Source organism: Stakelama saccharophila (genome assembly GCF_032229225.1).
GTDB lineage: Bacteria > Pseudomonadota > Alphaproteobacteria > Sphingomonadales > Sphingomonadaceae > Sphingomonas > Sphingomonas saccharophila.
The window spans coordinates 840,344-954,253 of sequence record NZ_CP135076.1 but is presented as its reverse complement, the minus strand read 5'-3'; the positions used below and the strand labels follow the sequence as shown (position 1 = coordinate 954,253).

At 66.3% G+C, this 113,910-nt stretch carries 102 protein-coding genes, 2 tRNA genes and 1 pseudogene (2 of these 105 only partly in view); 54 read left to right on the top strand and 51 right to left on the bottom strand.

All coding sequences use genetic code 11. The features are described 5' to 3' along the window. The 6 genes and pseudogenes from RPR59_RS04315 to RPR59_RS04290 all read right to left on the bottom strand — a co-directional run. A protein-coding gene (locus RPR59_RS04315; RefSeq protein WP_313917026.1) for a SufB/SufD family protein crosses the window boundary here: on the bottom strand, positions 1–9 show its 5' portion. The gene continues 1,077 nt to the left of window position 1, outside the view; the window shows 9 of its 1,086 coding nt (coding positions 1–9); the start codon lies at positions 7–9; its stop codon lies off the left edge, out of view. Positions 10–298: 289 nt separating this feature from the next. Next, entirely contained in the window at positions 299–1,141 is an 843-nt protein-coding gene (gene sufC / locus RPR59_RS04310) for a Fe-S cluster assembly ATPase SufC (protein WP_313917024.1), read from the bottom strand. Positions 1,142–1,239: 98 nt separating this feature from the next. Continuing rightward, entirely contained in the window at positions 1,240–1,734 is a 495-nt protein-coding gene (locus tag RPR59_RS04305) for an energy transducer TonB (protein ID WP_313917021.1), read from the bottom strand. Further along, positions 1,731–3,194, bottom strand: coding sequence for a Fe-S cluster assembly protein SufB (sufB, locus tag RPR59_RS04300; RefSeq protein WP_313917019.1), 1,464 nt, complete (start codon positions 3,192–3,194; stop codon positions 1,731–1,733). The genes RPR59_RS04305 and sufB overlap by 4 nt, the downstream gene beginning before the upstream one ends. Positions 3,195–3,295: 101 nt before the next feature. Further along, positions 3,296–3,694: pseudogene (locus RPR59_RS04295) on the bottom strand (SUF system Fe-S cluster assembly regulator); the annotation flags it as partial. A gap of 104 nt (positions 3,695–3,798) precedes the next feature. After that, positions 3,799–4,566 (bottom strand): AraC family transcriptional regulator, encoded by a 768-nt coding sequence (locus RPR59_RS04290; protein WP_313917017.1) that lies wholly within the window; start codon positions 4,564–4,566, stop codon positions 3,799–3,801. 321 nt (positions 4,567–4,887) lie between these two features. On the opposite strand from RPR59_RS04290, the gene RPR59_RS04285 reads away from it, so the two are divergent. Further along, on the top strand, positions 4,888–5,892 hold the full coding sequence (locus tag RPR59_RS04285) for a quinone-dependent dihydroorotate dehydrogenase (RefSeq protein WP_313917015.1): 1,005 nt from the start codon (positions 4,888–4,890) through the stop codon (positions 5,890–5,892). An 83-nt stretch (positions 5,893–5,975) separates the two neighbouring features. Further along, the gene (locus RPR59_RS04280; RefSeq protein WP_313917013.1) at positions 5,976–7,766 is read left to right on the top strand and encodes an AMP-dependent synthetase/ligase; all 1,791 of its coding nucleotides are present in this window, start codon (positions 5,976–5,978) and stop codon (positions 7,764–7,766) included. Between the two features lie 32 nt (positions 7,767–7,798). Here the strand turns inward: RPR59_RS04280 and RPR59_RS04275 are convergent, their stop codons facing one another. Continuing rightward, a complete protein-coding gene (locus RPR59_RS04275) occupies positions 7,799–10,702 on the bottom strand; it encodes a M16 family metallopeptidase (protein WP_313917011.1) in 2,904 nt (967 codons plus the stop codon). 209 nt (positions 10,703–10,911) lie between these two features. On the opposite strand from RPR59_RS04275, the gene RPR59_RS04270 reads away from it, so the two are divergent. Then, on the top strand, positions 10,912–11,718 hold the full coding sequence (locus RPR59_RS04270) for an aspartyl/asparaginyl beta-hydroxylase domain-containing protein (protein WP_313917010.1): 807 nt from the start codon (positions 10,912–10,914) through the stop codon (positions 11,716–11,718). A 6-nt stretch (positions 11,719–11,724) separates the two neighbouring features. Continuing rightward, positions 11,725–12,456, top strand: a complete 732-nt coding sequence (locus tag RPR59_RS04265) for an RNA methyltransferase (protein ID WP_313917008.1) — start codon at positions 11,725–11,727, stop codon at positions 12,454–12,456. 18 nt (positions 12,457–12,474) lie between these two features. On the opposite strand, the gene msrA is transcribed toward RPR59_RS04265, so the two are convergent. Beyond that, the gene (msrA, locus tag RPR59_RS04260) at positions 12,475–13,017 is read right to left on the bottom strand and encodes a peptide-methionine (S)-S-oxide reductase MsrA (protein ID WP_313917005.1); all 543 of its coding nucleotides are present in this window, start codon (positions 13,015–13,017) and stop codon (positions 12,475–12,477) included. A gap of 83 nt (positions 13,018–13,100) precedes the next feature. On the opposite strand from msrA, the gene galE reads away from it, so the two are divergent. Next, positions 13,101–14,099 carry a UDP-glucose 4-epimerase GalE gene (gene galE, locus RPR59_RS04255; RefSeq protein WP_313917003.1) on the top strand — a complete coding sequence of 333 codons (999 nt, stop codon included), beginning with the start codon at positions 13,101–13,103 and terminating at the stop codon, positions 14,097–14,099. 22 nt (positions 14,100–14,121) lie between these two features. On the opposite strand, the gene RPR59_RS04250 is transcribed toward galE, so the two are convergent. The 3 genes from RPR59_RS04250 to RPR59_RS04240 all read right to left on the bottom strand — a co-directional run bounded on the left by RPR59_RS04250 (position 14,122) and on the right by RPR59_RS04240 (position 17,556). Continuing rightward, positions 14,122–16,185: a TonB-dependent receptor gene (locus tag RPR59_RS04250; RefSeq protein ID WP_313917001.1), complete on the bottom strand. Its 2,064-nt coding sequence runs from the start codon at positions 16,183–16,185 to the stop codon at positions 14,122–14,124. Positions 16,186–16,384: 199 nt separating this feature from the next. Continuing rightward, positions 16,385–17,119: a phosphatase PAP2 family protein gene (locus RPR59_RS04245; RefSeq protein ID WP_313916999.1), complete on the bottom strand. Its 735-nt coding sequence runs from the start codon at positions 17,117–17,119 to the stop codon at positions 16,385–16,387. 361 nt (positions 17,120–17,480) lie between these two features. Next, a tRNA-Thr gene (locus RPR59_RS04240) sits at positions 17,481–17,556 on the bottom strand. A 173-nt stretch (positions 17,557–17,729) separates the two neighbouring features. Between RPR59_RS04240 and RPR59_RS04235 the strand changes: the two genes are divergently transcribed. Beyond that, positions 17,730–19,001, top strand: coding sequence for a PAS domain-containing protein (locus RPR59_RS04235; RefSeq protein WP_313916998.1), 1,272 nt, complete (start codon positions 17,730–17,732; stop codon positions 18,999–19,001). 96 nt (positions 19,002–19,097) lie between these two features. Then, a complete protein-coding gene (locus RPR59_RS04230) occupies positions 19,098–23,723 on the top strand; it encodes an NAD-glutamate dehydrogenase (RefSeq protein ID WP_313916997.1) in 4,626 nt (1,541 codons plus the stop codon). Positions 23,724–23,950: 227 nt separating this feature from the next. Here RPR59_RS04230 and RPR59_RS04225 read toward each other — a convergent pair whose 3' ends face one another. The 4 genes from RPR59_RS04225 to RPR59_RS04210 form a co-directional block, all read right to left on the bottom strand. Continuing rightward, a complete protein-coding gene (locus RPR59_RS04225) occupies positions 23,951–24,217 on the bottom strand; it encodes a ribbon-helix-helix domain-containing protein (protein WP_313916995.1) in 267 nt (88 codons plus the stop codon). Between the two features lie 217 nt (positions 24,218–24,434). Beyond that, positions 24,435–26,267, bottom strand: a complete 1,833-nt coding sequence (gene cobT / locus RPR59_RS04220) for a cobaltochelatase subunit CobT (RefSeq protein WP_313916991.1) — start codon at positions 26,265–26,267, stop codon at positions 24,435–24,437. Between the two features lie 192 nt (positions 26,268–26,459). Continuing rightward, positions 26,460–27,464 carry a cobaltochelatase subunit CobS gene (gene cobS, locus RPR59_RS04215; protein WP_313916989.1) on the bottom strand — a complete coding sequence of 335 codons (1,005 nt, stop codon included), beginning with the start codon at positions 27,462–27,464 and terminating at the stop codon, positions 26,460–26,462. A 115-nt stretch (positions 27,465–27,579) separates the two neighbouring features. Then, entirely contained in the window at positions 27,580–28,272 is a 693-nt protein-coding gene (locus RPR59_RS04210) for a winged helix-turn-helix transcriptional regulator (RefSeq protein WP_313916987.1), read from the bottom strand. A 68-nt stretch (positions 28,273–28,340) separates the two neighbouring features. Here RPR59_RS04210 and RPR59_RS04205 point away from each other — a divergent pair, with 68 nt between their 5' ends. From RPR59_RS04205 to msrB, 4 genes are all read left to right on the top strand, one after another. Further along, entirely contained in the window at positions 28,341–28,823 is a 483-nt protein-coding gene (locus RPR59_RS04205; RefSeq protein WP_313916984.1) for a VOC family protein, read from the top strand. Between the two features lie 159 nt (positions 28,824–28,982). Continuing rightward, the gene (locus RPR59_RS04200; protein WP_313916982.1) at positions 28,983–29,339 is read left to right on the top strand and encodes a DUF1428 domain-containing protein; all 357 of its coding nucleotides are present in this window, start codon (positions 28,983–28,985) and stop codon (positions 29,337–29,339) included. Positions 29,340–29,350: 11 nt separating this feature from the next. Beyond that, entirely contained in the window at positions 29,351–30,127 is a 777-nt protein-coding gene (locus RPR59_RS04195) for a VOC family protein (protein ID WP_313916980.1), read from the top strand. A gap of 103 nt (positions 30,128–30,230) precedes the next feature. Continuing rightward, complete coding sequence (gene msrB, locus RPR59_RS04190; RefSeq protein WP_313916978.1) at positions 30,231–30,716, top strand: peptide-methionine (R)-S-oxide reductase MsrB; 486 nt, start codon at positions 30,231–30,233, stop codon at positions 30,714–30,716. A 12-nt stretch (positions 30,717–30,728) separates the two neighbouring features. Here the strand turns inward: msrB and RPR59_RS04185 are convergent, their stop codons facing one another. Together RPR59_RS04185 and RPR59_RS04180 are read right to left on the bottom strand one after the other, a co-directional pair. Next, on the bottom strand, positions 30,729–31,280 hold the full coding sequence (locus RPR59_RS04185) for a CHAP domain-containing protein (RefSeq protein WP_313916976.1): 552 nt from the start codon (positions 31,278–31,280) through the stop codon (positions 30,729–30,731). A gap of 163 nt (positions 31,281–31,443) precedes the next feature. Beyond that, complete coding sequence (locus RPR59_RS04180; RefSeq protein ID WP_313916974.1) at positions 31,444–33,396, bottom strand: M1 family metallopeptidase; 1,953 nt, start codon at positions 33,394–33,396, stop codon at positions 31,444–31,446. Between the two features lie 101 nt (positions 33,397–33,497). Between RPR59_RS04180 and RPR59_RS04175 the strand changes: the two genes are divergently transcribed. Both RPR59_RS04175 and RPR59_RS04170 read left to right on the top strand, forming a co-directional pair. Continuing rightward, positions 33,498–33,953, top strand: coding sequence for a hypothetical protein (locus RPR59_RS04175; RefSeq protein WP_313916971.1), 456 nt, complete (start codon positions 33,498–33,500; stop codon positions 33,951–33,953). A 210-nt stretch (positions 33,954–34,163) separates the two neighbouring features. After that, the gene (locus tag RPR59_RS04170; protein WP_313916969.1) at positions 34,164–34,715 is read left to right on the top strand and encodes a hypothetical protein; all 552 of its coding nucleotides are present in this window, start codon (positions 34,164–34,166) and stop codon (positions 34,713–34,715) included. A 6-nt stretch (positions 34,716–34,721) separates the two neighbouring features. Here the strand turns inward: RPR59_RS04170 and RPR59_RS04165 are convergent, their stop codons facing one another. Both RPR59_RS04165 and RPR59_RS04160 read right to left on the bottom strand, forming a co-directional pair. After that, the gene (locus RPR59_RS04165; protein WP_313916967.1) at positions 34,722–35,453 is read right to left on the bottom strand and encodes an extensin-like domain-containing protein; all 732 of its coding nucleotides are present in this window, start codon (positions 35,451–35,453) and stop codon (positions 34,722–34,724) included. Further along, positions 35,450–36,214 carry an NUDIX hydrolase gene (locus tag RPR59_RS04160; protein WP_313916965.1) on the bottom strand — a complete coding sequence of 255 codons (765 nt, stop codon included), beginning with the start codon at positions 36,212–36,214 and terminating at the stop codon, positions 35,450–35,452. The genes RPR59_RS04165 and RPR59_RS04160 overlap by 4 nt, the downstream gene beginning before the upstream one ends. A 69-nt stretch (positions 36,215–36,283) precedes the next feature. Between RPR59_RS04160 and RPR59_RS04155 the strand changes: the two genes are divergently transcribed. Both RPR59_RS04155 and RPR59_RS04150 read left to right on the top strand, forming a co-directional pair. After that, positions 36,284–36,775, top strand: coding sequence for an MgtC/SapB family protein (locus tag RPR59_RS04155; RefSeq protein ID WP_313916963.1), 492 nt, complete (start codon positions 36,284–36,286; stop codon positions 36,773–36,775). A gap of 134 nt (positions 36,776–36,909) precedes the next feature. After that, positions 36,910–38,250, top strand: coding sequence for an MFS transporter (locus tag RPR59_RS04150; protein WP_313916961.1), 1,341 nt, complete (start codon positions 36,910–36,912; stop codon positions 38,248–38,250). 162 nt (positions 38,251–38,412) lie between these two features. Here the strand turns inward: RPR59_RS04150 and RPR59_RS04145 are convergent, their stop codons facing one another. The 3 genes from RPR59_RS04145 to acs all read right to left on the bottom strand — a co-directional run bounded on the left by RPR59_RS04145 (position 38,413) and on the right by acs (position 42,955). Continuing rightward, complete coding sequence (locus RPR59_RS04145) at positions 38,413–38,637, bottom strand: hypothetical protein (RefSeq protein WP_313916960.1); 225 nt, start codon at positions 38,635–38,637, stop codon at positions 38,413–38,415. A 261-nt stretch (positions 38,638–38,898) separates the two neighbouring features. Next, positions 38,899–40,944, bottom strand: coding sequence for a M13 family metallopeptidase (locus tag RPR59_RS04140; protein WP_313916957.1), 2,046 nt, complete (start codon positions 40,942–40,944; stop codon positions 38,899–38,901). Positions 40,945–41,011: 67 nt separating this feature from the next. Further along, positions 41,012–42,955, bottom strand: coding sequence for an acetate--CoA ligase (acs, locus tag RPR59_RS04135; RefSeq protein WP_313916955.1), 1,944 nt, complete (start codon positions 42,953–42,955; stop codon positions 41,012–41,014). Positions 42,956–43,122: 167 nt separating this feature from the next. Between acs and RPR59_RS04130 the strand changes: the two genes are divergently transcribed. The 4 genes from RPR59_RS04130 to RPR59_RS04115 are packed head-to-tail and all read left to right on the top strand — an operon-like array spanning position 43,123 to position 47,862. Beyond that, positions 43,123–44,613, top strand: coding sequence for an efflux transporter outer membrane subunit (locus RPR59_RS04130; RefSeq protein WP_313916953.1), 1,491 nt, complete (start codon positions 43,123–43,125; stop codon positions 44,611–44,613). Further along, positions 44,613–45,911 carry an efflux RND transporter periplasmic adaptor subunit gene (locus RPR59_RS04125; protein ID WP_313916950.1) on the top strand — a complete coding sequence of 433 codons (1,299 nt, stop codon included), beginning with the start codon at positions 44,613–44,615 and terminating at the stop codon, positions 45,909–45,911. The genes RPR59_RS04130 and RPR59_RS04125 overlap by 1 nt, the downstream gene beginning before the upstream one ends. After that, positions 45,908–46,663: an ABC transporter ATP-binding protein gene (locus tag RPR59_RS04120; protein ID WP_313916948.1), complete on the top strand. Its 756-nt coding sequence runs from the start codon at positions 45,908–45,910 to the stop codon at positions 46,661–46,663. The genes RPR59_RS04125 and RPR59_RS04120 overlap by 4 nt, the downstream gene beginning before the upstream one ends. After that, the gene (locus RPR59_RS04115) at positions 46,663–47,862 is read left to right on the top strand and encodes an ABC transporter permease (protein WP_313916946.1); all 1,200 of its coding nucleotides are present in this window, start codon (positions 46,663–46,665) and stop codon (positions 47,860–47,862) included. Before RPR59_RS04120 ends, RPR59_RS04115 begins: the two co-directional genes overlap by 1 nt. A gap of 100 nt (positions 47,863–47,962) precedes the next feature. On the opposite strand, the gene RPR59_RS04110 is transcribed toward RPR59_RS04115, so the two are convergent. The 7 genes from RPR59_RS04110 to RPR59_RS04080 are packed head-to-tail and all read right to left on the bottom strand — an operon-like array spanning position 47,963 to position 56,321. After that, positions 47,963–48,823: an EamA family transporter gene (locus RPR59_RS04110; RefSeq protein ID WP_313916944.1), complete on the bottom strand. Its 861-nt coding sequence runs from the start codon at positions 48,821–48,823 to the stop codon at positions 47,963–47,965. After that, the gene (locus RPR59_RS04105) at positions 48,816–49,388 is read right to left on the bottom strand and encodes a nucleotidyltransferase family protein (RefSeq protein WP_313916942.1); all 573 of its coding nucleotides are present in this window, start codon (positions 49,386–49,388) and stop codon (positions 48,816–48,818) included. The genes RPR59_RS04110 and RPR59_RS04105 overlap by 8 nt, the downstream gene beginning before the upstream one ends. Then, positions 49,375–50,295 carry an XdhC family protein gene (locus RPR59_RS04100; protein ID WP_313916940.1) on the bottom strand — a complete coding sequence of 307 codons (921 nt, stop codon included), beginning with the start codon at positions 50,293–50,295 and terminating at the stop codon, positions 49,375–49,377. The genes RPR59_RS04105 and RPR59_RS04100 overlap by 14 nt, the downstream gene beginning before the upstream one ends. A gap of 51 nt (positions 50,296–50,346) precedes the next feature. Continuing rightward, the gene (locus RPR59_RS04095; protein ID WP_313916938.1) at positions 50,347–52,563 is read right to left on the bottom strand and encodes a xanthine dehydrogenase family protein molybdopterin-binding subunit; all 2,217 of its coding nucleotides are present in this window, start codon (positions 52,561–52,563) and stop codon (positions 50,347–50,349) included. Between the two features lie 58 nt (positions 52,564–52,621). After that, positions 52,622–54,844, bottom strand: coding sequence for a xanthine dehydrogenase family protein molybdopterin-binding subunit (locus tag RPR59_RS04090; RefSeq protein WP_313916936.1), 2,223 nt, complete (start codon positions 54,842–54,844; stop codon positions 52,622–52,624). Next, positions 54,841–55,824: an FAD binding domain-containing protein gene (locus RPR59_RS04085; RefSeq protein ID WP_313916934.1), complete on the bottom strand. Its 984-nt coding sequence runs from the start codon at positions 55,822–55,824 to the stop codon at positions 54,841–54,843. Before RPR59_RS04085 ends, RPR59_RS04090 begins: the two co-directional genes overlap by 4 nt. Next, positions 55,821–56,321, bottom strand: coding sequence for a 2Fe-2S iron-sulfur cluster-binding protein (locus RPR59_RS04080; protein WP_313916932.1), 501 nt, complete (start codon positions 56,319–56,321; stop codon positions 55,821–55,823). Before RPR59_RS04080 ends, RPR59_RS04085 begins: the two co-directional genes overlap by 4 nt. 69 nt (positions 56,322–56,390) lie before the next feature. Between RPR59_RS04080 and RPR59_RS04075 the strand changes: the two genes are divergently transcribed. Together RPR59_RS04075 and RPR59_RS04070 are read left to right on the top strand one after the other, a co-directional pair. Beyond that, the gene (locus tag RPR59_RS04075; protein WP_313916930.1) at positions 56,391–57,518 is read left to right on the top strand and encodes a glycerophosphodiester phosphodiesterase; all 1,128 of its coding nucleotides are present in this window, start codon (positions 56,391–56,393) and stop codon (positions 57,516–57,518) included. Then, a complete protein-coding gene (locus RPR59_RS04070; protein WP_313916928.1) occupies positions 57,518–57,805 on the top strand; it encodes a hypothetical protein in 288 nt (95 codons plus the stop codon). Before RPR59_RS04075 ends, RPR59_RS04070 begins: the two co-directional genes overlap by 1 nt. Positions 57,806–57,827: 22 nt before the next feature. Here the strand turns inward: RPR59_RS04070 and RPR59_RS04065 are convergent, their stop codons facing one another. Then, a complete protein-coding gene (locus RPR59_RS04065; protein ID WP_313916925.1) occupies positions 57,828–58,451 on the bottom strand; it encodes a TIGR02117 family protein in 624 nt (207 codons plus the stop codon). A 107-nt stretch (positions 58,452–58,558) separates the two neighbouring features. Between RPR59_RS04065 and phhA the strand changes: the two genes are divergently transcribed. Continuing rightward, positions 58,559–59,446, top strand: a complete 888-nt coding sequence (gene phhA, locus RPR59_RS04060) for a phenylalanine 4-monooxygenase (protein ID WP_313916923.1) — start codon at positions 58,559–58,561, stop codon at positions 59,444–59,446. 3 nt (positions 59,447–59,449) lie between these two features. On the opposite strand, the gene RPR59_RS04055 is transcribed toward phhA, so the two are convergent. From RPR59_RS04055 to RPR59_RS04040, 4 genes are read right to left on the bottom strand one after another with little or no spacing between them, the layout of a single operon-like run. After that, positions 59,450–60,424 carry a 50S ribosomal protein L11 methyltransferase gene (locus RPR59_RS04055; RefSeq protein WP_313916920.1) on the bottom strand — a complete coding sequence of 325 codons (975 nt, stop codon included), beginning with the start codon at positions 60,422–60,424 and terminating at the stop codon, positions 59,450–59,452. Continuing rightward, positions 60,414–61,118, bottom strand: a complete 705-nt coding sequence (locus tag RPR59_RS04050; protein WP_313916918.1) for an SDR family NAD(P)-dependent oxidoreductase — start codon at positions 61,116–61,118, stop codon at positions 60,414–60,416. The genes RPR59_RS04055 and RPR59_RS04050 overlap by 11 nt, the downstream gene beginning before the upstream one ends. Positions 61,119–61,167: 49 nt before the next feature. Beyond that, the gene (locus RPR59_RS04045; protein WP_313916916.1) at positions 61,168–62,544 is read right to left on the bottom strand and encodes a methyl-accepting chemotaxis protein; all 1,377 of its coding nucleotides are present in this window, start codon (positions 62,542–62,544) and stop codon (positions 61,168–61,170) included. A gap of 9 nt (positions 62,545–62,553) precedes the next feature. Further along, on the bottom strand, positions 62,554–63,879 hold the full coding sequence (locus RPR59_RS04040; RefSeq protein ID WP_313918319.1) for a methyl-accepting chemotaxis protein: 1,326 nt from the start codon (positions 63,877–63,879) through the stop codon (positions 62,554–62,556). Positions 63,880–64,195: 316 nt separating this feature from the next. On the opposite strand from RPR59_RS04040, the gene sdhC reads away from it, so the two are divergent. The 10 genes from sdhC (at position 64,196) to lpdA (ending at position 77,146) form a co-directional block, all read left to right on the top strand. Beyond that, entirely contained in the window at positions 64,196–64,543 is a 348-nt protein-coding gene (gene sdhC / locus RPR59_RS04035) for a succinate dehydrogenase, cytochrome b556 subunit (RefSeq protein WP_313916914.1), read from the top strand. 1 nt (position 64,544) lies between these two features. After that, positions 64,545–64,931 carry a succinate dehydrogenase, hydrophobic membrane anchor protein gene (sdhD, locus tag RPR59_RS04030; protein ID WP_313916912.1) on the top strand — a complete coding sequence of 129 codons (387 nt, stop codon included), beginning with the start codon at positions 64,545–64,547 and terminating at the stop codon, positions 64,929–64,931. Then, complete coding sequence (sdhA, locus tag RPR59_RS04025; protein WP_313916909.1) at positions 64,931–66,748, top strand: succinate dehydrogenase flavoprotein subunit; 1,818 nt, start codon at positions 64,931–64,933, stop codon at positions 66,746–66,748. Before sdhD ends, sdhA begins: the two co-directional genes overlap by 1 nt. A gap of 318 nt (positions 66,749–67,066) precedes the next feature. After that, positions 67,067–67,852, top strand: coding sequence for a succinate dehydrogenase iron-sulfur subunit (locus RPR59_RS04020; protein ID WP_313916908.1), 786 nt, complete (start codon positions 67,067–67,069; stop codon positions 67,850–67,852). Positions 67,853–67,968: 116 nt separating this feature from the next. Then, positions 67,969–69,075 carry a cell division protein ZapE gene (zapE, locus tag RPR59_RS04015; RefSeq protein WP_313916905.1) on the top strand — a complete coding sequence of 369 codons (1,107 nt, stop codon included), beginning with the start codon at positions 67,969–67,971 and terminating at the stop codon, positions 69,073–69,075. A gap of 141 nt (positions 69,076–69,216) precedes the next feature. Continuing rightward, the gene (gene mdh / locus RPR59_RS04010) at positions 69,217–70,179 is read left to right on the top strand and encodes a malate dehydrogenase (RefSeq protein ID WP_313916903.1); all 963 of its coding nucleotides are present in this window, start codon (positions 69,217–69,219) and stop codon (positions 70,177–70,179) included. Positions 70,180–70,258: 79 nt separating this feature from the next. Continuing rightward, complete coding sequence (gene sucD, locus RPR59_RS04005; protein ID WP_313916901.1) at positions 70,259–71,143, top strand: succinate--CoA ligase subunit alpha; 885 nt, start codon at positions 70,259–70,261, stop codon at positions 71,141–71,143. A 113-nt stretch (positions 71,144–71,256) separates the two neighbouring features. Next, complete coding sequence (locus RPR59_RS04000) at positions 71,257–74,193, top strand: 2-oxoglutarate dehydrogenase E1 component (RefSeq protein ID WP_313918317.1); 2,937 nt, start codon at positions 71,257–71,259, stop codon at positions 74,191–74,193. Between the two features lie 149 nt (positions 74,194–74,342). Beyond that, a complete protein-coding gene (odhB, locus tag RPR59_RS03995; RefSeq protein ID WP_313916899.1) occupies positions 74,343–75,632 on the top strand; it encodes a 2-oxoglutarate dehydrogenase complex dihydrolipoyllysine-residue succinyltransferase in 1,290 nt (429 codons plus the stop codon). A gap of 122 nt (positions 75,633–75,754) precedes the next feature. Beyond that, positions 75,755–77,146, top strand: a complete 1,392-nt coding sequence (gene lpdA / locus RPR59_RS03990; protein WP_313916897.1) for a dihydrolipoyl dehydrogenase — start codon at positions 75,755–75,757, stop codon at positions 77,144–77,146. A 90-nt stretch (positions 77,147–77,236) separates the two neighbouring features. On the opposite strand, the gene RPR59_RS03985 is transcribed toward lpdA, so the two are convergent. Together RPR59_RS03985 and RPR59_RS03980 are read right to left on the bottom strand one after the other, a co-directional pair. Continuing rightward, complete coding sequence (locus tag RPR59_RS03985) at positions 77,237–77,530, bottom strand: PspC domain-containing protein (protein WP_313916894.1); 294 nt, start codon at positions 77,528–77,530, stop codon at positions 77,237–77,239. A 215-nt stretch (positions 77,531–77,745) separates the two neighbouring features. Beyond that, entirely contained in the window at positions 77,746–78,390 is a 645-nt protein-coding gene (locus RPR59_RS03980; RefSeq protein ID WP_313916892.1) for a YoaK family protein, read from the bottom strand. Positions 78,391–78,482: 92 nt separating this feature from the next. Between RPR59_RS03980 and RPR59_RS03975 the strand changes: the two genes are divergently transcribed. Continuing rightward, positions 78,483–79,115, top strand: coding sequence for a trimeric intracellular cation channel family protein (locus RPR59_RS03975; protein ID WP_432280306.1), 633 nt, complete (start codon positions 78,483–78,485; stop codon positions 79,113–79,115). A 3-nt stretch (positions 79,116–79,118) separates the two neighbouring features. On the opposite strand, the gene RPR59_RS03970 is transcribed toward RPR59_RS03975, so the two are convergent. After that, positions 79,119–79,685, bottom strand: coding sequence for a GNAT family N-acetyltransferase (locus RPR59_RS03970; protein ID WP_313916886.1), 567 nt, complete (start codon positions 79,683–79,685; stop codon positions 79,119–79,121). Continuing rightward, positions 79,682–81,571: a signal peptide peptidase SppA gene (sppA, locus tag RPR59_RS03965; RefSeq protein ID WP_313918316.1), complete on the bottom strand. Its 1,890-nt coding sequence runs from the start codon at positions 81,569–81,571 to the stop codon at positions 79,682–79,684. Before sppA ends, RPR59_RS03970 begins: the two co-directional genes overlap by 4 nt. 140 nt (positions 81,572–81,711) lie before the next feature. Between sppA and RPR59_RS03960 the strand changes: the two genes are divergently transcribed. The 3 genes from RPR59_RS03960 to groL all read left to right on the top strand — a co-directional run bounded on the left by RPR59_RS03960 (position 81,712) and on the right by groL (position 85,347). Further along, positions 81,712–83,127: an MATE family efflux transporter gene (locus tag RPR59_RS03960; protein WP_313916884.1), complete on the top strand. Its 1,416-nt coding sequence runs from the start codon at positions 81,712–81,714 to the stop codon at positions 83,125–83,127. Between the two features lie 145 nt (positions 83,128–83,272). Then, entirely contained in the window at positions 83,273–83,560 is a 288-nt protein-coding gene (gene groES, locus RPR59_RS03955; RefSeq protein WP_313916882.1) for a co-chaperone GroES, read from the top strand. A gap of 119 nt (positions 83,561–83,679) precedes the next feature. Further along, positions 83,680–85,347 carry a chaperonin GroEL gene (groL, locus tag RPR59_RS03950; protein WP_313916880.1) on the top strand — a complete coding sequence of 556 codons (1,668 nt, stop codon included), beginning with the start codon at positions 83,680–83,682 and terminating at the stop codon, positions 85,345–85,347. A gap of 348 nt (positions 85,348–85,695) precedes the next feature. Here the strand turns inward: groL and RPR59_RS03945 are convergent, their stop codons facing one another. Both RPR59_RS03945 and RPR59_RS03940 read right to left on the bottom strand, forming a co-directional pair. After that, positions 85,696–86,115, bottom strand: coding sequence for a DUF4345 domain-containing protein (locus tag RPR59_RS03945; protein WP_313916878.1), 420 nt, complete (start codon positions 86,113–86,115; stop codon positions 85,696–85,698). Further along, positions 86,112–86,309, bottom strand: coding sequence for a hypothetical protein (locus RPR59_RS03940; protein ID WP_313916876.1), 198 nt, complete (start codon positions 86,307–86,309; stop codon positions 86,112–86,114). Before RPR59_RS03940 ends, RPR59_RS03945 begins: the two co-directional genes overlap by 4 nt. A 123-nt stretch (positions 86,310–86,432) precedes the next feature. Here RPR59_RS03940 and RPR59_RS03935 point away from each other — a divergent pair, with 123 nt between their 5' ends. Next, positions 86,433–87,524 (top strand): GNAT family N-acetyltransferase, encoded by a 1,092-nt coding sequence (locus tag RPR59_RS03935; protein WP_313916874.1) that lies wholly within the window; start codon positions 86,433–86,435, stop codon positions 87,522–87,524. Between the two features lie 42 nt (positions 87,525–87,566). Then, entirely contained in the window at positions 87,567–88,373 is an 807-nt protein-coding gene (locus tag RPR59_RS03930) for a glucose 1-dehydrogenase (RefSeq protein WP_313916872.1), read from the top strand. A gap of 144 nt (positions 88,374–88,517) precedes the next feature. Here the strand turns inward: RPR59_RS03930 and RPR59_RS03925 are convergent, their stop codons facing one another. From RPR59_RS03925 to RPR59_RS03915, 3 genes are all read right to left on the bottom strand, one after another. Then, entirely contained in the window at positions 88,518–88,640 is a 123-nt protein-coding gene (locus tag RPR59_RS03925; protein WP_313916870.1) for a hypothetical protein, read from the bottom strand. 77 nt (positions 88,641–88,717) lie between these two features. Next, entirely contained in the window at positions 88,718–89,410 is a 693-nt protein-coding gene (gene trmB, locus RPR59_RS03920) for a tRNA (guanine(46)-N(7))-methyltransferase TrmB (protein WP_313916868.1), read from the bottom strand. A 164-nt stretch (positions 89,411–89,574) separates the two neighbouring features. Beyond that, a complete protein-coding gene (locus RPR59_RS03915) occupies positions 89,575–91,755 on the bottom strand; it encodes an AsmA family protein (RefSeq protein ID WP_313916865.1) in 2,181 nt (726 codons plus the stop codon). A 162-nt stretch (positions 91,756–91,917) separates the two neighbouring features. Here RPR59_RS03915 and rpmI point away from each other — a divergent pair, with 162 nt between their 5' ends. From rpmI to RPR59_RS03890, 5 genes are all read left to right on the top strand, one after another. Beyond that, positions 91,918–92,121 (top strand): 50S ribosomal protein L35, encoded by a 204-nt coding sequence (gene rpmI / locus RPR59_RS03910; RefSeq protein ID WP_313916862.1) that lies wholly within the window; start codon positions 91,918–91,920, stop codon positions 92,119–92,121. A 12-nt stretch (positions 92,122–92,133) separates the two neighbouring features. Beyond that, positions 92,134–92,499: a 50S ribosomal protein L20 gene (gene rplT / locus RPR59_RS03905; RefSeq protein ID WP_313916860.1), complete on the top strand. Its 366-nt coding sequence runs from the start codon at positions 92,134–92,136 to the stop codon at positions 92,497–92,499. Positions 92,500–92,770: 271 nt separating this feature from the next. Beyond that, complete coding sequence (gene pheS / locus RPR59_RS03900; RefSeq protein WP_313918314.1) at positions 92,771–93,802, top strand: phenylalanine--tRNA ligase subunit alpha; 1,032 nt, start codon at positions 92,771–92,773, stop codon at positions 93,800–93,802. Between the two features lie 97 nt (positions 93,803–93,899). Continuing rightward, entirely contained in the window at positions 93,900–96,302 is a 2,403-nt protein-coding gene (pheT, locus tag RPR59_RS03895; protein WP_313916858.1) for a phenylalanine--tRNA ligase subunit beta, read from the top strand. Between the two features lie 166 nt (positions 96,303–96,468). Continuing rightward, the gene (locus RPR59_RS03890; protein WP_313916855.1) at positions 96,469–97,218 is read left to right on the top strand and encodes an SDR family NAD(P)-dependent oxidoreductase; all 750 of its coding nucleotides are present in this window, start codon (positions 96,469–96,471) and stop codon (positions 97,216–97,218) included. 148 nt (positions 97,219–97,366) lie between these two features. On the opposite strand, the gene RPR59_RS03885 is transcribed toward RPR59_RS03890, so the two are convergent. Then, positions 97,367–97,442: transfer RNA gene (locus RPR59_RS03885), tRNA-Ala, on the bottom strand. Positions 97,443–97,618: 176 nt separating this feature from the next. On the opposite strand from RPR59_RS03885, the gene RPR59_RS03880 reads away from it, so the two are divergent. Further along, complete coding sequence (locus RPR59_RS03880; protein ID WP_313916853.1) at positions 97,619–98,608, top strand: NADP-dependent oxidoreductase; 990 nt, start codon at positions 97,619–97,621, stop codon at positions 98,606–98,608. 82 nt (positions 98,609–98,690) lie between these two features. On the opposite strand, the gene ypfJ is transcribed toward RPR59_RS03880, so the two are convergent. Beyond that, on the bottom strand, positions 98,691–99,587 hold the full coding sequence (ypfJ, locus tag RPR59_RS03875) for a KPN_02809 family neutral zinc metallopeptidase (RefSeq protein ID WP_313916851.1): 897 nt from the start codon (positions 99,585–99,587) through the stop codon (positions 98,691–98,693). Positions 99,588–99,704: 117 nt separating this feature from the next. Between ypfJ and RPR59_RS03870 the strand changes: the two genes are divergently transcribed. The 5 genes from RPR59_RS03870 to RPR59_RS03850 all read left to right on the top strand — a co-directional run bounded on the left by RPR59_RS03870 (position 99,705) and on the right by RPR59_RS03850 (position 104,899). Beyond that, a complete protein-coding gene (locus tag RPR59_RS03870; protein ID WP_313918313.1) occupies positions 99,705–100,847 on the top strand; it encodes a patatin-like phospholipase family protein in 1,143 nt (380 codons plus the stop codon). A 15-nt stretch (positions 100,848–100,862) separates the two neighbouring features. After that, positions 100,863–101,648: a 3-hydroxybutyrate dehydrogenase gene (locus RPR59_RS03865; protein WP_313916849.1), complete on the top strand. Its 786-nt coding sequence runs from the start codon at positions 100,863–100,865 to the stop codon at positions 101,646–101,648. Positions 101,649–102,071: 423 nt separating this feature from the next. Next, the gene (locus RPR59_RS03860) at positions 102,072–102,722 is read left to right on the top strand and encodes a DUF4893 domain-containing protein (RefSeq protein ID WP_313916847.1); all 651 of its coding nucleotides are present in this window, start codon (positions 102,072–102,074) and stop codon (positions 102,720–102,722) included. Then, complete coding sequence (locus RPR59_RS03855; RefSeq protein WP_313916845.1) at positions 102,719–103,516, top strand: ThuA domain-containing protein; 798 nt, start codon at positions 102,719–102,721, stop codon at positions 103,514–103,516. Before RPR59_RS03860 ends, RPR59_RS03855 begins: the two co-directional genes overlap by 4 nt. Positions 103,517–103,576: 60 nt before the next feature. Beyond that, complete coding sequence (locus RPR59_RS03850; protein ID WP_313916843.1) at positions 103,577–104,899, top strand: amidohydrolase; 1,323 nt, start codon at positions 103,577–103,579, stop codon at positions 104,897–104,899. Position 104,900: 1 nt separating this feature from the next. Here the strand turns inward: RPR59_RS03850 and RPR59_RS03845 are convergent, their stop codons facing one another. The 3 genes from RPR59_RS03845 to RPR59_RS03835 form a co-directional block, all read right to left on the bottom strand. After that, positions 104,901–105,896, bottom strand: a complete 996-nt coding sequence (locus RPR59_RS03845) for a cation diffusion facilitator family transporter (protein WP_313916840.1) — start codon at positions 105,894–105,896, stop codon at positions 104,901–104,903. 48 nt (positions 105,897–105,944) lie between these two features. Further along, positions 105,945–106,238: a hypothetical protein gene (locus tag RPR59_RS03840; protein WP_313916838.1), complete on the bottom strand. Its 294-nt coding sequence runs from the start codon at positions 106,236–106,238 to the stop codon at positions 105,945–105,947. Positions 106,239–106,902: 664 nt separating this feature from the next. Next, positions 106,903–107,655: a Bax inhibitor-1/YccA family protein gene (locus tag RPR59_RS03835; RefSeq protein ID WP_313916836.1), complete on the bottom strand. Its 753-nt coding sequence runs from the start codon at positions 107,653–107,655 to the stop codon at positions 106,903–106,905. 122 nt (positions 107,656–107,777) lie between these two features. On the opposite strand from RPR59_RS03835, the gene thpR reads away from it, so the two are divergent. The 5 genes from thpR (at position 107,778) to RPR59_RS03810 (ending at position 111,724) form a co-directional block, all read left to right on the top strand. Next, on the top strand, positions 107,778–108,314 hold the full coding sequence (gene thpR / locus RPR59_RS03830) for an RNA 2',3'-cyclic phosphodiesterase (protein ID WP_313916834.1): 537 nt from the start codon (positions 107,778–107,780) through the stop codon (positions 108,312–108,314). A gap of 885 nt (positions 108,315–109,199) precedes the next feature. Then, positions 109,200–109,529, top strand: coding sequence for a glycine zipper 2TM domain-containing protein (locus RPR59_RS03825; RefSeq protein ID WP_313916832.1), 330 nt, complete (start codon positions 109,200–109,202; stop codon positions 109,527–109,529). 55 nt (positions 109,530–109,584) lie between these two features. After that, positions 109,585–109,971 (top strand): glycine zipper 2TM domain-containing protein, encoded by a 387-nt coding sequence (locus RPR59_RS03820; protein WP_313916830.1) that lies wholly within the window; start codon positions 109,585–109,587, stop codon positions 109,969–109,971. Between the two features lie 7 nt (positions 109,972–109,978). Further along, positions 109,979–110,407: an OsmC family protein gene (locus tag RPR59_RS03815; RefSeq protein WP_313916828.1), complete on the top strand. Its 429-nt coding sequence runs from the start codon at positions 109,979–109,981 to the stop codon at positions 110,405–110,407. A gap of 147 nt (positions 110,408–110,554) precedes the next feature. Then, positions 110,555–111,724 (top strand): glycosyltransferase, encoded by a 1,170-nt coding sequence (locus RPR59_RS03810; RefSeq protein WP_313916826.1) that lies wholly within the window; start codon positions 110,555–110,557, stop codon positions 111,722–111,724. A gap of 316 nt (positions 111,725–112,040) precedes the next feature. On the opposite strand, the gene RPR59_RS03805 is transcribed toward RPR59_RS03810, so the two are convergent. The 3 genes in view from RPR59_RS03805 to secD are tightly spaced (at most 8 nt apart) and all read right to left on the bottom strand, a layout consistent with a single transcriptional unit that may run on beyond the window. Further along, entirely contained in the window at positions 112,041–112,415 is a 375-nt protein-coding gene (locus tag RPR59_RS03805; RefSeq protein WP_313916823.1) for an Mth938-like domain-containing protein, read from the bottom strand. Continuing rightward, positions 112,415–113,383, bottom strand: coding sequence for a protein translocase subunit SecF (gene secF, locus RPR59_RS03800; protein WP_313916821.1), 969 nt, complete (start codon positions 113,381–113,383; stop codon positions 112,415–112,417). The genes RPR59_RS03805 and secF overlap by 1 nt, the downstream gene beginning before the upstream one ends. An 8-nt stretch (positions 113,384–113,391) precedes the next feature. Continuing rightward, positions 113,392–113,910, bottom strand: the end of a protein-coding gene (gene secD / locus RPR59_RS03795; RefSeq protein ID WP_313916819.1) for a protein translocase subunit SecD. Its footprint extends 1,074 nt past the window's final position; 519 of the gene's 1,593 nt are visible here — the last part of the coding sequence; the start codon falls outside the window, past its right edge — the gene reads right to left on this strand; it ends in the stop codon at positions 113,392–113,394.

Sequence of the window (113,910 nt, the reverse complement as noted above, 5' to 3'; positions counted from 1 at the left end):
CTGGGTCATGCTTGCACCTTATCGTCCCGGACTTGACCGGAGTTTATCGCGTTCGGACAGGGTACTGCCGGTATTCCTGCGAAAGCAGGAATCCAGAGTCTCGTGGTGCTGCGCCTGGCATCCTGGGCTCCTGCTTTCGCAGGAGCATGCACTTTACTTGCCGGAAAGGGATAGAGCCCGACTCGATCCGGCGTCCATGCGCTGTCCGAAGCAAACGCGAACGCTCTAATATCGAATGATCGGTCCGCGCTGGATGCCGGATCAAGTCCGGCATGACGGTTGATTGCTGCGCACTGCATCATGCCGCCGCCGCCTGATAGCCCTCGCGCTCAAGCTCGACCGCGAGTTCGGGGCCGCCCGAGCGCACGATCCTCCCGGCGGCGAGGACATGGACCGCATCAGGCTCCACATATTCGAGCAGGCGCTGATAATGGGTGATCAGCAGCACCCCCTTGTCGGGCTTGCGCATGATGCGGTTGATGCCCTCGCCCACCGTTTTCAATGCGTCGATGTCGAGTCCGCTGTCGGTTTCGTCGAGAATGGCGAACCTGGGGTCGATGATTCCCATCTGGACCATCTCGTTGCGCTTCTTCTCGCCGCCCGAAAAGCCGACATTCACCGGGCGCTTGAGCATGTCCTGGTCCATGCCGAGGGCATCGGCCTGGGCACGCGCGCGTTTGAGGAAGTCGCTGCCCGACAGCGGTTCCTCGCCGCGGGCCCTGCGCTGACTGTTCAGCGCCTCGCGCAGGAACTGCACGTTGGAGATGCCGGGGATTTCGACCGGATACTGGAAACCGAGGAACATACCGACCGCGGCGCGCTCGTGCGGCTCCAGCGTCAGCAGGTCGACCCACTCTTCTTCCGTTCGCCCCGATCCTGTCGAGGGGCTGCTCTTGCCTTCGCCGGAAGAAAAGGACGGTGCGTCGACAAGCTCGGCATGAACCGGGTTGGGCTGGAACGTCACCGACCCTTGCGTCACTTCATATTCCGGGCGTCCGCCCAGCACATAGCCCAGCGTCGACTTGCCCGCGCCATTGGGGCCCATGATGGCGTGGATTTCGCCGGGCTTTACTTCGAGATCGAGCCCCTTGAGGATTTCCTTGCCGTCGATTTCGGCGTGAAGATTTTCGATTTTCAGCATGACTTCATTCTCGACTTTCGGATGGGGGCGAACCGCGACGGCGCGCAGGGTTCACGACAGAATATGAAAAGGCCGCATGTGCTTCGTTCCGCATACGCCTATTCCCGTTCGGCGGGCGCACCGCCGGTGATGCGGATCGTCGGCTCGGAAACCGGTTCGGGCGGCGGCGGCAGGTCGACGAGCTGGCGATCCGCTTCCTCGTCCCGCCCGCCGGCGCCGACCGGTCCGATTTCCGGCACGGGCGCCGGGTCGGCATCGGGCTGGACCAGTTTCGGCAGCTTGATCGCCACACCGGCTTCGTCCGGAGAATTCTCGTTCTTCGCCGCGGGGCGCCACAGCGCATCCCCGCAAAAGCGATGTCCCGTTTGATCCTCGACGCAATCGGGCAGATCGTCGCAAGCCCGGTCGTCGATCCGGTCGACACCGCTCGAGATCAGCACGCGGCAATTGTGCAGCCGCCCGTCCTCGCCCTTGTCGAAAACCAGCGCGACGCGGCCGGCCTTCGCCGTGACGACAATCTCCTGCGGCGCAGCCGGAGAAGTCTCGGGCGGCATCGCCTGTGCCACCGGGATCGAAATCGCGAACGCGATCAACCGACGGACCCCTCCAGCGAAATGCCGAGCAGCTTCTGTGCCTCGACCGCGAATTCCATCGGAAGCTGCTGCAGCACCTCCTTGGCGAACCCGTTGACGATCAGCGCCACCGCCGCTTCCTCGTCGAGCCCGCGACTGGTGGCGTAGAACATCTGGTCTTCCGAAATCTTCGATGTCGTCGCCTCATGCTCGATCTGCGCCGAGGGGTTCCTGACCTCGATATAGGGCACAGTATGCGCGCCACATTTGTCGCCCAGCAGCAGCGAGTCGCACTGCGTGAAGTTGCGGACATTCTCCGCCCCCGGCGCGACGCGAACGAGGCCGCGATAGGTATTGTCGCTGCGCCCCGCCGAAATGCCCTTGGAGATGATGGTCGAACGGCTGTTCTTGCCGTTGTGGATCATCTTGGTGCCGGTATCGGCCTGTTGCCGGCCATTGGTGACGGCAACCGAATAGAATTCGCCGACCGAATTTTCGCCGTTCAGCACGCAGGACGGGTATTTCCAGGTGATCGCACTGCCGGTCTCGACCTGGGTCCACGAAACCTTCGAGTTCCTGCCCTGGCACAAAGCGCGCTTGGTGACGAAATTATAGATGCCGCCCTTGCCGTTCTCGTCGCCGGGATACCAGTTCTGAACGGTCGAATATTTGATCTCCGCATCATCGAGCGCGACCAGTTCGACCACCGCGGCGTGAAGCTGGTTCTCGTCGCGCATCGGCGCGGTGCAGCCTTCGAGATAGCTGACGTAAGAACCCTTGTCGGCAACGATCAGCGTGCGCTCGAACTGACCGGTATTCTCCGCATTGATGCGGAAATAGGTGGAAAGCTCCATCGGGCAGCGCACGCCTTCGGGCACATAGACGAAGGTGCCGTCTGAAAAGACCGCGCTGTTGAGCGTGGCGAAATAGTTGTCGCGCTGCGGTACGACCTTGCCGAGCCATTTCTTCACCAGCTCGGGATGCTGCTTGATGGCCTCCGAGATCGAGAGGAAGATGACGCCCGCCTCCTCCAGCTCCTTGCGGAAGGTGGTGGCGACCGAGACGCTGTCGAACACCGCGTCGACCGCGACCTTGCGCGCGCCCTCGACGCCGGCGAGCACCTTCTGCTCCTCGATCGGGATGCCGAGCTTTTCATAGGTACGCCGAATCTCGGGATCGAGTTCGTCGAGCGATTTCAGCTCGGGCTTCTTCTTCGGCTCGGCATAGTAATAGGCGTTCTGATAGTCGATCATGGGAATGTCGAGCTTCGCCCAGTCGGGCTCGACCATGTCCTGCCACATGGCGAACGCCTTCAGCCGCCAGTCGAGCATCCACTGCGGCTCACCCTTCTTGGCGGAGATGTAGCGAACGGTGTCCTCGTTCAGCCCCTTGGGAGCGAAGTCCTGCTCCACGTCCGAGGAGAACCCCCATTCATACTTCTTGTTCGCGGCGGCAAGCGCCTCGGCATTCTTCGTCGCCATCATCCATTCCCGATCCCGGCCGCGCTCTCGGCGAGCGGTGCCGGGCCTTGTTCGCGTTCAGCGCCGCTGTCGGCGGAAACCGGAGCGGGCGTTTCCCAGTCGTTGATCGAAGCCAGCGAGACCCCGGCCAGCGCGCCTCTAACGGCACCGTTGACGGCGCGCCAGTGCGGGCGGACCCGGCAGCTTCGTTCGATCGCGCAATCCCTGCCGCCATCATCGACGCAGGCGGTGAGCGCGATCGGCCCCTCCACCGCTTCGATGATGTCGGCGATGCTGATCGTCGCGGGCGGTCGGGCGAGGCGGAAGCCGCCGCCAGTGCCGCGCGCGCTTTCCACCAGGCCGGCCGTCGACAGCTTGCTCACCAGCTTCTGCACGGTCGGCAGCGGCAATCCCGTTTCCCCGGCGAGCGACGTCGCGTTCAGCCGATTGCCCGCGCCGCAGTGGCGCGCCGCGGCCGTCATCATCACGACGGCATAATCGGCCTGGGCTGTCAGTCGCATTTGTTCAATCGGACCATTTCGTTCCGATTGGCATGTGGCGGCGACGGCGGCCTGCGTCAACCGCCACCGATCGAGAAATGATCGTTGCGCCCCGCCCGAGGTTGTCAGGTATGGCTGATGATCTTTTTCACCCTGCCGCCGAGGGCATGGCGCTGCGCAATGGTCAACTGGGCCAGCAGGTTGGGATTTGCGTGCATCTGCCCCGGCGTGAGGCCGGTGAAATGCTTCACCTCCCGAATCAAATGGGACTGGTCGTAGAAGCCCCGGTCGATCGCGTCGGCGGACGATACCCCGTCCGACACCAGCGCCACCGCGGTGCGCAGGGCGCGATATTTGCGGGCGAGCACCTTCGGCGGCGCGCCGTAAAGCGACTTGCACTTGCGCTCTAGCTGGCGGGCGGACACCCCTGTCGCCCTTGCCAGGGCGCTGACCGTCGGCGATGGCGTATCGGCAAGCCAGGCGTCGACCGTGTGAATGAACGCCAGATCGGGCCCGGTGCTGCGCAAGAGCTTGCCGATCATCGCCTCGGCGATCTCTCGCATGGCATCGGGCGATTCGAGCCCCTTCAGCTTCTCGGCAGCTTCGGCGACGGCCGGGCCCATTATTTCCACCGCGTCGACCACGCGGTTCGTCATCGTCCAGGCGTTGTTCCCGATCAGTGCGCCCCAGCCGACCGGCGTGACGCCCATGCCGAAACAGACGACGGGTCCCTGTGCCTTCACCTTCATCGCTCCCGTAGTCGGCCCGATCACATGGAGATCGGGCGCGACCTGCACCGTTCCGTCCGGGAAGCGGTATTCCGCGCCTCCCGGTGACAGTCTCAACCGAAGCTGCGCATGATCGGCGCGTTCGGTATCCTCGAAAACGGGCAAGTCAGCGCGGAAATAATAAAATAATGTAATGTAATCCGCGAAGGCGCTTGAAGGTATGATGTACTCAAGTTGTAGTACGCTCATGTCGAAATAGCCCCTGTATTGCGTATTCGCACACAGTATATTGCTTCTAAGCATAAGAAAAGCGGTCCGGCCACAAAGGACCGAACCGCCAGGCAAGATTCCAATCTGGAATCCTCGGGTCGCAACTTGAACGTAGGATGGTCGCGCGATTCGGTCTTGGATGGATTCGACATCTGCGAAAGAATCGTCCCGTTCCGGGACTTTGATTTTCGACCGCCGAACCGGCAAAGGGTCGCCATGCCCTTTCCGCTGATCCGCCCCGCCCTCTTCGCCATGGAGCCGGAGCGCGCCCACCGCCTGACCATCGCGGCGCTGGCGCGCTGGGGCAATCTGGGCGCGCCGTTCGCACCGGCCGCTACATTGCCCGATCGTCCCGTCAGCGTTGCCGGCATCCGCTTCCCCAACGCCCTGGGCCTTGCTGCCGGCATGGACAAGGATGCGGAGGCGGTCGACGGCCTCCTGGCGCTGGGTTTCGGCCATGTGGAGGTCGGCACGCTGACCCTGCGCCCACAATCCGGCAATCCCCGGCCGCGGCTGTTCCGGTTGAAGGCGGATCAGGCGATCGTCAATCGCATGGGGTTCAACAATGGCGGCCTGGCGGCCGGGTTGGCGCGCGCGGGACGCGCAAGGCGCCGCGGCGTCCTGGGCATCAATGTGGGCGCGAACAAGGATTCGACCGACCGGATCGCGGACTATGCCGCCGGCGTGCGCGCTGCGGCACCAGTGGCGGATTACGTCACCATCAATATCAGTTCGCCAAACACGCCGGGCCTGCGCGATCTGCAGGAGCCCGCGATGCTGGCCGAACTTCTGTCCGCCTGCAGTTCGGCGCGAACGACCGATACCGGGCGTCGCCCGCTGTTTCTCAAGATCGCTCCCGACCTGGACCGGCGGCAGATCGAAGCGGTCGTGGGCACGGCGATCGACGGCGGCGTCGATGCTCTGATCGTATCGAATACGACGATCAGCCGGCCGGAAACCCTGCGCTCGCCCTCGGCGCGGGAAGGCGGCGGGCTGTCGGGAGCACCGCTCGCCGCGCTGGCCCGCGCGAAACTGGCCGAGGTGCGCAGCGCGAGCGGCGATGTCGTGCCACTGATATCGGTGGGCGGCATCGACAGCGCGGACGAAGCGAAGCGGCGGCTCGACGCCGGTGCGAGCCTGGTTCAGCTTTACACCGCGCTGGTCTATCACGGCCCGGCCCTGGCGGCGCGCGTCGTGCGGGAACTGGCGGCGATGCCGTAGCGTCTTTGCCCCGACGTCAAAGACCATTAGGCCTTTGGCGAACAGGCGAACAGCCCGCCGGTACGAGAGGACACCGCCCCAGGATGCGAACGCTCGAACACTTTCCCAATCTCGTCGCCATGTTCTTCGCGCGGGCACGCGAAAAGGGCGATGCGCCGTTCCTCTGGCACAAGGACGGGGGGCAGTGGGTGCCGCTGAGCTGGGCGGCGGCGGCACGTCAGGTCGCCAGCCTCGCCGCCGCGCTGAGGGCCAAGGGATTGCAGCCCGGCGAGCGGGTGATGCTGGTGAGCGAGAACCGGCCCGAATGGTGCATCTCCGACCTGGCGATCATGGCGGCCGGTTGCGTTACCGTGCCGACCTACACCACCAATACCGAACGCGATCACCAGCATATCATCGACAATAGCGGCGCGCGTGCCGTCATCGTTTCCAACGCGAAGCTGGCAAAGACGCTTTTTCCCGCCGTTCTGCGCTCTTCGACCGTGCAGATCGTGATCGGCATCGACGCGATCCGGGCCGGCCAGGCCGGCTCGATCGACTATTATGACTGGCACACGCTCGTGTCCGAATTTCCCCGCGATGCCGCGGCGGCGGCGGCCGAGGCGGACTTCGCCCGCGAGGATCTGGCCTGCATCATCTATACCAGCGGCACCGGCGGCTCGCCGCGCGGGGTGATGCAGCACCACGGAGCGATCCTGCACAATTGCGCGGGGTGCGTATCCATCATTGCCGAAGATTTCGGCTGGGACGACGAGGTGTTCCTGTCCTTCCTGCCGCTTTCCCATGCCTATGAACATACCGGCGGACAACATCTCCCGATCGCGTTGGGGGCGCAGATCTATTACGCCGAAGGGCTCGACAAGCTGGCCGCGAATATCGAGGAGACCCGCCCCACCATCATGGTCGTGGTGCCGCGCCTGTTCGAGGTGCTGCGCACACGGATCGTTCGGCAGATCGAAAAGCAGGGCAGGTTCGCGACGTTCCTGCTCGACCAGGCGGTCGCGATCGGCACGCGCGCAAAGGACGGCAGGATCGCGCTTCGCGACTGGCCGATGGACCTGTTCCTGCGCCGCACGCTGAAGCCGAAGATCGCCAGGCGCTTCGGCGGCCGGATGAAGGCGATGGTCTCCGGCGGCGCGCCGCTGAACCCGGAAGTCGGCACCTTCTTCCAGGCATTGGGTCTCACCTTCCTGCAGGGCTACGGCCAGACCGAAGCCGCGCCGGTCATCGCCTGCAATCGCCCGTCGGCGGGGCTCAAGATGGATACGGTCGGCCCGCCGCTGCCCAACACGGAAGTTCGGATCGCCGCGGACGGCGAGATCCTGGTGCGCGGCGAACTCGTCATGCACGGATATTGGCGCCAGGAGGCCGAAACGGCGCGCGTGCTGAAGGACGGTTGGCTGCACACCGGCGATGTCGGCGACATCGATGCGAAAGGGCGCATCCGAATTACCGACCGCAAGAAGGACCTGATCATCAACGACAAGGGCGACAATATCGCCCCGCAGAAGGTCGAGGGTATGCTCACCCTGCAGCCGGAGATCGTGCAGGCGATGATCGCCGGCGACCGAAAGCCCTATATGGTCGCCGTGATCGTTCCCGATCCGGAATGGACGGCGCAGTGGTGCGCGCAGAGCGCCACCGGCTGCGACTTCGCCAAATTGGCGCAGGACCATGACTACCGCGCCGCCGTCGGCAAGGCGGTGGAGCGCGTGAACCGGGATCTGGTCGTCGCCGAGCGGGTGCGCCGCTTCATCCTGGCGGACGCGCCGTTCACCATAGAGAACGAACAGCTCACGCCGTCGCTGAAAATCCGGCGCCATATCCTGAAACAGGCCTATGGCGAGCGGCTGGATGCGCTTTATCGCGGTTGAGGGCGGACGCGGCCGGCGACGGCCGCCGCCCGTTATGGCTTTTCCGCTTCGTCCGGCAGCACGACCATCGTCCAGTCTTTCGACGGGACCAGATATTTCCGCGCCAGCGCCTGAATGTCGGCGGGCCTGGTCTGGCCGTAATCGGCGACAATGCTGTTGACGCCGGCGATCCGGTTCGGATCGAACGCACCGCCCGCGGTCTGTCGCATCCAGAAGCTGCTGCCGGTCGATGCACGCATCAGATATTGCTTCATCGGCTGCAGCGCGCGCGAGAGTTCGTCCTGGCTCACCGGATTGGCGACCAGATCGGCCGCGATTCTGCGCGCGATGCTAAAGAACAGATCGGTTTTGTCCGGCGGCACCATGCCGACTGCCAGGATGTCGCCGCCCGATGCCAGGCCGATCGGCCATTGGCTGGCGACCTGCGGCGTATAGCTGACGCCGGCCTCGGACCGAAGCTCGTCGAGCATGCGGTCTCCGAAGATTGCGCTCAGGATCTCAAGGCGGCGGCTTTCCCCGATCGCGGCGCTGCCGCCGCCGGTCGGCCATGCGATCACGGCTGCGGCCTGATCCTTCGCGCCGCTGTGGTGCCGCACGACCGGGTCGGCGGCATGGTCGGGAAATCGCACCGCCGGCGGGTCGATCGGCGTGCCCGGCCGCGGCTTCATCGCGCCGAAGGTCCGCGCAACGGCGGAGATCACCTTGTCGGGCTCGATGTCGCCGTACACCTGCACCTCGATCGGACCACGGGCGAGCACCGGTTCCCAGAAGGATCGGAAGGATTCCGGCGTGAGCGCCGCCACCTGTTCGCGCGACGGCGTGGCCCAGCGGGGATCTCCGTCATGGAGAAGACCGGCGAGATCGCGCGTCAGCACGCCTTCCGGTGAAGACGTCATCGCATCATAGCCGGCGAGCGTCATCGCCCGTGCCCGGTTGACCGGGTTCGGATCCCATCCCGGATGGGCAAGCTTCGCCGCGATCAGGCGTAGCTGATCGGCGACGTCGGCAGGCGTCGTCTGCCCGGCGAAGACGAAGGCGTCGTCCGCGATCGAGAAATCGAGATCGATTTCGCGGTCGCCGGTGAGCTGTTCGAGTTCGTCCACGCCCAGATCTCCGATCCCGCTCGCGGCCAGGGCGATCTCGCCGGCCCAGGCCGGCGTCATGTGATCGGCGGGAATCGCGTTATAGCCATGGCCGAAGCGAACACTCACGAACGCACGGTTGGTTTCGGCCGGGTTGGCGAACAGCAGCAGGTTGACCCCGTTTGAAAACACGACCTTCTCGATCGGCGGATTGGCGAGTATCGGGCTGCGGCTCTCGACGGTGCCGGGGGCACCGAAAGCCGGCAAATCGTCGAACGTAACGGTGCTGGACTTCGCTCGGGCGGAGGCGATGTCGGTGATGTCCTCGGTCAATGCGTCGGCAAGCGCTTTCCTCGCACCGGGGTCGGCCTCGGGCGAATTGAGCACGCCGCGCAGCGCGACGCCGTCGAAAACCTTTTTCGAAGCTGCGAGGATGCGGTCGGGTGTGAAGAAATGCTTGTCGATCGCGCCCTGCAATATGCCGAGTGAAATATCGGGCGAGCCGGTCGTTTCATGCACGTCGACGGCCTCGACCATCGTATCGGCCTGCACCGCTCCGGCCTCGATCCGGGCGCCGGCGACCGCGCGCACCATCGCTGCCTTGATCTCCTCCACCTCGCGGTCGATCTCCGCCTGCGTCGGCGGATGGCGGCGGGCATCGGCGATCACGGCGCGGACATCGTGCAGCGCCGCCTTCCAGTCGCCGTCCATCGGCAGCACGTTCACCGTCGTGACGTTGGCGGAGCGGGCCACGTCGTCCAGGCTGGCGGACGCACGGATGAAACTGCCGCCGGCACGCGCGCGGCGCTCCAGCCGGCGGTTCACGATGCGGACCGCGATCTGGTCGACCATCCGACGCTGGTTGAACAGGATGGTGTCGTCGCCGATCGTCCAGGGCCGCAGATAGGCCATGGCGACGATGGGCGGGAAATTCGCCTCGCTGACCGTCGCGGCAAAGGGGGCGCCGGGATGCGGGGAACCGAAATCGGGTGTCTTCGGGTCCCGTCCCTTGCCTTGCCAGGCACCGAAATGCTTCTTGATCATGGCCTCGAACAGCGCCGGGTCCATATCGCCGGCGATGACGATCACGGCACGCGACGGACGATACCAGCGGTCGTGAAAGGCGCGGACGGAGGCGGGTGTTGCGGCCTGCAGCGTCTTCGTCGTCCCGATGGGCGCTCGGTCCGCCAGCGGCTGACCATCGAAGAACAGCCCGCGCGTCACCTTGTCGAAGCGAATCTGCGGCCCCGGCCGCTCGCGCTGTTCGGCCAGGACCACCGGCCGCTCCGCGTCGAGCGCGGCCTGGTCCAGGTCGGGCGCGCGCATCATCCCGGCCAGGATGTGCATGCTTTCGTCGAGCGAGGTCTCGGTCGCCGAAGGCAGATCGAGCTTGAACACCGTGTCGGTAAAGGTCGTCGCCGCATTGGTGTCGGATCCGAAGGTCACGCCGAGCCGCTGCCAGATACGCTTCGATTCCATGTCGCCGGCATATTCCGAGCCGCGAAAGGCGAGATGCTCGAGCAGATGGGCATAGCCGCGTTCGCTGTCCTTCTCCATCAGCGAACCGGCGTCGATGCGAACGCGAATGGCGACCTGGCCCGGCGGCACGCCGTTGTGACGCACGGCATAGCGAAGGCCGTTGGGGAGCACGCCGAACGTCCAGGCCGGGTTGGGCGGAATGTCCGACCCCTTATAGAGCCAGGGTTTTTCCGACTCCGGCATCGTCGTCGGCTGAAGCGCCGTGGCCGTGACATGCGTCGGCTGGCCGGTCTGCGCCAGCGACGGCGGGACGATAAGCAGGCTGGTGAGGACGAGAAGGAGGACGGAGCGCAGCGCGCTGGACGGAAAACGCATGGCCCATCCTACCGCGATTGTTCGGCAACCGCCAGCGCCGCCACGCACGGGCGAGCCGGGGAAATGCGGCGAGTGGCCGCTTCCGATCACGCGCGCGCCATTATTTCGACCAAGATTGCCGATACGAATCATCCTGGAAAGTGCAGCGGCCAAGGGTCGCGGACACGCGCCACGGGGCCGAAAGGGGCGGCGGCGCGGACAGGGGTTGAATGATCGACATGGGCTCGCGAACGCACAGCGCATATCACCGTTCATGGCGGGAATCGGGCGGGGCACACCGCGCCTCGGCCGGTCCGCGCCCGCTGATCGTGCGGCTGGGCAAGCGGATGCGCGGCGCATTCGACCGTTTGATCGAGAAATCCTCGCTGATCGGCAACGGACCGGTTCTCGACGTGCGGGATTTCCCCTGGAGCGCCGATTTGCGTACCAACTGGCGCGCGATACGCGACGAGGCATCGCAGATCGCGCTGGCCGCCGACGCAGCCCCGCCGCTCGCCGCGATATCGCCCGACCACCGCGACATCGCACTGTCCGATGCGTGGCGTTCCTATTTCCTGTGGGGCTATGGCTACGGCATCGAGGAGAATATCGCCCGGTGCCCGGAAACCGCGCGATTCGTGGAGAGCATTCCCAATCTCAACAGCGCGTTCTTCTCCATTCTGGCGCCTGGCACGCACATCCCCGCCCATCGCGGCGTCACCAAGGGGCTGGTGACCTGTCATCTGGGGCTGATGGTGCCGCGCGACGGCGATGCGCGCATGCGGATCGGCAACCGTATCGTGCGGTGGGCCGAGGGCGAGACGCTGATCTATGACGACACCTATGATCATGAGGTGTGGAACGACACGTCCGGAACGCGCGTGGTGCTGTCGATTCAGTTCAAGCGGCCGCTGCGCAATCCCGGGCGCTGGATCGCCGAATGGTTCCTGAAGGTGGCGCGCGGTTCCGCTTTCGTGCAGGAAGCGCGGGCGAACATCCACCACTGGAACGCCGCGCATGACGGGCGCGACGCGTAGAGGCACATGAATTCATCCTTTCCGCCGCCCGCGATCGTGCTGGTGCGCCCGCAACTCGGCGAAAATATCGGCACCGCGGCACGCGCCATGCTGAATTTCGGACTGACGGAGATGCGCCTCGTGGCCCCGCGCGACGGCTGGCCCAATCCCGCAGCCGGCCCGGCCGCAAGCGGCGCGGACGCGGTGCTGGACGGGGCGCGCGTGTTCGACACGGTGGCGGAGGCGACGGCCGATTGCGCGCATGTCTATGCGACGACCGTCAGGAAGCGCGGCGTGACCAAACCCGTCCTGACGCCCGAGCAAGCGTCCGCTGCGATCCACACCGAGGTCGGAAAATCGGCCATCCTGTTCGGCGCCGAACGGTCCGGCCTGGCAACGGACGATGTCGCCCTGGCACGCTCGATCGTGACGGTGCCGATCAATCCCGATTTCAGTTCCCTCAACCTGGCGCAGGCGGTGATCCTGATCGCCTATGAATGGTCGCGCACGCGCGGGCTTGCCTCTCCCACCGAGACCGAACTCGACCCGCCGGCACCGCAAGCGGAACTGGAAGGCATGATCGCGCAGCTCGACGCCATGCTGGAAGCAGCCGGCTATTTTCGCCCGCCCGAGCGCATTCCGGCGACGAAGCGTGCCCTGCGCGGCGTGCTGACCAAGCCGGGCTGGACCTCTCAGGAGGTGCGCACGCTGCGCGGGGTGCTGTCGGCGCTGAAAGGGCGCAAGCGGCAACGGGGCTAGCCTCGCTGCCGCCCGCCCTCAGGCTTCCGCGCTGGCCGCCTTGGACCGCGCGGCGAAGCTCTTGCGCAACTTCTGCAGCTTCGGCGGGATCACGGCCATGCAGTAAGGATTACGCCGGCCTTCGCCTTCCCAATATTCCTGGTGATAGTCTTCGGCCGGATACCATTCGTCCAGGGGTTCGATCGTCGTCACGATCGGGTCGGGCCAGTTCGGCTGGTTGCGTTCGATCGCCGCCTTCGCCGCCGCTTCCTGCGCCGCGTCATGCGGAAAGATGGCCGACCGATACTGGGTGCCGACATCATTGCCCTGCCGGTTCGGCGTCGTTGGGTCATGGGTGGCGAAGAAGATGTCGAGCAGATCGTCATAGGTCACCTGATCGGGATCGTATCCGATGCGGATCGCCTCGGCATGGCCGGTATCGCCGGTGCATACCTCGCGATAGCTGGGGTTCGCCTTCGTTCCGCCGGTATAGCCGCTTTCGACTGAATGGACGCCGATCACATCGGTGAAAACCGCCTCGGTGCACCAGAAGCAGCCGCCCGCAAATGTCGCATGGTTCATCGTAACGCTTCTCCTATTCCCCCGTTACATAAGCGTGGTGCGCCGCTAGGCAACGTTCAGGACGAACGGCCATGGAGACGGCAATGCGCGACGATACGGTGATGGTGACGGGCGGCGCGGGCTATATCGGCAGCCATGCGGTGCTGGCGCTGCTCGATGCCGGCTGGCGCGTGGTGGTCGTCGACAACCTCGTTACCGGCTTCGCCTGGGCCGTCGATGACCGCGCCTCGCTGATAGAGGCCGATGTCGCCGACGATGACAAGGTCCGCGCGGCGATGCGCAACCACAACGTGCGCGCGGTGATGCACTTCGCCGGATCGGTGGTCGTGCCGGAATCGGTCAGCGATCCGCTGAAATATTACCGCAACAACACCGCCGCCAGCCGCTCCCTGATCGAAAGCGCGGTCGCGTGCGGCGTGAAGCATTTCATCTTTTCCTCGACGGCCGCGACCTACGGCATACCGGACCAGGTGCCGATCGCGGAAAACGCCGCCACCCAGCCGATCAACCCCTACGGCACGTCCAAGCTGATGACGGAAATGATGCTGCGCGACGTCGCCGCGGCACATGCTCTCAACTATTGCGCGCTGCGATACTTCAACGTCGCCGGCGCCGATCCCGACGGCCGTTCCGGCCAGTCCACGGCCGGCGCCACCCACCTCATCAAGGTCGCGGTCGAGGCGGCGACGGGCAAGCGCGATCATGTCTCGGTCTTCGGCACCGATTTCGGCACGCCCGACGGCACCGGCGTTCGCGACTATATCCATGTCGGCGATCTCGCCGCCGCCCATGTCGACGCGCTCGACCTGCTGATTGCCGATCCGGCGCGGAGCCACACGCTCAATTGCGGCTATGGCAGGGGATATTCGGTGCTGGAGGTGCTCGACGCGGTCGACCGGGTCACCAACATGACGATCGACCGCCGCCTCGAAGGGCGGCGCGCCGGCGACCCGGACGCCCTGGTCGCCGACAATGCCGCGATCCTGAAGGCGCTGCCCTGGCGGCCGAGACATGACGATCTGGACACGATCGTCAGGCACGCCCTCGCCTGGGAGCGCAAGCTGGCCGAACGGCAGGGCTAGGCCGGCCGCCGGCCGTGGCCGGTCAAAGCTGGAAGCGCGCGGTCAGCCGGATGTCGCGCCCGGCGAGCGGGGCGTAATCCTTCAGGAAGCTCGCGTGCCTGCGCGCCACGACATCGAAGATGTTGTTGGCCTGCAGCGTCAGGCTGGTCGCGTTCTCGCCGAAGGGCTTCCACGAAACGCTTGCATTCACCAGCGTGAAACCGTCGGTCGGCGTCTCATATTCGGAGACGCGGTCCTGCTCGAAGCTGTGCTCGACTTCCACCCGGCCGTTCCACCGGTCCGACTGCGCTTCCAGGCCGCCCAACAGCCGCAGCGGCGGAATGCGCGGGACCGGGCCGGTATCGACGATGGTCGCATGGACGTAATCGCCGAGCAGATCGCCGTTGATGGTGAAACCGCCGATGCGCGCGAGCGGCGCGGAGATCTGCCCCTCGACCCCGTAATAGCGGGCATCCGCCTGCGCGTTCTGATAGACCGGCAGCCCGTCTTCGATCGCGCCGGTCTGATAGGCGTAAATATAATCGGAAAACCAGTCGTAATAGGCCGAGGCGGAAAAGCTCAGCCCGCCGCGCCTGCCTTTCAACGTACCTTCCAGGCCCCAACTCGATTCCTGGTCGAAGTTCGGGTTGCCGACTTCAAATGCCTGGGTGCCCGCATGGGGGCCGTTGGCGAAAAGCTCTTCCGCCGTGGGCGCACGCTGCGTCCGCGAACCGTTGAAGCCGATGCGGATGCCGTCCACGAACTCATAACTTGCGCCCAGCGAACCGGAAACCGAATCGAACGACCGCTTGATCGCCGGATTGCCCAGCGTGGCATCGGCCACCGCCTCGACATCGCTATGCTCGATCCGCGCCCCGCCCTCGATCTTCAGCGGCCCGTAGTCGAGCGATTGCAGAGTGAAGGCCCCGAATTGCTGCGTGAAATTCTTGGGCAGGAATTTCTCTTCGCCGACGACATCGAAGTCGCGCACGAAGAACTGGCCGCCAATCGCGCCGGACCATGCGCCCTGTTGCGCCTGGGTCAGTTCCAGCCGCCCCTCATAGCCCTGGCTGTAGAAGGTCGTGCCGACCTCGCCGGTGTCCTCGATCTCGCTATGCTGATAATCGGCCGCACCCAGCCGCAGCCGGATCCGGTCGAAGATGCCGCTTTCCGGATCGACCTCGCCGCGGATATCGACCCGGTCCTGCTTCATGTGCAGATGGACCGCTTCCGCCTCGGCATCGGGTTCCAGCGCATAGCGGACCGGCACGCCGTAATAATTGTCGTAGTGACTGACGACGAAGCCCAGATTGCCGCCGTCGGCCACGACCGCGGCGCCCGCCCCGACATCCCAGGTTTCCGAATCGCTGTTGGGAAGCTCGCCCTTCAGATCGGCGAGCTGACGGATGGCGGGCTCGCTGCTCGCCTGCGCCTGCCGACGCAGGTCGGGGGCAAGGATGTGGCCGCCGGTCTCGAGATTATCCGTCCGGGAATAGCTGCCGTCGACATGGGCGACGATATTGCCGGAAACCGGCACGTCGGCGACGGCGGAGATGGCGCGTTCGTCGGCAGCCGATCCCAATGTCCCGATGGCATCGGGGTGCAGCGGCGCTTCCGGCATCTTGCGCGGAATACGGCTGTCGATGACGTTGACCACGCCGCCGATCGCCGACGAACCGTATAGCAGAGCCGAGGGACCGCGCAGCACCTCTATACGGTCCGCGGTCAACGGGTTGATGGCGACGGCATGGTCGACGGATGTGTTCGACACGTCGATCGAACCGATGCCGTCGGTGAGAACGCGGATGCGATTGCCCTGAAATCCGCGCAGCACGGGGCGCGAGGCGTTGGGGCCGAACGACGTCGCCGAAACCCCCGGCTGCTTCGCCAGCGTTTCGCCGATCGTGGGACGCAGGTCCCGCGTCAGCTCCTCGCCCGACACGACGGAGACGCCCGAAAGCACGTCTTCTTGCGACTGCTGCAACACGCCGGTGACGACGATTTCCTCGGAAACTTCCTCGTGCCGGACAGCGCGCCGGCTGTCCTGGGCGTGGGCGACGGTCGCGATGCAAAGTGCCGTTCCGGAGAGGAGGATGATCTTCTTCACAGATGTTGTCCCTTCGCGCTGAAATCAAGTTCCCGCAGCGCATTAGTAGTGATGTTACAACATCACAACCCCGAAAATTGGCAAAGTTCCGATGCCGGCGCTCAGGTCCGCCGGTGCTCGTCCAAGGCCTGCTCGATCAGCCGGCCGGGCGCGATCATACACCCCGGCGGCGACCGTCGCAGGCCAGCAGCATAACGACCTACAGCGCCTCGTCCTCGTCGGCGGGCAGGGCGTGCAATTCGCGTTGGTGAATGCGCAGCCATTTGCCAAGGCGCCACCACGCCACCGCCCACAGCGTCCCGAAGCTCCACCCGGCAAGGACGTCGCTGGGCCAGTGCACGCCCAGATATACGCGGCTGACCCCGATAGCGCCGACCAGCAGGATCGCGACCGCGAACAGATAGGTCCGGCGTGCATCGCGCTGGATGATCTGCGTCAGCAGCGTCGCGACGGTCAGATAGATGATGGCGCTGTTCGCCGCATGGCCGCTCGGAAAGCTCAGCGTGTTCACCTCGACTAGGTGCGGCACGACGTCCGGCCGGGACCGGGCGACACTATCCTTGAGCAGGCTGACCGCGAAAGAGCCGCTCAGCGTCGCCACCCCAACGAGCGCCGCCGTCAGCCATTTGCGCGATGCGAGCAGCATGCCGACTGTCAGAAACACCACCAGCGTCAGCACCGTGCCGCCGCCCAGCGTCGTGATATCGATCACGGTCTGCCTGAACCCCGCCGGGCCGACCGGCTGCGACGGCGAGCCCGGCACGCGCAACGCCAGCAGGATCGCCCGATCGAACGCATCGGGCCGCCCGCCGCCGATCACCCAGCCGGCCAGCAGCATCAAGGCGACCGCCACCGACAGCAGCCCCGCCCCCCACATCAGATGCGGCGGGTGGCGTACGCCATCGGGTTCGCGGGTCGCGGTCGTATCGGTCATCCGCTCCTCATAACCGCTCGGCAGCCGAAGCGGCAGGGACATAGCTTCGGTTTTTGCACGGGCTGCCCGCGCATCCGGTGATGCGAACGAGACCGGAGGGACGATGCGGTTGGACCAGACCTTTATGTTTTCATCATGCCGAAAGCCGCGAAACGCCCTTCTTTCTTTATGAGGGCGGGCCCGTCGGGGAACGAGCGCGGGTGTCCACCTTGCCCCGCCATCTTGCGCGGATTTCGGGCCGGCACGTCATGTCGGAAGCCTGCCGGTCTGACGCTGTCCATTTGCTGTCCGAAACCGGTAACAACGGAACTGCGTTGCTCGACCGGGGCAACGCGAAGACGCGGAATATCTCGCGGGGCGCTGGTGCCGCTTACAGGACTCGAACCTGTGACCCCCGCATTACGAATGCGATGCTCTACCAACTGAGCTAAAGCGGCCCGCCGGCACTCAGATGCCGGATTGGGATGGGCGCGCTTAGCAGCACTTGGAATGGCTGGCAAGCGCTCGCGCGCGCCCAACTTTCACGGATTGGCTTTACGCATCGTTTACCACGGCCGTGCACAACGGGTCGCGAACTGGACGGCCGGATGCCGTTGATTGGGGGATACCGATGGACAGCGCGCGCGGCATCGACGATCGTATCGAGCAGGAACAGGACCACGACACCGATGACGGCGTGGTCGACACCACCGTTTCCGTCGGCACGGACGAGCGGCGCATGCATGTACGCGCCTATAATTACTGGGTGTCGCTGCTGAACGGCCGGCCCTTTCCCTCGATCGAGGATTTGCAGCCGGACAATATCGCGGATTTCGGCCCGAACAGCGTTCTGCTGGATTTTTCCGAAGGGGTGGAGAACCCGGCGATTCGATATCTCGGGTCCGCGCTGCGCGAAGAATGCGGTGTCGATTCCTCCATCCGCCATGTCGCCGAAGTACCCAGCCGGTCGCTGCTGTCGCGCCTCACCGATCATTATCTGCAGATCATCGCCAATCGCGCGCCGATCGGGTTCGAGGCGGAATTCGTCGGCCAGCGCGGCCATAACACGCTGTATCGCGGTATCCTGATGCCGTTTTCGGCCGGCGACGATTCGATCGACTTCATCTACGGCGTCATCAACTGGAAAGAGATGGTCGATGCCGAGACCCAGGCCGGGCTCGACGCCGAAATCGCCGAATCGCGCCGCGCCGCGCCGGTCGCGACATCCGCACCGACAGCTCCGGTCTGGGCCGACGGCCCCGGCGTCGCGGAAGCGGAAAGCGAAACGGGCGCCCCCGCGCCGCCGCTGGGATCGCCACTCGCCGATCAACTGATGCTCGCGCGCGAAACGGCCGCACAGGTGCGCGCCGCCGATACGCGCTCGCGCGCGGCGCTGTACCGCGCGCTGGGCCGCGCTCACGATTTCGCCCTCGCCTGCGCCGATGCGCCGGACGCCTATGCCGACCTGCTGAAAGGCGCCGGGCTGAAGGCGCAGGACCGCGCGCCGCTGACGCCGATCGTCAAGCTCGTCTTCGGCGTGGAGTATGACAAGGCGCGCGTCACCGAATTCGCCGCAGCCCTTGCCCACGCCCGTCGCCACGCCGTACCCGTCGGCGCCTTCCCGCGCTTCATCGAGGATGCCGAGGGTGGCCTGAAGGGTCTGGTCAAGGCCGAGCGCGCCGCCCGGCGCCCGGCACCGAAACCGGATCGCTATGCGGCCGCCGCGAACGAGCTTCGCCGGCGCCCTGCCCTTGCCCAGCTTCCCATCGGCGGCGGCGCCGACGATGCCGAGTTCGTCGTGCTGGTCGCCCGCAAATCCGGCGCTGCCGGGCTGGACGTCGTCGCACGGGTCGACGGCGATGCGAAATTCACCGCCCAGGCGGTGCGCCGAGCCCTCGACTGATCGCCGGATTCGCGCGGCGAACCGACCCGCGCGACGGCAAGAAAAGCATGGCACGCCCCCTTGAGCCTCACGCTCGGGGGGAGCATAGCGCGGTCCATGACGAAACAGATAACGAAGTCGCTGTCGCAGGCGTTCGAAGCCCGTTTCACCGAAGGCGCACTTCCAGGAGAGGTAGAAAGGTTCGGCAAGGCCGACCGCAAGGAGGCCGCCAGCTTCGTCGCCGAAACCGCGGCCCATCGCGAGCCCGCGAGCCCGCGGATCGCGCTCGACACCTTCACCCGGGGCGGCCAGCGCCGAATGCGCCTGGCGGTGGTCAACGACGACATGCCGTTTCTGGTCGATTCGATCGCGGCCACCATCGGCGCCCACGGCATTGCGATCGACCGCATCATCCATCCCGTATTGTCGGTGTCGCGCAACGGCGACGGCAAGCTGACCAGCATCGGTGAGGGCGGCGCGCCCGAATCGATGATCTATATCGAGATGGACCGCGTGGACGCGAAGCCGCGCAAGACACTGGTCGCCGATATCGAGCGCAATCTGCGCCACGTCCGCCATGCCGTGAACGACTGGCCGGCGCTGCAGGTCGCCATGCGCGAGGATGCCGACCGCATGGACAATGACGAGGGAGCGGCGCTGCTGCGCTGGTTCCTGGACCGCAATTTCACGCTGCTCGGCTATGAACACTGGATGCGCGACGGTTCGGCGAGCGGCCAGCTCGGCCTGGCGCGCGAAGCGCTCGACGTGCCGCTGCTCGCCCAGCAGTCGCGCGAGCGCGCGCTCGCCTGGTTCGAGGAAGGCGGCGATGCGCCGCTGCTGCTGAAATCCAACTGTATCTCGACGGTCCATCGCCGCGTGCCGCTGGACCTGATCCTGGTGCCGGTGCGCGAGGACGAAGAGATTACCGGCCTGTCGATCCATGCCGGGCTGTGGACCAGCGCCGCGCTCCACGCGGCACCGCAGGACGTGCCCGTGCTGCGCGCCCGGCTCGGCACGCTGGAAGAGCGGCTGGGTTTCGACCCCAAGGGCCATACCGGCAAGGCCATGGCGCATGCGCTGACCGCGCTGCCGCACGATCTGACCACGGCCTTTTCCCCGGACGATCTCGAGCAACTGGCGCTCACGGCCATGTCGATCGCCGACCGGCCGCGCTCACGCCTGATCCTGATCCGCAGTGCGCTGGGGCGACACCTGTTCGGCTTCGTCTGGCTACCGCGGGACGAACTGTCCTCGGGCCGCCGCGCCGCGATCGGCGAGATGCTGGCGGAAGCGGCGGGTGCCGACATGCTGAGCTGGTCGATCTCGCTGGAAGACGGCCTGGTGGCGCTGTTGCGCTTCACGCTGGATCTGCGCGGCGACGCGCACATGCCGGACGAGGCGGAGCTGGACCAGCGGCTGGAACGGATGATGCGCGGCTGGATGCCCGCGGTGGAGGCCGCGCTCGGCGATCACGGCGGTCAGGGCGCGACGCGGCTCGCGCTGCGCTACGCCAACACCTTTCCCAACAATTACCGCAACACCAACACGCCGGAGGAAGCGGCGCGCGACATCGCCCGCATCGCCGAACTGGAAGACGAATCGGCGCGTTCCGTACGCTTCATCGACGGCGACGGCAGCGACGGCCGGCTGCGGATCAAGGTCTATCGGCTGGGCGGTGCGCTGGCGCTGTCCGACGCGGTGCCGGTGTTCGAGAATTTCGGCTTCCGCGTCATCGAGGAGGTGCCGACCCCGCTCTCCGACGAGGACCACGCCTTCATCCACGATTTCGAGGTCGAGCTGGAAACGCCGATCGACCCCGACAACCGGTTCGACATCGCGACCGTGGAAGCCGCGATCGCGGCCGTGCTGGAACTGCGCGCGGAAAACGATGCCTTCAACCGGCTGATCGTGGAAGCGGCGATGAAGCCGGCATCGGTGACGCTGCTGCGCGCCTGGTTCCGCTATCTGCGCCAGACCGGCATGTCCTATGGATTGTCGACGGCGGTGGACGCCCTGCGCAACGCGCCGGAAGTGGCGGGCGCCCTGATCGCGCGGTTCGAGGCGGCGCACGACCCGGATGCGCGCAAGGGCGCGGAAGAGGCGATGGCGCTGGCCGAAGAGGCGATCGAACGGGGCCTGGCCGGCGTGTCGGCGATCGACGACGACCGCATCCTGCGCAATTATGCCGGCGTCGTGAAGGCGACGCTGCGCACCAACGCCTTTTCCCCGGCGGCGGACGAAGCGCTGGCGTTCAAGCTCGACAGCGCGAAGGTGCCGGGCCTGCCGCGGCCCGTGCCGTGGCGCGAGATCTTCGTCTATTCGCCGCGGGTCGAAGGCGTGCACCTGCGCGCCGGCCCCGTCGCGCGCGGCGGCCTTCGCTGGTCCGACCGGCGCGACGATTTCCGCACCGAGATCCTGGGCCTGATGAAGGCGCAGCGGGTGAAGAACGCCGTCATCGTACCGACCGGCGCCAAGGGCGGCTTCTATCCCAAGCAACTCCCCTCACCCGCCACCGACCGCGAAGCGTGGTTCGAGGAGGGCCGGGAAAGCTATCGCATCTTCATCCGGGCGCTGTTGTCGATCACCGACAACATCGTCGGCGGTAACGTGGTGCATCCCGAACGCGTGCGCATCCTGGACGGAGAGGACCCCTATTTCGTCGTCGCCGCCGACAAGGGCACGGCAACCTTCTCCGATGTCGCCAACGCCATCGCGATGGAGCGCGACTTCTGGCTGGGCGACGCCTTCGCCAGCGGCGGCAGCCACGGCTACGACCACAAGGCGATGGGCATCACGGCCAAGGGCGCCTGGGTTTCGGTCAAGCGACACTTCCTGGAAATGGGCGTGGACGTGCAGACCGACGAGATCTCGGTCGTGGGCTGCGGCGACATGTCGGGCGACGTGTTCGGCAACGGCATGCTGCTGTCGAAGACGCTGAAGGTGAAGGCGGCGTTCGATCATCGCCACATCTTCCTCGACCCCGATCCCGATCCGGCAAGCTCGTGGGAGGAGCGCAAGCGCCTGTTCGAGCTGCCGCGCTCGAGCTGGAACGATTACGACAAGCGCAGGATCTCGAAGGGCGGCGGTGTCTTTTCGCGCAGCGACAAGACGATCAAGCTCACCAGGCAGGTGCGCGAGATGCTCGACATCGAGGACGAGGTGCTGGAGCCCGCCGCGCTGATTTCGGCCATCCTCAAGGCGCCGGTCGATCTCATCTGGTTCGGCGGCATCGGCACCTACATCAAGGCCGCGGCCGAAAATAATGCCGAGGTGGGCGATCCCGGCAACGACCGGCTGCGCGTCAATGCCGAGCGGGTCCGCGCCAAGGTCGTGGGCGAAGGCGCGAACCTGGGCGTTACCCAGGCGGGGCGCATCGCCTATGCCGCCAAGGGCGGGCGCATCAACACCGACTTCATCGACAATTCCGCCGGCGTCGACTGCTCGGACAACGAGGTCAACATCAAGATCGCGCTCAACCGGGAGATGACGGAAGGCAGGCTGAGCTTCGACCAGCGCAACAAGCTGCTCGCCCGCATGACGGACGATGTCGCCAGGCTGGTGCTGGAGGACAACCGGCTGCAGACGCTGGCGCTGTCCTTCATGGAGAATGACGGCGCGGTCGCGGTGCCGAGCTATGTCCGGGTGATCGAGATTTTCGAGAATGCGGACCGGCTCGACCGCACGGTCGAGGGACTGGCTTCGAATGAGGATTTCCTGCGGCGCGGCCAGGACGGGCTAGGCCTGACGCGGCCCGAACTAGCCGTGCTGCTCGCCACCGCAAAGCTCGCGCTGCAGGACGCGATCGAACGGCGCGACCTGGGCGCGGATCCGGAACTGCGCGGCGATCTCCACGCCGCCTTCCCCGCGCCCATGCGCAAAAAATATGGCGACGCGATCGATGCGCACCGCCTGGCCGGCGAGATCGTCGCGACCAAGCTCGCCAACCGGATCGTCAACCGCATGGGCGTGCTCCACCCGTTCGAACTGGCCGAGGAGGAAGGCGCCGCGCTGGGCGACATCGCATCCATGTTCGTCGCCGCCGACCGGCTGTTCGGCCTGCAGGCGATCTGGAAAGAGATCGAAAGCGCCGATATCGGCGAACAGGCGCGCATCGCCCTGTTCGAGGAAGTGGCGATCGCCGCCCGTTCTCAGATCGCGGACCTGTTGCGCGTGTGCAAGTCGGGCGATGGCCCCGGCGACGTGATCGCGCGGCTGCAACCCGGCATCGCCAATCTCGACCGGCAGGCCAAGACGCTGCTGCTGGAAGAGGCGCGCGCGCAGAGCGGCCGCATCTCCGACCGGCTGGAGGAATCCGGCGCCCCCCGGTCGCTGGTGAAGAAGGTGGTGCGCATCTTCGAATTGGACGGTGCGGTGGGTCTGGCCGATCTTGGCCAGCGGCGCGACCTCGACGAGACGGTGCTGACGCGGGCGTTCACCCGGCTGGGCCAGGCACTGGGTCTCGACTGGGCGCAGGCGAATGCGGCGCGGATCAAGACCGGCGATCCGTGGGAACGCCTGCTGATCGCGGGGCTGGCGCGGGATTTCCAGCAATTGCGGCTGGAATTTCTCGGCCGCATCGACGCCGGCGATCCGCAACGCGCGGTGGAGGACTGGCTGGACGCGAACGCCGCGCGGGTCGCGCAGTTCACCGGCCTCGTTCAGCGCGCGCGCCGCGCACCCGCTCCCAGCGCCGCGATGCTGGCGCAGATCGCCGGCCAGGCCAGAGTGCTGCTGGCGCGGTGAGGCGCCGCTCCGCCGCCCCGGACCTGATTCGGAGTGGCGGAGCGCCGCGCGCAAGAAGGGCAGTGCTTCGACAAGCTCGGCATCAGCGGGAAGCGGGGTGTCTCTGCCTGGCTACCCACCGCTTGCCCTGAGCTTGTCGAAGGGCCGTTCTGTTTCTGTCAGCGGCAAGAACCGGCTTGGACGATTTTCAGGCTGAAGGGCGGAAAGCCGCCTGGACGGAGCACCCCTCAAGGCGACGGTGTATGTCCGGTAAGCTCGGCGAGCAGCCAGCTCCGGATCGCGCTGGCCAGGTTGGGCGGGGCGTCGGCACGGATGCGGACGGCATCGATGGCCGCCACCAATGCGTTGAGCGGCAGGCCGCGTTCGCCGGCGGCGGCTTCCAGCGCCCTCCAGAAAACGGGTTCGAGGCTGATCGAGGTCTCGTGCCCGGCGATCGTCACCGATCGCTTGACCGGCCCGGCGAACCCGCCGGGCGGCGGCGTGATGCCGCTCACCGCCGCCCCTCCCCAACGCAGCAAAATGCCACAGGAAAGAATCGTATCCCCGCGAAAGCGGGAATCCAGGGCCGCAAACGCGCCGCCCGACACCCCGGGCTCCTGCCTTCGCAGGAGCACGAAGGCGTCGCAAACCCGGTCGAGAACCGTCCCGGACGGCGCTCCTTCCCCGCTTCGCGTTCGGCGAACGCATTCCCGCCGCTGGAAGGAGAGGCCATCATTCCTCGTCGAACAGGGCCGCGAGCTGTTCGATCATCGTGCCCGCCAATTGCTCCACGTCCATGATCGTCACCGCGCGGGCATAGTAACGGGTCACGTCGTGGCCGATGCCGATCGCCGACAATTGCACCGGCGAACGCGTCTCGATCCAGCCGATCACCTGGCGCAGATGGCGTTCGAGGTAACTGCCCGAATTGACCGACAGGGTGGAATCGTCGACCGGCGCGCCGTCGGAGATGACCATCAGAACCTTGCGTTCTTCCGGCCGTGCGATCAGCCGGCTGTGCGCCCAGAGCAGCGCCTCGCCGTCGATATTCTCCTTCAGCAGCCCTTCGCGCATCATCAGGCCCAGTGAGGCCTTGGCCCGCCGCCATGGCTCGTCGGCCTGCTTATAGACGATGTGGCGCAGGTCGTTGAGACGGCCCGGCTGGTGCGGCCTTCCGTTCTGCAGCCATTCCTCGCGCGCCTGTCCGCCCTTCCACGCCCGCGTGGTGAAGCCCAGGATCTCCACCTTCACCCCGACGCGTTCGAGCGTGCGGGCGAGGATGTCCGCGCTGATCGCGGCGATCGAGATGGGCCGGCCGCGCATCGAACCGGAATTGTCGATCAGCAGCGTGACCACGGTATCGCGGAAATCGGTCTCGCGCTCGACCTTGTAGCTGAGCGACTGCATCGGGTTTACCACCACGCGCGCCAGCCGGGCGGCGTCGAGCAGCCCTTCTTCCTGATCGAAATCCCACGACCGCGCCTGCTGCGCCATCAAACGGCGCTGCAAACGGTTGGCGAGCTTCGTCACCACGCCCTGCAGATGCGTGAGCTGCTGGTCCAGATAGGAGCGCAGCCGTTCCAGTTCGTCGGCATCGCACAATTCGGTGGCGGCGATGATCTCGTCGAACTTGCTGGTGAAGGCCTTGTATTCAAACTGCGGCGGCAGGTCGGACCAGGGACGGTTCGGCCGCACGGGCATCATGCCTTCCCGCCCGTCGTCGCCGGGCTCACCTTCGGCGTCGTCCATCTCCTGCTCGCTGTCGGCCTGCTGCTCGCCCTCGCCTTCGTCCGAATCGCGCTGCTCGCCGCGGGCGTCGACCTCGCCCTCGCCCTGCTCGCCGGCCTCGTCGCCTTCGTCCTCGCCCTGTTCCTCTTCCTGGTCCTCGGCGCCCTCGTCGTCACTGCCGCCCTCGTCATCCTCCTCGGGCAGCACCTCGCCCTCGGTGAGGTCGAGATCTTCGAGCAGGTTGGAGACGAGCTTGCCGAACGATTCCTGGTCGTCGATAGCAAGGCCGAGCGCGTCGAGATCCTTGCCCGCTTTCTCCTCGACCCAGTCGCGCACCAGTTTCATGCCCGGTTCGGCGAGCGACGGCGCGGGCTTTCCGGTCAGGCGTTCGCGCGCCATCAACTGGATGGCGGTCGACAGCGGCACCTCTTCGGCCGTGCGTGCGCGTGCAATCGGATCGGATTTCAGCCGGACGTTCAGCGCATGGTCGAGATTGGCCGACACGCCCTCGTACCCGCGCGATCCGATCGCTTCGATCCGCGCCGTCTCCACCGCGTCGAACACCGCCCGCGCCACCGCCTCGCGCGGGGCGGCGCGGTTGTGCTTGGCGCGGTCGTGATGTTTCAAGCGCAGCGCGAAACCGTCCGCGAAGCCGCGCGCCTGCGCCACCTGGTCAGCCGGCAGTGTGCGCGACGGCATCGGCACCTTCAGGTTGCGTCCGGCCTGCGACGGCGCATCGGCGGAAAAGGCCAGTTCGACCTCGGCGTCCTCGGCCAACACGCGCGCCGTGCCGCCCAGCACCGCCTTGAATGCATCAAGAGGCGTGCGTTCGGTCATGCTATCCCTCTCCCCGCCGGGGAGAGGGATGCGAAGACTTGGCGGCGAAGCCGCCTAGGCGAAGCTGGGAGAGGGGAAAGGCGTTTGCACCGGCCGTGCTCACCCTCATCCAACTTCGCCTAGGCGTCTGCGTCGCCAAGGCGGCGTATCCTTCCCCCATCAAGGGCGAAGGAGAAAGAGGCAGCGCCGCCGTCACGCCCGCTTCACCACGCTTTCCGGCAGGTCGTCGCCGAAGACGCGCTGATAATATTCGGCGACCAGCGGCCGTTCCGCCTCGTCGCACTTGTTGAGAAAGCTCAGGCGGAAGGCGAAGCCGATATCGCCGAAGATCAGCGCGTTCTGCGCCCAGGTGATGACGGTGCGCGGGCTCATCACCGTGGAGATGTCCCCGCCGACGAAGCCCTTGCGCGACAGGTCGGCGACGCGGACCATCTTTTCCACCACCTCCTTGCCCTCGGGCTTGTCGTATTCGCCCGACTTGGCGAGCACGATCTGCGCCTCGGTGGCGGCCGGCAGATAATTCAGCGCGACGACGATGTTCCAGCGGTCCATCTGGCCCTGGTTGATCTGCTGCGTGCCGTGATACAGGCCGCTGGTATCGCCCAGCCCCACCGTGTTGGCGGTGGCGAACATGCGGAACCACGGATTGGGGCGGATGACGCGGTTCTGGTCCAAGAGCGTCAGCTTGCCCTCCGTCTCCAGCACGCGCTGGATCACGAACATCACGTCGGGCCGGCCGGCATCATATTCGTCGAAGACCAGGGCGGTCGGATTCTGCAACGCCCAGGGGAGCAACCCCTCACGGAACTCGGTGACCTGTTGCCCGTCCTTCAGCACGATCGCGTCGCGGCCGATCAGGTCGATCCGGCTGATATGCGCATCCAGGTTGATGCGCACGCACGGCCAGTTGAGCCGCGCCGCCACCTGTTCGATATGCGTCGACTTGCCGGTGCCGTGATAGCCGTGGATCATGACGCGGCGGTTGTGGGCGAAGCCCGCCAGCACCGCCAGCGTCGTATCGGGGTCGAAGACATAGGCGGGATCGAGATCGGGCACGCGCTCGTCCGCCTCGCTGAACGCCGGGCATTCCATGTCGGAATCGATGCCGAACACCTCGCGCACGTTCACCATCTTGTCGGGCGCGTCCATCACCGTGGTTTCGCGGCTGTCGGGCTGGGTGTTCGCGATGCTTGCCATGACCAATCCTGAATTGTGAGAAGGCGTCGCCGGCCGGCGCGGCTGTCCCCTACCACTTAAGGCGAGCGTGAAAGAGGGCAAGGGGCGAAACCGCCGCGCCGCCGCCCGCCCATGTTCAGGCCAGCTTGTCCGGCAGAACGAACAGCCGCACGAAGCGCTCCGCCAGTGCGCGGTCGCCGTGGATGCGCAATGCGCCGGCCGCCTCCGCATCGGCGATCGGCCGCCCGCCATAGACGATCGACGCCATGGTTTCGGGCGAGGCGTGGAAGGCGGCGTCGGCGCCGGCGGGATCTTCGCGGCGTACGTCGAAGCCATGGCGGTCGAGCCTTCCCACGAATTCGTCGGCGCCCAGCCGAAAGCCGATCCGCGCATCGAGATCGCCGACCAGCGTGCCGTCGTGCATCGTGCGGAACGACATCATCAGCGAGGCGGCGCTGAGCGGCAGCGTCGGATCGTGGAGCGACGACCTGACCGCCCAGCGCCCCAGTTCCTGGATCGCGGTCTCGCTCGCGCGGCCCCATTCGGTCAGCTCATAGACCTGCACCGACGCCGGCGGCGGCAGCTTGCGCCTGTGCAGCACCCCGATCCGCTCGAGCCCTTCCAGCCGCTGCGTCAACACATTGGCGCTGATACCGGGCAGGCTGGCGCGAAGTTCGCCGAAGCGTCTTCCGCCGTACATGAGTTCGCGCACAATCAGCAGCGACCAGCGTTCGCCCACCAGTTCCAGCGCAAGCGCGGTGCCGCAGGCGTCGTCATACCAGCGCTTTTGCCTGGATTTCCAATCTGTAGTTATTTTTTCTGACTTCATAGTTGCTTTTTATAACCATTGCGCGCACGATCCTCAAGTCCGCCGACTCGCGGCGCAGGAGAGATGCCATGACGAAGCTCAGCACGTGCGTCTGGTGCAACTATACCGCAGAGGAACAGGCGAAATTCTACACCGCACTGCTCCCCGACAGCCGCATCACCCGCGTCCAGCGCACACCCGCCGACACGCCCTCGCAAAAGGCGGGCGACGTGATCGTCGTCGAGCTGGAGCTTCTGGGCCAGCAGTTCATCCTTCTGAACGGCGGCGACATGTTCCGGCACAGCGAAGCGGTGAGCTTCGTCATCCCGACCAAAGACCAGGCCGAGACCGACCACTATTGGAACGCGATCGTCGATAATGGCGGGGCGGAAAGCATGTGCGGCTGGTGCAAGGACAAATGGGGAATCAGTTGGCAGGTCACGCCCGACCGGCTGATCGAACTCGCTTATGACAATCCCGATGCCGACAGCGCGCGCCGCGCGATGGAGGCGATGATGACGATGAGAAAGATCGACATCGCCGCGATCGAACGCGCCGCCGAAGCCGCGTGAAGGAGCACTGTCATGCCGATGGATCCGAACGCCGACATTGAAATCACCAGCTTTCGCGGTCGAAGAGGCCGAACTCCTCGTTCGCGCCATGGAAGCGCAACTCGTTGATCTCAACCGAAGCGCTACCGTGCCGGCCGCCATCTGAAGGAGGATATCGAAATGACCTATGTCGACGGTTTCGTGGTTCCGGTGCCCCACGACAAGAAGGAAGCGTACCGGGCGATGGCCGCCAAGGCGCTGCCGCTGTTCAAGGAACACGGCGTGCTTCAGCTCGTCGAATGCTGGGGCGACGACATCAAGCATGGCGAGACCACCGATTTCTACCGCGCCGTGAGGGCGGAGGAAGGCGAGAACGTCGTCTTTTCCTGGATGACCTGGGAATCGAAAGAAGCGCGGGACGCCGGCTGGGAAAAGATGATGGCCGATGAACGCATGCAACCCGACGGCGAGATGCCCTTCGATGGCAAGCGCATGTTCTTCGGCGGATTTTCCATTCTGCTCGACAGCGACGCCTGAGGAGAAGCGGAATGCGCAATCCCCATGGAAGCCCTGTCTGGTACGAGTTGATGACCGCCGACCCGGACGCCGCCAAGGCATTCTACGACGACGTTATCGACTGGACGATCGAGGCAAGACCGCAAGGCGACATGGACTATCGCATGATCGGGACGGCGGGCGGCCAAATGGTCGGCGGCGTCATGCGGCTGACCGAGGCCATGCTGCAAGGCGGCGCCGGTCCCGGCTGGTTCTTCTATATCGGCGTGGACGATGTCGACGCGACGGTAAAGGCGGTGGAGACCGCGGGCGGCGGCGTGATCATGCCGCCCTGGACCATTGCGGGCGTCGGCCGCATGGCCATGGTCCGCGATCCGCAGGGCATCGCCTTCTATGTCATGCGCGGCGAACCGGACGAAACGAGCACCGCCTTCGAACGCGCGGGGTTCGGCAAGTGCAACTGGAACGAACTGGCGACGCCCGATCAGGAGGGCGCGCACGCTTTCTATGCCGCGGTGTTCGGCTGGACCTTCCCCGACAGGATGCCGATGGGAGAGATGGGCGACTATGTCTTCGTGGCGGTCGGCGACACGACGATCGGCGCGACGATGACGGCGCCGGATCCCGGCCCGCCGCCCGGCTGGCAATTCTACTTCCGCGCACCCGATATCGAAGAAGCGGCCGAAACGGTGAAGGCCCGGGGCGGCACGGTGCATCACGGGCCGGTGGAGGTGCCGGGCGGCGACCGCATCATCGTCGCCAGCGACCCCGAAGGCGTCATGTTCGGCGTGGTCGGGCCGGGCCTCTGATCAACCGACCCGGCCATCGTCGCACGACGGCACGGGCGGGCGGTGCAACCTTTTGCGCCGCCCATGCGAATGTTCCGGCGCACTCCGAAGGAAGAACCCCGCCATGCTGCTCGACCGCCGCCGTTTTCTGACCGCCGCCGGGATATCCGCCGCCGCCGTCACCATGGGATGTTCGGCCGGCGAGACGCGTGCGGCGGAGGCGTTCGCGGTGAACCTCAGCCGCGCCGAATGGAAGAAGCGTCTGACGCCACAACAATTCCATATCCTGCGCGAAGGCGGGACCGAACGCCCCTTTTCCAGTCCGCTCAACAAGATCGAGCGTGCCGGCATCTTTCACTGCGCCGGCTGCGACAATGCGCTGTATTCCTCGAAGACGAAGTTCGAAAGCGGCACCGGCTGGCCCAGCTTCTATGCACCGCTGAAAGGCGCGGTGACGACGCGGCGCGACGGCTCGCTGGGAATGGCGCGGATCGAGGTGTTGTGCAGCCGTTGCGGCGGGCATCTCGGCCACGTCTTCAACGACGGGCCGCCCCCCACGGGAAAACGTTATTGCATGAACGGCGCGGCGATGACCTTCGCCGCCGCCTGACGCCGCCGACGCTCAGTTCACCAGCGTGACGATGCCGCGCTGGGCCAAGTCGCTTTTCGCCATGGGCAGCGGCAGCGCGTCACCGCCGGGAAGGTCGTCCGCATCCGGCCCGGCATCGGGATAGATGAAGCCATTGACCGGATAGGTGGTGCTGCCCAGCGCACCGATCGGGCCGTACCAGACCTTCACCTCGCTCCAGTCGCCGGCATCGGACACGTCCACCGCGCGGACATCGTGCTCCACGCCGCCGCGCACCGACCAGTTGGCATGAGTCAGCAGCACTTCGCGGTCGTTCACCACCTTCGACACCATCGCGACATGGCCCAACGGCATCCGCGCGATCGGTGCGAAGGACATCACCGCGCCTGCTTCCGGCATATCGCCGCGGACGTAGCGCCCGTCCGCCTGGGACCACCAGGTGCGCGCATTGCCGTGGATGTCGATGCCGGAAACCTCGCGCGCGAAGGTCACGCACTGCCAGTATTTCGCCTGCGCCGGAACGGCCGTCATCAGGCAAAGCGATAGCGCCAGCGCGAAACGCGCTGCAAAACGGTGGAACTGCATCCGGCCCCCTTCGACCCCGCAATGTTGTCGCCGGCCAGAAAGCACTGAAACCGTTAACGGAAAAGCCCCGCACCCGGCCTGCCGGGCCGATTTCGGGACGAACCGTGGCGATGAGACGACGACCGGCGGATCGATACCGGCCCCGGCGCCTCGCCTGCCGCCCTCAGGCCCCGTTCCAGCCGACGATCTCGTCCACCGTGCCGGAGGTGACGGAGTGATAGCCCGGACGCGCCTTGGCATAGATGCGCCTGGCGAGCGACTGCCCCCAATCGCCCTCGTTCATCATCACCTCGAACAACGGCGCCACGAACTTGCGCCGGCCCTGCGACGTCAGGAACTGCTCGGCCGATTCCGCCGCGGGCGGATAGCGGTTGCCGAGCGCCAGCATCAGCCAGGCGAAGCGGATCTCGCTATTGCCCGCGTGGCTGAAATCGAACCGTTCGTCGAGCGCGGCCAACCGCTCTCGGCTCAGGTCGCGCGGCAACCGGTTCAGGAACCGTACCCGTTCCTGCGTGCTGACATCGTCGGGCACGCTCGCGACCAGCCCGCCCTCTGCATATTCCTTCGCCGCCATATCCATCGCCGGAAAGGCGTCGGACTTCACATGGACCGCATTGTCCGGGATGCCGGGTTCATAGACCCATTGTTCAAGCCCGATCCGTTTCGCAAGGTCGGGGTCGTCCTTGAACAGATGCGCGCGAATATCCTTCAGGAAGCCGGCCGTCGTTTGCGGCTGAAAGGCGTGGCGATCGAAATAGCCGCGCAGATATTCGTCGAACCGCTCGCGCCCCACCGCCTTTTCGATCGTGCGCAGGAAGGTCGCGCCCTTTTCATAGGCGATCTCGCCCATCCCGGCATCGGGATCGCGATCGGCCGTCAGGTTCAGGTGGAGCTGCGTGTCGGGCGAGGACGGGCCGCCTGCGTCCTTGATCGCTTCCTGCAGGCCGCTCCAGCCGAGATCTGCCTCCATCGCCGCGCGGCGCTTGCCGTACAGCTTTTCCATGATGCGGTTCTCGAAATAGGTGGTGAAGCCCTCGTTGAGCCAGAAATCGTCCCAGGTGGCGTTGGTGACGAGATTGCCCGACCAGCTATGCGCCAGTTCATGCGCGACCAGGCTGACGAGGCTGCGGTCGCCGGCGATTACCGTCGGCGTGGCAAAGGTCAGGCGCGGATTTTCCATCCCGCCATAGGGAAAGCTGGGCGGCAGGACGAGCACGTCGTAGCGGCCCCAGCGATACGGGCCGTACAGGTCTTCGGCCGCGTCGACGAATTTCGGCAGGTCGGCGAATTCCCAGGCCGCTTTTTTCAGCATGCCCGGCTCGGTCCAGACACCGGTGCGCGGACCCAGCGCCTTGAACTCCAGGTTCCCGATGGCGAGCGCGATCAGATAGGGCGCGACCGGCTTGTCCATCCGGAAGCGGAAGGTGTGACGGTCGCCGGAAGCGGGCCTGCCCTCGGGCGTCAGCATCTCCGCCGACATCACCGCGGTCAACGACTTCGGCACCGTGATCGACGCGTCCCAGGTCTGGCGGATGCCGGGGCTGTCCTGCGTCGGAATCCAGCTCCGGTTGAGGATCGCCTCACCCTGGCTGAACAGATAGGGATATTTCCCGCCCGCCGTCTGCTTCGGGCTGAGCCATTGCAGCGCGGGTGCGTCGGGCGCGGTGGCATAGGTGATCTTGATCCGATCGGTACCGTCGAGGCCCACCGTCAGGGGCGCCCCGTGCGCGGGATGGCTTTCGCCCACCTTCCACGGCAGCGTCCTGCCCCGGCCGTCGGTAACCGAAGCGATGCGGAGATCGCGGGTGTCGAGTACGATCTGGTTCGCATCGTCCGCCGCCTTGATGTCGAGCGTCGCGGTGCCGCGCAGGACATGGGCGTCGAAATCGGCGGACAGGTCGAGCGCGACATGGGTGACGCGCGCTACCGACGGCACGGCATAGCTGTGGACGTCCCTCGCCTCCGGCGTCAGCAGCACGGGCGCGACGGCCGGCGCGCTGGCGTCCGCCGCGGGCGAACCGGACGGCGCCGGCGAGGAGGCGGCATCGGAAGCGGTGCCGGTACAGGCGGCGAGGGCGCCGGCCAGGGCGGCGGCACCGAAAATACGAAGACTCATGAAGCAACCCGCAACAATTCAGACGGCGCGACCCTAATCGGGCGCTCGGCAAAGCGCAAAGGCGTCTCGCAAATCGGGGTCGGGGTCGATACAGATGGCCCATGCGCTGCATGATGTTGTTCCTGTGCCTGGCCCTTGCCGCCTGTCAGAATCGAACGCCGATTGACCGGGACGCGGTAGAGAATGACACCACGTCCCCCGCTGCCCGGCCGCTCGATCCCGGCATACGGCCGGTCCGCATCGGCGAAAGCGGCCCCGATTTCCCCGCCTGCTCGACCAGAGGCGTGGTCGTGGAACTGGGCGCCGGGGAAACCCTGCCGGTCCGCACCGCGCCCTTTGCCGAAGCGGATATCACGGGGCAGGTCGTGAACGGTGATCGGGTCGACGTCTGCACCCGGTCATTCGACCAGCGCTGGCTCGGCGTCGTCGTCCGCCCAAACGGTGCCGATGCGGCCGCGTGCGGCACAAGACGCCATGTCTCGGAACCGCGAACCTATGACGGCCCGTGCCTGTCGGGCTGGATCAGCAACGCATTCGTGCAACTGACCGCCGACTGACGGCGGCTCGGCGGCGGCACCGTACCGAATGGTACGCAAATGTCGCACCGCCGACAACAAATGGCGGCCCGCGCTCCATTCGTCGCAACTTTCGTTGCAACGCAATAGCCTTTTATGATTCCATTCGGGTGCGGGCGGATGGGCGTTCAGCCTCTGGTTAGCCATCTTCGTCCATATTGTCCGCAATTGAGCACTGGGGTGGAGTCGATCATGGGTGCCAGAATGAAGCCGGCCGAAGGCGCGATGACGCTGTCGGAGATGAAGGAGTTCGCGGATTTCAGCGCGGCGACCCAGCGGTACGTGCGCCGATCGCTGGACATCGGCCTCGACCGCGAGGATGCGCTTGCCCGCTGGTCGCGCGATGTGGTGGAAGCGGCGAGCATCCGTGCGCAGGCCCGCGTCTATGACAGGTTGCCCGACATTCGCGCCATGGTGCCCGACGATACCGGGCTCGACGCTGTCGAACCCTTTCTCGCGCCGCTGATCTCCGTCTCCGCGTTCGATCTGGGCCAGGGGCGGCTTACGAACTTCTCGGCCTATCGCTTCCTCTATGAACGACTGATCGGGGCAGAGGTCCGGCCGTGGCTGCCGGCCGCCTTCTGCGCCGCCGCCGCGCTGCCGCAACTGCACCCGGACCTGCGCCGCAAGTTGCTGCAGTCGATCAGCGAGGCGGCGGCGACCGCATCCGGCTGGTCCGCGCGCCAGCCCGCCTTCTTCCCGTCCTGGGTGGAAAAGGTCGACGGCGAATCCTTCGCGAACTGAGCCGCTTCAGCGACAGGCTCGCCATCCCGCCGCGCCGCGGTTCGCCTGGTCGAGGTGAAGGTGATCACGGTGGGCCGCGTTATAGTCCGGCGACAACACCGTCGCATACAGGTCGCACGCGCCGTCGCGCACCGCGTGCAGAAATCTTGCCTTGTCCCCCGATCCGTTCCAGTCGCCGGCGACGCTGATCCGGGTGCCGTCCGCCAGCTCGAAGCCCGCCACGTCCAGCGCGTCGGCGGTGGCATGTTCGCTCCACGGGCCGCTGTCGCGCCCGTACATCCGGCGACAGCTATAGCTGCCGAAGTGCTGCACCGTCTCGACGCGCTGGCCGAAGATGCGCTGCGCGGCGGGCTGGATCGTGTTCCATTCCCACATCAGAAAGGCCGCGGCGACGCTGCATGACGTCGTGAGGTCCGCCGGCGCGAACCGGATCGTATTCGATCCGCGCGCGCGCAGGCGCACGCCGTCCGAATAGCCGCAATGGTCGCCGCCATCCACCTCTGGCGCCTCGGCATAGCTTGCTCCGGCGCGATCGAGCCGCAACCGGCAGCGCGGATAATCCTCGGTCAGCGCCGTCAGCTTGCGCCCGGTGAACAGCCCGACCGGCTGGCCGAGATCGAGCGGCGTCCAGGGCAGGTCCTGCGGCCGGTTGCGGATGAACGCATATAGCGCGAATGCCAGCGCCAGCAGGCAGATCAGCACCACGAGCGCGCGCAGCGTGCGGCGCAGCGCCCTCATCCCCGAAAGGCCGCCGAAACCGGCTGCGAGGTCACCGGATAGCCGCGATCCTCGGGAATGCACAGGTGCTGTTCGTCCGCGCGCTGCTCGATCCAGGGCGTGATGGTCCGCACGGGATGCGCGACGGCATCTTCCGCCGCTTCGGCAAAGCTGCCGAACAACGCCAGCCGCTCCAGGTTGCGGCGGGTCGGAAAGATGAGGTGCCCGTCGCCGCGATCCGCCCGGTCGAGCACGTCGCGCGCGGTCGCCCAGAAGGCGCGGACATTCTCGGTTCCGTCCACCACCGGCTCCGGCGCGTCGTCCGGCAGGCGGGCGAGATAGAAGCGCGTGTCGAAGATGCGCGCATGCGCCATTTCCGGGCACCAGCGCGCGAACGGCACCAGCGCGTCGAAGGCGATACTGTCGGCCCCCATCGGCAGCAGCCGGACCAGGGGCACAGCTTCGTGGAGGCCGGCGCGCACGCGTTTCAGGTCGATCCCGGTCATCGGCCGGGCGAAACCGACCGCGATGCCGGCCTCCTCGATGGTCTCGCGGATCGCGGCGATGCGCGCTTCGGCATCGTCGGGCGCAGCCGGCCCCGCGGCCTCGGCCAGCGCCCGGTCGGCGGGATCGATCCGTCCGCCGGGAAAGACGAGCGCGCCGCCGGCGAACGCGAGGTCGCGGGCACGCTCGACGATCAGCAATTCCGGCGCCGCCGCTTCCCGCTCGCGCATGACGACGACGGTGGCGGCTGGGATCGGCGTCTGCGCGGAGCGGGCCATGGGCTCGATCTAGGGGCGGGACCCGCGAACGGCAATGCATCGAAGAGACCGCAGCGGCGTTGACCGGCCATGGACCCGGCAGCGATCGACCTCGGTATCGGCCAGATGGCCCTGCGCCTGGGGCTGGCGACGCTGGTCGGCGCGGCGCTGGGTTTCGACCGCGAAGTGCGCGGCCACGCCGCCGGCATCCGCACCCACGCCATGGTCGCGCTGAGTTCGGCGGTCATCACCGTATCTGCCCTGCTGATCTTCACCGAACTGCGCGGCTCGCATGCCCAGCCCGATCCGCTGCGCGTGGTGCAGGGCCTTGCCCAGGCGATCGGCTTCATCGCCGCCGGCCTTATCTTCGTCCGCGGCAATGCGGTCCACAACCTGACGACGGCCGCCAATATCTGGCTCGCCACGGCGGTCGGCATCGCGTGCGGCGCGGGGCAACTCGTGCTGGTGGTCCTGGCCGCGCTGTTCGGTCTGCTGCTCACCACGGCGCTGCAGATCGCAAAGCGCTGGATACCGATGGTGCGCAGCGACGGCGCCGACGAGGAGGATTCTTCGCCCGACTGACGCCCGCTGGCCCGCCGCGGTGCCGGGCCGTCGCCTCCATTGATCGCGCGGCGGATGGACGCGACGCGCTGATAGCGCTACCACCATCGCCGAACGCGCGGTCGACGCGTCGGCGATGACAGCGGGAGGACGAGATGGCGGCGACTGCGCGCGCGGAAAGCGAACCCGGTTCGGGCGAGACCGCACAGCGCCGGCCGGCCGGTCCGCCCAAGCCTTCGGGCAATGTCCGCTGGATCGTCTGCGCCCTGCTCTTCTTCGCGGTGGTGCTCAGCTATATCGATCGCCTCGTCATCTCGGTGCTGAAGCCGGATCTGGCCGCACAATATGACTGGTCGGAAACCGGCTATGCCGACCTCGCTTTGTATTTCCAGCTCGCCTACGGCCTGTCCTATGTGATCGCGGGCCGGGTGATCGACCGGGTCGGCGCCCGCATCGGCTATGCCGCGGCGGTGACGATCTGGACGATCGGCCATGTCCTGCACATTGCTTTCACCTCCACCGCCGGCATGATCTGGGCGCGCCTGCCGCTGGCGATCGGCGAGGCGGCGACCTTTCCCGCCGCGCTGGCCGCGACCAACGAATGGTTTCCCAGGCGCGAGCGTGCACTCGCCATCGGCATCTTCAACGCCGGGTCCAATGTCGGCGCCATCGTGACACCGCTCGCCGTGCCACTGATCGCGGCCGCGTTCGGCTGGCGCTGGGCGTTCATCGCGACGGGCGCGCTCACCGTCATCTGGGTGATCGCCTGGCTGGCCTTCTACCGCACGCCGGACAAGCACCGCCGCGTATCGGCCGGGGAGCTTGCCTATATACGTTCCGAACCGCAGCCCAGGGCCGAACCGGCGACCTTCCGCTCGCTGCTGAAGCTGCGCCAGACCTGGGCGTACATGGCCGGTCGTTTCCTGATCGACCCGGTCTGGTGGGTCTTCCTCTTCTGGCTGCCCGATTTCTTCAACAAGCAGTTCGGGTTGACCATGCTGGAATTCGGTCCGCCGCTGGTCGCGGTCTATCTGATGGCGGACGGCGGTTCGATCCTGGGCGGATATCTCTCCTCGCGCATGCTGGCGCGCGGCTGGTCGCTCAACCGCTCGCGCAAGACCGCCTTCTTCCTGATGGCCCTGTGCACATTGCCCATCGCGTTCGCCGCTTATGTGCCCTCGATATGGATCGCGGTCGCGCTGATCGGCCTGGCCTGCGCGGGCCACCAGGGCTGCTCGGCCAACCTGTTCGCCCTGCCCGGCGACCTGTTCCCGCGCCGCATGGCGGGGTCGGTCATCGGTCTGGGCGGCCTGGCCGGTGCGGTGGGCGGCATGCTGCTCGCCAAATATGCCGGTATCATCCTGGAACTGGTCGGCAGCTATGAACCGATCTTCCTGGTGGCGGCCTTCGCCTACATGATCGCCCTGGGGGTGATTCACCTGATCGTGCCGCATTATGCCGAGGCGGACCCGTCGCGGATCGAACCGGCACATTGACCGCGCGGTCGCCGAAACGACCCCTGCAGGGGGCACTCGGTTCAACCGCTGCTATCGTTCCTTGTGCTCCCGCGGCGGCGGGCAGTCCGGGAGCGGCGGCCACACGGCTCCCGACCCCCCCAAAGTCAGGCTGATCGTGTGCAAAGCTGACAGCATCCGCCTCTAGCATATGCGTGGATGGCGGGCGCGAACGTCGTCGAGCAGACGCTCGATCGTGTCGTTCTCCGCCGCCGTGCCGGTCGGGTTGACGTGCCAGTTGCAATGCGGGTGGGTCGCCGGGTCGTATACGGTGATCGGCCCGAGCACGAGCCGCCAGCGCCGCTTCGTTCCGCCTGCACGGCGCAGCAGCGATGCCAGCAACAGGTCCTCGAGTTCGCCGACGGTCATTCGCCCAGTTCACCCAACAGGAACGCCAACACAAGCCCCGGCGCAGTGATCATGCCGGCGCGCGCGAGCGGAAAGGCGTTTCCTCGCCGGGAAAGCCGCCGATATATCGGGTTGCGATCGACGGACTCCGATACGATCGCTCCGACGATATGCGTCCTTATCCCACCGGGTCTCCCGACAGTCTCGACCGGAACGAAAAGGACCCGGGACGATGCCCGGGCCCGCAGCGGACGTCCGGCGGGTGTCGCCCTCGAACGGTGCCTACCAGATGTGTACGCGCTGTTCCGGCGGCAGGTAGAGCGCGTCGCCGGGTGTTACCCCGAACGCGTCGTACCAGGTGTCGACATTGCGGACGACGCCGTTGACCCGGTATTTCGCGGGACTGTGCGGATTGCTGAGAAGCTGCGACCGCAATGCGTCTTCGCGCCGCTTGGACTGCCAGGCCTGGGCGTAAGCGAGGAAGAAGCGCTGATCGCCGGTAAGCCCGTCGATCACCGGCGCCGCCCCGTGCTTTTCCTGATATTTTCGGTAGGCGGCATAGGCGGCCTCGATGCCGCCGAGGTCGCCGATATTCTCGCCCAGCGTCAGCTCGCCCTTGATGTGCGTGCCCGGAATCGGCTCATAGGCATCATATTGTTCGGCGAGTGCCGCGGTACGTTTCTTGAAGGCCTGCTTGGCCTGGTCGGTCCACCAGTTCTCATACTTGCCCTTCGGTCCGAACTGGCTGCCCTGGTCGTCGAAGCCGTGGCCCATTTCGTGGCCGATGATCGCGCCGATCGCACCATAATTGACGGCCGGATCGGCGTTCGGGTCGAAATAAGGCGGCTGCAGGATCGCCGCCGGGAACGTGATCTGGTTCGCCAGCGGATTGTAATAGGCGTTCACGGTCTGCGGCGTCATCGACCACAGCGACCGGTCGACCGGCTTGGGAAAGCGCTCCAGTTCGAGTTGATGCTGGAATTCGTTCGCCCGCATGACGTTGCCGAGCAGGTCGTCGCGGTCCACCCGGATCGAGGAATAGTCGATATATTTCTCCGGATGGCCGATGCGCGGCTCGAACGCAGCGAGCTTTTCCAGCGCCTTCTGCTTGGTTTCGGCGTCCATCCAGGTCGAACCGGCGATGCGGTCGTGATAGGCGGCGCGCAGATTCTCGATGAGTTCGCCCATCTTCGCTTCGGCCTCGGGCGGGAAATACTTGTCGACATAGATCTTGCCGACCGCCTCGCCGAGCGCGCCGTTGACCAGCGCCACGCCGCGCTTCCAGCGGTCGCGCTGCGTCTCCACGCCCGACAGCGTCTTCGAATAGAAATCGAAATGCGCGTCGTCGAACGCCTTGGGCAGATACGGCGCATGGTCGGAGATGAAGTGGAAGGCCATATAATCCTTCCAGGTCTGGAGCGGCGTCGCGGCGAGCAGCTTGCCCATCGCCGTGACGGCCGTGTTCTGCGTCATCAGCACCTGCGGCGAGGATTCGAGGCCCGCGGTTTCCAGCATCAGGTGCCAGTTGAAATCGGGCGCCTTCTTTTCCAGGCCGGCGAGCGTCTGCGGATCGTTCAGCTTCGCGATGTCCCGGCTTTCCGTCGGACTCCACTGCTGCTTCGCCATGGCCGTCTCCAGCGCGAAGATCCGGTCGGCCCTGGCGCTTGCATCGGCGATGCCGCCGAGTTCCAGCATGTGCTGGATATAGGCGCGATAGGCCTTGCGGAAGGCGTCGTACTTCTCGCCTTCCAGCAAATAGTAATCGCGCGCCATGCCCAGGCCGCTCTGCCCCGTCACCGCAGTGTAGCGCGTCGGGTCGGACAGGCTGGGGATGACGCCGAGTTCGATCGGGCTGGCATAGCCGACGGTCGCGAACAGCGTTTGCAGGTCGTCGCGGCTTTGCACCGCATCGATCTTCGCGAGATAGGGCTGCAGCGGCTTGGTGCCGAGCGCTTCCACCCGGTCCCGGTTCATCCAGCTCGCGTAGAAATCGCCGATCTGCTTGCCGGATGCGCCGTATTCCTGCGGATTGGCGGCCAGTTCGGCCAGGATCTTGCGGACATCAGCCTCCGCGTCGTCGGTCAGCTTGACGCCGAACCCGGCGGAGGTGCGGTCGGGTGCGATCTCGGCCGTCTTGTTCCATTCGCCATTGGCATAGGCCCAGAAGTCGTTGCCCGGATCGACGTTCTTGTCGCGCGCCGACAGGTCGATTCCGAACGCGCCGTATTCCGGCGCGGAACCGGTGGTCTGCGCCATTGACGGCGCCGCCAGCGCAAGTGCCGCCGTACCCAGCGCAAGCCGCGCCATGAACCTGATATTCTTGCCCATTTCCCCAACTCTCCACCTGGTGTCTTAACCAGGTGTAACGGTTGCGGAACGGCGACGCAATCCGGTTTCAGTCGATACGATGTGAAACGAGATCGTCGACCACGCCGGGGTCCGCCAGCGTCGAGGTATCGCCCAGACTCGACATATCACCCTCGGCGATCTTGCGCAGGATGCGGCGCATGATCTTGCCGGAGCGCGTCTTGGGCAATGCCGGCGCGAACTGCAGCGCGTCCGGAGTCGCGATCGGGCCGATTTCGCTGCGTACCCAGCGGCACAGCTCGTCGCGCAGCGCGTCGGAAGGCTCCACACCCGAATTCAGCGTGACATAGGCATAGATGCCCTGCCCCTTCACCTCGTGCGGGCGGCCGACCACAGCGGCCTCCGCCACCTTGGCGTGCAGGACGAGCGCACTTTCCACCTCGGCCGTGCCCATGCGGTGCCCGGACACGTTGATCACGTCGTCGACGCGGCCCGTGATCCAGTAATAGCCGTCCTCGTCGCGCCGGCATCCGTCGCTGGTGAAATATTTGCCGGGATAGGCGGCAAAATAGGTCCGGAAGAACCGGTCGTGATCGCCCCAGACCGTGCGCATCTGCCCCGGCCAGCTCTTGGCGATGACGAGGTTGCCCTGCGCCGCGCCGGTCAGCACGTTGCCGTCGGCATCGACGATCTGCGGGTCGACGCCGGGCATGGGCTTGACCGCCGATCCCGGCTTCAGGTCGTGCGCGCCGGGAAGCGGGGCGATCATGTGGCCGCCGGTCTCGGTCTGCCACCAGGTGTCGATCACGGGGCAGCGCCCGTCGCCCACGACATCGTGATACCAGCGCCAGGCCTCCGGATTGATCGGTTCGCCGACCGTGCCGAGCAGGCGCAGCGACGCGCGGCTGGTCCGCTTCACCGGCGCGTCGCCTTCGGCCATCAGCGCGCGGAGCGCAGTCGGCGCGGTATAGAGGGTATTCACCTGATGCTTGTCGACGATCTGCCAGATGCGGCTTGCGTCGGGCCAGTTGGGCACGCCTTCGTACATCACCGTCGTCGCGCCGTTGGCGAGCGGGCCATAGAGGATATAGCTGTGCCCGGTGATCCAACCGATATCGGCGGCGCACCAGAAAATCTCGTCCTGGCGATAATCGAAGGCGAGTTCGTGCGTCAGGCTCGCCCACAAGAGGTAGCCGCCCGATGTGTGCAGCACGCCCTTGGGCTTTCCGGTCGATCCCGAGGTATAGAGGATGAACAGCGGGTCTTCCGCGCCCATCGCCTCGGCCGGGCAGTCGTCCGACACTGTTTCGGCGACCTCGTGATACCAGACGTCGCGTCCGTCCTGCATTTCCACGTCACCGCCGGTCGCTTGCACGACGATCACCTTTTCCAGCGCGGGCGCGCGCTCGGCGGCGGCGTCGACATTGGCCTTCAGCGGGATACGCTTGCCGCCGCGCCGGCCCTCGTCGGCGGTGATGCAGAACGCGCTGTCGCAATCCGTGATGCGCCCGGCCAGCGCCTCGGGCGAGAAGCCGCCGAACACCACGGAATGGATCGCCCCGATCCGCGCGCAGGCGAGCATCGCGAACGCGGCTTCCGGGATCATCGGCATATAGATGGTGACGCGGTCGCCCTTCCCCACACCCTGCGCCTTCAACACGTTGGCGAAGCGGCAGACCTCCTGATGCAGTTCGAGATAGGCATAGCGCCGGGCCGGTTCGTCGGGATCGTCCGGTTCCCAGATGATCGCCGGCGCGGCGCCGCGGCTGGCGAGATGGCGGTCGATGCAGTTGGCGGCGACGTTGAGCTTGCCGTCGGTGAACCAGTTGATGTGGAAATCCGCCTCATCGAACGACCAGTCGCCGGCGATCTCCGGCCGCTTGATCCAGTCGAGGCGGCGCGCCTGTTCGAGCCAGAAGCTGCCCGGATCCGCGATCGAGCGGCCATAAAGCGTCTCAAAGCCCGCAGCGTCCACCCGCGCCCGGCGTTTCCATTCTTCCGGGACCGGATAGATTTGGGGCTGCTCGGCCATCCTGCGCTCTCCTCATTGCCTCGGCCCATGTGGCGGCGAAGGGGCACGATTTGCAAGCCCGCCGACGCATTTCGCGCATCGTTCGAACACATGGCTTCGGCCCGGTGATACATTCTACGACAAATCTATCATGGACAATGCGTGTTAGCCGGATAGAACAGGCGGCAATGAAACGCCTGCGTTCTCCAATTATGCCGCTCGGCCTCGGTCTGCTCGTTGCCGGTTGCGCGGCCGGGCCGGACTATCGCCAACCGCCGCAATCCACCCTCGGCGTGCCCGACAGCTATTCGGTCGAAGCCGAACCGGCGCAGGCGGCGGACCTTACCCGCTGGTGGACGAATTTCGACGATCCGCTGCTCCAGTCGCTCGTCGCCTCGGCCGGGGACGGCAATCTCGACGTCGCCCAGGCGGTGACGCGGTTGCGCCAGGCGCGCGCGGCCCTGGTGTCCTCACGCGCGGCGCTGCTCCCTAGCCTGAGCGTCAGCGGCAACTATTCGCGAAACGAGAATATCGCCGGCGGCACCAGTACCTATACCCTTCCCGACGGCACGGTGACGACGATTTCGCGCGGCAGCGGCGACAGCTTCTCGCTCGGTGCGGATGCGAGCTATCAGGCCGATATCTTCGGCGGCAACCGTCGCGCGGTCGAGGCCAGCCGGGCCGATCTGGAGGCCAGCGGCTTCGATGTGGCGAGCGTGCTGATCTCCGTCGAGGGCGAGATCGCGCGCAACTATGTGCTTGCCAGGCTTTATCAGGCGCAACTGGCCAATGCGCGCCAGGCGCTCGCGATCCAGGACGACAATCTGGAAATCGCCGGATTCCGCGTCCAGGCGGGCCTTGTCTCGTCCGTCGACCAGGAACAGGCGCGGCAGCAACGGGCGCAGACGGCCGCCACCATCCCGTCGCTGGAAAACAGCTATAACCAGGCGGTATCGCGCCTTGGCGTGCTGACCGGCCGGCCGCCCGGCGCGCTCAAGCAGGAAATGGCGGAAAAGAAGCCGATTCCGACCGGCCCCGGCACCGTGGCGGTGGGTATCCCGGCCGAGTTGCTGCGCCGCCGGCCGGATATCCGCCAGGCCGAGCGCAACCTCGCCGCAGCGACGGCGCGCATCGGAGTGGCGGCGGCGCAACTCTATCCCGCCCTGAACCTGGGCGGCAGCATCGACACCAACGCGACCTCGTTCACCGATCTGACCGAAATCATCACCGGCAACGTCTTCGCCCGGATCGCACAGACCCTTTTCGACGGCGGACGCCTGCGGGCACAGGTCCGCTCCAACGAAGCGGCGGCGCAGGGCGCGTTCTACAATTACAAGCAGACGGTGCTGACCGGCCTCGAGGATGTCGAGACCGCCGTGGTGGCGCTGCGCACCGCCCGCGAGCGCGAGGAGCAATATACCATCGCGCTGGACGCGGCGAACAACGCCGCCATTCTTGCGCGCAGCCAGTACCGCGCCGGCCTCACCGATTTCACCACGCTCAACCAGGCCGAAAGCGCGCTCCTGAACGCCGCCAACAGCCTGTCGCAGGCGCGGGCGGACAAGGCGAACGCGCTGATCCAGCTATACGGCGCCCTTGGCGGCGGCTGGGGCGAGGTCGTCCCCACCCCGGACCTGCCGCCCGCCTCCTTTACCGAAACAACCCTCCAGGACCGCTGATGCCCGATCAGGAAACCGAACAGCTCGACGAATTCCTCGGCGCGAAGCCCCGGCCCAGGTGGCGCCTCTGGCTGAAATGGGGCGCCATCGTCGTCGGCGTGCTCCTGCTGGGGCTGCTCGTTTCCCACTGCGTGAACAGCGGCGGCGCAACCGGCTATATCACCCAGCCGGTGAAGAAAGGCTCGCTCGACATCTCCGTGACGGCGACCGGCAATCTGAAGCCCACCAATCAGGTCCAGGTCGGGTCCGAGGTGTCGGGCCGGATCGACCAGGTGCTGGTCGACGTGAACGATCATGTCACCAGGGGACAGCGGCTCGCAGTCATCAACACCGATGTCATCAACGACCAGATCACCCAGTCGCGCGCCAACCTGAATGCCGCCCAGGCACGCGTGGAGCAGGCACAGGCGACCTTGCAGCAGGATCAGGCGTCGCTGGAACGCCTGCGCGAGGTACAGAAGCTGTCCGGCGGCCGCGTGCCGGCCAAGACCGAGATGGAAACGGCGGTCGCCAATGTCGCGCGCGACAAGGCGCAGGTCCGCTCGGCCCAGGCCGATGTCGCGGCGGCCGAGGCGCAGCTTTCGTCCAACCTCACCAATCGTTCGCGCGCCGTGATCGTGTCGCCCATCACCGGCGTGGTGCTGGCGCGCGAGGTCGAACCCGGCCAGACGGTCGCAGCCTCCTTCAACACGCCGACGCTGTTCGTCCTGGCCCAGGACCTCAGCCAGATGCAGCTCGAAGTGTCGATTGATGAGGCCGATGTCGGCCAGGTCGAGGCCGGGCAGAAAGCGACCTTCACCGTCGATGCCTATCCCGGACGGCAATTCCCCGCCACCATCAGCCGCGTCGATCTCGCCTCCAACACCACGGCCGATACGTCGTCCAGCACTACGACGACGACCGCGACCAATTCCGTGGTGTCGTACAAGGCGGTGCTGGACGTGCAGAACCCGGACGGGCTGCTGCGACCGGGCATGACGGCAACCGCCACGATCCGGACCGAACAGACGGGGCAGCACCTGCTGGTGCCGAACGGTGCGCTGCGCTTCGAACCATCGGCCGGCGGTGCCGGCGGCGGCGGCGCCTTCGGCCCGCAGCGGTTCGGTCTCGACCAGAACCAGCAGGCGACCATCGGGGTCGGCAGCAAGCAGACGGTCTATCGCGTCGGACCCGAGGGTAAGCCGCAGGCAATCTCGGTCGTGACCGGAGCCAGCGACGGGCAGCAGACGATCGTGGAATCCGACGATCTGCGCGCCGGCATGAAGGTCATCACCGGCAAGAAAGCCGCCGGCAGTTGACCGACGCCCCGCTCATCCGCCTCCGGGGCATCACCAAGACGTTCGGAACCGGCAGCGCCGCCTTCCGCGCGTTGAAGGGCGTCGATCTCGACATCGCGCGCGGTGATTTCATGGCGGTGATGGGGCCTTCGGGTTCGGGAAAATCGACGACGATGAACATGCTCGGCTGCCTCGACGTGCCGACGAGCGGCAAATTCCTGTTCCGCGGCGTCGAGGTGCAGGCGCTGAACCGCGACGAGCGATCGCTGCTGCGGCGCAGATATCTCGGCTTCGTCTTCCAGGGCTTCAACCTGCTGGCGCGGACCAGCGCGCTGGAGAATGTCGAATTGCCGCTGCTCTATCGCGGCGAGAAGAAGGCGGACCGGCGCGAAGCCGCGCTCGATGCGCTCGACAAGGTCGGCCTGAAGCCCTGGGCCGATCACACGCCGGCCGAGCTTTCGGGCGGTCAGCAACAGCGCGTGGCGATCGCGCGCGCCATCGTCACCAATCCCGACGTGCTGCTCGCCGACGAACCGACCGGCAATCTCGACACGGAACGCTCGGTCGAGATCATGCAGTTGCTGACGCAGCTCAACCGCGAAAGCGGCATCACCGTCCTGATGGTGACGCACGAATTGGAAATGGCCGCCTTTGCGCGGACCATCGTTCATTTCCGCGACGGGCTGGTGGAGCGCGTCGAGCGCGGCCACCGGTCGGGTGAGCCGGTCGACGGCGTGGCGCCGCCGATCGTCCCGGACGAAAGGGCGAACTGATGTTCGGAACCACGCTCGTCCTCGCCTTTCGAGAGATTCGGCGGCACCTGATGCGCTCGTTCCTGACGACGCTGGGCATCATCATCGGCGTCGCCGCCGTCATCACCATGGTGACGCTCGGCAACGGCGTGTCGGCCCAGGTCAAACAGCAGATCTCCTCGCTGGGAAGCAATGTCCTGATGGTGTTTCCCGTGCGCGGCGACCGCGCCTACAGCCGGCCCTTTCACGAAGACGACGTGCGCGCGATCGGGCAACAGATCGCCGGCGTCGAACAAGCAGCCGGCGAGGTGGAAACGAGCGCCACGGCGATCCACAACGGGCAGAACTGGTCGACCACCGTCAACGGCGCCAACAACGATTTCATGCAGGCGCGCAACATGGAGGTCGACACCGGCCGGCGCTTCACCGAACGCGAGCAGGCGGCGGGCGAAAGCGTCTGCATCATCGGCCCCAAGGTCCTCGACAACATCTTTCCCGCCGAGGCCGATCCGCTGGGCGAGCGGCTGCGTCTGAACGACGTTTCCTGCACCGTGGTCGGCACCCTGAAGTCGCGCGGGCTGGGCGGTGGCGGCGGCCGCGACGAGGATAACGTCGTCATCATGCCGCTGAAGACGGTGCAGCGCCGCTTCACCGGGTCGCGCGACATCCAGTTCATGGTGATTTCCTATGACGACCGCTATGACAGCAAGGTGATCCAAAGCTCGCTGATCGACCTGCTGCGCGAGCGGCGCCGGCTGCAGGGGTCGGCGGAAAACGACTTCAACATCATCGACACCGCCGAGATCGCGGCGACGGCGGCGCAGTCGACGGCGTTCATCACCGCGTTCCTGGCCGCCGTCGGCGCCATCTCGCTGATCGTCGGCGGCGTCGGCATTATGAACATCATGCTGGTGTCGGTGACCGAACGCACGCGCGAGATCGGCATCCGCCTCGCCATCGGCGCATTGGCGCGCGAGGTGCGGATGCAGTTCCTGACCGAAGCGGTGGTGCTGTGCTGTCTGGGCGGCGTTGTCGGCGTCCTGCTGGCCCTGGGGCTTTCCATCATCATCACCGGGGCGATGGGCGTGCCGTTCACCTTCGATCCCGTTATCAACATCATCGCGTTCGGCGTATCGGCCCTGATCGGCGTGATCTTCGGCTATTTCCCCGCCCAGCGCGCGGCCGCGCTCGACCCGATCGAGGCGCTGCGGCACGAATAGGCACGGCGATTCCATTCCTCCCCCACAGGGGGAGGGAGACCATGCGCAGCATGATGGACGGGTATCGCCGGTCGCCCGGTTGTTCGTCCGGCGTTCCCCCTCACCCGCCGAACTGCAGCAGCACCAGCCCCGCCGCCAGCGCGAGCGCAGCGACCATTCGGCGCGCGCCGAAGCCTTCGCGCAGCCATAGCGCGCCCATCACCGCCGCCCACACCACCGATGTCTCACGCAGCGCCGAAACCTTCGCCGTCTCGACGAAAGAAAAGGCGAAGAGCGCCGCGCCGAAGGACAGGATCGACAGCGCCCCCGCCGCCGCGCCGTAGCGCCATTTCGCGGCGATCGTCGCGGCGAGCGCGCGGCGGCGCAGCGTGACGGCGGCGATCGTCACGCAGATCCAGTCGAACAGGAACAGCCAGACGATATAGGTTACGGGCGCCGGCGCAGTGCGCACGCCCCAGGCATCGGTCGTGTTGTAGAGCGCGATCCCGCCCGCCGTCGCCAGCGCCCAGCCGAGCGCCGCCCTGTCCGGATGGGCGCGCAGGCCGGCCCCACCGGGCGGCAGGGCGAAGATCACCACCGCGATGGCCGCGATGCCGAGCCCGACCCATTCGAGCGTGCTGAGCGCCTCGCCCAGCACCAGTCCCGCGACGATGGCGGTGACGAGCGGCGAACCGCCGCGCATGACCGGAAAGACGAGCGACAACTCGCCGCGGCCGAGCGCCTGGATCAGACAGCATTGATAGAGGAAATGCGCCGGGATCGCGAAGGCCAGGACATGGAAGGTCGCCGCGTCGGGCGCGGGCACGACAAAGGCGAAGGGCAGCAGCAGCGCCGCCGCGCTCATCGACAGGATCGACCGGCTGACGAGGATGTCGCTCCCCATCTTCACCGCCAGATTGGCGAAGGCGAGCGTTACCGCCGAGGCAAGGCCGAGCAGGACGCCCGCAAGCGCGCTATGCATCCTTCAGCCGCGCGAAATCCTCCGGCGTGTCGATGTCGATCAGTTCGCGCGGGGAGGTCACGACATGATGGCCCGCGCGGATCAGATCGCGCGCGCCCTGGTCGCCCGTCTGCGACAGCAGCGCGCCGAAATGGTCGCGGCCGAACAGCGCGGGCGGGCGGGGGATGGTGCCGTCACTCGATGCGATCACGGTGTCGGGTCCCCTGGCATAATCGAGCAGCCGCCAGACATGCGTCGCCGTGACCCGCGGCATGTCGGCGAGCGCGATCAGCACCGCTGTCGCGTCGGTCTCCATCGCCCGCTCGACCCCGAGGCGCAGCGAACGCGCCATGCCGGTCTCCGGCCGCTCGTTCAGGACGACCTGATAGCCGCAGGTGGCAAGGTCGAGCGCCGTGTCCGACACCACGCCGATCCGCGCCGCGAACGGAATCGCTTCCAACGCGGTGACGACATGCAGGCCGAGCGGACGACCGAGATAGTCGATGGTCAGCTTGTCGGTATCGCCGAACCGCTCCGACCGCCCGGCCGCGAGCAGGACGAGCGCGGTATCCTCAGCCGCGATCATGGAAGGCCTTGACCATGCCGGCGGCGATCGACAGCGCAATTTCGGCCGGGCCGATCGCGCCGATGGCGATGCCGGCGGGGCCGTCGATGCGGTCGAGATCGGCTTCGGCGAAGCCCGCTTCGGCCAGCCGCTCGCGTCGCGCGGCGTGGCTCTTGCGCGACCCGAGCGCGGCGACATAGCCCGTCGGCCGCTTCAGCGCCTCGATCAGCGCGGGATCGTCGATCTTGGTATCGTGGCTGAGCGTCACGACCGCCGCTGCCGGGCCGGGATCATAGGCCGCCACCGCCTCATCGGGCCAGCGATCGTCCAGCGTGACGCCGGGAAAGCGCTCCTCGGTGAGGAAACGCCCGCGCGGGTCGATGACGGTGGTGGCGATGCCGAGTTCGCGCGCCAGCCCGGCAAGCGCCTGCGCGATCTGCACCGCACCGATGATGAGCAGCCGGCGCGGCGGATCGTAGCGGTTGACGAAGGCGGCGCCCTCGATCGGGCGCAGGCTCGACTGCCCGCTGTCGAGATCGGTGACGACGTCGAGCGACCGGCCCGCCTCGCGCGCCTCGCGGATGCGGTCGAACAACTCGGGGTCGAACCCTTCCGCCGAGACTGGCTGGATCATCACCGAGATCTGTCCGCCGCACGGCAATCCCACCTCCCAGGCGGCGGCGTCGGCGACGCCATATTCCTTGAGCTGGAACGGTGCGCCGGCGGTCACCTCGGCCGCGGTTGCGAGGATGTCGGTCTCCACGCACCCGCCCGACACCGACCCCTCGAACCGTCCATCCTGATGGACGAGCATGTGGCTGCCGCGCGGCCGCGGCGCCGACCCCCAAGTGGACACGACGGTGGCCAGCGCCATCGGCGCGCCTTGCCACGCCCTTGCGGCAGCGAGGACGGAATCGTTATCGGCCATTTGCGCACCTCTCTCCCGTGCTCCTGCGCAGGAGCACGGCTGCAGTCTCGCTCATAGCGCCGGCAATCCTTCCAGCAGCTTGTCGAGCGTCACGGGAAAGTCGCGCACCCGCACGCCGGTCGCATTGTAGATCGCGTTCGCCACAGCCGCGCCCGAACCCGAATTGCCGAGTTCGCCCACCCCCTTCGCCCCCGCCTCATTGGCGAGATCGTCGATTTCCTCGATGAAGCGCACCTCGATCGGCGGCGCGTCGGCGTGCGCGGCGACGTGATATTCGGCGAAATCGGGATTGACGAACTGGCCCGTGCGGTGATCGATGACGCCGTCCTCGTGGAGCATCGAGCCGAGCCCCCAGATCATTCCGCCCAGAAGCTGACTGCGCGCCGTCTTGCGGTTCAGCACCCGGCCGACGTCGAACACGCCGAGCATCCGGCGCGCGCGCACCTCGCCGGTCACGGCATTCACCGCAACCTCGGCGAAGTGCGCGCCGTAGGAGGAGGAGACGTGCGCCTGGCTGTGCTCGCCCGCTTTGGCATGTCCCTCGGCCTCGATCGGTTCGCCGCCGAGGATTTCGCTCAGCGGCACGCGGCGGTTCTCGGCGATGGCGTGGCCGTCCTGCAGCGTCAGGTTCTCGCGCCCCGCGCCCATCTTCGCGGCGATGGCCTGCGCGATGCGTTCGCAGGCGAGCGCGGCGGCAGAGGTCGAGCTGCCGGCGCCGAACGAGCCGCCCGAGCCCGCGCTTGCCGGCAGGTCGCTGTCGCCGATCTCGACCGTGACCCGCTCCTGCGGCAAGCCCAGCGCCTCGGCGACGATCTGCATCAGGATCGTATAGGTGCCGGTGCCGATATCGGTCATGTCGGTTGCGATGGTGGCGTTGCCATCGGGCTCCAGCCGTACGGTCGCGCGCGCCTCGACCGTGAAATTGCCGCGCACGGCCGCCGCCATGCCCATACCGATCAGCCAGTCGCCCTCGCGCATCTGCGCCGGCTTCGGGTTGCGCTGGTCCCAGCCGAACATTCTGGCGCCCTCGTCATAGCATTGCAGCAGCTTGCGCGTGCCGAACGGCTTGCCGTTGGAAGGGCTGACCCGCGGCTCGTTCCGCCGGCGGAATTCGATGGGATCGAGGCCGAGCCGCTCGGCCGCCTCGTCCATCGCCACTTCGATCGCCATCGTCCCCGATGCCTCGCCCGGCGAACGCACCGCGCCCGACGTCGGATGACTGGCGCGCGACAGGCTGGTCGTCAGCGACCGCGCATCGCCGGCATAGAGGTGGATGGTGCCGAAATGCACCGGCTCGACGAAGTTGCGCCCGTCGCGCTGCACGGTGGCGCTGTTGTGCCCGAGCGCGAGGATATGCCCGTCCTTGTCGGTGGCGATGCGGACGCGCTGGCGCGTCGCGGGGCGGTGGTGGACGCCGTACGCGATCTGGCGGCGCGACTGGACGACCTTGACCGGACGCCCGGTTTCGCACGCGGCGATCGCGGCATAGACGGCGTCGCCGCCGACCGAGGTCTTGCCGCCGAACCCGCCGCCGACAAAGGGCGCGAAGGTACGCACCCGATCCGCGTCTATCCCGAGCGCCGACGCGATCGCCCTCGCCGAACCCGCCATCGACTGCAGGCTCGAATGGATCACCAGATCGTCGCCGCGCCAGAGGGCGAGCGTCGCATGCGGCTCCATCGCGGCGGGGAAATGGATCGGCGTGGTGAAGGTCTCGTCATAGCGGAAGGCGGCCGCGTCCCAGGCCGCATCGAAGTCGCCCTTGGCGATCGGGGGGACGAAGGCGGTAGCGGGGGTTTCCTCGTCCGGGGCCGCAAGATCGGGATCGAAACGACCTTCGCCTGGTGCATAACGGACCGCCACTTTCGCAGCCCCCTCGCACGCCGCCTCCCAGCTTTCGGCGACGACCACGCCGATCGCCTGGCCGAAGAAGCGGATGTCCCGACCGAGCCGCCATGCGTCCGGCGCCTGCATCGACGTGACCATGTCGGCGGGAAAGCGCGGATCATCGGTGATCACCCGCACCACGCCGGGCACGGCTTCGGCGGCGCCCGTGTCGATCTGCTCGACCGTGCCCGTGCCGACCGTCGCGGTGACGATACAGCCATAAAGGGGGTCGTCCGCCGGCGCCTCGAAGGCGTAGCGCGCTTCGCCGGTCACCTTGGCCGGGCCGTCGGTGCGGTCGATACCCTTGCCGAGCACGTTCTGCACCGCGCGGTCGAGCACCGTCAGCCGCTCGCGCGTCGGCCGCGCCTCCTGATCCGCCATCACGCCTGCCTTCCGCCGCCAAAGCCCGGCGTTCATCTAGGAACGCCGCCCCCGCGGTTCAAACCGGCGGCAGCGCATCGAGCAGCTTGTCCGGCGTTACCGGATAATCGCGCACCCGCTTGCCGGTCGCATTGTAGATCGCGTTGACCACCGCCGCGCCCGCGCCGGAGATGCCGAGTTCGCCAATCCCCTTCGACCCCAGCGGATTGGCGTCGGGATCGCGCTCGGGCAGGAACGCCACCTCGATCTGCGGCACGTCGGCATTGGTCGCGACATGATATTCGGCCAGGTCGCGGTTCACCACTTTGCCGTTGCGCGCGTCATGGACCAGTTCCTCGGTCAGCGCCGCGCCGATCCCGAAGACGATGCCGCCGAGGCATTGCGAACGCGCCGTTTTCTCGTTGAGGATGCGCCCCGCCGCGAAGGTCGACAGCCAGCGGCGCACGCGCACCTCGCCGGTCACCGCATTTACCGCGACTTCGCAGAAATGCGCGCCGTAGGAGGCCTGCGTCGCCTTCTTTTCCATCTCGCCGGGCTCGATCCTGCCGTGCGCGTCGAGGCCGTGGCCGATGAGCTGCTCGATCGGCACGCGGCGGTTGTGCGCCACCGCCTCGCCGTCCTTCAGCGTCAAATCCTTTTCGTCGCAGTCCATCGCCTCGGCGAGATTTCGCCGCAATGCCTGACAGGCGAGATAGACCGACGATCCGCTCGATCCGGCGCCGAACGACCCGCCCGAGCCCGCGCCGGGCGGAAAGCGGTTGTCGCCCAGCCGCACGTCGACCCGGTCGGCGGGCAGGCCCAGCATCTCGCCGGCGATTTGGGTGAGGATGGTATAGGTGCCGGTGCCGATATCGGTCATGTCGGTTTCGACCACCGCGACCCCCTGCGGCGTCAGCGCGACGCGCGCCTCGGACGGCATCAGCATGTTGGAACGGCAGCACGCGGCCATGCCGTGCCCGATCAACCACTCGCCATCGCGGCGGTCGCCGGGCGTCCGGTTGCGCTCGGCCCAGCCGAAGCGCGCAGCGCCCTCGTCCAGGCACTGCGTGAACTTGCGCGTCGAATAGGGGATATTCTTTTCCGGGTCGGCCTGCGGATCATTGCGTTTGCGCAACTCTACGGGATCGAGACCGATCGCCTCCGCCAACTCGTCCATCGCGCATTCGAGGGCGAGCATCCCCGCCGCTTCGCCCGGCGCACGCATCGATCCCGACAGCAGCCGGTTCATGCGGACAATGTCGTGCGTAATCCGCCGGTTCGCGCCGCCATAAAGGAAATGCGTGCCGATGCCAGCCGGCTCGAAGAAATCCTCGCGCGGCAGGTTGCTGCAGATCGTTTCGTGCCCGATCGCGTTCAGCCGCCCCTCGGCATCGGCGCCCAGGCGAATGCGCTGGTGCGTGTTGGAGCGGCGCACGGTGGCGTCGAACACCTGCTGGCGCGTCATCACCGCCTTGACCGGCCGGCCGAGCTTCTTCGCCGCCAGCGCCGCCGCCACCGATTCGGGTGCGATGCCGAGCTTCGACCCGAAGCCACCGCCGACATAGGCGGATATGATCCGCACCTGCTCGACGGGAAGGTCGAGCGCATCGGCAAGCTGCTGCCGGTCCGATGCCGGCATCTGATACGCCCCGTAGAGCGTCAGCCCGTCTTCGTCCCAGCAGGCGGTGGAGGCGTGCGGCTCCATCGCCGCGCTGTTCTGGCTGGGTGTGGTCCATACCGCATCGACCCTGTGCGGCGCCTCCGCCATCGCCTTGTCCAGGTCGCCCTGGTCGAAATGTGCGGGCGCGACGCCGTCCTCGGGCTGCTCCGCTTCGTCCAGGCGTCCGTCGAAATCGAACCGCCCCTCGCCCGGCTCGAACGACACGCGCACGGCCTCACCCGCATCGCGCGCCGCCTCGTAGCTTTCGGCGACGACGATCGCGACCGGCTCGCCGAAATAGGCGACCTCGCGCACGCCCTGTTCGGGCGCTTCGGTGTCGTTGCCCTGCGCCGGATTGCGGATGAAACACGCATAATCGGTGATGACGTCGAGCACGCCGGGCAGGCGGCGTGCGGCGTCGGCATCGATATCGGTGATCCGGCCGCAGGCGAAGGGCGCGCGGACGAGATAGCCGTAGCTGAGATTGTCGAGCGCATATTCGGCGGCATAGGTCGCCTTGCCGGCGACCTTTTTCGGCCCGTCGACACGGTCGAGCGCCTTGCCGATGACGCCCTGCGCGCCGCGGTCGAGCACGCTGTTCTCGACCGGCGCATCCATTGTGAGCGCGTTGGTGTCGGTCATTGCGCATCCTCCGTCAGATCGCGCAGGCACGCGATCAGCGTGCGGCGGGCGAGCGGGATCTTGAAATCGTTGGCACCGTACCCCTTGGCATCGGCGAGCAGCGCATCGGCCGCCGCGTCGAACGCCTCCTTGCCCGGCGCCTGGCCGATCAGTGCCTGTTCGACGGCTTCGTCGCGCCACGGCATCGGTCCGAGCCCACCGAAGGCGAGCTGCGCAGCGGCGATCTTTCCGTCCTCGACCGCGACAATGCCGGCGACCGAGACGAGCGCGAAGGCATAAGAGGCGCGGTCGCGCACCTTGCGATAGAGCTGCTTGCCCCTGGGCGGCGCGGGCAGCTCGACATGGGTGATGAGTTCGCCCGGCTCCAGCACCGTCTCGATATGCGGCGTGTCGCCGGGCAGGCGGTAGAAATCGTGGATCGAAATGCGCCGCTTGTCGCCGTCGGGCTTGAGCGTGACGATCACCGCATCCAGCGCACGCATCGCCACCGGCATGTCGCCGGGATGCGTCGCGATGCACGCGTCCGAGGTGCCCAGGATCGCGTGGATTCGGTTGAAGCCGTCCTTCGCCGGGCAGCCGCTTCCGGGGTCGCGCTTGTTGCAGGGAACCGCGGTGTCGTAGAAATAATAGCAGCGCGTCCGCTGGAGCAGGTTGCCGCCCGTCGACGCCTTGTTGCGGAGCTGTCCGGAAGCACCGGCGAGCAGCGCGCGCGACAGCACGGGATAATGCTGCACCACCTTCGGGTGCGCCGCGAGGTCGGCATTGGGCACGAGCGCACCGATGCGCAGGCCGCCCTCGTTCGTATCTTCGACCGCGTCCAGGTCGAGCCGGCTGATATCGACCAGCTTTTCGGGCGTTTCGACCTGCAGCTTCATCAGATCGAGCAGGTTGGTGCCGCCGGCGATGAATCGGACCTTGTCGCCGCTTTCCCGTGTCGCGGCCTCGGGGCTGTCGGCGCGGGCATAGTCGAACGTCTTCATGCCTTTTCTCCGGCGACTTCGCGAATGGCGTCGACGATGTTGGGATAGGCCGAGCAGCGGCACAGATTGCCGCTCATCCGCTCCGAAATCTCGGCATCGGTCAACTCGACCTCGCCTTCCAGCCGCTCGCTGACATGGCTGGGCCAGCCCTTCTCCGCCTCGGCAAACATGCCGACGGCCGAGCAGATCTGCCCCGGCGTGCAATAGCCGCACTGGAAACCGTCATGGCGGACGAACGCCGCCTGCAGCGGGTGAAGGTCGTCGGGCGTGCCGAGCCCCTCGATGGTGGTGATCTCGTCGCCCTCGTGCATCACCGCGAGCGTCAGGCAGGAATTGATCCGCCTGCCGTTCACCAGCACCGTGCACGCACCGCACTGGCCATGGTCGCAGCCTTTTTTGGAGCCCGTCAGGTGCAGATGCTCGCGCAGCAGGTCGAGCAGCGAGGTGCGGATGTCGGCGTCCGCTTCATAATTCTGACCATTGATCGTGAAACGCATGGATGGATCGCCCTTGTTTCGTCGCTAGGCTAACGCGCGGCATCCAATCGGTTTCCGGAGGCGACAAAAATGAATCGACGCATCGCAAACTGGCGGCGCCGGGGTCCGGCGGTCGCGTTCGCGGCGCTTGCGGCGATATTCGCGACCTCGCGTTCGCGCGCCGAACGGTCCGAACCGCTTTCCGCCAAGCCGCTGTCGCCGCCGATCGTCATCGCCCATCGCGGCGCCAGCGGCGAGCGGCCCGAACATACGCTGGCATCCTATGAACGCGCCATCGAGCAGGGCGCCGATTTCATCGAGCCCGATCTCGTGCTGACGAAGGACGACGTCTTCGTCGCGCGGCACGAAAACAATATCGCCGACACCACCGATGTCGCCGAGCATCCCGAATTCGCCGATCGCAGGACGACCAGGACGGTCGACGGCGAGCAGGTGACCGGCTGGTTCACCGAGGATTTCACGCTGGCCGAACTGAAGACGCTGCGCGCGAAGGAGCGGCTGCCGCTGCTGCGGCCGGACAACACAGAATATGACGGCCGCTACGAAATCCCGACGCTCGACGAGGTGATCGCCCTCGCCAAGCGCGCTTCGGCGGAGACCGGCCGGACGATCGGCATCTATCCCGAAACCAAGCATCCCGGCTATTTTGCCTCGATCGGCCAGCCGATGGAACGGCGGCTGGTCGCGACGTTGAAGGCCGCCGGATGGGACAGCGCCGAAGCGCCGGTGTTCATTCAGTCGTTCGAGGTCGCGAATCTGAAGCGGCTGCACGCGATGACCGATGTTCGCCTGATCCAGCTTCTGAACGACAAGGGCGGTCCGGCCGACGACAGCGGCCTCAGCTATGCCGGGATGACGACACCGGCGGGATTGAAGCAGATCGCCACCTATGCCTGGGGGATCGGTCCGAACAAGGACATGATCGCCGTCGGCGACAGGCCGGCGACCCTGCTGGTGCGCGACGCGCACGCGGTGGGGCTTCGCGTTCACCCCTGGACTTTCCGCGCCGAGAACTATTTTCTCCCGCGCTCCAGCCGCACAGGGCTCGATCCGCGAAGGCACGGTCGGATGGACGCGTTGATCCGTCGGCAGCTCGCGCTTGGAATCGATGGCTTTTTCACCGACTTTCCTGTAATCGGCGTGGCCGTGCGCGACATGGCCTCGAACCTCGTCGTCGCACCGGGAAGGGAATTGTGATGCGTAACCGACTGATTGCCGCCGTCGTCCTTGCCCTGCCGGTCCTGAGTGGCGGCTGCGTCGCAAAAACGGCCTGGAACGTGGCCACGGCGCCGGTGAAAGCGGCCGGCCAGGTGGCAGACTGGAGCACCACCAGCCAGGACGAGGCCGACCGCAATTACGGCCGCGAAATGCGCGAGAAGGAAGCGCGAGAGGGCCGTGAACGGCGCAAATACCAGGAATATTGCGAGGACCACCCCGATTGCGGTCCCTATACCGGCTACCGCGCCAGCCAGGACGACGACTGAGCGGCTCGGGCGGCCGCGGCCATCATCGCAGCCACCACATGACGGTGTCGGAAAAGGGCGTCCACCAGCCCGTTCGCACGCCGGCGCGGCGCAAGGCGCGGCCCGTCCATTCGTTACAGGTATGCACCGCGTCGTAATGGCCGCGGGCGTCGTAGAAGGCGTCGTGCGGACCGTAGCCCCTTACGCTGCCGGCCCGGCCGTCGGCGCCGACGCGAAAGCTCGCCCGGACATAGCGGACCAACCGGCGATATTCGTCGGGGCGCAGGGTCAGTGCGCGGATATCGGGCCCGGCCAGGGGGCGCGGCACATGCTCCACGTGCAGCACGGTGTCGTCGCTGCCGGTCGCCGCGCGCAGCACGGTCGCGAGATCGAGATCGCTCCAGGTCGGCGTACCGACATAGAATGCGCGGTCCCCCCAGCCGAAGGCGACATAAGGATGCGCCGCATAGCGGGGATCGGCGAGATCTTCCGGCCGCAGCAGGTCGCGCCAGTCGTTGCCGCCGGCCGTGACCGGCAGGACGATATCGGTATGGATGCCGTTATCGGCGACATAGACGCGGATTCCGCGCTCGGGCGCTACCCGGCCGGTGTTGACGGGGATCGCTCCTCCGACCAGTCCGGCCAGGCCGTAGGCTAGGCATAGCATCGCCAGACCCGCAAGTGCGGTCAGAAGCGCTCGAACGGCCCGCCGTCGGTATCGGCGCGCGTGCATGACATTTCCCGCCGTCATGCAAATCATGCTAAGGTATCGCCATGAACGAAGAAACACACGCATTCGATACGCCGCCCGAAGGAGCCAATCCGGACTGGACCATTCCGCAGGACTGGAGCCGGTACAGCGGCGAGGAACACGGAGTCTGGGACACGCTGTTCGAGCGTCAGGCGAAGCTGCTTCCCGGTCGCGCGTCAGAGGCCTATCTGCGCGGGCTCGACGTGCTGAAACTGTCGAAGCCCGGCATTCCCGATTTCGAGGAACTGTCGGAGCGGTTGATGAAGCTGACGGGATGGCAGGTGGTGGCCGTTCCCGGCCTCGTGCCTGACGACGTCTTCTTCGACCACATGGCCAACCGCCGCTTCGTGGCGGGAAACTTCATCCGCAAGCCGGACCAGCTCGATTATCTGGAAGAACCCGATGTCTTCCACGACGTGTTCGGCCATGTGCCGATGCTCGCCGATCCGCGCTTCGCCGACTATCTGGAGGCCTATGGCCGCGGCGGCCTGCGCGCGCTGGATCTCGGCGCGCTGAAACAGCTCGCCAGGCTGTACTGGTACACGGTCGAGTTCGGATTGATCGAGGAGGAAGCCGGCCTGCGTATCTATGGCTCGGGAATCGTGTCGAGCTATTCGGAAAGCCGGTTCGCATTGGATGATCCCAGTCCCAACCGCATTCGGTTCGATCTGAAGCGGGTGATGCGCACCGAATACCGGATCGACGATTTCCAGCAGAATTATTTCGTCATCGACAGCTTCGACGAGTTGCTGCGCGCCACGACGGAAACCGATTTCGCGCCACTTTACGAGGAAATCCTGCAGCAGCCGGACATCCCGATCGCCGAGATCGTGCCGGGCGACAACGTCGTCACCCACGGGACGCAGGATTATGCCAGGCGCAAGGCGGCCGGCGAAGCGGAGATCGCCTGAGCGCTACCAGCTCCCGAAATCGGCGGTCGCGCCGGTTTGCGTCGCGCGCCGCCGGTGCGACCGACGGTGTGCGGCGCGGCGCTTGACCAGGCGCAATGTCGGCCACTCGCCATGAATACGGCCAGCAACGCGCAATCCCTGCCGGCGATAGGCGCGCGCAACTCCGGCGCGCTGTCGTTCGAGCAAGCCTGCCAGCACCAGTACGCCGCCGGGCGCCAGCGCATCCGCAATTGCGGGCGCGAGGTCGATCAACGGTCCGGCCAGGATGTTGGCGAGGACAAGATCATACGGTCCGCGCGTGCGGAGAAGGCGATGCTCCAGCCCCGGTGCGGCGGCCAGGCTGAGCGCCCCCGGCCCCCGGCCCAGCCGCACCGCGTTCACAGCGGCATTTTCCCGCACCACCTCGATCGCACGCGGGTCGATGTCGGACGCCGTCGCACGCGCCGCCGGCCACAGGTGCATCGCGGCGAAGGCGAGCAGCCCCGTGCCGGTGCCGAGATCGAGGATGTTGCCAAAATGCCGGCCCGAAAGCTTCAGTCGATCGAGCGTCATCAGGCAGCCGCTGGTGGTATCGTGCTGGCCGGTGCCGAACGCCGTGCTCGCCTCGATCCGGAACGCCTTCGCGCCGTCCGGCACGTCGCCGCGATTGTTTTCGGTATGTACATAGAAGCGGCCGGCATGGACCGGCTCCAATCCCTGCTGGCTGAGCGTCAGCCAATCCTGATCGGGAATATATTCGGGTTCTATGTCCAATGCCGCCGCGCCGGGGACGAGCGCCCGGATCGCCGCCACGGTCATGGCATCCGGCTCGGCGTCGAAAAACGCCTCGAGCTGCCAGGCGCCGTCATCGTCCGCGACCCGCTCGCTGGTCATCAGCACCGGCGGCGGCTCGAGCATTGCCAGCGCCTCGTCCTCGACATCGATCGCTTCCGCCTCCGCCCGGGTACAGGGCAGGACCAGCTTCCAGCTATCGGACAAAACTCGCTCCGTTGGCGTCGATAACGGCGCCGGTCATCGAATCGGGGGCCTCCAGCGCCAGAAAGCGGGCGATGGTGGCGATCTCCGCAACGTCGGCGACGCGGCCGAGCGGAATGTCGGCAAGCAGCTTCTCGCCGCCCCGGCTTTCGAGATATTCGTCCGCCATGCCCGTCATCACATAGCCCGGACAGATGGCGAAGGCGAGAATCCCCTCGCCCGAATAGGCCCGCGCGATGGTCTTGGTCATCGCGACCATGCCGGCCTTTGACGCCGCATAATGCCAGTGTGCCGGGCTGTCGCCGCGATAGGCGGCGCGCGACGCCACGTTGACGATGCGCCCGGTCGTCCCCTGCTGCTGCCAGTGGCGGACGGCCAGGCGGCAGAGCTGCGCCGAGGCGGTCAGGTTGACCTGCATTGTCCGTTCCCAGTCCGCCACCCAGTCGGCATGCGGCTGGTCGAGCGGTGACGGCTCGAAGATGCCGGCATTGTTGATCAGCACGTCGATCCGCCCGCCGAGCCTCTCCAGCGCGCGTTCCCACAAGGATTCCGGTGCGCCGGCGTCGGTGAAGTCGGCGGCGATGCCGCTGTTGGTGCCGTGGCCGACAAGACGGATATGCTCTTCGTCGAGCGCCTCGGCGATGCCGGCGCCGATACCCCGGCTGCTGCCGGTCAACAGGATGTGCTTCTGGATCATGGCGCCCGTCGTTACGCCCAAAGCGGGTGCGACGAAAGGGCGTAAGGGTTCAGGCCGCGACCCGCTCGGCAAAGTCCTCGGCCGCGCCCTTCAACTGGACCAGGCGCTCGCGTACCTCGGCGAATTCACGCTCCAGCAGATCGACCTCGCAGGTCACGCTCTCGGTATCCTCGCGGATCGCGGCGATGGTGGACGACATGGTGTCGGCGGCCAATGCCGTTTCGTCCACGGCCGATGTGATCGCCGTGACCGTCTGGGCCTGCGCCTCCATCGCGGCGCGAATGCGCTGCGCCGAATCCTGAACCTCACCGACCGTGGAGCAGACCGAAGCGCTGCTCGTCACCATGGCGCCGGTCGCCTGCTGGATCGCGGCGATCTTGGTCGCGATGTCATCGGTGGCGCGCGCCGTCTGGTTGGCGAGGCTCTTCACCTCCTGCGCCACCACCGCGAAGCCGCGGCCGGCATCGCCGGCACGCGCCGCCTCGATCGTGGCGTTCAGCGCCAGCAGATTGGTCTGGCCGGCAATGTCGCGGATCAGCCCCAGGATCGATTCGATCGACTTGGCATGACTGCTGAGCGATCCCGAGATCTCGACCGCCGCACCGGCCTGTTCCGTTGCCCGCACGGTGATGGCGGTCGCCGCCGCCACCTCGCCGCGGGCATCCTCGATGGCGCGGATCAGGCCGGCCGCGGTCTGCGCCGCCTCGCGCATCGCCACCGCAGACTGTTCGGCCGCCGCCGCGACCTCGCCCGTCTTGCCCAGCATGCCGCGCGCAGAGGTCGACGCCGTCTGCGCCTGCACGCGAATGCGATCGCCCAGGCTCGATGTCCCCGCGATCGATTCGGCGATCGTCCCGCGGAATTTTTCCGATCGTTCGCGGCGCTCGGCATCGCTTTGCGCGGCGTCCAGCGCGCCGAGATGCGACGCCATCACATCCGCCTCGATCAGGGCGATACGCTGCACCACGTCCGTCAGCCGCGCCAGCCGGTCGCCATCGCCGCCGATCTGCTTCGCGATCGAGCGAAGCACCAGACTGTGGGCATAGCCGAGCGCCGACAGCAGGGTGTGCAGCGGAATGCCCGATCGCTGCGATTCGACGGCATGCCGAATCGCGTGGCGCATCCATTCGTCGTCGGCCGGCGCTTCGTACCGCATCCTGGTATAGCGCGCGCTGGCCGCGACTCGCTTGTTCAAACGTTCGTCGGTGAACAGGTGCCGGATATGCGCGGTCGGCGGCAGCGACAGATATTGTCGCCAGAATGCGCGCGCGATGTCTTCGTAGCATCCGTTCAGGAGTTCGGCGACCTCGCGGCAGCCGGCAACGATCGCTCCGTCCCAGTCATAGTCCGCCAGGCGTTCGGCCATCGACCGGTCAGTGCCGATCCAATGCCCCGACGCAGTATCCCCGCCCTGCTCCATCGCCATCCTTTCCGATCACGCAGCAACCTTGTTGACGAAATCGCCCGCCCGCGACTTCAGCGTGCCAAGTTCCTCGTCCAATATCGCGAAGCCCTGTCCCACATCGTCGATATCGGATGCGACGCTTTCGGTATCCTCGCGGATCGTGGCGATCGTGTTGGACATCGAGTCGGCGGCAAGTGCGGTTTCGTCGACCGCAGCGGTGATCGCGGTCACGGTCTGGGCCTGCGCCTCCATCGCGGCGCGGATGCGTTGCGCCGAATCCTGCACCTCCGTCACGGTCGTGCGGATCGACGCGTTGGTTTCGACGGTCGACCTGGTCGCCTGCTGGATCGCCGCGATCTTCGACGCGATGTCGTCGGTGGCGCGCGCCGTCTGGTTGGCGAGGCTCTTCACCTCCTGCGCCACCACCGCAAAGCCGCGGCCGGCATCGCCGGCACGCGCCGCCTCGATCGTAGCGTTCAGCGCCAGCAGGTTGGTCTGGCCGGCAATGTCGCGGATCAGCCCCAGGATCGATTCGATCGACTTGGCATGGTCGGACAGCATTTCGGACATGCTCACCGCCTCGCCCGCCTGGGCGGAGGCGCGGTTGGCGATTTCGGCCGCCGATTCGACCTGGCCGCGGGCATCCTCGATGGCGCGGATCAGGCCGGCCGCGGTCTGCGCCGCTTCGCGCATCGCCACCGCAGACTGTTCGGCCGCCGCCGCGACCTCGCTCGTCTTGCCCAGCATGCCGCGCGCCGAAGCGGAGGTCTTGCCCGCCTGCGCGCGCAACGTCTCGCCTTCGTGGCTGGCGCGCTCGACCGTGATGCCGATACTGTCGCGAAAATCGTTGGCAAGCCGGTCGCGCTCCATCTGCGCGGCATAATCGCGGTAATCATTGTACAGCGCCACGGTGATATCGCCTTCCAGCGCCGACAAGCGCATCAGCGTGTCGATGAGCTGGTTCAATCCGGGATCGTCGCGTCCCACCTCCTCCATCAGGATGTCGAGGGCGGCACGATCGCTGGCGCTGATCATCGACAACAGCGCCATGGGCGGCACGTCGGACGAATAAGCGGAAGCGACCGAACGCTCGATCGATTCGACCCAGGCGCGGCCGGTGGTGTCGAGAAAACGGTTGCGCAGAAAGGTGCAACCGATGTCGATCATCTTTTCGGTTTCGTGCGGCGCCCAGGTCCGGCCGTCCGCGAAACAACGCAGCCATTGCTGCCAATAGGCTTCCGACACGGCGCGGCAATGGGGCTCCAGCACCTCCCAGGCGCGTCGTGCGGAGCCGACCAGTGAGCCGTCGAAATCGAAGATGCGCAATCTGGCGGCAACGTCGATCCGGCTGCTCATCTGGCCGGTTGGTGGCAAATCCCTGGCGGTGGCTTCTTGTTGGCTCACGGAATCCCGGCTCCCCTTTTGGCAGGTCTGAGGGCGGGCATATCGCGCCAACCGTTAAAACGCGGTTAGGGTAAAGATCCATTAAGCGCGACATCACGATCCCCGCACCTGAAAGCCCTGATCCCGGTCGCGACTCCGGTTGCGCTTGCATCGCAGCGCTTGGGGATTAATTAGGCGTGCACCGCAACAGGAGCACGTCTTGGCCACCGCAGCACCGAAATCGCGTCCACTTTCCCCACATCTTACCGTCTGGAAATGGGGCGCGCACATGCTCGTCTCGATCCTGCACCGGGTCACCGGCGACGGCATGGCCCTGGTCGGACTGACCCTGCTGACCTGGTGGCTGGCGGCCGCGGCCGCGGGCGGCCAGGCCTATGCCGACTTCCAGGACCTGTTCACGGTCGAAGCCGGCGGACTGAACGTGGTCGGCTATATCGTCGGCATCGGCCTGACGCTGTCCTTCTTCCAGCACATGGCGAGCGGCATCCGTCATCTGGTGATGGACATCGGCGCCGGCTTCGAGTTGCGGACCAACAAGAGCTTCGCAGTGCTCACCATGGTCTATTCGATCGTCGCGACCTCGGCCTTCTGGGCCTATCTGATCTGGGGCAAATAACATGGGTACGGGAACGAGCATCGGCCGCGTCCGCGGCCTGGGCGCGGCGCGCGAGGGCACGCATCACTGGTGGCATCAGCGGCTGACGGCGGGCGGCAACCTGTTGCTGGTCGTATGGTTCCTGGCCTCCGTGGCGCGCCTGCCGGCCTATGACGCCGCGACGGTCCAGATCTGGCTGTCCTCGCCATGGGCCGCGATCCCGATGGCACTATTGGTCCTCAACCTCTTCTATCACGCGCGGCTGGGGCTGCAGATCGCGATCGAGGACTATGCCCACCGCGAAGGCGGCACCGTTCTCCTGGTCCTTCTCAATCTCGTCACGGTCGTCGGCGCCGCCATCGGCGTCTTCTCGATTCTGAAAATCGCATTTACCGGAGCATCCGCATAATGGCCGCCACCGATGCCAAAGAGGCCTATAAGATCATCGACCACACCTATGACGCGGTGGTGGTCGGCGCCGGCGGCTCCGGCCTGCGCGCGACCATGGGCTGTGCCGAGGCGGGGCTGAAGACGGCGAACATCTCCAAGGTATTCCCCACCCGCAGCCACACCGTCGCCGCGCAGGGCGGCATCGCGGCGAGCCTGGGCAATAACACGCCCGACCATTGGTCGTGGCACATGTACGACACGGTGAAGGGTTCCGACTGGCTGGGCGACCAGGACGCCATCGAATATCTCTGCCGCGAGGCGCCGCAGGCGGTCTATGAGCTGGAACATGCCGGCGTGCCGTTCAGCCGCAACGACAACGGCACCATCTATCAGCGCCCGTTCGGCGGCCACATGCAGAATATGGGCAAGGGTCCGCCGGTGCAGCGCACCTGCGCCGCGGCCGACCGTACCGGCCACGCCATGCTGCACGCGCTCTATCAGCAGAGCCTGAAATACGACGCCGACTTCTTCATCGAATATTTCGCGCTCGACCTCATCATGGAGGACGGCAAGTGCCGCGGCGTCATCGCCCTGTGCCTCGACGACGGGTCGATCCACCGCTTCCGCGCCCATGCCGTCGTTCTCGCGACCGGCGGCTATGGCCGCACCTTCCAGTCAGCCACCTCGGCGCACACCTGCACCGGCGACGGCAATGCCATGGTGCTGCGCGCCGGCCTGGCGCTGCAGGACATGGAATTCATCCAGTTCCACCCGACCGGCATCTACGGCGCCGGCGTGCTCATTACGGAGGGCGCACGCGGCGAAGGCGGATACCTCACCAATAGCGAGGGCGAGCGCTTCATGGAGCGCTATGCCCCCAGCGCCAAGGACCTCGCCAGCCGCGACGTGGTGTCGCGTTCCATGGCGATGGAAATTCGCGAGGGCCGCGGCGTCGGCAAGGAATCGGACCATATCTTCCTGCACCTCGATCACATCGACCCGAAGGTGCTGCACGAGCGCCTGCCGGGCATCACCGAGACCGGCAAGATCTTCGCCGGCGTCGACCTGACGCGCCAGCCGCTGCCGGTGGTGCCGACGGTGCATTACAATATGGGCGGCATCCCCACCAACTATCACGGCGAAGTCGTCCATCTGAAGGACGGCAACCCCGACGCGGTCGTGCCGGGCCTGTTCGCGGTGGGCGAAGCGGCGTGCGTGTCGGTACACGGTGCCAACCGCCTGGGCTCCAATTCGTTGATCGACCTGGTGGTATTCGGCCGCGCCACCGGCCTACGCCTCAAGGAGACGCTGAAGCCCGGCACCGCGCACGATCCGCTGCCCAAGGGGGCGGAGGAGCTGGCGCTCAGCCGTCTCGACCATTTCCGCAATGCCAGCGGCGGCACGCCCACCGCGGCGATCCGCGCGGACATGCAGAAGACGATGCAGAAGCACTGCGCCGTCTTCCGCACCGACGAACTGATGCGCGAGGGCATCGACCTGATCGATCAGGTCTATGCGCGCATGGAAGACGTCCAGGTTTCCGACCGCTCGCTGATCTGGAATACCGACCTGGTCGAGACGCTGGAACTCGACAATCTGCTCGCCCAGGCGATGGTGACGATCCGTTCGGCGGCCAATCGCAAGGAAAGCCGCGGCGCACACAGCCACGAGGATTATCCCGAGCGCGACGACGCCAACTGGATGAAGCACACCGTCACCACCTTCGACGGCTGGGGCGGCAAGAAGGGCACGACCGCGATCGATTACCGCCCCGTCCACGATTACACGCTGACGGACGAAATCCAGTATATCGAGCCGAAGAAGCGGGTCTATTGAGGCATGGGGCATCCGCCGATCGGCACGATTGCTGATCAAAGGCGGTTCGATCGAATGCGAAGGGATCATACCCCCTCCTCCCCTCCCTTCAAGAAAGGGGAGGGGGGTGGGTGCGAGCGAAGCGAGCTCCGACGCCAACCGAAGCAAAGCCGCCATCGCCCGCTCGTCGGCCCCGGCCGACCATGCAAGGACCGGTGCACGATGTGGTCCGAGGGGTTTGCGGTCGCGCGCGCACTGGTCTATCGCGACCGCCATAAGGTTGACCGGGATGCCTCCGCGTCCCATCTCCTGCCCATCCAGAACCCGACGGGAATGATCATGGCCGAATTCACCCTGCCCAAAAACAGCAAGATCTCGAGCAAGGGCAAGGTCCACCACGCACCGGAAGGCGCAAGCCGGGTCAAGAAGTTCAAGATCTACCGCTACGATCCGGACGCGGGCGAAAATCCGCGCTACGACACCTACATGGTCGATCTCGACGATTGCGGGCCGATGATCCTGGACGCGCTCATCAAGATCAAGTCGGAGCAGGATTCGACGCTCACCTTCCGCCGTTCCTGTCGCGAGGGTATCTGCGGATCCTGTTCGATGAACCTGGACGGCAAGAACGGACTGGCCTGCACCACGGCGATCGAGGACATCAAGGGCACGATCCGTATCACCCCGCTTCCGCATATGGAGGTGATCAAGGACCTGGTCCCCGATTTCACCCATTTTTATGCGCAATATGCGTCGATCCAGCCCTGGCTGAAGACGGTGACGCCGCCGCCCTCCGGCAAGGAGCGCCTGCAGTCACCGAAGCAGCGCGAGCAGCTCGACGGTCTGTACGAATGTATTCTGTGCGCCTGCTGTTCCTCCTCCTGCCCCAGCTATTGGTGGAATTCCGATCGTTTCCTTGGCCCTGCCATCCTGCTTCAGGCGTATCGCTGGCTCGCCGACAGCCGCGACGAGATGACGGGCGAGCGGCTGGACGAGCTGGAAGATCCCTTCCGGCTCTATCGCTGCCACACCATCATGAACTGCGCCAATGTCTGTCCCAAGGGACTGAACCCGGCCAAGGCGATCGCCGAGACGAAGAAGATGATGGTCGAACGCGCGATCTGACGCGCGGACGACACGCGCTGCATGGCCGAGGATCAGGCGCCGAGCTTTCTCTATGCAGGCCGTCCCGGTGACGAACGGGGCTGGTATCGGCCGGCAGCCGCCGCCGGACGCCCCTCGTGAGTGACCTCTGCCAACGCTACGAGACGCTGGTTTCTGCGGGCGAACTCAAGCGGGATGCCGGACAGGCCGCGGCCGCGAAGCGGCTCGACCAGTTGATGCGCGAACTGGAGTCGGTGCCGAAGCGCGGCAGCATTCTCTGGCGTGCGCTCGGCAGGCGGCCGGAGGCACCGCGCGGGCTTTACCTCTGGGGCGGGGTCGGGCGCGGCAAGTCCATGCTGATGGACCTGTTCTTCGACAATCTCGACATCCGCCGCAAACGCCGCGTCCATTTCCATGAATTCATGCTCGAGGTGCATGACCGCCTCAATACGGAGCGCAGGAAGGAGGCGGGCAATCCGATCCCGCCGGTCGCGGCCGCGCTGGCCGAAGACATCCGCCTGCTCGCCTTCGACGAGATGGTGGTCAACAACACCGCCGACGCCGCGGTGATGTCGCGTCTGTTCACCGAGATGCTGGGTCACGGGCTGACGCTGGTGGCGACGTCCAATCGCCCGCCGGACGATCTCTACAAGAATGGGATCAATCGGGATCTGTTCCTGCCGTTCATCGACCTGATCAAGGATCGGATGGACGTGATGCCGCTCAACGGACCGACCGACTACCGGCTCGATCGGCTGGGGCGCATGGATACGTGGCTGGTGCCTAACGGGCCGGATGCCACCGAGACGCTTTCGCGCGCCTTTTTTCGCCTGACTGACTATCCGGTGGAGGACCGGGCGCATGTCCCGAGTTGCGAATTGGCGGTCGGCGGCACGCGCGAGATGCACGTCCCCAAATGCCTGAAAGGGGTGGCGGTATTCAGTTTCAGGCGCCTGTGCGGAGAGCCGCGCGGATCGGCCGACTATCTTGCCATCGCGCGCAAGTTCCACACCGTCATCATCGTCGGCATCCCCGAGCTGGGGCCGGAAAAGCGAAATGAAGCAGCGCGCTTCGTGACGTTGATCGACGCGCTTTACGAGCACAAGGTCAAGTTGCTGGCGGCCGCCGATGCCGCGCCGGAACACCTTTACGAGGAAGGCGACGGCAGGTTCGAGTTCGAACGCACCATATCGCGATTGAACGAAATGCGCTCGGAAACGTATCTGTCGGAAGGTCATCGCTGACTTATTGCAATTGCTTCGCAACTGCAAAGAAAGGCTTCAACTTTTGCCCGTTAGCGGTTGCCCCGTTGCGGCAAAGGGCCTAAGTCGCCCACGTTTCGCGCCTGGGCGCTCGAGTCCGACGCACCGGATAGAGGAGATATCATGGCTCGCAAGAAGATCGCGTTGATCGGCTCCGGCATGATCGGCGGCACGCTCGCGCATCTCGCCGCGATGAAGGAACTGGGCGACATCATCCTGTTCGACATCGCCGAGGGGCTGCCGCAGGGCAAGGCGCTCGACCTGGCGCAGGCCGGTCCGCCGGAAGGGTTCGACGCGAACCTCAAGGGCGCGAACTCCTATGAGGAAATCGCGGGCGCGGACGTGTGCATCGTCACCGCCGGCGTGCCGCGCAAGCCCGGCATGAGCCGCGACGATCTTCTCGAGATCAATTTGAAGGTTATGAAAGCGGTGGGCGAAGGCATCGGGCAACACGCCCCCGACGCCTTCGTCATCTGCATCACCAACCCGCTCGATGCGATGGTCTGGGCGCTGCGCGAATTTTCCGGCCTGCCGCACCAGAAGGTCGTCGGCATGGCGGGCGTGCTCGATTCGAGCCGCTTCCGCCACTTCCTTGCCGAGGAATTCGACGTGTCGGTGGAAGACGTCACCGCCTTCGTGCTGGGCGGGCACGGCGACACGATGGTGCCGGTGGTCGAATATTCGACCGTCGCGGGCATTCCCGTTCCCGACCTCATCAAGATGGGCTGGTCGACGCAGGAGCGCATCGACGCGATCGTCAAGCGCACGCGCGGCGGCGGCGGCGAGATCGTCGGCCTCCTGAAGACCGGCAGCGCCTTCTACGCGCCGGCGACGAGCGCGATCGTGATGGCCGAGAGCTATCTGAAGGACAAGAAGCGCCTCCTGCCCTGCGCCGCGCACCTGACCGGCCAGTACGGCGTCGACGACCTCTATGTCGGCGTGCCGATCGTGATCGGCGCGAACGGCGTCGAGCGCGTCGTCGAGATCGAGTTGAAGAACGAAGCGAAGAGCAATTTCCAGACGAGCGTCGATGCGGTCAAGGAACTGGTCGCGGCCTGCAAGGGCATCGATGGGAGCCTGAAGTAAGGATTTGTATCCCCGCGAAGGCGGGGATCCAGACTGGGCTCCCGCCTTCGCGGGGACACAAGAAGGGCGAAAGAAACGAATGAGCATCCTCGTCGACAAGAATACCAAGGTCATCACCCAGGGCATGACGGGCGAGACCGGCAGCTTCCACACGCAGGCGGCGCTTGATTACGGCACGCAGATGGTCGGCGGCGTTACGCCCGGCAAGGGCGGCACGACGCACCTCGATCTGCCCGTCTTCGACACCGTCGAAGAGGCGAAGGCGAAGACCGGCGCCGATGCCAGCGTGATCTATGTCCCGCCGCCCTTCGCCGGCGATTCGATTCTCGAGGCGATCGACGCGGAAATCCCGCTGATCGTGTGTATCACCGAAGGCATTCCGGTGCTCGACATGGTCAAGGTCAAGCGCGCCCTGTCGGGTTCGAAGTCGCGCCTGATCGGGCCGAACTGCCCCGGCGTGCTGACTCCGCAAGAGTGCAAGATCGGCATCATGCCCGGCAGCATCTTTTCCAAGGGATCGGTCGGCGTCGTGTCGCGTTCGGGCACGCTGACCTATGAGGCGGTGTTTCAGACGACCAATGCGGGGCTGGGTCAGACCACCGCGGTCGGCATCGGCGGGGATCCCGTCAACGGCACCAACTTCATCGATGTGCTCGAACTGTTCCTGGCCGACGATGCTACGGAATCGATTATCATGATCGGAGAGATCGGCGGCTCGGCCGAGGAAGAGGCCGCGCAGTTCCTCAAGGACGAGGCGAAAAAGGGCCGCAAGAAGCCGATGGCCGGCTTCATCGCGGGCCGCACCGCGCCTCCGGGACGGCGCATGGGCCATGCCGGCGCGATCGTCTCCGGCGGTCAGGGCGGCGCCGAGGACAAGATCGCGGCGATGGAGGAAGCGGGCATCCGCGTTGCGGATTCGCCCAGCGAACTCGGCACCACGCTCGTCGAGGTGCTCAAGGGCTGACAGGGAGCCTGCGCCCCACTCCCCCGTTCGTGTCGAGCGAAGTCGAGACACGTTGGGGCGCCTAACACGTTCCTCGACTTCGCTCGGAACGAACGGACATGATGGGTACGATCATGGGATATGCCTCCCCCAATTTCGCGGAAATCGCCGGCGGTGTGAGCCCGGCCTTCGTCGAGACGCTGTACAAGCGGTACAAGGCCGACCCGTCCGCGGTCGAGCCGGGCTGGCGTAACTGGTTCGACGGGCTGGACAACGCTGTCGAGCAGCCGAGCTGGGGCAATCCCGACTGGCCGCCCAAGGATACCGACCAGCTTACCGCCGCGCTCGACCCGACGCAGATGGAGCCCGCACCCGGCAGCGCCAAGCCGAGCAAGGCCGCCGCCAGGGAAGTCGCCGGCGCCAAGCCTTCGACCGACGACGTGGCCAAGGCGGCGGGCGATTCGATCCGCGCGATGATGCTGATCCGCACCTATCGCGTGCGTGGGCATCTTGCCGCCAATCTCGACCCGCTGGGCGAATCGAACCAGGAACTTCCGCAAGATCTGCGCACCGAATATCACGGTTTCCCCGATAGCGAGATCGACAAGCCGGTTTATCTGGGCGGCGCGCTGGGCCTGGAGACGGCGACGATCCGCGAGGTGGTGGACATCCTGCGCCGCAATTACTGCGGCAATGTCGGCCTCGAATATATGCACATCGCCGATGTCGAGGAGCGCCGTTTCCTCCAGGAGCGCATGGAGGGCAAGGACAAGGCGATCGAGTTCACGCCCGAGGGCAAGAAGGCGATCCTCGCCAAGGTGATCGAGGCCGAGCAGTGGGAAAAGTTCCTCGGCAAGAAATATGTCGGGACCAAGCGTTTCGGCCTCGACGGCGGCGAGGCGATGATTCCCGCGCTGGAAAGCGTCATCAAATATGGCGGTCAGACCGGCGTTCGCGAAATCGTCTATGGCATGGCGCATCGCGGCCGGCTGAACGTGCTCGCCAACGTGATGGCGAAGCCGTTCCGCGTCATCTTCCACGAATTCTCCGGCGGTTCGGCCAATCCGGAGGATGTCGGCGGCTCGGGCGACGTGAAGTATCACCTCGGCACCTCCACCGACCGCGAGTTCGACGGCGTCAACGTCCATATGTCGCTGGTCGCCAATCCGTCACACCTGGAAGCGGTCAATCCGGTGGTGCTGGGCAAGACGCGCGCGATCCAGACCTGGCGCGAGGACCTGGCGGAGCACGAACAGGCGCTGCCCGTCCTCATCCACGGCGACGCGGCGTTCGCGGGTCAGGGCATCGTGTGGGAATGCCTCGGTTTCTCCGGCATCCGCGGCTATAATACCGGAGGCTGCATCCATTTCGTCATCAACAACCAGATCGGCTTCACGACGAGCCCGCAATTCGCGCGCTCCTCGCCCTATCCGTCCGACGTGGCGAAGGGCGTGCAGGCGCCGATCTTCCATGTGAACGGCGACGATCCCGAAGCGGTGACCTTCGCCTGCAAGATGGCGATCGAATTCCGCCAGCGCTTCAAGCGCGACATCGTCATCGACATGTGGTGCTACAGGCGGTTCGGCCATAACGAAGGCGATGAGCCGAGCTTCACCCAGCCGCTGATGTACGCGGCGATCAAGAAGCATCCGGCGGTCAGCAAGGTCTATGGCGACCGCCTGATCGCCGAAGGCGTGATCGATGCGGGCTTCATCGACCAAAAGGTCAAGGATTTCACCGAACTGCTCGATGGCGAGTTCTCGGCAGGCACCAGCTACAAGCCCAACAAGGCGGACTGGTTCGCCGGCCGCTGGTCCGGCCTCAGCGTGCCCGTCGACACCGAAGGCGCGCGACGCAACGTCGAAACCGGCATCGACAGGAAACTGTTCGCCTCGCTCGGCCGCACGCTGACCGAAATCCCGACGGAGCTGAACCCGCACAAGACGCTGGGCCGGGTGCTCGACGCCAAGCGCAAGATGTTCGATTCCGGCGAGGGCTTCGACTGGGCGACGGGCGAGGCGCTGGCCTTCGGATCGCTCCTGTCCGAAGGCTATGGCGTGCGTCTGTCCGGCCAGGATTCGGGCCGCGGCACCTTTTCGCAGCGCCACGCCGTCTGGGTCGATCAGAAGGACGGCCATCGCTACGTGCCCTTGAACGAGATCGAACATGGCAGGTTCGAGGTGCTGGACAGCCCCTTGAGCGAATATGGCGTGCTCGGATTCGAATATGGCTACGCCCTCGCCGACCCGAAGACGCTGGTCTTGTGGGAAGCGCAGTTCGGCGACTTCGCCAACGGCGCGCAGATCATGATCGATCAGTTCATCGCATCCGGCGAGGCGAAATGGCTGCGCGCCAACGGCCTCGTGCTGCTGCTGCCGCACGGTTACGAGGGTCAGGGGCCCGAGCACAGTTCGGCGCGGCTCGAACGCTATCTGCAGCTCTGCGCGCAGGACAATATGCAGGTCGCCAACTGCACCACGCCGGCCAACTATTTCCACCTGCTGCGCCGGCAGATGCACCGCAATTTCCGCAAGCCTCTCGTCATCATGACGCCCAAGTCGCTCTTGCGGCACAAGATGGCGGTATCGCAGGCGGCGGACTTCACGGACGACAGCCATTTCCGCCGTATCCTGTCCGATCCCTCCGCGCCCGCCGACAAGGACACGAAGCGGCTGGTGCTGTGTTCGGGCAAGGTCGCCTATGATCTGATCGAGGCGCGCGACGCCGCGGGCGACGCGAACACCCAGATCGTCCGCGTCGAACAGATCTATCCCTTCCCGGGCGATCCGCTGACGGTGCGGCTGAAGAAGATGACGAGCCTCGAAGAGGTCGTCTGGTGTCAGGAAGAGCCGAAGAACAACGGCGCCTGGTTCTTCGTCGAACCATTGATCGAGCAGTGCCTGGCCGATGCCGGCGCGAAGCCGCAGCGCGCGACCTATGCCGGCCGCGCCGCCGCCGCATCGCCGGCGACCGGACTGATGAAACGGCACCAGGCCGAACAGGGCGCGTTGATTGCAGAGGCGCTGGGTCACAGTGTGAAGAAAGAGATCAGGCGAACGCGCAAGGCATAAGGACGACGCCCGCCCATCCCGAGCTTGTCGAAGGATGGCTCTTTCTTGGCGGGCAAGAAAATACGGGGCTTCGACAACCCCGGATCAAGGCTCTCCTGAGCGAAGTCGAAGGGTCCGGGGGCGGAACGGAAATTGGTTCGAGGAACGATATGGCTACTGAAGTAAAAGTCCCCGCGCTGGGCGAATCGATCACCGAAGCGACGCTCGGCGAATGGCTGAAGCAGCCGGGCGACACGGTAGAGGCCGATGAGCCGATTGCGAGCCTGGAAACCGACAAGGTTTCGGTCGAAGTGCCCTCGCCCGTCGCCGGCACGATGGGCGAGCATGTCGCGCAGGAAGGCGATACCGTGGAGGTCGACGCGGTCATCGCAACGATCGAAGCCGGCGATGCCGCGCCGTCCAAAGCCGCGGCTGCTCCCAGCAAGACCGAAGGCAATGCCGACAAGTCGGACGAGGCGAAGGAAGGCAGCGGCCCCGGCCCGGGTGAACAGCCGCGCCAGCGCCCCGACGCCACCGCAGCACAGCAGGCGCCCGCCGGCGAGGGCGTGGAGGCGGCCGCGCTTTCGCCCTCGGTTCGCCGCGCCATTCTGGAACACGGCGTCGATCCGGCGACGGTGAAGGGCACCGGCAAGGACGGCCGTATCACCAAGGAAGACGTGCTCGCGGCCGCCGAGAGCAAGAGCGAGGCCAAGGCCGCGCCGGCGCCGACGCCCGCCCCCGCGCCTTCCGCGGGCGGCGAGCGTAGGCAGGAACGCGTGCGCATGACGCGCCTGCGCCAGACGATCGCCAAGCGGTTGAAGGATGCGCAGGACAATGCCGCGCTCCTCACCACGTTCAACGACGTCGACATGACGGCGGTGATCGAGGCGCGCACCAGGTACAAGGAACTGTTCGAAAAGAAGCACGGCGTCCGCCTCGGCTTCATGGGCTTCTTCGTGAAGGCGGCCTGCATGGCGCTGAGGGACGTGCCCGCCGTCAATGCGCAGATCGACGGCGACGAGATCGTCTATCACGACTATGCCGATATCTCGGTCGCGGTCTCGGCGCCGCAGGGTCTCGTCGTGCCGGTCATCCGCTCGGCCGACCAGATGTCGGTCGCCGAGGTCGAAAAGACGATCGGCGATTTCGGCAAGCGCGCCAAGGACGGCACGCTCAAGATGGACGAGATGAAGGGCGGCACCTTCACCATCTCGAACGGCGGCGTGTTCGGATCGCTGATGTCGACCCCGATCATCAACCCGCCGCAATCGGCGGTGCTGGGCCTCCACCGCATCGAGGACCGGCCGGTCGTGCGCGACGGCGAGATCGTCATCCGTCCAATGATGTATCTGGCGCTTTCCTATGACCACCGCCTGGTCGACGGACGCGAGGCGGTGACCTTCCTCGTCGCACTGAAGAACGCGATCGAGGACCCGACGCGGATTTTGATCGACTTGTGAGGGGTACGGAAAACCTCATCTCCCGTTCGGGCTGAGCCTGTCGAAGCCCTGCTCTTCCTCTTCCCGAACGGCGCGAAAAGAAAGACAGCGCTTCGACAAGCTCAGCGCGAACGGAGTGAAAGATGGCAGAATACGATTATGACGTCCTGGTAATCGGCGCCGGTCCCGGCGGCTATGTCGCGGCGATCCGGGCGGCGCAGCTCGGACTGAAGACCGCATGCGCCGAATCGCGCGAGACGCTGGGCGGGACCTGCCTCAACGTCGGCTGCATCCCGTCCAAGGCGATGCTCCACGCCTCCGAATATTTCGATGCCGCGGCGAATGGCGCGATGGCGAAGATGGGCGTCAAGGTGACGCCCGAACTCGACCTCGACACGATGCACGGCCAGCGCAAGGATGCGGTCAAGCAGCTCACCGGCGGCATCGAGTTCCTGTTCAAGAAGAACAAGGTCAACTGGCTCAAGGGCAAGGCGAGCTTCGAGGACGCGCACACCGTTTCGGTGAATGGCGAAAAGGTCACGGCGAAGAACGTCGTCATCGCCACCGGCTCGTCGGTCACCCCGCTGCCCGGCGTCGAGATCGACGAGAAGGTCGTCGTCTCCTCCACCGGCGCGCTCGAACTGCCCAAGGTGCCGAAACACATGGTCGTCATCGGCGGCGGCGTGATCGGGCTCGAACTCGGCAGCGTGTGGCGCAGGCTGGGCGCGAAGGTCACCTGCGTCGAATTTCTCGACCAGATCCTGCCCGGCTTCGACGGCGATGTCCGCAAGGAAGCGAACAAGATCTTCAAGAAGCAGGGTATCGAGTTCAGGCTCGGCACCAAGGTCACCGGCGTGGCGGTGAAGGGCGACAAGGCCACGCTGACGCTCGAACCCGCAAAGGGCGGCGATGCCGAGACGATCGAGGCGGACTGCGTCCTCGTGTCGATCGGGCGCAGGCCCAACACCGATGGCCTCGCGCTCGACAAGGCGGGGCTCGAAACCAATGAGCGCGGCCAGATCGAAATCGACCATGATTTCCGCACAAAGGCCGACGGCGTCTGGGCGATCGGCGATGTCGTCCCTGGTCCGATGCTCGCGCACAAGGCGGAGGACGAGGGGCTGGCGGTAGCGGAGAATATCGCCGGGCAGACGGGAATCGTGAATCACGACGTGATCCCGAGCGTCGTCTATACCTGGCCCGAAATCGCCGGCGTCGGCCTGACCGCGGAAGCGGCGAAGGAAAAGGGCGAAGTGAAGGTCGGCAAGTTCCCGATGATGGCGAACAGCCGCGCCAAGACCAATCACGAGCCCGAGGGCTTCGTGAAGGTGATCGCCGATGCAAAGACCGACCGTGTGCTGGGCGTGTGGTGCATCGCGAGCGTCGCCGGCACGATGATCGCGCAGGCCGCGCAGGCGATGGAATTCGGCGCGACGAGCGAGGACATCGCCTATACCTGCCACGCGCATCCCACGCATTCGGAAGCGATCAAGGAAGCGGCGATGGCCGTGACGGGCAAGCCGATCCACATCTGACGCGGCAGAGGTGGCGGCGCCATTCGCCCGCGACCGGGCGCGATGGCGCCTCGCGGCACTGTTGTGTGACGGAGCGCCGTGCCGTCCCGGTCAGGCTGCGGCGGTCCGGACCACCTCGCCACCCTCATTGTCCGCGTCGCGATGCGCGGCCCCGTCGCTCGCGGGCGCGGATGTATCGCGATCGGGGACGAGCCAGTGCAGGCTGTACACGACCACGCCCAGCCCGAAATAGGTCGCGAGACAGATCGCAGGATTCCAGAACAGCAGGCCCGCGAACGCGAGCCGGAACAGATTCGAGTTCACGCCGATGTCCCGGCCAAGTCCTTCACACACGCCCAGCAGCGTATCGGGACGGTTGAAAAGCGGCGGGGTGGTTCTGCGCACGATGTAACTCCTGTCCTTGGGCCGGCGAGAGGACCGGCGGATGCAGGCAGTGTTTCAAATGTCGTGCCAGATTATAGTTCTGGTTCAAATCCAGCCATTTACTGCGATTTCCCTGTCGCACAAATTTGGCGAACCGGTTCCGATGGCATTTAGTTGGCGTATTTTCCCAACAGACCTGGTGCCGATTGCCACCCGCCCGGTCCGAAGTATCTGCGTCAGTCCGGCGCGCCGTTCCGTTCGGGAAGGAACGACAACAGGAGCGCCAGCAGCGACGCCGCGCCCGCGGCGACCCAGAACGCGCCGTCGCCAATCGCGGCATAGGCAAAACCGCCGGCGATGATGCCGCCGAGAAACCCGACCCAGAGTTCGAGATCGCGCGCCCAGGCGAAGCGCCCATCCGTCCCCATCAGGCTGCCGGCCAGGCGTTGCCCGAAACGCACCAATGTGCCCGTCATGTAGGTCAGGCCGATCGCGACTTCGCCTTCGCGGGCGAAAATCCCGTTTTCCATTCCCATCGCCGCTGCGAGCAACAGGAAAGCGAGACGAAGCTGGCCCAGGGATTCCACGCCCGCCGCGCCCGCGAGCAGCAAGGCCGTCGCCGCCATCAGGACCGCGCGGCGGCGCCCGGCGACCGCGTGATTGAGGATCGCGCCGGAGACGATACCGCTCAGAAAGCTGAGGACCAGCGCGCCTCCCATCAGCGCATCGCCGTAATTGCCGGTCGCGATGCCGGCGCCGGCCCGGGTCGTGTTGCCCGTCATCGAGGATGCGAAAAAGCCCGACAGACTGCCATATGCGAGCGCATCGACGAAGCCCGCCAATGCCGCCAGCAGGGCGGCGAGACCGGTGGTGGGACGCATGGACGCCTGCATGGAAGCCCTTCTCGCGCAAATAGCGCGCAGTTTCCACCCCATGCTTGCCAAGCGGCGTGGAATGGCTAATGGCGCGATTGATGGAAGCGCCCCTCGACTGGCAGATCGGTCCGCTTTTGCCCTGGCTGGATCTGATGGCGATCGCTGTATTCGCGGCGACCGGCGCGCTGGTGGCCATCCGGAGCGCACAAACCTTCACCACCGCGGCCTTTTTTGCGCTCATCACCGGCGTCGGCGGCGGCACGGTGCGCGACCTGCTGATCGACGCGCCGGTATTCTGGGTGCATGACCGGCTTGTTGCCGGAATATGCGTGGCGGCCGCGATGCTGGTCTGGCTGACGCCGGAGCGATGGTGGCAGGGGCGGGTTCTCGCCTGGCTCGACGCGCTCGGTCTCGCCGCCTACGCCGTGTTCGGCTCGGCCAAGGCGGTCGCCTTCGGCGTGCCGCCGATTCCGGCGGCGGTCATGGGCGTCGTCACCGCCTGTGTCGGCGGCATCATTCGCGACACGCTCGCCAACCAGCCGTCGATCCTGATGCGGCCCGAACTCTATGTCACCGCCGCCACGCTTGCCGCCGGGCTGTACGTCGCGCTGCTCGTGTTCGGCATGCCGCCGGCCGCGAGTGCCGGTATCGCGACGCTCGCCGGCTTCGGCCTGCGCGCCGTCGCCATCATGTTCAAGGTCGCGCTGCCCTCCTATCGCGGCCTGCGATAGCGATCAGTACCGGACCAGCCCCACCGTGGAAAAGGGTCTGGGTTCCTGCGGCGGCAGCGCGCTGTCGTTGAGCTTGCATACCCAGAAGCCGATATCGATCCACTGGTTGCGCTTGAACCCCGCCTCCCCGATGGCGCCGGCACGGTGGAAACCGACCGCCTCGTGCAGGCGGATCGAGGCCTCGTTCGGCAGCGCGAGGACGGCGACCGCGCGGGTGAAATCCTGGGCGCGCAGCGTATCCATCAGCGCGCCATAGAGCAGGCGACCGACGCCCCGCCGCGTATCTTCCTGCGACACGTAGATCGACGCCTCGACGATGTAGCGATAGGCCGGCCGGTCGCGAAACGGCGCGGCATAAGCATAGCCGACGATGCGCGGCATGCCTCCGTCCTCGCCGATCGTGGCGACCAGCCAGGGATAGAAGCCGCCATGCTTCGCCATGCGGGCGCGCATGGTTTCGGCACCCGGAGCCTCGCTCTCGAAAGACACGTGTCCGTTGGTCACATAGGGCGCATAGATCTCGGCAATGGCGCCGGCGTCGTCGGCATCGGCGACGCGGATATCGATCATTGCCAGATCTTCGTCAGGATCAGGTCGAGCAGCCGGACATCGCCGGCCGAGGCCGCCGCCGGACGAAAGGCGGTGCATTCCAGGCAGCGCGCCTGGACCGAACCGCCCTGGGCCAGGCGCCGGGCATCCCCGATCGCCTGCGCCAGCGTCGCCCGCCGCTCTGCCGCCAGCCGCGAGAACAGATCGGCCGAGCCGCGTTCGACGCTGTCTTCATCGTCATCCTGCTGGCGCGCGAACTGCTCGATCAGCTTCGCCCACTTGCTGGGCTCCTTCTCCAGATAGACGGCATGGACCTTGTCCGGATCCAGCTTCGCCCGCCGCGCCGCCTCGGCAATGGCGTCGTGTATGCCGCCGAAACGGTCGACCAGGCCGATCTGCCGCGCGATGCCGCCCGGCCAGACCCGCCCCTGCCCGATCTCGTCGACGCGCGCGGGCGTCATGTTGCGCGACGTTGCGACAAGGCCGACGAACTTGCGATAGCCGCTTTCGATCTGCGCCTGCAGGATCCGGTCGAACGCATCACTGGTGCCGGCGAGCACGTCCGGCTGCCCGCTGAGCGGGGTCGTCTTCACCCCGTCGGCATTCACCCCGATCTTGTCGAGCGTGTCCTCGAAGGTGGGGATGATCCCGAAAATGCCGATCGAGCCGGTGATGGTGTCGGGTTCGGCGAAGATGGCGTCGCCCGCGGTGGACACCCAATACCCGCCGCTCGCCGCGACCGACCCCATCGACACGACCACCGGCAGGCCCTTCGCCTTGGCCTGCAGAATAGCCTCGCGGATATGCTCGGACGCGAGTGCCGAGCCGCCGGGCGAATCGACGCGCACGACCAGGGCCTTCAGCTTCTTGTCGTCGAGGCCGTCCAGGATCAGCCGCGCGATCGTATCACCGGCTGCGGTGCCCGGGCCGCCGGTGCCGTCGACGATTTCCCCCGCAACGGTGATGACGCCGATCGCCGGTCCGCCTTTGGAAAGCGGATGGACCTGCACCCAGTCGTCATAATCAATCGCCTTGAAGCTGCCGACCGGCTTGTCGTCGTCGGCACCCACGATCTTGGCCACGCGTTTGCCGAACGCGATGCGGTCGCCCAGGTGATCGACCAGCTTGGCGCGCAGATTGGCCTGGGCGAGATCGCCGTCGGCCGCCTGCACGGTCGCCGCGGGATCGGTCAGGAAGGGCTCGATCCGCGCCTGCGGCCGATCCTGCGCGACGCCTTGTTTCCACTGGTCGAAGATCGTTCCGTAGAGCAGTTGCGCCGCCTCGCGCGCGGGCCCCGACTGGTTCTCGCGGATATAGGGCTCGACCGCCGATTTGTAGGTGCCGACGCGGTAGACGTGCGCGTTGATGCCCAGCTTGTCGATCAGCCCCTTGTAGTAGAGCTGCGATCCGCCGGGGCCGCGCAGCAGCACGCCGCCCATGGGATTGGTCCAGATCTCGCTCGCCGCCGCCGCCAGGCGATAGCCGGAATCGGTATAGGCCGTGGCATAGGCCAGGACCGGCTTGCCGCTGTCGCGCACGCGCTGCACGGCATCGGCAACGTCGCTGATCGCGGCGGGATAGCCGCCCATGAACCGGTCGAGGTCGAGCACCACCGCCTTCACGCGGTCGTCGTCGCGGGCCTCGTCCAGCGCGCGCACGACATCGCGCAGGCGATATTGATTGGCGACGTCGCCGCCGGTCAGCGTGGCGATCGGATCGACCTCCTCCGGCTGCTCCACGATCGTGCCATCAAGCGCCAGCAACAGCGCCCCGTCGTGGATTTTCACCCCGTCCGGCTGCGCCTGCAGCGCTGCGAACAGTGCACCGAAGAAGAGGAGCAACAGGGCAAGGACCAGCGCGTCCTTGATCCCGACGAGTATCTTCCACGCGCCCTTGATGAGCTTCACCAGATCGTCTCCCGCACTGATCGGCGGCATGCGCCGATGGCCGTTTCCTCGGGACGTACACGCCGAGTGTTATCGACACAATACGGTCGGTGCGAATGGACGGGGCAAGCGACGGCGTAGCTGCTACATGCGCGCGGGCCATGGATTCGCACCTCCCCTCCGCCCGGCCGCTGATCGAACGCCCGCCCGCGGACTGGCGGCGCGAACTCGGCGCGCTCGTGCGGCTCAGCACGCCGCTGATCGGCGCGAACCTGTTGCAGATGGCGATCTATTCCAGCGACGTGATCTTCGTCGCGCGTCTGGGGCCGGATGCACTCGCGGCCGCGACGCTCGGCGTCTATTTCTATTCGGTCGTCGCCTTCGCCCTGATCGGGCTGGTAAGCTCGGCCGCGCCGGTCATCGCCGCCGAACTCGGGCGGCGGCGGCATGCGGTGCGAGAGGTGCGCCGGTCCTTTCGCATGGCGCTGTGGCTGTCGGCGGCGGCGAGCCTGCCTTTCCTCCTGCCGCTCGCCTACACCGAAACGATCCTCGGCTGGATGCGGCAGGATCCCGTCGCCGCCGCCAGCGCCGCCCGCTATACCGACATCCTGCTCTTCGCTCTCGTCCCCACCGTCGCGTCGGGAGTGATGCGCATCGCGGTGTCGGCGCTGGGCCGTCCCGGCTGGGCGATGACCATTACCGCCGCGGCGCTGGCGGTGAACATCGTCGGCAACTGGATATTGGTGTTCGGCGAACTGGGTGCGCCGGCGCTCGGACTGACCGGCGCCGCGATCGCAAGCCTGATCACCGCACTGTTCATGCTGGCCGGCTATGCCACGATCCTGATGCGGGACCGCCGGCTTCGGCGCTACCGGCTGTTCGGCAAATGGTGGCGGCCGGAATGGCCCCGCTTCGTCGATCTCGTCCGGCTGGGCGTACCGATCGCGTTGACCATGACGTTCGAGGGCGCGGTCTTCAGCGCCGCCGCGTTCCTGATGGGGTTGATTGGCGTGACCGAAGTTGCCGCCCACGCCGTCGCGCTGCAGATCGCCGCGATTGCCTTTCAAATTCCGTTCGGCATTGCGCAGGGCGCGACCATCCGGGTCGGCATGGCCTATGGCGCCGCCGACGGAGACTGGATCGCGCTGGCCGGCCGGGTTGCGCTGGCGCTCGGCATCGGTTTCATGGGCCTCACCGCCGCGCTGCTCTGGGCCGCGCCGCATTTCTTCGTCACGCTCTATCTGGACGACACGCCCGGCAATGCACGGGCGATCGCGCTCGCGACGCGCTATCTCACCGTCGCCGCGGCCTTTCAGATCTTCGACGGTGCGCAGACGGTGGCGGCCGGCGTGCTGCGCGGATTGCAGGACACGCGCATCCCCATGATCATCGCCGCGATCGGTTATTGGATAGCCGGATTCGGCACCGCCGTCCTGCTCGGCTTCCGGCTCGGCCTTGCCGGCGTCGGCATCTGGATCGGGCTCGCCACCGGCCTTGCGGTCGTCGCGGTCCTGCTACTCCTGCGCTGGTCGATGCGCCGGCGGATCGGTCTTTTGCCGCAACCGTCGCGCGGTTGATCGCACGCACCGGCACGCGCCCAAAAAATTTGCCCGGCGCCCCGTTGACGATCCGCATGGCCATACGCATATCCGATCGCGTTAGCACTCGCTGCAAGTGAGTGCCAAACACCGACAATATCCTATGAGGAAAGGAAAAGCGCGCATGAACTTTCGTCCGCTGCACGACCGGGTGCTCGTTCGCCGCGTCGAGGCCGAGGAAAAGACGGCCGGCGGCATCATCATTCCCGATACCGCCAAGGAAAAGCCGCAGGAAGGCGAAGTCGTCGCCGCCGGCGGCGGTGCCAAGACCGAGGACGGCAAGGTCGTTCCGCTCGACGTGAAGGCCGGCGACCGCATCCTGTTCGGCAAATGGTCGGGCACCGAGGTCAAGGTCGACGGTGAAGATCTGATCATCATGAAGGAAAGCGACATCCTTGGGATTGTGGGCTGAGCATCAGCCAACAATCCTATCCCGACGAAAGTCGGGATCTCTGGCCACATTAAGCGGCATTGGCCGCACCCGATCCCAGCTTTCGCTGGGATGACGATAGTTTCGAAAGGATAGAATATATGGCAGCGAAGGACGTGAAATTCTCGCGCGATGCTCGTGAACGCATCATGCGCGGTGTCGACATTCTCGCCGATGCGGTGCAGGTCACGCTCGGCCCCAAGGGCCGCAACGTCGTCATCGACAAGAGCTTCGGCGCGCCGCGCATCACCAAGGACGGTGTGACGGTCGCCAAGGAAATCGAACTCAAGGACAAGTTCGAGAATATGGGCGCGCAGATGGTCCGCGAGGTCGCCTCGAAGACCAACGACGTCGCCGGCGACGGCACCACCACCGCGACCGTGCTCGCCCGCTCGATCGTGCGCGAAGGCATGAAGTCGGTGGCCGCCGGCATGAACCCGATGGATCTGAAGCGCGGCATCGACATGGCCGTCAAGAAGGTCGTCGAGGACATCAAGAACCGGTCCAAGGACGTCTCCGGCAACCAGGAGATCGCCCAGGTCGGCACCATTTCCGCCAATGGCGACAAGGAAGTCGGCGAAAAGATCGCCGAGGCCATGGAAAAGGTCGGCAAGGAAGGCGTGATCACCGTCGAAGAGGCCAAGGGTCTCGATTTCGAGCTAGACGTGGTCGAGGGCATGCAGTTCGATCGCGGCTATCTGAGCCCGTATTTCGTCACCAATCCGGAGAAGATGAACGTCGAGCTTCAGGATCCCTATATCCTGATCTTCGAAAAGAAGCTCTCCAACCTGCAGACGATGCTGCCGATCCTCGAATCGGTCGTGCAGTCGAGCCGTCCGCTGCTCATCATCGCCGAGGATATCGAGGGCGAGGCGCTGGCCACGCTCGTGGTCAACAAGCTGCGCGGCGGCCTGAAGGTCGCGGCGGTCAAGGCGCCGGGCTTCGGCGATCGCCGCAAGGCGATGCTCGAGGACATCGCGATCCTGACCAAGGGCGAAGTCGTCAGCGAGGATCTCGGCATCAAGCTCGAGAACGTCACGCTGAACATGCTCGGCACGGCCAAGCGCGTCACCATCGACAAGGACAACACCACCATCGTCGGCGGTGCGGGTGATGCCGAATCGATCAAGGCGCGCACGGAGCAGATCCGTCAGCAGATCGAGCAGACCACCAGCGACTATGACCGCGAAAAGCTGCAGGAGCGCCTGGCCAAGCTCGCCGGCGGTGTTGCGGTGATCAAGGTCGGCGGCGCGACCGAGGTCGAGGTGAAGGAGCGCAAGGACCGCGTCGACGACGCCCTGCACGCCACGCGCGCAGCCGTCGAAGAAGGCATCGTCCCCGGCGGCGGTACGGCCCTGCTCTACGCCACCAAGGCGATCGAAGGCCTGGCCGGCGAGAATGACGACCAGACCCGCGGTGTCGATATCGTCCGCAAGGCGCTCTACGCTCCGCTCCGCCAGATCGCGCAGAATGCCGGCTTCGACGGTGCCGTGGTGTCGGGCAAGCTGCTCGACGGCAACGATGCGAACATGGGCTTCAACGCGGCCAACGACACCTATGAGAATTTGGTGTCCGTCGGCGTGATCGACCCGACCAAGGTCGTCCGCACCGCGCTGCAGGACGCCGCCTCGGTCGCCGGTCTGCTCATCACGACCGAAGCCACGGTCGCCGAACTGCCCGAGGACAAGTCCAATGGCGGCGGCGCCGGTGCCGGCGGCGGCATGGGCGGAATGGGTGGCATGGGCGGAATGGGTGGCATGGACTTCTAAGTCCGCACCCGTTCGCTCAGGCGAACCATCGAAACGGGGCCGGAGGGAGCGATCCTTCCGGCCCTTTTTGTTGGCGGCAATCAGCGCCGCAAACGTAATGTCGGAACCGGATCCTCGTGAACGTGCCGGTCGGGCCGCAGGCAGCCACGGGCCTGGTCAGCCGCGTCGCCATACGATTTTCAGCGGAAGATCGGCACCGATCCGGCCGAGCCGGCGACGGCCGACGCCGACAACTACCGGCACGACCAGGCGACCGATCCGCCCGCCCGCGCGCGAGCGGCACCGCGCTACCCTGTTCCATGCCGACGTTCCGCCGGAACCGGACGGGACCGCCGACCTTGTGCGCGCTCAGACGATCGGCATGCGCAGGCGGCGCCAGCGGCTGTGGAGCGCCGCCTGCCACAGGAGCAACAGCGGCACAACGACGAGTTCGATCGCAAGCCCGATCATCTGGCCGTGCGACGGCTCACCCACTGCAAAATAGGAAAGGAGCCGGCCGATCCCGCCGGCGATCACGATGCCGCCCAGCAACCGGAAGCGCCCGCCGCGCCATTCGATATGCGGCACGCAACTGGCAAAGCCGATTCCCAGCCCGACAAAGAGCCCCGAAAGATAGCGGAAATGACTGTCGAGATCGACCGGAACGGCCGTGACGCCGCCGATCCAGGCCGGCCCGCCGAACAGGCTGCGCAAGCCGACATAGAGCGGGATCAGCGTCAGCACGCCGACCATCAACTGGAGGGCGCGGCGTTCGAAATCGAGGGTCATGGTCGGCTACGCTCCAGAAGTTCGTCGCGCACGGGCAGGGCCCTCACCGAAACGCTGACCTCGACGGGGAGCAGGCGTGACAGGCGCCCGGCGAACACGTTGCGCGTGCCGGCGATGCCGGCCAGCAGAAATACCGGCGCGACGGCGACGGAAATCGTCTCTGCGACAGTAGACAGGACCGGTGTGAACGGCATTGATCCACGTTATGCGGTTGCTTTTCGCCGCTCCGCAAGGGGCGGACAGCCGTGAAATGAAATTTTCCTTTGGATAGCGGCGCGTCCACATGCTGGTAAGGTTCGGTTGTTACGGTACGGGACATGTCGCGCCCGCTTTCTCCCGCAGCCTTTCCCCGTCTGTCGCCGGCGCTCGAGATACGGCTCGATCACGGCCTGTCCGCCGGGATCGATGCCGTCGCGCAGGCCGCGCGGCCGCAGCACCGGTTCCTGCGCTACGGCTGGTTCGCGGCCGCGCTCGCAGCCTATGGCGGCGAGGCTCGTACCCTGACGGTCAGCCGCGACGGCGAAGCGGCGATCGCGTTGCCCATGGTCCGGCTCGGCCCCGGCTGGGCCGGCGTCGCGGCGGTCCCCGGCTGTTACTGGCCCTATCGCAGCTTTCCGGCGCGCGAGGATGTCGGACTGGAGACGTTCGAGGCGCTGTTCGGCGGGCTCGGCCGCGCGGTGCGGGCGCTGCGTATCGGCCCCATATATGACGACGATCCGACGCTTTGTCAGATGCGCAGGGCGGCGGACGCGCTGGGCTGGCGCACGCTCGACCGGTTCGTCGCCGACAGCTATCTGCTCGACATGGCGGAAAAGCGCGTAGAAGGGATCTGGCCGCGCAAGTCGACGCTGAAGAAGAACCGCTTTCACGAAAAACACCTGGGCAACCACGGCGCGCTGGACTGGTCCTTCGCAAGCGGCGCCGACTGGACTGATGCGCTGTTCGACGATCTTGCGGCGGTGGAACAGGCGAGCTGGATCGCGGCGGAAACCGACGGGCGCGACGCCAAGTTCACGCGGCGCGGCCACGGCGCTTTCTGGCGCACAGCGGCAGCCGATCCGGTGCTGGCGGACATGATGTGGGCAGCGGTCCTGCGGGTGGACGGCCGGCCGGCGGCCTTCTCCTTCGACCTCAATCTGGGCGCGCTCAAACACGCCGTCGCCAACAGTTTCGATCCCGCTTTCGCAAAACACTCGCCGGGCAGGCTGCTTTACTATCGCAACCTGATACGCGCCCTCGGCGACGGCATCACGACCGTCGACTGGGGCGCGGGCGACAGCGGCTACAAAAGCGTGATCGGCGCGCAAAAGGGACCGGCGATCCGCGACTGGCTGTTCGTGAAGCCGGGACTGCCGGCAATCGCCGCGACGCTCCTCCGGCGCACCTGGAAGCACAGCGGCCAGGGCTGACGCCGGGGGAACCGGATCGCCGCCTGCGCGGTTCTGGCCGACATGACAGATTCGGACAAACAGCGCCCCGTCGCCATCGTCACTGGGGCGAGTTCGGGCATCGGCATGGCGGTGGCGCGCAAGCTGGCCCTGGACGGCGCGGCCGTCACGGTGAACTATCATTCGCACCGCGAACCGGCCGAGGCGCTTGCCGCCGAAATATGCGGACAGGGCGGAGAGGCAGTCGCGGTGGGCGCCGACGTGTCGCGCGAGGACGGGGTACGCCACCTGTTCGACGCGACCGTGGAGACGTTCGGCCGGGTCGATATTCTGGTCGCCAATTCGGGTGCGCAACAGGATGCGCCGATCGCCGATATGACGCTGGAGCAATGGCGAGCGGTGATCGACCTCGACCTTACGGGCCAGTTCCTGTGCGCCCGCGAGGCGGTGCGGCGGTTCCGCGCGCAGGACGGCGATACTGCACCGTTTCGCGCCCGCGGCGCAATCGTGTCGATGACCTCGGTCCATGACCGTATCCCCTGGGCGGGCCATATCAACTATGCCGCCGCCAAGAGCGGCGCGCGGATGCTGGTCGAGACGCTGGCGCAGGAGGTGGCGCAGGACGGTATCCGCGTGAATGCCGTGGCGCCGGGCGCCATCCGCACGCCGATCAACGAAGATGTCTGGAGCAACGAGGAAAGTTTCAAGAAGCTGCTCGAACTGATCCCTTACGGCCGGATCGGCGAGCCCGGCGACGTGGCCGAGGCGGTTGCGTGGCTGGTGTCGGATGCCGCTGATTACGTCACCGGCACGACGCTGTACGTCGATGGCGGGATGATGCTGTATCCGGGCTTTCGCGGAAACGGATAAGTGCGCGCACCGTGTCGCGCAGCGATAGCGATTTCGGTCGAAGCGGCAGCGCTGTTCCGCGCGTCCATGGGCATCCGCGAGCCGCCCCGGCTACCAGAGCATGGAGGAAGCGCGTATCCGCGGGCGGCACCGGTGCCGCCCGGATCAGCGGCCGGTCCGGCGGCGGTCGCCCTTGCGGCGTTCCGGGCCGGCATAAACGGGATCGTCGACCCGCCGGCGGTCACCGTTCCTGCGACGCTCTTTCTCGGGCTCGGTCTTGTCGTTCATCGGTTCGACTCCTGTTGAGCGACCGCGACGGTACGACAAGTCCGTAAACAAGATGTTTTGCGATATTGCCGGCATTTTCACACGCGCAGATAGCGGAAGTACCAGACTTCATGGCCCTTGCGCCGCGCCTTGCGTTCATAGCGGGTTTCGGGCCAGCCGTCGGGGCGGGTGAGGAAGTCGTCCGGCCCGGCCGCCTGCCATGCGAAGTCGCGGCGCTGGTTCATCACCATCATCGCCCATCGGCAATAAGTGGGGTCGTCGGTGCCGAGGCGGAACTCGCAGCCCGGCCTCAGCTTCGCCGCGATCATGTCGAGCGGACCGTGATTGACCATACGGCGCTTGGCATGGCGCGCCTTGGGCCACGGATCGGGGTGAAGCAGATAGACACGCGTCAGGCCGGCATCCGGCAGGCGCTCGATCACCTCCAGCGCGTCGCCCATGTGCAGGCGGACATTTTGCAGGCCATCGTCGCGGATATGGCCGAGCGCGCCGACCACGCCGTTGAGGAAGGGCTCGCAACCGATGAAACCGTGATCGGGCCGCGCCGCCGCCTGGCCGGCAAGATGTTCGCCGGCGCCGAAACCGATCTCCAGCTCGAGCGGGCGCCCCTGCCCCTCGGCGTCGCCGAACAGGGTGCGGGCGGTGATCGCACCCGTTTCGGGCACCGCGACTTCCGGCAGCAACGTGTCGACCAGTTCCTGCTGCCCGGCGCGGAGCTTGTGGCCCTGACGGCGGCCATAGAGGCGGCGGATGGTAGCGGGATCGTTCATGGCGGCACGCGCTAGAACCAACCGCCCGTTCCTGGCAAGCCACCCTTCCCCGTTCTTCGCGCACGGGCACAGGGACGATACCGCCGGTCGGCTCCCGATCCTCTGCACCAGGAAATGCTCCTCCCGTTCCGACCCTCGATCTTTGCGGGGTAGCACGGCAGCGTTCAAAATATGCCGAGGAACTTCTTGCGCTGCTGCTTTGTCTCGTCGCCGGACTGCTTGCCGTTTTCGGATTTCGCCGTGGTTCCCGCGCCGACATCGTCGCGCCGCTCGCCCTTGCTCGTGCGCTGTGCGGCGGCGCGCGCGCCCCTCAGCACCGGTCCGCAAGCGGCGGCCTTGGCATCGCCGATGTCGACGAAGGAGAGGACGGAGGCAAGCGGCGTGGCGACCACCGCGAGACCGATCGCACTGCCCGCGCGGCCGAGCAGTTCGGGACTCACCACGTCGATCTCGGGTGCCGCGAAATAGCCGCCGATCCCGACCGGCGACTGACCGGAAAACAGCGAGAACTTCTTGGAATCGGCGCGGAAGGCGAGGTCCAGCGCCTCGTTCCTGAAGCTGAAACCGCCATGGCCGAGCATCACGTTCTTGTCCGTGTCGATCAGGATCGGATCGGCCGCGGCGATCCCGTCCCGCACGGTGAAGCCGATCAGCCCGCAATTGATCTGCACCGGCTCCTTCAGCTTCTTCTCGAACATCTTCTGGACGAAAGTGCCGACATCGAGTTCGGAAAGCTGGACGTTACGCGTCCAGAAACTGCCCTTGGGCATGATGATCGCGATCCGGCCATTGGCGTGCGAGAGCGACTGGTGGACGGTGTCGCCGCTTCCGGTCATCTTCACCCGCGCCTTCAGCGTGCCGGTGGTGCCCGACTGCTCGACGCCCCAGCCGGCGAGCAGCACGCCCATCGGCGTCGGCGACAGGCGGATGTCGTATTCGGTGAAGACCGGCGATTTCCGCGCATTGATCTTGATGTCCGAACTGACATGGCCGCGCGCCATGTCGAAGGTCAGCGGCGAGAGCGTGAGCAGCCGGTCGTCGAGCGTCAGCGCGAGGTCGACGTTCGACACCGGCAGGTTCTTCGCGCGAACGCGGCGGACGCGGTAATCGAGGTCGGCGTCGAAATTCCTGAGCGCCTCGACGCGCAACTCGGCGTCGGGCAGCAGCCGCGGATGGCCGCCGACGGTGCGGATCGCACCCTTGCCGCCCTGCGCCTCCAGCCGGTCGGGATCATAGCCGATGAACGGTCCGATATCGACGATGTCGAGCGTGTCGGTCGTCAGGTCGGCGATCAGCTTCAATCGCGGCTCGCCCGTCCGCACCGTCAGCCTGCCCGCCAGATCGCTGTCGCCGAACGTGCCCTTCAGCCCGGCGAAGCGCCATTCCTCGCCCTGCTTCGTCGCCGCCGAGGTCAGGTGATAGGTTCGCGTGTCGGGCACTGCGATACCGGCGACGGCGAAGATGTCGGCGATGTTGCTGCCGCGCACGTCCATATGGAGCTTCGCCCCCTCCAGCTCGGTCGGACCGGGCAGCGTGCCGGTAATGTCGGCATCGGTGCGTGCGCCGCGCAGGTGAAGCGCGAGCTGATTCTGCCCGCCTTCGACCGTGGAATTGGGCGACAGCAGCGCGCCCGTCATGGTGAAGGCATTGCCGCGCGCGGTCCCCTTGCCGTCGAAGCGGATCGCGTCGCGGAAGCGCGTGCCGCTCGTCTTCACCGTCCGGACGTCGACATCGGCGGTCAGCCGCATCTTCGGATCATCGTAGTGGATCGTCGTGCCGGCGAAGCTCGCGCGACGGATCGTCGGCAGGTCGAGCGGCTCGCCCTTCCGGTTCGGATCGCCGAACGTCCAGGTGTTGCGCCGCCGGTCGGCATCCCATTTCAGGTTCACCTCGCCATCGACGAGGTCGAGCCAGTTCACCCGGCGATCGCCGAACAGGAAGGTCAGCGTGGCGATGTCGGTGTCGATCCTGCCGGCGTCGAAGAAATTGCCCTCGCCCGCCCAGGCGGGGTTGGAGACGCTCAGCCCCTCGGCGTAGAATTTGATGTTCACCGGGTTGAAATAGAACTGGAAATCGCCCGCGACGCGAACGGTGCGGCCGGTCTGTGCGCTGGCGATGCGCTCGAAGCTGTGCTTCAGAAAGCGTCCCTTGGTGATGTAGAGCGTCAGCCAGGCGAGAAACAGCACGGCGACGATGCCGATGACGGTGCGCAGCGCGATCTTCGCCCAGCGCGGCCAGTTGTGCGGCGTGCGATCGTCGGCTCGTGATCCGGTGTCCGGCAGAACGGGGGGTTCGTCGGCCTGGGCGGTATCGACCGCCGCGATCGGAGTGTCCCGGTCCGCCATGGCGGTAAAATCCGCCCAGGCCCGATCGGTTCCCCCGCGCGCATGCTTGCATTCGCCGCAAAGCTCGGCTAAGCGCACCGCCTTTCCGCGATTCAATGGAACTGTCCGGCCAACAGGGCTGCCGCGGCCGTTCGCGATCGTCGAACATATAAGGAGACGAAAATGCCCAAGCTCAAGACCAAGAGCGGTGTCAAGAAGCGCTTCAAGTTCACCGCCTCCGGCAAGGTGAAGCACGGCGTTGCCGGCAAGCGCCACCGGCTGATCAGCCACAACGCCAAATATATCCGCCAGAACCGTGGCACCTCGGTCCTGTCCGACTCCGACGTAGCCCATGTGCGCCAGTGGGCGCCCTACGGCCTGAAGTAAGGAGAACCGACCATGGCACGAGTAAAGCGTGGCACGACCACCAGGGCGAAGCACAAGCGCATTCTGGATCAGGCGAAGGGCTATTACGGCCGTCGCAAGAACACGATCCGCATCGCGCGCCAGGCCGTCGAAAAGGCCGGCCAGTACGCCTATCGCGACCGCAAGGTTAAGAAGCGGTCCTTCCGCGCCTTGTGGATTCAGCGCATCAACGCCGGCGTCCGCGCCGAGGGGCTGACCTACAGCCAGTTCATGCACGGGCTGAAGCTCGCCGGAATCGAGCTGGACCGCAAGGTCCTCGCCGACATCGCGATGCACGAAGGCGACGCCTTCAAGGCGATCGTCGAGCAGGCCAAGGCGGCACTGCCCAAGGCCGCCTGACGCCTTCGGCGTAATACGAGAAAAAGGGGCGCCGGCAGCGATGTCGGCGCCCCTTTTTCATTTTAGCGCCCGGACCAACTCCCTCGTCATTCCCGCGAAGGACTGCGCCTTATCGAACGAGTGAACCCGGAATGGGTTGATCTCGCGCGCGGTTTGGGCTTCGAGCCTCTGCATAGCAGATGACACATATGCGGCCCGAAGCCGCCGGAGCACCAAATTGACGACAGACGAAATCGATCAGCTTCGCCAGGACGTGCTCGCCGCGATCGACATGGCCGCGGGGCCCGACGCGCTGGAAGCGGTGCGCGTCCACGCGCTCGGCAAGCAGGGCAGCGTGACCGCGCTCCTCAAGTCGCTCGGCAAGATGACGCCCGACGAACGGCAGGTGCAGGGACCGCGCATCCACGGCCTGCGCGAGGCGGTCAACGCAGCGATCGGCGCCCGCAAGGAAAAGCTCGAAGCCGCGCTGCTCGCCGACAAGCTGGCGAGCGAGACGCTCGATATGACGCTGCCGGTCGACATGCCCGCGGCCGGCACCGTCCACCCGGTCAGCCAGGTGATGGACGAACTCGCCGAAATCTTTGCCGATCTCGGCTTCGCGGTGGCGACGGGACCGGAGATCGAGGACGACTGGCACAATTTCACCGCGCTCAACATCCCCGACACCCATCCGGCGCGGGCGATGCACGACACCTTCTACTTCCCGGCGAAAGAATCGGGCGAGCAGAAGATGCTGCTGCGCACGCATACCTCGCCGGTGCAGATCCGCACGATGATGCAAAGCGAGCCCCCGATCCGCATCATCGCGCCGGGACGGACCTATCGTTCGGATTCGGACGCCACCCACACGCCGATGTTCCATCAGGTCGAAGGGCTGGTGATCGACAAGGGGATCACGCTGGGCCACCTCAAATGGACGCTCGAGACGTTCCTCAAGGCATTCTTCGAGCGCGACGATGTCGTGCTTCGCCTGCGCCCCAGCTACTTCCCCTTCACCGAGCCCTCGGCCGAGGTGGATGTCGGTTTCTCGGTCGAAAAGGGCAAGCGCGTCATCGGCGGATCGCAAGGCTGGATGGAAGTACTCGGCAGCGGCATGGTGCATCCGAAGGTGATCGCCGCCTGCGGGCTCGATCCCGACGAGTGGCAGGGCTTCGCCTTCGGTTGCGGCATCGACCGGCTGGCGATGCTGAAATACGGGATGGATGACCTGCGCGCCTTCTTCGATGGCGATCTGCGCTGGCTCAGGCATTACGGCTTCTCGGCGCTCGACGTGCCGACGTTGAGCGGAGGCGTCGGGGCCTGATTTCGTCACCCCGGCGAAGGCTGGGGTCCATGGCTGGCCGATGGGCCACCCGATAAAGACATAGACCCCAGCCTTCGCTGGGGTGACGGGAAGAAAAATGAAATTCACCCTTAGCTGGCTCAAACAGCATCTCGATACGGACGCCGATATCGACGCGATCACCGCGGCGCTGACGCGGATCGGGCTCGAGGTCGAGGGCATCGAGAATCCGGGCGAAAAGCTCGCCGGGTTCAAGGTCGCCAGGGTGCTGAGCGCCGAACCCCATCCCGATGCCGACAAGCTGAAGGTGCTCTCGGTCGACGCCGGCGGCGGCCCCTTGCAGGTCGTGTGCGGGGCGCCCAATGCGCGTGCCGGCATGATCGGCGTGTTCGGCCCGCCGGGCGTCTATGTCCCCGGATCGGGGTTCGAACTGAAGGTCGCCGCCATCCGCGGCGTCGAATCGAACGGCATGATGTGTTCGGTGCGCGAACTGGAACTGGGCGACGCGCATGAAGGCATCATCGAACTGGGCGCCGATGCGGAGGAGGCGGTCGGCCGGCCCTATCCCGACTATGCCGGCCTTACCGATCCGGTCATCGACGTATCGATCACGCCCAACCGGCAGGATTGCATGGGCGTGCGCGGCATCGCGCGCGATCTCGCTGCTGCGGGGATCGGCACGCTCAAGCCGCTCACCGAGGCTTATCGGCGGGACGCGGTAGAGCCGGTCGCGGGCGAAGGCGAAGGCCCCGACGTCCGCACCGACGATGCCGAGGGCTGCCCGGCTTTCTACGCGCAGGCGGTCTCGGGCGTCACCAACGGCGTCTCGCCCGACTGGATGCAGCGCTACCTGACCGCGATCGGGCAGAAGCCGATTTCGGCGCTGGTCGACATCACCAATTTCGTGATGATCGATCTCGGCCGCCCCCTGCACGTCTATGACCGGGCGAAGCTGACCGGCGGACTGGTCGCGCGGAAGGCGCGCGCCGGCGAGACCGTCACCGCGCTCAACGGCAAGACCTACACGCTGGATGCGAGCATGACCGTCATCGCCGACGATGCGCAGGTCCACGATATCGGCGGCATCATGGGCGGCGAGGATTCGGGCGTCAGCGCGGGCACGACCGACGTGCTGATCGAATGCGCGTATTTCGATCCCGACCATATCGCGCGCACCGGCCAGGCGCTCGTCCTGACCAGCGACGCGCGCCAGCGCTTCGAGCGCGGTGTCGACCCCGCCTTTCTCGACGACGGACTGGCGATCGCGACGGGGCTGGTGCTAGACCTGTGCGGCGGCACGGCCAGCGGCGTCACCCGCGCCGGCCGACCCCCGGTCGAACCGCGCACGCTCCGCTACGATCCCGGCCGCGCGGAAACGCTGGGCGGTCTCGCCGTCGCAGGCGATCGCCAGAAGGCCATTCTCGAAGGCCTGGGCTTCACCGTCGCCGACGACTGGCAGGTGACCGTGCCCACATGGCGGCGCGATATCGACGGCCCGGCCGATCTGGTCGAGGAAGTCATCCGCATCGAAGGAATCGACAAGGTGCCGGCGTCGCCGCTCGCGCGTGTTCCCGGCGTCGCCACGCCCACCGCCACCGCCGAACAGAAGCTCGAACGCCGCATTCGCCGCGCGGCCGCATCGCGCGGTTTTCACGAGGCGGTGACGTGGAGCTTCGTGTCCGAGGACGAGGCGAAGCCGTTCGGCGGCGGCGCATGGATACTCGCCAACCCGATCAGCGAGGATCTGAAGGTCATGCGCCCGTCGCTGCTCCCCGGCCTGTTGTCGGCGGCGCGGCGCAACATCGATCGCGGTGCCGACGGGGTGCGGCTGTTCGAGATCGGCCGGCGCTATCTGGCGGACGGCGCCAAATCCCGTGAGCGTCCGACGCTGACGCTGGTCATGGCGGGCGAGAAGTCCCCGCGCGGCTGGAACAGCGGCAAGGCGCAGCATTTCGACGCGTTCGACGCCAAGGCCGAAGCGCTTTCGCTGCTCGCCGCCGCGGGTGCGCCCGCGGACAAGCTGATGGTGATGGGCGAGGCCGGCGATAGCTGGCACCCGGGTCGCTCGGGCACGCTCCGGCTGGGGCCGAAGAACGTGCTGGCGACGTTCGGCGTGGTTCATCCGGGGCTGCTCAGGACGTTCGATCTCGCCGGCCCGGTGGCGGCGGTCGAGATCTTCCTCGACGCGATCCCGGAAAAGCGCAGCGCCGGTTTCATGCGCCCGGCCTACACGCCACCGGCGCTGCAACCGGTGCGCCGCGACTTCGCCTTTCTGGCACCGGCCGATCTGTCTGCCGACGACCTTGTCCGCGCGGTGCGCGGCGCCGATAAAAAGGCGATCGTCGATGCGCGCCTGTTCGACCTCTTCACCGGCGAAGGGATCGAGGAAGGCAAGAAGAGCATGGCGGTCGAGGTCACGCTCCAGCCTGCGGCCAAGAGCTTCACCGACGAAGAGATCAGGGCCATCGCCGACAAGGTGGTGAAGGCTGCCGAGAAACGGGGCGCGACGCTCAGGGGATGACGCGCTCCAGCCTCAACCGTCATCCTGAACTTGATTCAGGACGACGAACGGGAAAGCAAGCGCCCGCCACCGCGTTCATGTCGAGCGAAGTCGAGACACGGTCCGCCATTCAGGTCCCTTGACGTCGCTCGGGACAACGGACGAACAGGAAATGGGAGAACCGATCATGCGCACAGTCCTCATCACCGGCGGCACGGCGGGGATCGGCGAGGCGGCCGTCCGCACTTTCGCAAACGCAGGCTGGCGCGTCGTGGCGACCGGGCGGCGCCGGGAACGACTCGATGCACTGGTAGCGGAACTCGGCGCCGACAAGGTACAGGGATGCGCCTTCGACATCCGCGACGATGCGGCACGCGACGCGGCACTCGATGCGCTTCCCGAGGGCTTCCGCGACATCGACCTCCTCGTCAACAATGCCGGCCTCGCGCTCGGCACCAGCCCGGCGCAGGACAGCGCGCTCGACGACTGGAAGGTGATGGTCGACACCAACATCACCGCGCTCATTTCTTTGACGAGGCGGCTGCTGCCGGTGCTGATTTCCGCCAAGGGCGCGATCATCAACCTGTCGTCGGTGGCCGCGACCTATCCCTATCCCGGCGGGAATGTGTACGGCGGCACCAAGGCGTTCGTCCGCCAGTTCTCGCTCGGCCTGCGCTCGGACCTGCACGGCACCGGGGTGCGCGTAACCTCGATCGAACCGGGCATGGTCGAAACGGAATTCACGCTGGTCCGCACCGGCGGCAGCCAGGAAGCTTCCGACAAGCTCTATGGCGGCGCCGATCCGATGACCGGCGACGACATCGCGGGCACCATGCTCTGGGTCGCCGAGCTGCCGCCGCATCTCAACATCAACACGCTGGAACTGATGCCGGTCAGCCAATCCTTCGCCGGGTTCCAGGTCGCGCGGAAGGACTGACGCGAGTCAGTAAACATCGCGCGAACATTTCACCGATGCTGAGGGCGCCTGAAGCGATCGGCATATCGGCGCACTTGCGATACCGGCGCGATTCCGCTCCGAAGCGCGTTCAACGAAGAAAGCGGATGACATTGTGGGAGTGGCGGGGTGGTGGAGCCGAGGGGAGTCGAACCCCTGACCTCTGCAGTGCGATTGCAGCGCTCTCCCAACTGAGCTACGGCCCCGCCATGGACCCGGACATGAGGCGCTGCCTCGCCGGGGCCGCTCCCCTTACCGACATGTCCTGCCAGATGCAACCGGCATCGCGCACCGATCACGACAAAGATCCGCGATCATAGATTGCGTGTTGAAACGGATCGGCGATATTGTTTTCGCACACCGGAAGACAGGAGAGCAGGCGATGGCGAAGGCATGGCATCTCGAACGGCGGCCCAGGGGGCTTCCCGGCAACGAAGACTTCGCGCTGAAGGCGATCGACCTGCCCGACCTTGCCGAGGGCCAGATCCGGGTCGCCAATCGCTGGCTGTCGGTCGACCCCTATATGCGCGGCCGGATGAACGACGTGAAAAGCTATGTCCCGCCCTTCCAGCTCGGCGAGCCGATGCAGGGCGGCGCCGTCGGCGAAGTCGTCGAGAGCAAGGCGGAGGGCTTCGCCAGGGGCGACCTCGTCCAGCACATGGAAGGCTGGCGGGACGAGGCCGTGGTGGATGCGAGCCGTGCGCAGAAACTCCCCGATATCGGCGTGCCCGAACAGGCGTTTCTCGGTCAGCTCGGCATGCCGGGCATGACCGGCTATTTCGGCCTGCTTTCGGTTGCGGAGGCGAAGCCGGGCGACACGGTGTTCGTCTCGGCCGCCGCCGGCGCGGTCGGCTCCACCGTCGTCCAGGTGGCGAAGGCGAAGGGCATGACCGTGATCGGCTCGGCCGGCGGGAAGGAGAAGTGCGACTGGGTCCGCTCGCTCGGCGCCGACCGGATGATCGACTACAAGGCCGGCACCTCGGTGGTGAAGGCGCTGATGGAAGCCGCGCCGGACGGGATCGACGTCTATTTCGACAATGTCGGCGGCGACCATCTCGACGCCGCGCTGGCGGTGGCGAACGAGCGCGCGCGCTTCGCGATCTGCGGCATGATAGACATCTACAATTCGGCCGAGCCGACCGAATTGCGCTATATCGCCCGCATCATCGGCGCGCGCATCCGCCTGCAGGGCTTCATCGTCAGCGATTTTCTGAGCCGCATGGCCGAATTCTACCGCGACATGGGCGAATGGACCAAGGCCGGCAAGTTGCAGCGCGAGGAAACCGTGGTCGAGGGGCTGGAGAAGATGCCCGACGCGTTCCTCGGCCTGTTTTCCGGCAGGAACATGGGCAAGATGCTCGTCAGGCTTTGAGCAGCCAGCGAAAGGCGCGGCGAAGCTCGGCGGTGCCGTGCTGCTCGTACCCCCTAAAGACGAAAGGCATCCGCCACGTCGTTCAGGACAGCGCCTCGAACGTGTTGCATGCCGCCGGGTCGCCGCTTTCCAGCCCGACGCGCAGCCAGTGCATCCGCTGCTGCGACGTGCCATGGGTGAAGCTGTCGGGCATGACCCGGCCCCGCGCCTCGCGCTGCAGCGTATCGTCGCCGATCGCGTTGGCGGCGGTCATCCCCTCCTCGATATCGCCGGGTTCCAGCCGGTTCCGGTTGTGCGCGGCCCAGATGCCGGCATAGCAGTCGGCCTGCAGTTCCAGCATCACCGACAGGCGGTTGCCGGCCGTGTCGCCCAGCCCCGCCTGCGCCCGCGCCACCTGGGCCGACGTGCCGAGCAGGTTCTGGACATGGTGCCCGAATTCGTGCGCGATCACATAATCCTGCGCGAAATCGCCGCGCGCGCCGTATCGCTCGGCCAATTCGTCGAAAAAGCCGGTGTCGAGATAGATGCCCTGATCGGCGGGGCAATAGAACGGCCCCATCGCCGCCTGCGCCGCGCCGCACCCCGACCGGCCGCTGCCGCCGTAGAATTGGAGCGAGGGCTCGCGAAAGGCCGCGCCCGCGTCGCGAAAGATCGCGCGCCATGTCTCGTTCGCCGAACTGAAGGCATCGCAGGCGGCCTTGCTGGCCGCGTCCACCGTGCAGGCGCGCGTGGCATCCGTGCCCGCGCCGCCCTCCGAATAGCCGACCTGCCCGCTGGGCGCCTGATCGCCACCGACCAGCCCCAGCGGGTTGCCGCCCAGGAAGAACAGCACCGCCACGACAACGATCACCCCGCCCAGCCCGAACCGGCTGAAGATCAGCGGCAACAGCCCCAGCAGCAGCCCGCCGCCGCCGAAGCCGCCGCCCCGGCCGCGCTGGTCGCCAACGTTGATGTCCGGATCGAAATCGTCGAGCCGCATGTCCTGCGTCCTTCCTGAAGGCGATGCCGTGATATTGCGCCAGTGCCGCGATGGTTGCACCAGCTTTTTGTGCGGCCGCGCTTGATGCGCCGCACAATTAACGCCATCTGGGGCGTAATGGCCGATGCCGACCCCAGATCGCAGCGCCGCAGCCGGACGGCCATGCCGCTGCCCGGATGCGTGGCGCTGGTGCTGCAGGGCGGCGGCGCGCTGGGCAGCTATCAGGCGGGCGTGATCGAGGCGCTGGGTGAGGCGGAAATCGGGATCGACTGGGTCGCCGGCATCTCGATCGGCGCGATCAATGCCGCCCTGGTCGCCGGCAATCCGCCGGAACGGCGCGTGGCGGCCCTGCGCGCCTTCTGGGACGAGGCGACGAGCGCGCTGCCCAGCTTTCCCATCTGGCCGCAGGACGCGCTGCGCGAGGTACTGCACGAATGGTCCGCCGGCATGGTGATGGCGACGGGCGTTCCCGGCTTCTTCCGCCCGCGTCCGGTGCCGCCGGCCATGGCCCTTCCCGGCACGCCCGAGGCACTGAGCTTCTACGACAGCAGCCCGCTCGCCGCGACGCTGGACGATCTCGTCGACTGGGACCTGCTGAACGATGGGCCGATGCGCCTGTCGGTGGGCGCGGTCGATATAGAGACGGGCAATTTCCGCTATTTCGACACCAGCGAGTGCCGTATCGATGCGCGCCACGTCATGGCGTCGGGCGCGCTGCCGCCGGGCCTGCCGCCGGTCGAGATCGACGGGCGCTGGTATTGGGACGGCGGGCTCGTCTCCAACACGCCGCTCACCCATGTCCTCGACCATCAGCGCGATTCGATGCTGGTGTTCCAGGTCGACCTGTTCAGCGCCATCGACGACCGGCCGAAGACGATCCTGGACGTGATGGCGCGCGAAAAGGAAATCCGCTTTTCCAGCCGCACCCGGGCCGTGACGGCGGAACGCATGCGCCTGCGCGAGGAACGTGCGGCGATCCGCAAGGTGCTGGCCAAGCTTCCCGACGATCTGAAGGACGATCCCGACGTCGTCGCCCTCGGCGAACAGGCGGCGGAGATGCCGGTCAACCTCGTCCATCTGATCTACCGCGCCAATGCCTGGGAAGGCGGCAGCCGCGACTTCGAATTTTCGCAGCGCACGATGCGCGAGCATTGGCATGCGGGCGAGGCGGCGGTGGCGGAGACCATGGCGAACGCACGCCTGATCGCGCAGAACATCATCGACGGCCGGACCGCCGCCTTCGACCTCACCCACCGCTAGCAAGGAGTCCCGCACATGTTCCTGAAGGGCAAAAGCGTCATCATCACCGGTTCGACCTCCGGCATCGGCCTTGCATATGCCAAGGCGTTCGCGACCGAAGGCGCCAGCGTGGTGATCAACGGCTTCGGCGACGAGGGCGAGATCGAGAAGGAGCGTGCGGCGCTCGAGGAAACCAGCGGCGCCAAGGCGCTCTACGACGCCGCCGACATGACGAAGCCCGACCGGATCGAGGCGATGGTGCGGCGCTGCCATGCCGAACTGGGCGGCCCCGACATCGTCATCGCCAATGCCGGCATCCAGCACGTCGCCAGGATCGAGGATTTCCCGCCGGAAAAGTTCGAGGCGATCATGAAGATCAACATGACCTCGGCCTGGTATCTGTTCCGCGCGGCGATCCCGCACATGAAGGAAAAGGGCTGGGGCCGGATCCTGTCCACCGCGTCCGCCCACAGCCTGGTCGCCAGCCCCAACAAGACCGCCTATATCATGGCGAAGCACGGCATCGCCGGACTGACCAAGACGCTGGCGCTGGAAACCGCGACCGACGGCATCACCGTCAACTGCATCTCGCCCGGCTATGTCTGGACGCCGCTGGTCGAGAATCAGATCCCCGACACGATGAAGTCGCGCGGGCTGACGCGCGAGCAGGTGATGAACGACGTGCTGCTTGCGGCACAGCCGACCAAGCAGTTCGTCATGCCCGAGGAAGTGGCCGCCCTCGCCGTTTTCCTGTGCCGCGACGAGGCGAAGGCGATCACCGGCGCCAATTACTCCATGGACGGCGGCTGGACGGCCCAGTGACGGTGCGGTGCGCCAGAGCCGTTCCGACACCGAGCAAGACAACGCCATTCCTGCCCTGAAAGGATGCCTCTGCGAAAGGCGCGAAATGGAAACCCCTTTCGTCATGCTGAACGTGTTTCAGCATCCACTTGGCTGCAATATCAAGCGCTTAAGCTAGGCGGCTCGGTGGACCCGGCCTCCGCCGGGGAGACGAGAATGGGTTTCGCAAAGCCATCCTGAAAGGGGAGGTGGCAGTCCGGAGGGCTGACGGAGGGGTGTCCCCGCCGACCGTACTCCCCCTCCACCACGCTGCGCGCGGTCCCCCTCGGGGGGGATCTGCCGGCAGACTATCCCGCCCCGACCAGGGCCGGAACGAATCTAGGATTCGACAGCCGCCGAATCCGCGTTACTCTCGCACCCTTGTTGTTCGAGGGTCGCGCACTGATGCCGAAATCGTCGCTCGTCGCCGCCCTGTCGGCGCTCGCCCTGACCGGTTGCAGCCATGCGGACGATGGCGGGCCGGCCGCGATCGCCGCGCGTGCCCCGCTGCAATGGCGCAGCATGGCCACGCCCCATGATCGCGATCGTCTGCGCGACTGGCGCAAGGCGTGGAAGACCGCCCTGCCCCGTGCGCGCGCTTTCGCACCCGAACGAACGGCGGCCGAGGGTGCGCTCTTCAATGCCGACCTGGCCCTGCCCGGTGCCACGCCGCCCATCGGTGAGTATCGCTGCCGCACGTTCAAGCTGGGCGCGGCCGGCCCGGCCATGCTCGATTTCATCGCCTATCCCTGGTTCCGCTGCCGCGTCACCGATGAGGGCGAGGCGCTGGGCTTCTACAAGGTCAGCGGGTCGCAGCGGCCGGTCGGCCTGATCCTGCGCGACAGCCCGACCCGCGCCGTCTTCCTGGGCACGCTGGTCCTCGGTGACGAGCAGGCGGCGTTGCAATATGGCGCCGATCCCAATCGCGACATGGCCGGTTTCATCAAGCGGGTGGGTGATCGCCGCTGGCGGCTGGCCCTGCCCTATCCGCATTACGAATCGCTGCTCGACGTGATCGAACTGGTTCCGGCCGATTCGGCGAGGGAAACACCGTGATCGTGCGCGCCCTTGCCCTCGCCGCGCTGCTGGCGGCCGGACAGGCGGCACCCGACCCGCACCGGCCGAAACCGACGCTGGATCACGTCGCCCCTGCCTTGCTCGAAGGGATCGAGGACGGCGTCCTGATCGTGTCGAAGACCAATGGCTGGCGCCATATCGAGCATATCCCGCATTCGAACGCGGTGCTGGCCGACATCGCCGAAGGCCTCGGCCACCCGGCCTTCGTCACCGAAAACGGTGCGGTCTTCAACGATGCGCAGCTTGCCCGTTTCTCCGTCGTCGTCCTGAACAGCGCGACCGGCACGTTCCTGACGCCCGATCAGCGCGCGGCATTCGCCCGCTATGTCGCAGGCGGAGGCGGTGTCGTCGCGCTCCATGCCGCTGGCGACAGCAGCCACGAAGCGCCCTGGTATGTCGATACCGTCATCGGCACGCGCTTCATCGGCCATCCCGGCGGCGGCGATCACTTGCAACACGCGCGCATCACCATCGCCCGGCCGGATCATCCCGTTATGAAGGGCGTCGTCCTGCCCTGGGCGCCGCGCGACGAATGGTACAGCTTCGCCGGCAATCCGACCGAAAGCGGCATGACGGTCCTCGCCCGCATCGACGAGGACAGCTACCGCGTGCCGCCAGAGCTTGCGATGGGTGACGATCATCCGGTGATCTGGACGAACCCGCAGACGACGGGGCACGTCGTCTATTCGGCGCTGGGGCATATGCCGGGATCCTACGACGATCCGAACTATCGCCGCCTGCTGACCAACGCGATCCGCTGGGCCGCCGAATAACGCTGCGCGCTTGTCGTCCTGGTGAACACTCCGGCGCAACAGACAGTGGGGAGATGACGCATGTTTCGTTCGTTCGTCCTAGGGGGCGCGGCACTGGCCGCCCTTGCCGCGACGCCGGCGGCGGCCGATGCCGTCCACGATGCGACGCAGGCGGAACTGCCCGACCTGGTCAGCCTCTACCGCGACCTGCACAGCCATCCCGAATTGTCGCTGAACGAAACCGCGACCGCCGCCGCCCTGGCCGAGCGGGCGCGCAAGGCCGGATTCGACGTGACCACCGGCGTCGGCGGCACCGGTGTCGTCGCCGTGATGAAGAACGGCCCCGGCCCCGTCCTTCTGATCCGCACCGATATGGACGCGTTGCCGGTGACCGAACATACCGGTCTGCCCTTCGCCTCCAAGGTCACGGCGACCACGGAGGGCGTGACCACCGGCGTCATGCACGCCTGCGGCCATGACACGCACATGGCGAGCTGGGTCGGCACGGCGGAAAACCTTGCGGCGATGAAGGACCGCTGGTCGGGCACGCTCGTGATGATCGCGCAACCGGCCGAAGAGGTCGGCAAGGGCGCCCGCATGATGCTGGAAGACGGCCTCTACGAGCGGTTCCCAAGGCCGACGGATGCCATCGCCTTCCACGACAGCGCGTCCATGCCCGCGGGCACGATCGGCCTGCATCCCGGTTATGCGCTGGCCAACGTCGATTCGGTCGACATCGTCGTCCACGGCGTCGGCGGGCACGGCGCCTATCCCAACGCGACCAGGGACCCGATCGTTCTGGGCGCGGCGATCGTCGGCAAGCTGCAGACGCTGGTCAGCCGCGAGGTCGACCCGCAGGCGCCCGCCGTCGTCACCGTCGGCAGCTTCCACGCCGGCGCCAAGCACAACGTCATCCCGGACGACGCCACCCTGCTGCTGACGGTGCGCAGCTACACGCCCGAGGTCCGCCGGCAATTGCTGGACGGCATCGCCCGTATCGCCCGCGGCGAAGCGATCGCCGCCGGCATCGCCGAGGACAAGCTGCCGACGGTGACGGTGAAGGACGAGTTCACGCCCTCGACCTACAATACGCCGGACCTGACGAAACGCATGCAAGCGCTGTTCACCGAACGCTTCGGCAAGGACCGCGTGTTCGAGACGCCGGCGGTGATGGGTGGCGAGGATTTCGGCCGCTATCATCTCGCCGACGATTCGATCGACAGCCTGATCTTCTGGGTCGGCGGCGTACCGCGGGACCAGTGGCAGGAAGCGCAAGCCGGCGAGCGCGAGCTTCCCTCGCTCCACAGCGCCGAGTGGGCGCCCGACGCGCCGGCCGTGATCGGCACCGCGACCGAGGCGCTGACCGCCGCGGCACTGGACATCCTGGCAACCTCCGCCGGCTAGGTCAGGCGGGGGCCGCCCGGTCGGTGTCGCGACCGTTCAGCCCGTCGCCGGCATCTTCGTGCCGCATGGTGTCCTGCGCCTTTTCCGGCCGGATATAGATGGACGCCAGGCGCGGCACGGCCTCGCGAAGCCTGTCCTCGATATCCCCGATAATGCCCTCGGCGCGACCCATGGGAATCGAATCCTCGAAATCGGCGCTCACCGCGACGAAGACGTCCTCCGGCGCGATATGGATGGTGCGGACGTGGTTCACCCGCGTCACCGCATCGTGCGCGCCGACGATCTCGCGGATGCGGCGAAGAGTCTCAGCGTCGGCCGGTTCGCCGATCAGCAGCCCCTTTGCCTCCCGTGCCAGCAGCACCGCGACCAGCGCCAGGATACAGCCAATCACGACCGACGCCACACCGTCCAGCACCGGCATGTCGAGGACGTGGCTCGCCCACACGCCCAGCGCCGCCACGGCCAGTCCGGCCAGCGCGGCCGAATCCTCGAACAACACGATGAAGCCGCTGGGGTCCTTCGATTCGCGGATGGCCCGCCACCAGCCTGCATCGCCCTTGGATCGGGAGAATTCGCGCACCGCGGTCATCCAGGAAGCGCCCTCCAGCACCGCTGCGACGCCCAGGACGATATAGCTGATGGTGGCGCTGCGAAGCGCCTCCGGGTCCTGGATATGGACATAGCCTTCGTATATGGAAAAGGCCGCCCCCGCCGCGAAGATCAGGATCGCGACGACGAAGCTCCAGAAATACAGCTCGCGGCCATAGCCGAAGGGGCGCCGCCTGTCCGGCGGCCGTTTCGCCCGGTGCTCGCCATATAGCAGTAGCACCTGGTTGCCGCTGTCGACAACCGAGTGCAGCCCCTCCGTCAACATCGAAGAGGAGCCGGAGATGCCGGCCGCCACGAACTTGGCGATGGCGATGCCGATATTGGCCGCCAGCGCCGCATAGATGACGATATGCTCCTTCCAGCCCTCGCCACCTCTCCTAGCCGCCATGAACGCGCTCCGGTCCTCTCGGGTGGTCGCCGTCCGTGGCGGCCACGCTCACTCCTTGTCTTGCCGGCGCTTGCGCTCTGCCTCCGCATCATAGCCCGAAGACGGTGCCGGGCCGTGGCGGTGCACCGGCTGCGTCGTCGCCGGCGGGTCGGAGGCATCCATCGATTCCTCCACGGCCTCGTCCAGGCGGGCCTCCTTGCTTTCGGGATTGCGCTCCAGCCGTTCCTCTATCGACGTTTCCTTGCGGCGCTTGTCCGCCTGCTCGTCGCTCTCCGGCTCCGGCGGGGTGACGGACATGCCGTCCTTCGCCCGGTCATCGATTCCCGTCTTGTCGTCGGCCATTGTCGTCCCTCTCGAATGGGTTTCCCCGATAACGGCTGGCGCCCATCCACGTTCCCAAAGCGGATACGAAACGAACGGCCCTCCGATCGCCGGACGCTGCCACCCGGTTGAAAGCGCTCGCCTCCAATCCTCCCCCGCTGGGGGAGGGGGACCATGCGCAGCATGGAGGGGTATCGCGGTGCCCCTGTCTGCACTGAGCATGACCATCGCTGCCGGGGCTACCGAGGCATCCCTCCACCGCCCACGGCGGTCCCCTTCCCTTTCAGGAGACTTCTGTAAAAGGCGCGAAACGGAAGCCTAATTCGTCATGCTGAACTTGTTTCAGCATCCACTTTGCTGCAATATCAAACGCTTAAGCCAAGCGGCTCGGTGAACCCGGCCTCCGCCGGGGAGACGAGAATGGGTTTCGCAGAGGCATCCTGAAAAGGGAGGAGACCGAGGACTCACGGCCGCGCCGGCTTATGTCGAGAGGAACACCTCCCCTCCCTTTCAAGGAAGGGGACCGAGGGGTGGGTCCGGCAAAGCCGAGGCTCGATGCCTCGACGTTGCTTTATCCGCCGTTGAAGCTCGTTTCGACACCCATCCCGCCACACCGGCCCTCCACGAAAAAGGGCCGGCAGGTCGCCCCGCCGGCCCTTCGTCGTCTTGAACTTCCCGTTCGGGATCAGCTCCTGCTGTTGCCCATCAGGCGGAGCAGGAACAGGAACATGTTGATGAAGTCGAGATAGAGGCTCAGCGCGCCCATGATCACGACCTTGCCCATCATCTCGGTGCCCGCGACATGGGCGTACATGCTCTTGATCTTCTGCGTGTCATAGGCGGTGAGCCCGGCGAAGATCAGCACGCCCAGCATGGAGATCACCAGGCCCATCGTGCCCGACTGAAAGAAGAAGGCGTTGAGCAGCATCGCCACGATCAGGCCGACCAGTCCCATGATCAGGAAGGTGCCGAGGCCCGACAGATCCTTCTTCGTCGTATAGCCGTACAGGCTGAGCCCGGCGAAGCCGGCGGCGGTCGCGAAGAACGCCTGGGCAATCGACGTGCCGGTATAGACCAGGAAAATGGTCGACAGCGACAGCCCCATCAGCACCGCGAAGCCCCAATAGAGCATCTGCAGCGTCGATGTCTTCATCCGGGCCTGGCCGAAGCTCATCGCGAAGACGATGCCAAGCGGCGCCAGCATTACGATCCAGCCCAGCACCGACGTGCCGCCGGTGGCCGGGTTGAACAGCGATGCGGCCGCGCCGCTCATCGCGAAGAACATCGCGACGATGCCGGTCAGCAGCACGCCCGACGCCATGTAGTTGTAAACCGAAAGCATATAGGACCGCAGCCCCGCATCATACGCGTCGGAGCGCGTATCTGCGCCCGTCGCATAACGTGCGGCGGTCGTCCGGGGATCAGACCAGTTTGCCATCTTGAACTCCTTTGCCCGACAACGGTGCCGGTTGGGTGTAATATCGGCCCGCAGGCATGTTATTTCAAGCGAAACCGGGACCGCCCGATTGTTACATATTGTTGCTGACAAGGAGCATTCGCATGCACCGCCTGTTCGTCGGATTGCGGCCGCCGCGCGCCATGCGCGAACGATTGCTGGCCGTCATGGGCGGCATCGAAAACGCGCGCTGGCAATCGGCCGAACAGCTCCATTGCACGCTGCGCTTCATCGGCGAGGTCGAGCGCCCGCTGGCCGAAGACATCGCGGCGGGCCTGGGGCACGTCCGTTTTCCGTCCTTCGACCTGGCGCTCGCCGGGATCGGCCAGTTCGGCCCGCCCGATCGTCCCCGCGCGCTCTGGGCCGGGCTCGGGCCGACGCACCGGGTGGCCGAACTGCATCGCAAGATCGACCGCCGCCTGGTCGAACTCGGGCTGGAGACGGAGCGTCGCGCCTATCTCCCGCACATCACGCTGGCACGGTTGAACAGCACGAGCAGCTCGACCAGCCGCTTTCGCGAGGAACATGCCGGGCTCGAGTCGCCGCCCCTGCCCTTTCACCATTTCCTGCTCTATCGCAGCACGCTGGGCAGCGAAGGCGCGAGCTACGAAGCAATCGCCCGCTATCCCCTGCGCGACTAGAGGCGAACGCTTTCGGTTTTGCGATCAGCCTGAACTTTCCCGGAAATTCGGAATCCGGTGTCCCCGCCACTCCAGGCTGGGCTCCCGCCTTCGCGGTAAGGTGCGCGGGAGTATAAAAAAGGGCCGCCCGCAGAGTCCGGCACAACGCAGAGTCCGGGACAACATTGCCTCTAACCGCGCGCCCGTCACCGCCGGACGTAAAAGGGGGGCCGGCATCGCTGCCAGCCCCCCATGTCGCCGGCTTTCGCGGGCACGCGGTTCCGGGGAACCCCTCGTCCATCGGCGGCATCACACGGTCCGCGCCGGCAAGGGCTGACGAACCGCATGTCGGTCACCGGGGCCGGAAACGTCTTCGCCCCAGGGCGAGGCGCGCTTTCGACCTCGGCGGCCTGCTTCGCCCGGACCGGAATCCGGGTTCCGCACCACGCTGCCTTCACCGAAACGAAGGTCGGCGCGTTCGGGCGGCCTTGCCTATCGGTTACTCGCGATCTTCGCCGAAGCTGGATCGCGCTTCACCGAGCGTCTCAGACCGTCCGTACGTCCACGACCTGCGGTTTCCAAAGGCACCTGCACGCCGCTTCCGCATTGCAACCTTCTGTTTCCCCGGCAATTTCTCGCCTCGGATCCGTCCGGCTACCAGCAGATCGTGACTCCGCCACGCGAGTCGCTCCAAGCACAAAGAACATAGCGGCACTGTTGATAACGTGGATATCGTGGAAAGATCCGCACCGCCCGGCATTTTCGCCCCTTTCCTGCCATAGCGCTCCGCCGCCGGTGCGCTGCCACGCCTTGCGGCGGCCCGCGTCCCTTCCTGTCGTTTCGTTCATGAAACTCTCCGGCGGTCCGGTCGTTCATCCCCACGTTCAGCGAAAGGTGGAGTAATCGATGCGTAATCTCGTCAGTGCGATCACGGCACTCTCTCTCGCGGTTCCCGCAGCCGCAATCCTGCCGGCGTCGCAGGCCGAAGCCGGGCCGCGCAAGCGGCACGATCACGGACGACACCACAAGTACAAGGAATGGAAGGGTCGCGACGGCCGCTATTACTGTCGCAAGCCGGACGGCACGACCGGCCTCGTCGTCGGCGGCGTGGCGGGTGCGCTTCTCGGCCGCACGATCGATACGGACGGCGACCGGACGGTGGGAACCGTCGCCGGCGCAGCGGCCGGCGCCCTCGCCGGACGCGAAATCGAACGCGGCGCCAGCCGCTGCAAGTAACGCCACTGCCGGCGGCAGTTATTCCCGCCGATAACAACGCAACAGGAGAAATATGATGAAGAACAAGCTTATGATCGCGGCCGGCGCCGCGGCGATGACGATGGTCGGCGGCTGCAGCCAATACGGTCTGGGCGGCGGCCTTGGTGGCGACACGGGCTATGGCAATGACGGTTATTACGACGCGTCGCGCTATTATCGCTCGGGCGACTATCAACCCCGCCCGCTCGACAAGAACGACGTGGTCTATCGCGGGTCCGATGGCCGCTATTACTGCAAGCGCGACGACGGCACGACGGGCCTGATCGTCGGCGGCCTGGCCGGCGGCGTGCTCGGCAACATCATCGCGCCGGGCGGTTCCAAGACGCTGGGCACGATCATCGGCGCTGCCGGCGGCGCGATCGCCGGCCAGCAGGTCGACAAGGGCGATGTGAAGTGCCAGTGAGGACAGCATGACGACCAGAACCGCCACCGCCCGCTATGAAGGCCTCGGCAAGGACGGGAAGGGTTTCGTGTCCACCCGGTCCGGCGTATTGCGCGATCAGAATTACGGGTTCACCACCCGGTTCGAGGACGAGCCGGGAACCAACCCGGAAGAACTGATCGCCGCCGCCCATGCGAGCTGCTTCACCATGGCCCTCAGCTTCGCGCTGGCGAAGGAAGGGTACGAGACCGGCACGCTGGAGACCGAGACGAAGGTGACGCTGGAAAAGGACGGCGACGGATTTTCCGTCACCCGGTCCGACCTCAAGCTGAAGGCGAAGGTCGACGGCATCGACGGGGATGCGTTCGCACGCATTGCCGAGGGTGCCAAGGCGAACTGCCCGATCTCCAAGCTTCTCAAGGCGGAAATCACGCTCGAGCACAGCCTCGACGCATAAACCGTGCCCGCCCGCCCGCGCGGCGGGTATGGCGAAATCGGCCGGCGCCGGGCGGGCGAAACCCGTTCGGCGCCGGTTTTTTGCCCAGCCGCGGCCGGGCCGATATGTCAGCGCGACATTAACCCTTGCGCCGCTAGAACCGAACGCATGATGCGGGTGCTGACGCTGTCGACGCTGTTCCCTGACGCGTCGCGACCCAATTTCGGGATCTTCGTCGAGCGCCAGACGCTCGGCCTCGCGGCGCGCGCCGATGTCGGGGTAGCCGTGGTCGCACCCGTCGGCCTGCCCCCCTTCCCGCTGTCGCGTCTTCCCCGCCATCGCGCGCTTGCCGGCCTGCCGACGAAGGAAAGCCGGAGCGGCCTGAACGTCTGGCGCCCACGCTTTCGCACGCTGCCGGGCACGGGCGGCCGGTTTCACGCGCCGGCGCTGCACCGCGCGCTCGTTCCGCTGCTCGATACGCTACGGGAGCGTTTTCCCTTCGACGTCATCGACGCCGAGTTCTTCTTCCCCGATGGCCCCGCCGCGATCGCGCTGGGACGGCGCTACGGCGTTCCCGTCTCGATCAAGGCGCGCGGCGCCGACATTCATCATTGGGGCCATGCCCCCGCGACGACCGCGCAGGTCGCCGCCGCCGCCCGCCGCGCCGATGGGATTCTCGCCGTGTCCGGCGCGATGGCGGACGATATCGCCGCATTGGGGCCGCCGCGCGAGCGCATCGCGGTTCACCGCACCGGCGTCGACCATCAACGCTTCGCTGCCGGCGACGGCGCGGCGCGGATCGGCCGACCGGCAGCGCCGCTGATCCTGTCGGTGGGCGCGCTGATCCCGCGCAAGGGGCACCACATCCTGGTCGACGCGCTGCTGCGCCTGCCGACGGCGCATCTGTGGATTGCCGGCGAGGGCGAGGATCGCCGCCGCCTGGCCGCGCGAATCGCCGCGCGCGGGCTGCAATCCCGGGTGCGGCTGCTGGGGGCGGTGCCGCATGCCGACCTGCCGCCCCTGTTCGCCGCCGCCGACGTGATGGCGCTCGCCTCGGCCTCCGAAGGGCTGGCCAATGCCTGGGTCGAGGCGCTGGCCAGCGGCACCCCGATCGTCATCACCGATGTCGGCGGCGCTCGCGAACTGCTCGCCAACGGCGATGCCGGCCGCATCGCGCCGCGCACGCCCAAAGGCTTCGCCGCCGCCATCGCCGACCTACTTGCCCGTCCTCCCGACGCCGAAAGCGTGCGGGCAGCGGCGGCGCCTTATAGCTGGCAGGCGAATGCAGAGGCGCTCCACGACCACCTGGCCCGGCTGGTGCGATCGCATCGCGGATAACGCGGGCTGGAAATCCTCCCCCGGCAGAGGGAGGGGGACCGCGCACAGCGCGGTGGAGGGGTATTCCGGCCGGCGGGGAAACCCCTCCGTCAGCCCTTCGGGCTGCCACCTCCCCTTTCAGGATTCCTCTGCGAAACCCATTCTCGTCTCTCCGGCGGAGGCCGGGTCCACCGAGCCGCTTAACTTAAGCGTTTGATATTACAGCCAGGTGGATGCTGGAACACGTTCAGCATGACGAAAGAGGCTTCCGTTTCGCGCCTTTTGCAGAGGCATCCTTTCAGGGAAGGAAACCGTCATCTCGACCGTTGGACCGCCTCTAATCCAGCGGGTAGAGCGCACCCGCGACCCAGCGCAATTCGGCGCGCAGCACGCCCCAGGCGCGCGCCGCGGCCCGGCTGTCCATCGGCTCGATGCCGATCCCGCGCGCCTCCAGCGCCGCTGTCAGCCGCGGCGGCGGCAGCAACATTTTCGCGCCGGTGCCGAGGATCAGGAATTCGGGCACCGGATCGAGCGCCAGGATCGGCGCCAGATCGTCCTCGCCCAGATCGGCGAGCGCGGGCGGATCCCAGCCGTCGGCGCGCTCGGGCGTGATCAGCAGGCCTTCGTACACGCCCTCGTCGACGCGGAAGCCGCGACCGACGATGCCGGTGATGATCGGCCCTTCGCCCCGTTCGTCGCGCGTGAAGCGCATCAGGGGCGTTCCCGGGGTGCCACCCGCTCGGCCCCCTTCGGCGATGCGGCCTCGCGCGGCACGAAGCTGTGCGTGCCGACCTTCAGCCAGATCAGGATCGGGTTGGCGATGTAGATGGACGAATAGGTGCCGATCAGGATGCCCAGCAGCATCGCCGAGGAAAAGCCGAAGATCACTTCCGGCCCCAGGACGACGAGCGTGGCAAGCGCGATGATCAGCGTCAGCGATGTGACGATGGTGCGCGCCAGCGTCTCGTTGGTCGACAGGTTCAGCAGCGGCGTGATGTCCATCTTGCGATATTTGCGCAGATTCTCGCGCACGCGGTCATAGACGACGATCGTGTCGTTCAGCGAATACCCGATGATCGTCAGCAGGGCGGCGATGATGTTCAGGTTGAATTCGAGCTGCGTCAGCGCGAAGAATCCCAGCGTGATGACGATGTCGTGGAACAGCGAGAACAGCGCGCCGATGCCGAACTGCCATTCGAACCGCACCCAGATGTAGATCGAGATCGCCAGCATCGCGAGGCCCAGCGCCAGCGCGCCCTTGCGGAACAGCTCTTGCGACACCTTGCCCGAAACCGCCTCGACCGAGCCGACATGCGCGCCGGGATAATTGTTCTCGATCAGCGCGCGCAGCCGCGTCGCCGCCCGGCTGGAGGCGCCTTCGTCGCCTTCCGGCACGGGCAGGCGGATCGACACCTCGTTGCTGTCGCCGAACTCCTGGATCGACGCCTCGCCCAGGCCCAGGCCGTTCACGCGCTCGCGAATGTCCTGCAACGGCACCTTCTTGGCAAAGGTCACACGCGCCATCTGGCCGCCTTCGAAGTCGATGCCGAAATTCAGGCCGCGCGTGCCGACCAGCACGATCGAACCGATCATCAGCGCCAGCGACAGGAACGCGGCGATGTGCCGCCAGCGCAGGAAGTCGATATTGGTGTTTTCGGGGACGAGTTTCAGCGGACGCATGGGCAACCTCAAATCACAAGCTCGCGCGGGCGGGTCTTCAGCCAGTTGGCCACCATCAACCGGGTGAAGGTGACGGCGGTGAAGACGCTCGTGACGATGCCGATGGTCAGCACCACCGCGAAGCCGCGGATCGGGCCGGACCCGAAGATGAACATGATGAACGCGGCGATCACGTTGGTGATGTTCGCATCGAAGATCGCCCGGCTGGCTTCCTTATAGCCGAACTCCACCGAATGCAGCACCGACCGGCCGCGCCGCTGTTCCTCGCGGATGCGTTCGTTGATCAGCACGTTGGCGTCCACCGCCGCGCCGATCGTCAGCACGAACCCGGCGATACCGGGCAGCGTCAGCGTCGCGTTGAAGATCGCCATGATGCCGATGATCATCAGGATGTTCACGATCAACGCCACGGTCGCGTACACGCCGAAGCGGAAATAGGTGATCAGCATGAAAACGATGACCGCCACCGTCGCAATGCCGGCCGCGAGCCCGCCCTTGCTGATCGAATCGGCGCCTAGTTCGGGGCT

Bases quoted from the DNA above. Each gene is read 5' to 3' on its own strand.
- sufC (WP_313917024.1), bottom strand. From the start codon at position 1,141: ATGCTGAAAATCGAAAATCTTCACGCCGAAATCGACGGCAAGGAAATC.
- sufB (WP_313917019.1), bottom strand. From the start codon at position 3,194: ATGGCGACGAAGAATGCCGAGGCGCTTGCCGCCGCGAACAAGAAGTAT.
- RPR59_RS04285 (WP_313917015.1), top strand. From the start codon at position 4,888: ATGCCCTTTCCGCTGATCCGCCCCGCCCTCTTCGCCATGGAGCCGGAG.
- RPR59_RS04280 (WP_313917013.1), top strand. From the start codon at position 5,976: ATGCGAACGCTCGAACACTTTCCCAATCTCGTCGCCATGTTCTTCGCG.
- RPR59_RS04275 (WP_313917011.1), bottom strand. From the start codon at position 10,702: ATGCGTTTTCCGTCCAGCGCGCTGCGCTCCGTCCTCCTTCTCGTCCTC.
- RPR59_RS04270 (WP_313917010.1), top strand. From the start codon at position 10,912: ATGATCGACATGGGCTCGCGAACGCACAGCGCATATCACCGTTCATGG.
- RPR59_RS04265 (WP_313917008.1), top strand. From the start codon at position 11,725: ATGAATTCATCCTTTCCGCCGCCCGCGATCGTGCTGGTGCGCCCGCAA.
- msrA (WP_313917005.1), bottom strand. From the start codon at position 13,017: ATGAACCATGCGACATTTGCGGGCGGCTGCTTCTGGTGCACCGAGGCG.
- galE (WP_313917003.1), top strand. From the start codon at position 13,101: ATGCGCGACGATACGGTGATGGTGACGGGCGGCGCGGGCTATATCGGC.
- RPR59_RS04245 (WP_313916999.1), bottom strand. From the start codon at position 17,119: ATGACCGATACGACCGCGACCCGCGAACCCGATGGCGTACGCCACCCG.
- RPR59_RS04235 (WP_313916998.1), top strand. From the start codon at position 17,730: ATGGACAGCGCGCGCGGCATCGACGATCGTATCGAGCAGGAACAGGAC.
- RPR59_RS04230 (WP_313916997.1), top strand. From the start codon at position 19,098: ATGACGAAACAGATAACGAAGTCGCTGTCGCAGGCGTTCGAAGCCCGT.
- cobT (WP_313916991.1), bottom strand. From the start codon at position 26,267: ATGACCGAACGCACGCCTCTTGATGCATTCAAGGCGGTGCTGGGCGGC.
- cobS (WP_313916989.1), bottom strand. From the start codon at position 27,464: ATGGCAAGCATCGCGAACACCCAGCCCGACAGCCGCGAAACCACGGTG.
- RPR59_RS04210 (WP_313916987.1), bottom strand. From the start codon at position 28,272: ATGAAGTCAGAAAAAATAACTACAGATTGGAAATCCAGGCAAAAGCGC.
- RPR59_RS04205 (WP_313916984.1), top strand. From the start codon at position 28,341: ATGACGAAGCTCAGCACGTGCGTCTGGTGCAACTATACCGCAGAGGAA.
- RPR59_RS04200 (WP_313916982.1), top strand. From the start codon at position 28,983: ATGACCTATGTCGACGGTTTCGTGGTTCCGGTGCCCCACGACAAGAAG.
- RPR59_RS04195 (WP_313916980.1), top strand. From the start codon at position 29,351: ATGCGCAATCCCCATGGAAGCCCTGTCTGGTACGAGTTGATGACCGCC.
- msrB (WP_313916978.1), top strand. From the start codon at position 30,231: ATGCTGCTCGACCGCCGCCGTTTTCTGACCGCCGCCGGGATATCCGCC.
- RPR59_RS04185 (WP_313916976.1), bottom strand. From the start codon at position 31,280: ATGCAGTTCCACCGTTTTGCAGCGCGTTTCGCGCTGGCGCTATCGCTT.
- RPR59_RS04180 (WP_313916974.1), bottom strand. From the start codon at position 33,396: ATGAGTCTTCGTATTTTCGGTGCCGCCGCCCTGGCCGGCGCCCTCGCC.
- RPR59_RS04175 (WP_313916971.1), top strand. From the start codon at position 33,498: ATGCGCTGCATGATGTTGTTCCTGTGCCTGGCCCTTGCCGCCTGTCAG.
- RPR59_RS04170 (WP_313916969.1), top strand. From the start codon at position 34,164: ATGGGTGCCAGAATGAAGCCGGCCGAAGGCGCGATGACGCTGTCGGAG.
- RPR59_RS04165 (WP_313916967.1), bottom strand. From the start codon at position 35,453: ATGAGGGCGCTGCGCCGCACGCTGCGCGCGCTCGTGGTGCTGATCTGC.
- RPR59_RS04160 (WP_313916965.1), bottom strand. From the start codon at position 36,214: ATGGCCCGCTCCGCGCAGACGCCGATCCCAGCCGCCACCGTCGTCGTC.
- RPR59_RS04155 (WP_313916963.1), top strand. From the start codon at position 36,284: ATGGACCCGGCAGCGATCGACCTCGGTATCGGCCAGATGGCCCTGCGC.
- RPR59_RS04150 (WP_313916961.1), top strand. From the start codon at position 36,910: ATGGCGGCGACTGCGCGCGCGGAAAGCGAACCCGGTTCGGGCGAGACC.
- RPR59_RS04145 (WP_313916960.1), bottom strand. From the start codon at position 38,637: ATGACCGTCGGCGAACTCGAGGACCTGTTGCTGGCATCGCTGCTGCGC.
- RPR59_RS04140 (WP_313916957.1), bottom strand. From the start codon at position 40,944: ATGGGCAAGAATATCAGGTTCATGGCGCGGCTTGCGCTGGGTACGGCG.
- acs (WP_313916955.1), bottom strand. From the start codon at position 42,955: ATGGCCGAGCAGCCCCAAATCTATCCGGTCCCGGAAGAATGGAAACGC.
- RPR59_RS04130 (WP_313916953.1), top strand. From the start codon at position 43,123: ATGAAACGCCTGCGTTCTCCAATTATGCCGCTCGGCCTCGGTCTGCTC.
- RPR59_RS04125 (WP_313916950.1), top strand. From the start codon at position 44,613: ATGCCCGATCAGGAAACCGAACAGCTCGACGAATTCCTCGGCGCGAAG.
- RPR59_RS04115 (WP_313916946.1), top strand. From the start codon at position 46,663: ATGTTCGGAACCACGCTCGTCCTCGCCTTTCGAGAGATTCGGCGGCAC.
- RPR59_RS04110 (WP_313916944.1), bottom strand. From the start codon at position 48,823: ATGCATAGCGCGCTTGCGGGCGTCCTGCTCGGCCTTGCCTCGGCGGTA.
- RPR59_RS04105 (WP_313916942.1), bottom strand. From the start codon at position 49,388: ATGATCGCGGCTGAGGATACCGCGCTCGTCCTGCTCGCGGCCGGGCGG.
- RPR59_RS04100 (WP_313916940.1), bottom strand. From the start codon at position 50,295: ATGGCCGATAACGATTCCGTCCTCGCTGCCGCAAGGGCGTGGCAAGGC.
- RPR59_RS04095 (WP_313916938.1), bottom strand. From the start codon at position 52,563: ATGGCGGATCAGGAGGCGCGGCCGACGCGCGAGCGGCTGACGGTGCTC.
- RPR59_RS04090 (WP_313916936.1), bottom strand. From the start codon at position 54,844: ATGACCGACACCAACGCGCTCACAATGGATGCGCCGGTCGAGAACAGC.
- RPR59_RS04085 (WP_313916934.1), bottom strand. From the start codon at position 55,824: ATGAAGACGTTCGACTATGCCCGCGCCGACAGCCCCGAGGCCGCGACA.
- RPR59_RS04080 (WP_313916932.1), bottom strand. From the start codon at position 56,321: ATGCGTTTCACGATCAATGGTCAGAATTATGAAGCGGACGCCGACATC.
- RPR59_RS04075 (WP_313916930.1), top strand. From the start codon at position 56,391: ATGAATCGACGCATCGCAAACTGGCGGCGCCGGGGTCCGGCGGTCGCG.
- RPR59_RS04070 (WP_313916928.1), top strand. From the start codon at position 57,518: ATGCGTAACCGACTGATTGCCGCCGTCGTCCTTGCCCTGCCGGTCCTG.
- RPR59_RS04065 (WP_313916925.1), bottom strand. From the start codon at position 58,451: ATGCTATGCCTAGCCTACGGCCTGGCCGGACTGGTCGGAGGAGCGATC.
- phhA (WP_313916923.1), top strand. From the start codon at position 58,559: ATGAACGAAGAAACACACGCATTCGATACGCCGCCCGAAGGAGCCAAT.
- RPR59_RS04050 (WP_313916918.1), bottom strand. From the start codon at position 61,118: ATGATCCAGAAGCACATCCTGTTGACCGGCAGCAGCCGGGGTATCGGC.
- RPR59_RS04045 (WP_313916916.1), bottom strand. From the start codon at position 62,544: ATGGCGATGGAGCAGGGCGGGGATACTGCGTCGGGGCATTGGATCGGC.
- RPR59_RS04040 (WP_313918319.1), bottom strand. From the start codon at position 63,879: ATGAGCAGCCGGATCGACGTTGCCGCCAGATTGCGCATCTTCGATTTC.
- sdhC (WP_313916914.1), top strand. From the start codon at position 64,196: ATGCTCGTCTCGATCCTGCACCGGGTCACCGGCGACGGCATGGCCCTG.
- sdhD (WP_313916912.1), top strand. From the start codon at position 64,545: ATGGGTACGGGAACGAGCATCGGCCGCGTCCGCGGCCTGGGCGCGGCG.
- sdhA (WP_313916909.1), top strand. From the start codon at position 64,931: ATGGCCGCCACCGATGCCAAAGAGGCCTATAAGATCATCGACCACACC.
- RPR59_RS04020 (WP_313916908.1), top strand. From the start codon at position 67,067: ATGGCCGAATTCACCCTGCCCAAAAACAGCAAGATCTCGAGCAAGGGC.
- mdh (WP_313916903.1), top strand. From the start codon at position 69,217: ATGGCTCGCAAGAAGATCGCGTTGATCGGCTCCGGCATGATCGGCGGC.
- sucD (WP_313916901.1), top strand. From the start codon at position 70,259: ATGAGCATCCTCGTCGACAAGAATACCAAGGTCATCACCCAGGGCATG.
- RPR59_RS04000 (WP_313918317.1), top strand. From the start codon at position 71,257: ATGGGATATGCCTCCCCCAATTTCGCGGAAATCGCCGGCGGTGTGAGC.
- odhB (WP_313916899.1), top strand. From the start codon at position 74,343: ATGGCTACTGAAGTAAAAGTCCCCGCGCTGGGCGAATCGATCACCGAA.
- lpdA (WP_313916897.1), top strand. From the start codon at position 75,755: ATGGCAGAATACGATTATGACGTCCTGGTAATCGGCGCCGGTCCCGGC.
- RPR59_RS03980 (WP_313916892.1), bottom strand. From the start codon at position 78,390: ATGCGTCCCACCACCGGTCTCGCCGCCCTGCTGGCGGCATTGGCGGGC.
- RPR59_RS03975 (WP_432280306.1), top strand. From the start codon at position 78,483: ATGGAAGCGCCCCTCGACTGGCAGATCGGTCCGCTTTTGCCCTGGCTG.
- RPR59_RS03970 (WP_313916886.1), bottom strand. From the start codon at position 79,685: ATGATCGATATCCGCGTCGCCGATGCCGACGACGCCGGCGCCATTGCC.
- RPR59_RS03960 (WP_313916884.1), top strand. From the start codon at position 81,712: ATGGATTCGCACCTCCCCTCCGCCCGGCCGCTGATCGAACGCCCGCCC.
- groES (WP_313916882.1), top strand. From the start codon at position 83,273: ATGAACTTTCGTCCGCTGCACGACCGGGTGCTCGTTCGCCGCGTCGAG.
- groL (WP_313916880.1), top strand. From the start codon at position 83,680: ATGGCAGCGAAGGACGTGAAATTCTCGCGCGATGCTCGTGAACGCATC.
- RPR59_RS03945 (WP_313916878.1), bottom strand. From the start codon at position 86,115: ATGACCCTCGATTTCGAACGCCGCGCCCTCCAGTTGATGGTCGGCGTG.
- RPR59_RS03940 (WP_313916876.1), bottom strand. From the start codon at position 86,309: ATGCCGTTCACACCGGTCCTGTCTACTGTCGCAGAGACGATTTCCGTC.
- RPR59_RS03935 (WP_313916874.1), top strand. From the start codon at position 86,433: ATGTCGCGCCCGCTTTCTCCCGCAGCCTTTCCCCGTCTGTCGCCGGCG.
- RPR59_RS03930 (WP_313916872.1), top strand. From the start codon at position 87,567: ATGACAGATTCGGACAAACAGCGCCCCGTCGCCATCGTCACTGGGGCG.
- RPR59_RS03925 (WP_313916870.1), bottom strand. From the start codon at position 88,640: ATGAACGACAAGACCGAGCCCGAGAAAGAGCGTCGCAGGAACGGTGAC.
- trmB (WP_313916868.1), bottom strand. From the start codon at position 89,410: ATGAACGATCCCGCTACCATCCGCCGCCTCTATGGCCGCCGTCAGGGC.
- RPR59_RS03915 (WP_313916865.1), bottom strand. From the start codon at position 91,755: ATGGCGGACCGGGACACTCCGATCGCGGCGGTCGATACCGCCCAGGCC.
- rpmI (WP_313916862.1), top strand. From the start codon at position 91,918: ATGCCCAAGCTCAAGACCAAGAGCGGTGTCAAGAAGCGCTTCAAGTTC.
- rplT (WP_313916860.1), top strand. From the start codon at position 92,134: ATGGCACGAGTAAAGCGTGGCACGACCACCAGGGCGAAGCACAAGCGC.
- pheS (WP_313918314.1), top strand. From the start codon at position 92,771: ATGGCCGCGGGGCCCGACGCGCTGGAAGCGGTGCGCGTCCACGCGCTC.
- pheT (WP_313916858.1), top strand. From the start codon at position 93,900: ATGAAATTCACCCTTAGCTGGCTCAAACAGCATCTCGATACGGACGCC.
- RPR59_RS03890 (WP_313916855.1), top strand. From the start codon at position 96,469: ATGCGCACAGTCCTCATCACCGGCGGCACGGCGGGGATCGGCGAGGCG.
- RPR59_RS03880 (WP_313916853.1), top strand. From the start codon at position 97,619: ATGGCGAAGGCATGGCATCTCGAACGGCGGCCCAGGGGGCTTCCCGGC.
- ypfJ (WP_313916851.1), bottom strand. From the start codon at position 99,587: ATGCGGCTCGACGATTTCGATCCGGACATCAACGTTGGCGACCAGCGC.
- RPR59_RS03870 (WP_313918313.1), top strand. From the start codon at position 99,705: ATGGCCGATGCCGACCCCAGATCGCAGCGCCGCAGCCGGACGGCCATG.
- RPR59_RS03865 (WP_313916849.1), top strand. From the start codon at position 100,863: ATGTTCCTGAAGGGCAAAAGCGTCATCATCACCGGTTCGACCTCCGGC.
- RPR59_RS03860 (WP_313916847.1), top strand. From the start codon at position 102,072: ATGCCGAAATCGTCGCTCGTCGCCGCCCTGTCGGCGCTCGCCCTGACC.
- RPR59_RS03850 (WP_313916843.1), top strand. From the start codon at position 103,577: ATGTTTCGTTCGTTCGTCCTAGGGGGCGCGGCACTGGCCGCCCTTGCC.
- RPR59_RS03845 (WP_313916840.1), bottom strand. From the start codon at position 105,896: ATGGCGGCTAGGAGAGGTGGCGAGGGCTGGAAGGAGCATATCGTCATC.
- RPR59_RS03840 (WP_313916838.1), bottom strand. From the start codon at position 106,238: ATGGCCGACGACAAGACGGGAATCGATGACCGGGCGAAGGACGGCATG.
- RPR59_RS03835 (WP_313916836.1), bottom strand. From the start codon at position 107,655: ATGGCAAACTGGTCTGATCCCCGGACGACCGCCGCACGTTATGCGACG.
- thpR (WP_313916834.1), top strand. From the start codon at position 107,778: ATGCACCGCCTGTTCGTCGGATTGCGGCCGCCGCGCGCCATGCGCGAA.
- RPR59_RS03825 (WP_313916832.1), top strand. From the start codon at position 109,200: ATGCGTAATCTCGTCAGTGCGATCACGGCACTCTCTCTCGCGGTTCCC.
- RPR59_RS03820 (WP_313916830.1), top strand. From the start codon at position 109,585: ATGAAGAACAAGCTTATGATCGCGGCCGGCGCCGCGGCGATGACGATG.
- RPR59_RS03815 (WP_313916828.1), top strand. From the start codon at position 109,979: ATGACGACCAGAACCGCCACCGCCCGCTATGAAGGCCTCGGCAAGGAC.
- RPR59_RS03810 (WP_313916826.1), top strand. From the start codon at position 110,555: ATGATGCGGGTGCTGACGCTGTCGACGCTGTTCCCTGACGCGTCGCGA.
- RPR59_RS03805 (WP_313916823.1), bottom strand. From the start codon at position 112,415: ATGCGCTTCACGCGCGACGAACGGGGCGAAGGGCCGATCATCACCGGC.
- secF (WP_313916821.1), bottom strand. From the start codon at position 113,383: ATGCGTCCGCTGAAACTCGTCCCCGAAAACACCAATATCGACTTCCTG.